Consider the following 111,676-nt stretch of genomic DNA (forward strand, 5'->3'; position numbering starts at 1 on the left):
CGCCACGGACAGCGGTGCCGCCGGCCGGGCCGCGTAGGCATCGGGCGCCGCGCCGGCGGGCTCGCGATGAAACGCGAATGCCAGCGGCACGCGCGCCGAGCGCATCCCGTGCCGCATCGCGACCCCCGTCTCGGCCGGCCCGACGAACAGCACGCCGTCGTCGGCAAGACGCTCGCCAAGCGAGCGGATCACGCGATCCTGCGCGTCGCGATCGAAGTAGATCAGCACGTTGCGGCAGAACACGAAATCGTAGCGAAGGCCCGTGTCCGCCACCGGGTCGACGAGGTTCGCCTGGCTGAACTGCACACAGGCGCGTACGCGCTCGTCGAGCAGCCAGCCCTCGCGGGTCGGCGTGAAGTGCCGCGCGCGAAACTCCGTCGCGGTGCCGCGGAACGCGTTGCGCCCGTAACAGCCGAGCCGCGCCTGCTCGATCGCGCGCGGGCTGAGGTCGATCGCGTCGATCGTGAAACTGGCCGGGTCGAGCCCCGCGTCGAGCAGCGCCATCGCCGCCGAAAACGGTTCCTCGCCCGTCGAGCACGGCGCGCTCAGCACGCGGATCACGCGGCCGGGCAGCGCCGCGAGCCGGTCGGCCGCGAGCCGCGCGAGCGTCGCGAAGGCTTCGCGGTCGCGGAAGAACCAGGTCTCGGGCACGACGAACAGCTCGATCAGCGCACGCCGTTCGTCGGCCGATGCGTTGAGCTGCTGCCAGTAGGCGTCGAGCGCGTCCTGCGTCACAGGCGGCCGCGCCGCCGACGACAGGCGCTCGCCGTCCGCCTGCAGCGCGTGCACGCGCTCCGTCAGCGCGCGGGTCAGGAAATCGTTGCCGAGCGAATCGGGGTCGATGCCGGTCTCGCGCAGCAGCCAGCCGCGAAATCGCGATTCGGACTCTTTCATGCGGATTCTCCCCCGTGGCCCGGCAGGCCGTCGTCGAACAGATACAGGCGTGCAACGTCGTCGATCAGGTCGGCAACCGATACCTGCTGCACGACGCCGTCGGGCGTATTCGCGACGGGCCCGAGCCAACGCGTGCGCGCGGTCGAGATGCCGCTCGCGCGAAACGCCGCGCGGTCGATCCGCATCGTCTGCGTCGCACGCTCGACGATCAGCCCGATCGTGCGCTCGCCGCCCGCCTCGAGCGCCCGGTAGCGGACCATCACGAGCCGCGTCGAGCGCAGCGCATGCGCGCGGCGCCCGAGCGCCAGCATCGGCACGTCGATCACCGGCACCGGCTGGCCGCCGCGCATCAGCAGCCCGGCAATCCATTCGGGTGCGCCGGGCACGGCCTTCGTGACCGCGAGCGGCAGCACCTCGTCGATGCCGGCCGCGTCGAGCGCATAGCGTTCGCCGTCGAGCTCGAACATCAGGAACAGCGCATGCGCGCCGTTCTGCGTGTCGGCGCGCGTCACGCGTCGACCTTGAAGCGCGACACGCTGGTGCGCAACTGGTTCGCGACGAGCGTCAGGTCGTCGATCGCCTGCGACGACTGGCGCAGCGACTCGGCCGTCTGCTGCGCGGCCTCCGACAGCTGCGACAGCGCCTGCGTGATCTGCTCCGCGCCGTTCGCCTGCGTCTGCATCCCTTCGTTGACCATCTGGAAGCGCGGCGAGAGCGTCTGCACCTCGGCGATGATCTGCGACAGCTGCCCGCCGACCTGCTGCACGTCGAGCATCCCCCGGCGCACTTCCTCGGAGAACTTGTCCATCCCCATCACGCCCGCCGATACCGCCGACTGGATTTCCTTCACCGTTTGCTCGATATCGTAGGTCGCGACCGCCGTCTGGTCGGCGAGGCGGCGGATCTCGGTCGCGACGACCGCGAAGCCGCGGCCGTACTCGCCGGCCTTCTCGGCCTCGATCGCGGCGTTCAGCGACAGCAGGTTGGTCTGGTCGGCCACCTTGGTGATGGTCGCGACCACCTGGTTGATGTTCAGCGCCTTCTCGTTGAGGATCGCGAGCTTCGCGTTCACCGAGCCGGCCGCGTCCATCACGCTGCGCATCGTCTCGCCCATCCGCGTGAGCCCGCTCTGGCTCACGCCCGCGAGTGTGGCCGACTGCTCCGCCACGCCGGCCACTTCGTTCATCGTGCGCACCAGGTCGCGCGACGTCGCGAAGATTTCGCGCGAGGTCGCGCCGATCTCGGTCGTCGTCGCTGCGGTTTCGTTCGCGGTCGCCTGCTGCTCGCGCGACGTCGCCGCGATCTCGGCGACCGACGTCGTCACCTGCAGCGACGACTGCTGCGCACGCGCGACGAGCTCGGTCAGTTCGTCGGCCATCCGGTTGAAGCCCGTCTCGAGCGTGCCGAATTCGTCGCGGCGGCGCAGGTCGAGGCGGCGCGTCAGGTTGCCGGTACGCATCACGTCGTGCACCTCGACGAGCCGCGCCATCGGGACGGTGACCGAACGGTACAGCATGTAGCCGAACCCGAGCGCGGACAGCAGCATGATCGCCAGTGCGGTCGCGAGCACGACCTCGGTGTCCTGCACGGATTCACGGATCAGCTTCGCCGACTGATCGGCGAACTTGCGGTTTTCCTGCACGAGAATATTCGCGTTGCGCACGACCTCGGCCCATGCGGGCTGCACCTTCGAATACCCGGCGACCGCGTCGTCGTGCGATTGACGGTGCCGCTGCACCGCTTCGTTCAGCAGCGGCAGGTAGTGGTCGTAGGTGCCCCGGAAGGTCGCGAAGCGCTGCCGGTCGTCGTCGCGGAATATCGAGTTCTGGTACTCGACCGACAACGAATCGATGTCCTTCGCCACTTCGGCGATCTTCGCGAGATCGCGCTGGACGCTTTCGGGATCGGTCTCGACGAACGTCGCCTGCTGCAGCAGCATGAATGATTCATTCACTGCGCCGCGCAGCGACGACGCGAGGTAGACGCCGGGCAGCGAATCGCGCTCGATGCTGACGGCTTCGCTGTTGATTGCACGCAAGCGCTCGTAGGACACGCCGGCTGTCACCAGCATCAGCACGAACAGCACGCCGAAGCTGAGCAGGATGCGATTGCCGAGCGTCAGCCGGGCAGCGCCGATCGTCGGATGCAGGCTTTCATTGGTCGCGCGGGGCGTCACGGTGGCCATGTTCGTTATGGGCTTTCTATATCAGCGTTGAAAAAATCCGCGCCCGCCTGCGCGCCGGACGGCGCGCCACGAGCGCATCAGGGCTTGCGGGCAGCGCGGCGCCGGCAGGCCGCGCCGTGACATCACCGCTCCGCTTGCGCCGGCAGCCGAAGCGCGACCATGAAGCCGCGCGCCGTATTGCGCATCAGGATCTGGCCGCGATGCCGCGCCGCCGTCGCGCGGACGAACGCGAGCCCGAGGCCGAAGCCGCCGCGCGCCGCGCCATGCGCGGACTCGAGCTGCACGAACGACTCGGTCGCGGCCGTGCGCTGCTCCGGCGCGATTCCCGCGCCGGTATCCTCGACGCCGATCAGCCATGCATCGTCCTCGCCGCTCAGCGTGCAGTGCACGTCCGTGCCGGCCGGGCCGTACTTCAGCCCGTTGTCGATCAGGTTCGCGACCGCGCGCGTCAGCATCATGCGGTCGCCCATCGTCACGCACTCGGTATCGGGCACGTGCGCGGTGACCCGGCTGCCGAGCCCGGCCGCCTTCTCCCACAGCTGGTCGACGGCGTCGAGCACGATCTCGTTGAGGCTCACGACCTCATGCGCGCGGCGCTCGGACCGCGCGCGGGTCAGGTGAATGAAGCCGTCGGCAAGCGCGAGCGCGCGCCGCGCATGGCCGGCAATGCGTTCCATGATCGCCGGCATCTCGCCGTGCTCGGCGCGGTAGACGTCGAGCAGCGCGAGGATCGACGTCTGCGGCGAACGCATGTCGTGCGACAGGAAATCGAGCGCCTCGTCGCGCTGCCGGGACATCAGGTACGAATTCGAGTGATAGCGGATCCGTGCGGCCAGTTCCATCGCGTCGGGGAGCTTCACCAGATAGTCGTTCGCGCCGGCGATGAACGCCTCGCGCTTGACGATCGGCTCCTCCTTCGCGGACAGCACGATGATCGGCACGCGAGCCGTGCCGGCGTCCGCGCGCCACGCACGGACGAGATCGAGGCCGTCGATCTCCGGCATCACGAGATCCTGCAGGATGACCGTCGGCTTCACGTCGCGCGCGACCGCCATCGCCCGGTGCGCGTCGGTGCACACGTGCAGGTCGATGTCGTGTTCGCTGCGCAGCGCGCGGCGGATCACCTCGCCGACGAACGGTTGATCGTCGACGAGAAGGACCGATAACCCCGATTCAAGACAATCCGAGGCATTATCAACGCTCGATTCTTTCATAAATACAGTTTCAAACGCCGATTCTCCAATCGATTCTTTCATAGGAGTTGTTTATCAGACTTGGACGCTATCTTAATTAGGCGGTTGAAAAAACCGCCCGATTCCGCCGATTTGGCCTGTCGGCATTGGCCTTGCAGGGATCCGGACGCCGATTTCTCCCCGTTGGCGGCCGCATTACCTCCGCATCCTTTCTCTCAATAAACATAACCGGCTGATTCTAAATGAAATTAGAACACAGCATCTATCTCCTTCCGGTTTAGTTTTGCCAAATATGCAGAAAGAGACGGAATCAGTAAAATCAGATCATTTCCGGATTCGAAAGACGATAACGTTTGCGAGACCGGCGCCATAAGGTTTGCATGCGCTGCAAGGCCGGTTGTCCGCCGCATTTGGGGCCGGGTTGAAATGCGCCCAATCGGCGGGCGTGACGAAGAAAAAAAGCGCGCCGGGCAACGATCTGCCCATGCGCGCTTCCGGTTGCCGGCAACGGCCGCCGGATGACGGGATGATGGCGCCGTGCAGCCCTATCCGCGCGCGTGTTGCGCGGACACTTCCTGCAGGTCGAGGTCGCGTTCGAGCGCGTGCAGCATTTCGTCGTGGATGCGGCCCGAACGGTGCAGGCGCAACAATTCGGCGCGCCCGGCCCTGATCGCGGCCAGCACGACGTCGTAGTGCGCGGTGCGCACTTCCGCCGGGTACGCCGGCTCGTCCTTCGCCCGCTCGGTCAACTCCGCGCGATACGTGTACTGCTCGAGCAGGCGCGGATGGATCACGACCCCGTTCTCGTCGCGCACGAGCGGCTGGATCGCCGCGAGTTGCGCGGCCTCGACGTACGCCCACGTCTGCGGCTCGGTCAGGTGGTGCGCCGCGCGTTCTTCGCGCTGCGGCAGGCGCAGCAGCCGGATCAGCGGCCCGATCGTCGTGCCCTGCAGCAGCACGGTGACGAGGATCACCGCGAACGACGCGACCAGGATCACGTCGCGACCGGGCATCGCCTCGGGCAACGACAGCGCGATCGCCAGCGTGACGACGCCGCGCATCCCGGCCCAGCTCATGATCGTCGCGGCCTTCCAGTCCGGCGCCTCGCCGCGCCGCGCGATCCCGCGCACCGGCCACTTCAGCGCCTCGACCGCATAGATCCACACGAAGCGCGACACGATCACCGCCGCCAGCACCGCGAACATCGGCGGCACCATCGTGGCGAGCACCTGCTCGAAGCCGCCGAGCCGGTGGATCGCACCGCGCAGCGACAGCCCGATCAACACGAACACCATCGCTTCGAGCAGGAACACGATGACCTGCCAGAACGCGGTGCCGCGCGTGCGCACGGCCGCCGAGAACACCTCGTGCTGATGCCAGCCGACGATCATGCCGGCCGTGACGGTGGCGATCACGCCGGATACCTCGACCATTTCGCCCGCGATATAGGCGATCCAGCCGGTGATCACCGCGACGGTGATCACGAGATAGTCGTCGTCGAGCTGCTTCAGGAACCACACGACGAGCTTGCCGACCACGAAGCCGATCGCCACGCCGCCGAGCCCGAGCTCCGCGAAGCGCACGACCGCGTGCTCGAGGCTGAACGCGCCGGTGAGCGCGGCCGCAACCGCGAAGCGGAACAGCACGAGGCCGGCCGCATCGTTCAGCAGGCTCTCGCCTTCGAGCAGCACCATCAGCCGGCGCGGCAGCGCGACGCGTTCGAGCACGGCCTTCGCCGCAACGGCGTCGGGCGGCGACACGATCGCGCCGAGCGCGAAGCACGCGGCCCACGGCAGCGACGGCGCCACCCAGTGCACGGCGAAGCCGACCGCGAACGTCGTGAACACGACCGCGCCGATCGCCAGCAGCAGGATGCCGCCGACGTTGCGCTTGAACTCCTCCCACACCGAGAAGTACGCGCCGTCCATCAGCAGCGGCGGCAGGAACACCAGCAGCACCAGCTCGGGATCGAGATCGATCGGCGGCAGGCCGGGGATGAACGCGATGCCGATGCCGCCGATCAGCAGCGCGGCCGCAGGCGGCAACCTCAGCCGCTTGGCGAGGCATTCGAGCGCGACGATCGCGAGAAATGACAACAAAACCAGCTTGAATGCCGAGACGGGAGACATGAATCGACCTCGTGAAGAATGAATTCGCGCTTTCCGGCGTCGTACCCCGGTCGGCAGTTTCGCGCGATTACATCACGAGGCGAGTCCCGTAGTCGAGCGTGTTCCGGCAGCCCGCCACGCGACGCGGGCACGATACGGACACGATCCGGGCGCGATGCGAGCCCGGCGGGGCCCGGCGCCGGCACGCTGCGCGCGACGCCATGAAAAACGGCACGCGGGCCGGCCTTGCGCCCGCCCGCGTGCCGTCGCGGCACCGCGCATCCCGCCCCGCGTTACCGGCGCCGCACGACCATCAGCCGCGGCTCGGTCATGTCCTCGATCGCGTAGCGGATCCCTTCGCGGCCGAGGCCCGAGTCCTTCACGCCGCCGTACGGCATGTTGTCGACGCGGAACGACGGCACGTCGTTGATCACGACGCCACCGACTTCCAGCTCGTCCCACGCGCGCTGCGCATGCGTGAGCGAATCGGTGAACACGCCGGCCTGCAACCCGAAGTCGCTGTCGTTCACGCGGGCGAGCGCATCGTCGAACCGGTCGAACTTCTCGAGGATCGCGACGGGGCCGAACGCCTCCTTCCGGTACAGGTCCTGCTCATGCCCGACGTTTTCCAGCAGCGTCGCTTCGAACATCGCGCCGTCGACCTTGCCGCCCGCGACGATCTTCGCGCCCGCCGCGACGGCCGCGTCCATCCATCCCGACAGCCGGCGCGATTCGGATTCGGAAATCATCGGCCCGACGAACGTCGACGGATCCTTCGGATCGCCCATCTTCAGCGAACGCGTCTTTGCGATCAGCTTCTCGCGCAGCGCGTCGTACAGATCGGCATGGACGAGGATCCGCTGCACGCCGATGCAGCTCTGGCCCGACTGGTAGTACGCGCCGAACGCGAGGCGCTCGACCACGTAGTCGAGCCGGTCGCGTTGATCCGCGTCGACGATCGCGGCCGCGTTGCCGCCGAGCTCCAGCACGACTTTCTTCTTGCCGGCCTTTTCCTTCAGCGCCCAGCCGACGGCCGGCGACCCCGTGAACGACAACAGCTTGAAACGCTCGTCGGTCGTAAACAGGTCGGCGCCGTCGCGATGCGCGGGCAGCACCGAGAATGCGCCCTTCGGCAAGTCGGTTTCGGCGAGTACCTCGCCGATGATCAGCGCGCCGATCGGCGTGCGGCTCGCAGGCTTCAGCACGAACGGACAGCCGGCCGCGAGCGCGGGCGCGACCTTGTGCGCGGCGAGGTTCAGCGGGAAGTTGAACGGCGAGATGAACGAGCACGGACCGACCGGCACGCGCTTCGTGTAGCCCGTATAGCCCTGCGCGCGCGCGGAGATCTCGAGGTTGATGATCTCGCCGTCGATGCGCACCGACTCCTCGGACGCCACGCGGAACGTGTCGATCAGCCGCGTCACTTCGCCCTTCGAATCGTTGATCGGCTTGCCGGCCTCGATGCACAGCGCCTCGGCCAGCTCGTCGAAGCGCTCGCGAAAACGCGCGACGCAATGATCGAGCACGGCCTGCCGCTTGTAGGCCGGCAACTCGCGCATCGGCTTCGCGGCATCGACGGCCGCGGCGATCGCCGCGTCGATGGCCTTCGCGTCGGCCAGCGCGACGCGCGTGGCGACCTTGCCGCTGAACTTGTCGGTCACCTCCAGATCGGTGTTCGCGTAGACGGCTTCGTTGGCGAGGTAGTACGGATAGGTTTCCTTCAACATGGAACGACTCCTTCCTGTGAACGGGAATTCAAAGTTGCGCCGACAGGCGCTTGATCTCGCGGTTCAGCACGCGCTCGTTGTCCGAATAGTCGATCGGCACGTCGATCACATGCACGCCCGGCGTCGAGAAACACTCGCGCAGCAGCGGCTCGAGATCGTCGGCCGATTCGACGCGGTGCCCGTGCGCGCCGTAGCTTCGCGCATACGACACGAAATCGGGGTTCTGCAGCGTCATCGCGAAATCGGGGAAATTCATGTTCTCCTGCTTCCAGCGGATCATCCCGAAGGCGTCGTCGCGCAGGATCATCACGACGATGTCGAGCTTCAGGCGCACCGCCGTTTCGAGCTCCTGAGAATTCATCATGAAGCCGCCGTCGCCGCACACGGCGATCACCTTGCGCTGCGGGTGCACGATCTTCGTCGCGATCGCCGACGGCAGGCCGGCGCCCATCGACGCGAGCGCGTTGTCGAGCAGCAGGGAATTCGGCTCGTGCGCGCGCCAGTAGCGCGCGAACCAGATCTTGTACATCCCGTTGTCGAGACAGACGATGCCGTCGACCGGCAGCGCGTTGTAAAGATCGTTGACGATCCGCACCGGATACATCGGGAAGCGCGGATCGTGCTGGCCCTTCTCCAGATGGGCGTCGAAATGCGCCTTGATCATCGTGAAGCGCGAGAAATCCCAGTGCGGCTGCGGTGCGAGCGCCTCCTTCATCTGCCACACCGCGTTCGCGATGTCGCCGACCACCTCGATCTGCGGGAAGTAGACGGGATCGACCTGCGCGCCGAGGAAGTTCACGTGGATCACGGTCTTGTCGTCGGTACGCATGAAGAACGGCGGCTTCTCGATCACGTCGTGGCCGACGTTGATGATGCAGTCCGCATGCTCGATCGCGCGGTGGACGAAATCGCCGTCGGACAGCGTCGCGTTGCCGAGCCAAAGCGGGTGCGTCTCGTCGATCACGCCCTTGCCCATCTGCGTCGTGAAGAACGGGATGCCCGTCTTGTCGACGAATTCGAGCAGCATCTTGCAGGTGGTCTTGCGATTGCCGCCCGCACCGATCATCAGCAGCGGATGGCGCGCGGCCTGGATCGCGTCGACCGCATGCGCGATCGCCTTTTCCTCCGCCACCGGCCGCCGGCTGTAGCTGCGCGGGATCGGCTTGCCGTCGCCCTCCTCGTGCGCGATGTCTTCCGGCAGCTCGAGGTGCGCGGCGCCCGGACGCTCCTCCTCCGCGCGGCGGAACGCCTCGCGCACGGCCGACGGGATGTTGCCGATCGACACGATCTGCCGCGTGAACTTCGTGAGCGGCTGCATCATGTCGACCACGTCAACGATCTGGAAGTGGCCCTGCTTGCTGGACTTGATCGGCTTCTGCCCGGTGATCATCAGCATCGGCATCCCGCCGAGCTGCGCATACGCGGCGGCCGTCACGAAGTTCGTCGCGCCGGGCCCGAGCGTGGCGATACACACGCCGGTACGGCCCGTCAGGCGGCCATAGGTGGCGGCCATGAACCCTGCCGCCTGCTCGTGCCGGGTCAGCACGAGCTTGATCTTCGATCGCCGCAGCGATTCGAGCAGATCGAGGTTTTCTTCGCCGGGAATGCCGAACACGTACTCGACGCCTTCGGCTTCCAGCGCCTTCACGAACAGATCCGATGCTTTCATGGGGGACTCTCGGTTGATGCCGCCTGCCCGGCCTACGGACACGCAGCGTTCAGAACGCGCGCCGGCCTACGGCACGCGGACGCTTTACCTACTGGACACAAACCACGGCACTGCCCGCCGCGCAACGAGCGATGCGCGGCGGCGCCTCCGGATAGCGGAGGACAAACGGATCCGCCCGCGCGCGGCAAGCGCGCACGGGCGGCAAAGACGTGATTGATTGTAGACGGATTCGCAGAACTCCGACGTCGGCCGAATGGCCATTTGGCACGCAAACGAAGCGGGCAGCCCTAATGTAGCGGCTACCGAATAGCCCGATCCAACCCGACCCATCTGTGAACCATGGTTGACATACCGCAATCAATGCCCTACAGTGCACCTACGTTCAGCATCCGGACCACCGACGTCTTCGACGCATGGTTTGCCGGCCTGCGGGATCGCGTCGCGAAGCGCCGCATCCAGGCACGCATCGACCGCCTGTCGATGGGCAATCCGGGTGACTGGAAATCCGCGGGCTCGCCGGTCGTCGAAATGCGGATCGACCACGGCCCCGGTTATCGCGTCTACTACGTCCGGCGCGGAACGATCTGGGTCATCCTGCTCTGCGGCGGCGATAAATCGACGCAACAGGCCGACATACGCGCCGCGCACGCGATGCTCGCGCACCTCGACATGGAGTAATCGATGGACAAGATCAGCACCCGGCCGTGGGATTCGGCCGACCATCTGAAGACCGAAGACGACATGGCCGACTACTTCGAAGCGTGCCTGCAGGAAGCCGGCGATGATCCGGCCTTCATCGCGCACGCGCTCGGCGTGATCGCACGCGCACGCGGCATGTCGCAGGTCGCGCGCGACGCGGGCCTGTCGCGCGAAGGGTTGTACAAGGCACTGTCGCACGACGGCAACCCGAGCTTCGGCACCATCCTGAAGGTCATCAAGGCGCTCGGCCTGCAACTGCACGGCGCGAAAGCGCACGCATGACGCGCGGGCGCGGCCCGTCGCTCCCTGCGCGCCCTCCCGCGATATCCGTGGCCGCGTCAGTGCGGCCAGCCGGCCGCCCAGCGCGGCACCAGCGACACCAGATACAACCCGAGCCCGATCAGCCCGCCGACCAGCGTGCCGTTGATGCGGATGTATTGCAGGTCCTTGCCGATGTTCAGCTCGATCTGCCGCGACATCTCGCGCGCATCCCAGTTGCGCACCGTGTCGCGGATATGGCGCATCAGGAAATCCGCGAAATCCGGCGCCATCTCGTGCACCGCCTTCTCGACATGCTCGTTCAGCGACGCGCGCAATGCCGGACTCTCCGCCAGCCGCGCACCGAGCCAGCCGCCGAGCGTCGCGGCCTGCCGGTGCAGCGCCGAATCGGGGCGCGCGAGATCGGCCTTCAGCCACGCGCGCAACTGATCCCACAAGTCGCGGACATACTCGTTGAACGCGGCGCCGTCGCGAACGTAACGCCTGATCTCCTCGCCCTTCGCGATGAACGCGGGATCGTGCTTCAACCGCTCGGTCAGCCGCACGACCGTCCGGTCGAAGCGCTGCCGCAGCTCGTGCTCGGGGTCCGCCGCCACGCCCTCCAGCACGCGGCTCACCGCGCTCGCGAGCATCCGCGCGCCGTTCTCGCCGAACCACTGCGTCGGCATGATCTTCTCGACCTTCGGGTACTGCGTCTTCAGCCATTCGACGATGAAGCCCGCGATCACCTCGCGGTTTTCTTCCTTGTCGAGCACGTCGACCACCTGTTCGATCGCGTCGTCGAGCAGCACCTGGTGGCGGCCGTCCTTCGTCAGCGTGTCGAGGATCGCGCCGGCCGATTGCGACAGGTCGACCCGGTCGATCACCGCGCGAAACGCATCGTGGACGAACGACTGGATCCGCGCGTCGTCGGTCATGTCGAGCGCGAAACTCATCAGCTTCGTCACGTAGCCGCCGAGCGCGTCAGTGTTTGCCGGTTCGCCGAGCCAAGCGCCGAGTTTCTGCGCGGGATCGTGCTGGCGGATCTGCGCGGCGAGCGCGTCGGGGCCGAGGAACTTCTCGCGCACGAACACCGCGAGGTTGTCGGCGATCTTGTCCTTGTTCTTCGGAATGATCTCGGTATGACGCGACACGAACGGGATCGGCACACGGCGGAACAAGGCGACGACCGCGAACCAGTCGGCGAGCGCGCCGACCATCGCGGCTTCGGCCACGGCCTTGAAGCCGTCGACCCACGGGCCACGCGGCAGCAGGATCGTCGTGACGAACACCGCGACGGCGGCCAGCAGCAGCCACAGCGCGCGGCGCTTGCTGCGTTTCAGTTCGAGAGCTTTGTCTGGCGTCATGGCGGCAGGCGAATCGGCGATGCCGCTAATATCCCCGATTTCGCACCGGCCGACAAACGCGCGGCATGAAACGCGACGGCCCCGCGCGACCGCCACCGGGCAAAACGTCACCCGCCGCGTCGTGCAATCGTCCGGCAAGCGCGCGGCCGGCGACGTCGTCGCCGACGCGATCCGTCCACCGCGCCCGCCATACTCGCCGCGCCTGCCGCCGTTACAGGAACGTCTTCAAATTCACCGTCGGATCGGCGAGCTTCACCGGATCGGGCACTGCCCCGGCCGCGATCAGCCGGCGCGATGCGCCGATGTCGCGCCCCTGGTTCGCCGCGGCCACCGCGACGATCCTGCCGTCGTCCCCCAGCCCGAACACCGTGAACGGCCCGTTCGCCGGATCGCCGCGCACGACGATCGTGCGTTCGCTGCCGAACAACCCGAGCATCTGCAGGTTGCAGTCGTACTGATCGGACCACAACCACGGCAGCTCGGCATAGGTTTCGTCGGCACCGAGCAGGTTCGCCGCCGCGACGGCCGGCTGGTTCTCGGCCACCTGCCACGATTCGATCCGCACGTGACGCCCGAGCAACGGATTGAAGTGCATCGTCACCTCGCCCGCCGCGAAGATCGCGGAATCGACCGTACGGCAGCCCGCGTCGACGCGTATCCCGTTGTCGACATCGAGCTCCGCTGCCTGCGCGAGCTCGACATTCGGCACCACCCCGATGCCGACCACGACGAGATCGGCCGGCACGTCGCCACGATCGGTCTCGACGATCGCGCCGCCGCCCGGCGCGCGACGGATCGCGCGCGGCAGCGTCGCCATCCGGAAGACCACGCCGCGTGCGTCGTGCAGCCGATGCGCATACGCGCCGACGACTTCCGGCAACGCGCGTTGCAGCAGGCGCGGCGCCGGATCGATCACCGTCACGTCGCAACCGAGCTGGCGCGCCGCCGCCGCGACCTCGAGGCCGATGAAACCGCCCCCGAGCACCGCCACGCGGCGCCCCGGCGCGAGCTGCGCGCGCAACGCACGCGCATCGTCGACCGTGCGGACGTAATGCGGCGCGACGCCTTCGTCGATCTCCCCGCCAAACGTGCGCACCCGCGAGCCCGTCGCCAGCACGAGCCGCGCATAAGGCAGCGTCGTGCCGTCGTCGAGCCGCACGCGCAATGCGTCGCGCTCGATCGCGTCGACGCGCGTGCCGAGCCGCAGCTCGATGCGCTGCGCGTCGTACCACGCGGCATCGCGCACGAACGCACGCTGCTCACCGCCCTCGCTCAGCAGCGCATCCTTCGACAGCGCGGGCCGGTCGTACGGCAGCTCGCGTTCCGCGCCGATCATCACGATGCGCGCCGCGGCGTCGCGTTCGCGCAGCGCTTCGGCCGTGCGCCGCGCCGCATGGCCGGCGCCGACGATCACGAACGGATCAGCCGACATTGACTTCCACCTGCCCGTCGACGATCCGGATCGGATAGGTACGCACCGGCTCCGTGATCGGCGCGCATTTCGGCGCGCCCGTGCGAATGTCGATCAGCCCCTGGTGCAGCGGGCATTCGACGCAGCCGTCCTCCACATAACCCTCGGACAGCCGCGCATGGCCGTGCGTGCAGAGATCGTGCATCGCGAACAGTTCGTCGCCGATCCGGAACACGGCGATCGGCTTCTGGCCGGCGACGCGCGCCGCCGGTTCGTCTTCGGAGAATTCGTCGAAAGCGCCGAGCGGATGCCACTCGGCGAGCGTTGCTTCAGTCATGACTGTTCCTTGCTTCCGTATCAGATCGGGGTCGCGAGCAGCGTCTGCACGCGCGACGTGTCGTAGATCACCCGCTTGGTCTTGTAGCGCAGCCCGTCCGGCGTGCGCACGACCGTGTCGTAGTACTTGCCGGCCTGGTACACGTTCGACTCGCCGTTGCTGCGCGTCTGCACGACGACGTAGTTGCTCTCGGTGTCGATCTCGCCGTCACGTTCCGCGACGATCGTCAGGCCCGACGTCATGTGCCGGTACGTATGCTCTTCGTAGATGTTCGCGTGCCGCAGCGACACCACGCGGTCGCGCAGCATCCGCTGGTTCGTGCAGTGGACGATCCCGACCGGCAGCCCGAGGTCGGCGTTCTCCTTCGGCACGATTTCATACGTGCAGTCCTCGGTGAACATCGTCGGCCACTCCTCGAGCCGGTTGTTGTCGAGGTGCCCGATATAGCGGTTCTGCAGCATGTAAATCTCGAACCACGTCTTCATGTCTTCCGTCAGGTTTTCCATCGTTCCGCGCTCCCGCTTCAATAGCCCATCAGCTTCTGGTAGCCGACCCAGAACTTGCGGATCAGGCTTTCGGTGATCACCGTGTCCTGCTGGTCCGGATTGCCGCGCGACATCTCGATCACCGACGTCGCGTCGCCGTCGCGCACCGTGCCGCGCTGCACGAGCTCGGTCGCCTCCGTGTCCTCCATCGAGATATAGCCGGCCGGCCCGACGAGATTCGCCTGCTTGATGCGCAGCGCGCGCAGCTCGGGCGTATCGTCCGCGTAGCCGAAGAAGTGGAAGATCAGCTCGAAGTTGTCGGGGCCCTTCGGCAGGATCTGGCGTGCGACCAGCGTGTTGTGGATCTGCTGGATCACGAGCTGCGGGAAGATCGGCTGGATATGGTTCGTGCAGTCCTCGTCGTATTCCGACACGAGATCGAGAATCGATTCGTCTTCCAGATGGAAACCTTCGTCGAACGAGCGAATGTTCTGCTGCTTGTACGCGGCCGACGTATCGTCGCTCGTCTTCGTCACCGTGATGATGCTGTGCAGCCCGTGGTTCGCATCCGGAATCGAGCGCGCCTTCATCCCGACGCGGAAGATGTTGAAGGTCGTATGGAACAGGTGCAGCATGCTCGCGTGATACGGGTCCTTCACGTTCTCCATGTACAGCTTCCAGTTCGACTTCGAATACTGGCGCGTGCAGCCGAGATACTCGATCGGCTTGTGGAAGATCCGGTCGATCCACGGGCGCATCTGCTCGCCGAGGTAGTCGGGCAGCGGCATCACGTCGTCGCTGAAGGTGGCGAACACGAGCCCGCGATAGCTGTCGACACGCAGTTTGCGCAGCCCGTGCTGCTTCGGGTCGAAGTCGGCCGGCATCCCGGACATCCCCTTCTGGCCGCGCCGGAACGGCACGCCCAGCAGGTTGCCCGCGTTGTCGAAGCTCCACTGGTGATACACGCACGTGTGCGAGCTCGCGTTGCCGCGCGACTTGCGGCACACCTGCGCGCCACGGTGCGCGCAGCGGTTCACCCACGCGGAAAGCGCGCCGTCCTCCGTGCGCGTGACGACCACCGGCGTATCGCCGACGAACGTGCTCTTGAAATCGCCTGCGTTCGGGATTTCCGCTTCCAGCGCGACGAAGTTCCACGTCGGGCCGCGAAAGATGCGTTCCTGCTCGCGCTCGTAGACGGCCTGCGAGCTGAACACCTTGTACGGCACGCGCGAGCCGTCGTCGTGCGGAAAGCTCACGTCGGACGCGTTGTCGCGCGCGGCGAACACGACGGGCGATTCTGTCTGCTCCATGTCGGACTCCTTGTGGTTCCGTTTCATTAACAAGATGGAGTCCATTTTTGAAAGGCTAATATTCGCCGTCTATCCGGAAAGTGCGATTGCGGCGGCGCAATATCCACTTTCGGCGGATTTCTGAGCTAGCATGACGGCACACACGACCCTGCGCACGATCGCGACCCATTCATCGGATCGAAGCGCGCGTCGCTCATACAAAGGCTGAGGCCCATGTCCCCAACGTCGTTCGAGCCGCTCGCGCTGCGCGCGCACCGGCTGTTCGAATCCCGCGATCTCGACGAGACGCGCGAGCGGATCTCGCGCGTGATGCAGCCGCATGCGCTGCTGCCGACCGGCCGCACGCACGGCGCGTCGCACATGGATTTCGTCAGGCTCGGCGGGCTCGGGATCGGCACGATCGCATTCGGCGACGCGATGCGCGTGCAGGTCGATGCGGTCGACGGCTACTACCTGCTGATGTTCTGCCTGTCCGGCCAGGCCGAGGTGCGCGCGATGGGGCGGCAGCTCGGCGTCGACGGCCAGACCGGCGTGCTGTGCGCGCCCGGCGAGCGCTTCGACGCGGTGCTGTCGGCCGATTGCGAGCAGTTCGTGCTGCGCATCGACGCGGCGACGGTCGGCTCGCTGACGGGCGACCCGCGCGCGACGCTCGACCCGGTGCTGCACGTCAGCGACGCCGCGCTCGCCGCGTGGCGCCAGCAACTGATGCTCGTCGCACGCTCGCCCGAGCTGCTCGAGCGCGCGAACGCGAACCCGCGCGTCGCGTCGCAGCTCGAGCACCTGCTGATCGACCTGCTGATCGAAGGCCACCCGCCGTCCGTGCTGCACGCCTCGCACCGCGACCCGGCGCCGGGCTTCGTGCGGCGCGCACAGGAGTTCGTGAACGCGCACTACGCGCAACCGCTGCAACTCGCCGATATCGTCCAGGCCGCCAACGTGCCGGAACGGACGCTGCGCGACGCGTTCCTGCAGTTCCGGGGAATGAGCCCGATGCAGTACCTGCGTGCGACGCGGCTCGACCATGCGCGCGAGTTGCTGCGCGGCGCGGCGTCCGACCGGCGGATCGCCGATGTCGCGCTCGATTGCGGGTTTACACACCTTGGCCGGTTCGCGATCGCGTATCGGGAAAAGTTTGGCGAATCGCCGTCGGAAACGCTCGACGTGAAGCGATAGCGGCGCGTTCGCTGGCGCGGCCGGTGGCTTGTAGCTTGTAGCTTTTGGCTTATGGCTTATGGCTTATGGCTTATGGCTTATGACCTGCGACCCGCAAAGCCGGCGCGGCACTTGCATCGACGCGCGTGACATTACGACACCCCCTCCGCATCCACCTGCGCCCGCCGAAACAGACCGTTAGTTGCAATGCCTGAAAGCGACGACGCCCGTCAGGCCGACGCCCCGATCATCTCCCGCGCAATCGCGCAGAACGCGGCCGTGGCGGCGCTTTCGCCGTGCAGCCGGCGGCTCATGATGATCGGCGACGTCGCGGCCGGCTCCGGCAACCGCCGGTAAACCACGCCCTTCACGCGCACGCCCTCCACGCTCTCCGGCACCAGCGACACGCCGACCTGCGCGGCCACGAGCCCGAGCGCCGTCTGCAGCTCGCGCACCTCGTGCACGGCCGCCGGCACCAGCGCGCCGTCGCGCAGCGCCGACAGCTGCTGATCGGCAAAGCTCGGCCGCGGCGTGCTCGGATAGACGATCAGCGTCTCGTTCGCGATATCCGCGAGCGCGAGCGGCCGATCGGGGTCGGCGAGCGGATGCCCGACCGGCAGCGCGGCGATCAGCTTTTCCTCGATCAGCGCCTCGCGCACCAGCTGATCGTCGTCGAACCGCAGGCGGCCGAACCCGACGTCGATCCGCCCGCCCTTCAGCGCGCCGAGCTGCTCCAGCGTGAACATTTCGATCAGCGACAGTTCGACGTCCGGCTGCGCCTCCCGAAACGCGCGGATCACGTCCGGCAGCGCGCCGTACAGCGTCGACGGCACGAAGCCGATCACGATCCGCTCCGACAGCTGCGCGAGCCGCCGCGTCAGCGGGCCGAGCTCGTCGGCCTGGTCGACGAGGCGTTTCGCCTGCGCATAGAACACGCGCCCCGCATCCGTCAGTTTCAGCGGCCGCGCGCCGCGCTCGAACAGCGGCAGCCCGATCTCGTCCTCGATCGCCTGGAGCTGGCGGCTCAGCGGCGGCTGCGTCATGTGCAACCGCTCGGCCGCCCGCGTGATGTTCATTTCCTCGGCGACGGCGATGAAGTAGCGGAGCTGGCGCAATTCCATTTCATGCCTCAAAGGTATGGAAGTAGTCGGAAAGAGTGTTGGACGACGCGGGGCGGGAATTCCTACCATGTGCACCAACAGGAGGAATCGCATGATAGCAACTGCCGCCACCATCGAACGCATCGAGACTTTGCTGGTCGACGTGCCGACGATCCGGCCCCACAAATTGTCGGTCGCCACGATGAATTGCCAGACCCTCGTGCTGGTTCGTGTTCGATGCACGGACGGTATCGAAGGCGTCGGCGAGGCGACGACCATCGGCGGCCTCGCCTACGGCGAGGAGAGCCCCGAAAGCATCAAGGTCAACATCGACACCTACTTCGCGCCGCTGCTGCAGGGCATGGACGCGACCCGCCCGGGCGCCGCGATGGCGCGCGCCCGCAAGCTGTTCCAGGGCAACCGCTTCGCGAAGTGCGCGATCGAGACCGCGCTGTTCGACGCGCAGGCGCGCCGCCTCGGCGTGCCGCTGTCGGAACTGTTCGGCGGCCGCCGGGCCGACGCGGTGGACGTCGCCTGGACGCTCGCGAGCGGCGACACGCAGCGCGACATCGCGGAAGCCGAAGCGATGCTCGACGCGCGCCGCCATCGTGCGTTCAAGCTGAAGATCGGCTCGAACGCGGTCGCCAGCGACGTCGCACACGTCGTCGCGATCAAGCGCGCGCTCGGCGAGCGCGGCGACGTGCGGGTCGACGTGAACCAGGCATGGAGCGAAACCGACGCGATCTGGGCCGGCGCACGGCTCGCGGAAGCGGGCGTGAGCCTCGTCGAGCAGCCGATCGCCGCGACCAACCGCGCGGGGCTGAAACGCCTCACGCAACTCGCGCAGGTGCCGATCATGGCCGACGAGGCGCTGCACGGCCCCGTCGATGCGTTCGCGCTCGCGCAGGATCGCGCGGCCGACGTGTTCGCGGTGAAGATCGCGCAATCGGGCGGCCTGCAAGGCGCGGCGAGCGTCGCGTCGATCGCGGCGGCGGCCGGCATCGAACTGTACGGCGGCACGATGCTCGAGGGCGCGGCCGGCACGATGGCGTCCGCGCAACTGTTCAGCACGTTCGACTCGCTGAAATGGGGCACCGAGCTGTTCGGCCCACTGCTGCTCACCGAGGAAATCCTCGTCGAGCCGCTGCGTTACGAGGATTTCAAGCTGCACCTGCCGGCAACGCCCGGCCTCGGCATCACCTTCGACTGGGCCCGCATCGAACGCATGAAGCGCGACGCCCGCTGACCCCACACGACAACCGAAACCGGAGACACACATGGACAAGCAAGCCATCGACGCCCTGCTGAAAACGTTCGACGACGCCGCGGAGAAGCCCGGCAACCCGCGCGTGCGCGCGATCGTCAACCGGATCGTGAAGGACATCTGCTACACGATCGAGGATTTCGACGTGCAGCCGAGCGAATTCTGGACGGCACTCAACTACCTGAACGAAGCCGGCCGCGAATTCGGGCTGATCGCCGCGGGCCTTGGCCTCGAGCGCTTCCTCGACGTGCGGATGGACGAGGCCGAAGCAAAGGCCGGCATCGAGGGCGGCACGCCGCGCACAATCGAGGGGCCGCTGTACGTTGCCGGCGCGCCGGAATCGGTCGGCCATGCGCGCCTCGACGACGGCACCGATCCGGGCCAGACGCTCGTGATGCGCGGCCAGGTGCTCGGCAAGGACGGCGCGCCGATCGCGAACGCGCTCGTCGAAGTGTGGCATGCGAACCATCTCGGCAACTACTCGTACTTCGATCAATCGCAGCCCGCGTTCAACCTGCGCCGTTCGATCCGCACCGACGCGGAAGGCCGCTACAGTTTCCGCAGCGTGCTGCCGGTCGGCTACAGCGTGCCGCCGGGCAGCAAGACCGAGCAGTTGCTCGACCAGCTCGGCCGCCATGGCCATCGTCCCGCGCACATTCACTTCTTCGTTTCGGCGGACGGTTATCGTAAGCTGACGACGCAGATCAACATCGAAGGCGATCCGCACATCTGGGACGACTTCGCATTCGCGACCCGCGAAGGGCTGATCCCGAAGATCAAGCAGGCCGAAGGCGCGGAAGGCAAGCCGTACGGCGTCGACGGGCAGTTCGCGCTGATCGACTTCGATTTCTCGCTGCTCAAGGAAAAGCAGGACGTGCCGGCAAGCGAAGTCGAGCGAGCCCGCGCGCAGGCGTGAGCGGCCTTCCCGTTCGACGAATCGACAACGCAAGGAGTGCAGGATGCTGTTTCATGTGGAAATGACCGTCCGTCTGCCGACGGACATGGATCCGGTCAAGGCGGCCACGCTGAAGGCGGAAGAAAAGGCGATGTGCCAGCGGCTGATGAACGAAGGTATCTGGCGTCATCTGTGGCGGATCGCCGGGCAGTATGCGAACGTCAGCATCTTCGACGTCGAAAGCGTGCAGCAACTGCATGACCTGCTGAGCCAGTTGCCGCTGTTCCCGTATATGGAGATGGAAGTGCGCGCGCTGTGCCGGCATCCGTCTTCGGTGCGGGAAGACGATCGGTAAGCAGGCGATCGAGTTCCGGCAAGACGGGCGGCCCGCAATTGCATCGCGGGCCGCCCGTTTCTTTTTCGTCATCCGCCGGGGTGGAGCGGGTTGCCACGCGGCCGGCTTCCGCTCATCCGTCGCGCCGATCTCCGGAAACGGCTCGATTCGCGCGCTGGTGTCGATATGCCCGCGCGCCGCTTTCCCGAACGGGCCCGCCATGCGTCATCACTACGCGTGCGCCAGATGCGCGGCAAACCCCACCGTCCCCGGCACGATCTCCTCCTTCAGCGTCAACGCAGGAATCTCGTAATCGCCCGCGTTCTGTCGCCGGAACGGAATCGGCGGCGCGGTCCACAACGCATCGAGACGCTTGCCGAGCGCCGCACGCGTTTCGTCGAAGCGTGCGTCGTTCATCTTGCCCGTCCGGTAGATCACGAACGGCGGCAGCACGTCGAACCCCGGGTAATACAGGATCCCGTGCTGGATCGGGAACAGCACGTCGTCGATTGGCCCGTTGATGCCGCGCGGGCTGTAGTGCGATTCCCACCCGCCTGCCGTGACGATCAGCATCGCCCGCTTGCCGGCCAGCGACCCCTCGCCGTAGCGGTTGCCCCAGCGCGTCTCCGAATGCTCGCCGACGCCATACGCAAAACCATACGCATACACACGCTCGACCCAGCCCTTCATGATTGCCGGCATCGAGAACCACCACAACGGAAACTGCAGGATCACCGCGTCGGCCCACTTCAGCTTCTCCTGCTCGCGCGCGATATCTTCACTTTGCGTGCCGGCCGCGAATGCGTGCTTGGAGTCGAGCGACGGATCGAACCGCGCGTCGGGCGCGCGACCGGTCACGTCGTTCGCGTCGAACGCCGCCTTCCAGTTCATCGCATACAGATCCGTCACCTGCACCGCGTGGCCGGCCGCTTCGAGATGCTCGACGGCAAAGTCGCGCAGCGCGCCGTTCAGCGAACGCGGTTCGGGATGGGCATAAACGATCAGCACATTCATGTTCGTCACTCCTTTGATTGAACGACTACAGGATGCCGCCGCCAAAGGTATATTTGAAATGAATTCCTGATATTCCAGGTATAGCCATGAATAATCTCAGACGACTCGACCTGAACCTGCTCGTCACGCTGGACGTGCTGCTCGCCGAGCACAACGTCACGCGTGCGGCCGAGAAGCTGAACATGTCGCAGCCGTCGGTGAGCGTGCAGCTGCAGAAACTGCGCGACCTGTTCGGCGACCCGCTGCTGTTGCCGGGGCCGCGCGGGATGCGGCCGACCGCGCGCGCGGAAACGCTGCGCGAGCCGTTGCGCGATGCGCTCGAAGCCGTCGAACGCGCGGTGGTTCCGGCCACCCCGTTCGATCCGGCGACCGCGACGAACACGTGGCGCGTGGCCGCGACCGACTACGGCGAATCGACGATCGTGCTGCCCGCGCTGCACACGCTGCGCTCGGCCGCTCCCGGTACGCGGCTCGCCGTCGTCGAACTCGCGCCGCCGCGCATCGAGCAGGATGCCGAACGAAACGGCATCGACCTCGCCTTTCATACGACAGAAGGGTCGCCGGCCGGCATGCGGCGCCTGCCGCTGTTCGTCGAGCGTTATGTGCTCATCGGCCGCGCCGGGCATCCGAAGCTGAAGCGGCGCCCCACGCTCGCGCAGTTCGGCACGCTCGAACACGTGATCGTGTCGCCCGATGGCGGCGGCTTCTTCGGCGTGACGGACGAAGCGCTCGCGAAGGTCGGTGCCGTGCGGCGCGTCGTGCTGTCCGTGCCGCACTTCCTGTTCGTGATGTCGGCGGTCGCGAGCACCGATCTCGTCGCGATGCTGCCCGAGCGGCTGGTGCGCGACGTGCCTGCGCTGCGTGTGGTGGACGCACCCGTCGAGGTGCCCGGCTATGAAATGTCGATGCTGTGGCACGAGCGCGTGCATCGCGATCCGGCGCATCGGTGGCTGCGGGAGACCATCGCGGCGGCGGTCTGACACGGCCCGGTTGCCGGGCGGCTGCCATCTGCTGTCATCGGGGGCTTGAAAGTGCGCCGATCACTGTATATATTTACAGTGTTTTCTGCGTCATTTGACCCGAATTCCGTCCCCCGAGACGGTCTTTAGTGAGGCGACCATGTTCCAGTCATCCGCATTCGATCCCGAGCAACCCGGCTTCAATCCCGTCCACTTCGAGCGCGCCGCGCGGCAGGCGGTCGTCGATCTTCAGCGTGTCGTCGGCGGCCCCGCGCAGCGGGCGCTCGGCTTGCGGCGCCGCAGCCATCCGGCCGCCGTCCGCACGATGAGCTGGCAGGCGCTGCTGAATGTCGAGGAGCTGGCGTTCTCGAACTCCGGCTTCCTGAACCGCAACGATCCGACGGTCGTCGACGCCTTCATCCGGCTGCGCGACAGCCGGTTGGTCGCCGCGGACGTCGAGGAAGCCGTCGACTGGAAGCGCGACGACGACGATTTGCCCGCCGTTTATCTGATCGTCAAGGCGATGCTCGAAGCGGAAGAGCGCGAGACCCAACACGCCGAGATGGAGTGACGGCGGCGACGCGCGGCCGCACCGTTACAGCCGCGCCGCGAGGCGCGCACCCTGATCGATCGCGCGCTTCGCGTCGAGTTCGGCGGCCAGTTCCGCGCCGCCGATCAGGTGCACCGAGCGCCCAGCGGCCTGCAACGGCGCGAGCAACGCGCGCTGCGGCTCCTGCCCCGTGCAGAGCACGATCGTGTCGGCTTCGATCAGTTCGTGATCGGTGCGCTCCTCGCCGTACGACACGTGCAGCCCGCGCGCATCGATCAATTCGTAGTTCACGCCGCCGATCATCTTCACCTGCTTCATCTTCAGCGTCGCGCGGTGAATCCAGCCGGTCGTCTTGCCGAGCCCCTTGCCGAGCGGCGCGGCCTTGCGCTGCAGCAGCGTCACTTCACGCGCGGGCGGCGTGACCTGCGCACGCGTCACGCCGCCACGCGTCGCGGCCGGGTCGGTCACGCCCCACTCGGCCTTCCACTCGTCCAGATCGAGCGCCGGTGATTCGCCGTCCTGTACCAGATACTCGGCGACATCGAAGCCGATCCCGCCCGCGCCGACCACCGCGACACGCCGTCCGACCGGCTGCCTGCCCGCGAGCACGTCGATGTAGCTGAGCACGTTCGGCCCGTCCTGCCCCGGAATCTTCGGGTCGCGAGGCGCGACGCCCGTTGCGAGCACGATTTCGTCGTAGCCGCCTGCGATCAGGTCGCTTGCGTCGACGCGGCGGTTCAGGTGCAGGTTCACGCCGGTCAGCTCGACCTGGCGGCCGAAGTAGCTCAGCGCTTCGTGAAACTCCTCCTTGCCCGGAATCCGCTTGGCCATGTTGAACTGGCCGCCGATCTCGGCCGCGCCGTCGAACAGGTCGACCCGATGGCCGCGCTGCGCGAGCACGGTCGAGCACGCGAGCCCGGCCGGCCCCGCGCCCACCACCGCGATGCGCTTCGGCTGCGATGCGGGCGTGTATTTCAGCTCCGTCTCGTGGCACGCGCGCGGATTCAGCAGGCACGACGCAATCTTGTTCTTGAACGCGTGATCGAGACACGCCTGGTTGCAGCCGATACAGGTGTTGATCTCGTCGGCACGGCCCTGTGCGGCCTTGACCACGAACTCGGCATCCGCGAGCAGCGGGCGGGCCATCGACACCATGTCCGCGCAGCCGTCCGCGAGGATCTGCTCGGCCACTTCGGGGCGATTGATCCGGTTGGTGGTCACGAGCGGAATGCCGACCTCGCCTTTCATCTTCTTCGTCACCCACGCGAACGCGCCGCGCGGCACCGACGTCGCGATCGTCGGCACGCGCGCCTCGTGCCAGCCGATCCCCGTGTTGATGATCGTCGCGCCCGCGCGCTCGACGGCCTTCGCGAGCTGCACGGTTTCGCTCCAGTCGCTGCCGTCCGGAATCAGGTCGAGCATCGACAGCCGGTAGATCAGGATGAAATCGCGGCCGACCGCTTCGCGCGTGCGTTCGATGATCTCGAGCGGCAGCCGGATGCGGTTCTCGTACGACCCGCCCCACTGGTCGGTGCGCTTGTTCGTATGCATCGAGATGAACTGGTTGATCAGGTAGCCTTCGGAGCCCATGATCTCGACGCCGTCGTAACCGGCTTCACGCGCGAGCTTCGCGCAACGGACGAACGCGCGGATCTGCCGCTCGACCCCGCGCGCGCTCAGCTCGTGCGGCGCGAACGGCGAAATCGGCGACTTGATCTTCGACGGCGCGACCGCGAACGGGTGATAACCGTAGCGGCCCGTATGGAGGATCTGCAGCGCGATCTTGCCGTCCTCCGCATGCACGGCCTCCGTGATCTCGCGATGGCGCCGCGCGGCGGCCGACGTCATCAGCGTGCCGCCGAACGGCTTGGTCCAGCCGGCCACGTTCGGCGCGAAGCCGCCCGTCACGATCAGGCCCACGCCGCCGCGCGCGCGTTCGGCGAAATATTCGGCGAGCCGCGGCAGCGTCTTGCGGCTGTCCTCGAGGCCCGTGTGCATCGAGCCCATCAAGACGCGGTTCTTCAGCGTCGTGAAACCGAGATCGAGCGGCGCGAGCAGGTGGGGAAAGGGTGTCGTCATGATGATCGTGCCAGTAAGCGATGCGTGACATCGTAGGCGCGCGCCGCCTTGAACGTGAGGGGGCAAACAGCCATAATGCTTGTCATTTCCGGCCAAAACGACATGACTTCCCCTCTCGCCAAGGACCGCCTCGGGCTGCGCCGGCCGACGATTCCGGTCGCCTACACGCGCCTGCTGCTGCAGGCGCTGGCCGCGCGCGGTGTCGACCTGGCCGCCGTGCGCGCCGGCACGGGCCTGCGCGATGCGGTGCTGGCCGAACCGGACGCGCGTGTCGCGCCGTCGCAATGGGGGCGGCTCGTGCTCAATGCGATCGAGATCGGCGGCGATCCGGGCATCGGGCTCGCGTTCGGGCTGCTGCTGAAGCCGACCGTGCACGGCTTTCTCGGCTACGCGACCCTGACCGCGCGGGACATCCGCGACGCGCTATCCGTCACGCAGCGTTACTTCCGGATGCGCAACCGCCAATATCGCCTGACCTATGCAGAAGACGAACGCGGCGCGACGCTCGAACTGCACGGCGTTCAGGCGAGCCCCGTGTTGCAGCATCACGTGATGTTCGAGTTCGTGCTGACCGGGCTCGCGCAGAACATCTCGCAATGGGCAGGGCGCGCGTCGCCGCCGATCGCGCTGCAATTCACGTGGCCGGAGCCGCCCTATTTCGCACGCTATCGCGACCAGTTGCCGCCGGTCGAATTCGGCTGCGCGGCCAACGCGCTGTGGATCGCGCGCGACGTGCTCGACTGGCCGCTGCCGCTCGCCGACGAAGTCGCGCATCGGCAGGCGCTCGTGCAGGTGGAGCGTGAGTATGCGCAGGTGCGCCAGGAGGAAGGCGATCTGGTCGAACGCGTGCGTGCGGAGCTGGCACGCGGGGCCGGCGATTACCCGGGGCCGGAGACGCTCGCCGATGCACTGCTGGTGTCGACCCGCACGCTGCGGCGCCGGCTCGAGGAAGGCGGGTCGGGCTATCGGCAGTTGCTCGACGAAGCGCGGTTTCGCGACGCGAAGCAGTTGCTCGCCGCGTCGGATCTCGACCTGAAGACGATTGCCGAGCGGCTGCAATTCACCGACCCGGCGAATTTCACGCGCGCCTTCAGGCGCTGGGCCGGGCAGACGCCGAGCGCCTATCGGGAGGCGGCTGCGGGTACGGCACGCGACTGATACTGGGCCGCGACCGGCACGAGGTGCCGGCCCGTGATTTCATCGGTATGATCAATCCCACGCCCAAGCGGCGCCGACCGGCGCACTCTCCCGCCCCATGCCCAAGCACACCACGCTGATCGAGTCGACGATCGACCGTATCGATACGAACCTCGTCCGGATCAAGGCCGACAGCAGTAAGGTGCCGCTTTATCGCCTGACGATGCGGAACGCCTGCTACTTCATCGCCGCCGACGATTTCGACGCGGAGGCATTCAAGCAGATCGATCGATTGAAGCCCGGGATGGCCGTGCGCGCGTGCATCTTCGACGATCGCGGCCGTCACCGGATCGCGTGGCTCAGAAGCAGCGACCTGGCGATCGCACCCTACGATGCGCTCGGACAAAGGGACAGCAACCTGACGCTGCTCACATGGGCGTCGATCGTTTTCGTGCTGAGCCTGCTGATCGGTGCCGCCGTGTTCAGATCGGGCTGGGCGTTCGTCGGCGTCCTGGCCTTGCTCGCGAGCATCATCAGCCTGCTGGGTATCCTGCTCGCGATCGCGGGGCTGTCCGATCTGGTGTTCCGGCCTCAGCGTCGCGAGGCGCAGGAAAAGTGGCAGTACGAACCCGCCGGGTTCACGACGGAACGGAGCAACGGATGACCGGCCGCACCATGCAAGTCGCATCCGGCCGCGTGACGTCCGTCAGCCAGAAGACGATCACTACGCAGGTCTGGAGCAACAATCTCGGCTGGACGACGCAAGGCATCGAGGAGATCGCGCTGCAGCTCGACACGTTCGACGCGCCGCTCACGCTCGTGACCGGCGCCACGCGCAGCCTGTTCATCGTCGCGGGCGATCGGCTGGAGGTGGCGTACGCCGAAGGCCCGGATCGCCCGGCCATCTACGGCATCCGCAACGCGACCGACGCCTCGGTGTATCTGGTTCGACCCGCGAAAGTCGCCGGGGCCCGCATCGATGTGTTCGCGACGCTATTCCTGCTGGTCGTCTTCGTCTTCATTCTCGGCATCATGTCCGCGGTGTCGCGCAGCCTCGACGGGATGCTCGACACGTTCGCGTGGTTCGCCGGGGGCGCGATCGGGTTCTTCCTGCTGAGTACGATCCTGCGCACCGTGTTCGGCGTGATCGTGTGGCCCGAGATCCGGCGGCTCAGGCAGCCCGGCGGCAAGCGCGAGATGAACGCCGCAAGGCAGGCGCTGTCGCTCGCGAACGACGATACGCCGAACATCCGTTTTCTCTGACTTCTCCGACGCGATACGCACGCGACGCGTCAGCAGCCGACGACGATCCGCGCGCCGCCGTCACCCTCGCCCGCCTCGATCCGCACCTCGCCCTGGGCGGCGACGATCGCGTCGTACACGTCGTCGCTCACGCACACCACCGGCACCGCGATCGCATACAGCTCGGCCGCCACGATCGCGCCGATCGAGATGATCAGGTCGCGCTCCTTCAGCACGATCCCGACCGGCCCCGTGCCGTTGCGCACGGCTTCCGCGAGCACGCTGCTGCTCGAACTCGAGCCCTTCGCGTGCGGCATCACCATCACCTTGCCGGCGAGGCTCGCACCGGCCTGCGGATGCCCGCGATCGACGATCTTTCCCGCGCCCGAGTCGTAGCCGCCCCAGAAACTGAGCGGCTTGTCGAGCACGAACGCGCGTGCACATGCGCTGCCCGGCACGAGCGTGTCGCCCGTCAAGCCCTTGCCCGTCGCCGTCGCTTCAGTCATCGAATCGCACCTTTCCTTCGAACGCCGACCGCACGCATTCGCGCATGCTGCCGTACGCGACCGTCACGCCGATGTTCGCGGGCGCATACGACGCCCATTTCCCCGAATTGGTCATCACCAGCCCCGACAGTTGCTTCATTACCGGCGTGATGTACGTGCAGGTGTCGACGACGATCTGAATGCCGCGCGCGGCGAATTTTTCCGCAAGGCCTGCCTCCTCCAGTTCCCACAAGATGAAGCGGCTCGTGTTCACGTAGAAATCGCAGGCCGGCTTGCCGTCGAACGCGTCGAGCAAGGTGCCGAGCGTGCGGAATTCGGCCAGCGAGAAATGCGGCGTGCCGAGCGCCACCGCGACGAGTGCATCGCCGGCCGCGCCGTGGTTCAGCGTGCGGCGAATCTCGTCGAGGTCGGCCATCGCGACATCGACCGTGCGTTGCGCCGCCTGCCCGTGCAACGCCGCGTCGAGCGTCGGTGCCTCGGGTGTGATGCCCACCGCATGGAACAGCGCGACGGCGCCGCTCGATGCGGCCGCCGCGCCCAGCGCCTTGAGTTCGTCTTCGGTGGTATCCGCCGGCAGCCCGACGATCGCCGGCACGACCGCGCCCGCGATCCTGCCGATCAGCAGACCGAGCGCGGCGAAATAAATGTCGCGCGACGGCAGGCGGCTGAAGTCCGGCGCGTTGAACACGATCCGCGCGGCGCGGTTGGCTTCGACGTGCAGCCCCGCATACGGCGCGCGCCCGGTGATCGCGGCAGCCAGGTCGAGAAAATCGCCATACCGGCTCGTGCGCGCGCCGAGCACCGAGTTCGCGAACACGATCGCGTTCGATTCGGCCCACGCGATCTGCTCGCCTTTCGCGGGACGGTTCTTCAGTTGATACGGCGCGCACGTGAAGCTCGATTCGCAGCCGAGTTGCAGATGCGCGTCCATCAGGCGCTGCGCGTCGCGCTGGATCGTGCGGTCGCCGTGGTATAGCTCGGGATGGATCAGGTCGAGCGACCCGACGTTCAGCGTGGTCGGCACCGCGACCTTCGCGCCGGTCTCGACGAAATAGTCGACGAAGTCGAGGCTCGTCTGGCCGTGATACAGACAGCCGTCGATATGCGCGGACGTGATGTCGATCAGGTGCGGCGCGGACATCACCTGCGCCGTACGTGCGACGATCCGCATCGCGCGCGCGACGCCATCGCCGTCATCCCCGCGCAGCATGGCGCTGTCGCGGTCACTCAACTGCAGCATCGGTTGCTCCTCTGACGCGTGCCGGCGGCGCCGGCCCGTGAAATCCGTCAGGGGACTCTACAACTGGAAATAAAAACTGTCCAGATCCACGTTGATCCGGACAGTTTAAAAAACCAATTTCGGCCTTGCAGCGTTACCGAAGTGGGCAATGGCTCGAATTCCGCTCCAGTTTGCCGCCGATTCGTCTAGCGTTCCGCGGTCACGCTGAACAGCTCGTCGCGCAGCGCCTTCGCGCGGTCGCGTCCGAACTGCGTCTCGAATTCGTCCTGCGCGGCCTGCCACGCAACCAGCGCCCGCGCGAACGTGCGTTCGCCCGGTTTCGTGAGACTCAACGCATGCGCACGCGCATCGTGCTCGGACGCGGCCGTCGCGACGAACCCGTCGCGCTGGAGCGGCTTCAGCGCGCGCAACAGCGTCGTGCGATCCATCACGAGGCGATCGGCGAGTTCGCTCATCAGCAGGCCGGGCCTGCGCGTCAGGTTCGACATGATCGAGAACTGGGCGGGCGTGACGCCAACCGGGGCCAGATGGCGTTCGTACAGTTGCGTGACGAAGCGCGCCGCCTGACGCAGCGCGAGACAGTTGCACGCCTGGGCAATGGAGGTGTCGTTCATGCCTCGCAATTTATATGTGCATATGCATAAAGTCAATGTACACTCCGCCGTAACCAGGCCGGTGGCCGGCCCTCGTGTCAAGGAGACGGACATGGACTACATCGACAAGCTGCGGATCTTCCGGTCGGTGGTGGAGCTGCGCAGCTTCACGCGCGCAGCCGACATGCTCGGCCTCGCCCGGCCCGTCGTGTCGCGCGCGGTCGCGGATCTCGAAGCGCGCTTCGGCAGCCGGCTGCTGCACCGGACCACGCGCCAGGTGTCGCTGACCGAAACCGCCGAGCGCATCTACGAGCGCTGCGCGGCCGTGCTGGACGAGCTCGACTCGCTCGAAGCGGAAGCGCAGGCGCCGACACGCGAGCCCGAAGGCCTGTTGCGGCTCGTCGCGCACACGACGGCCGCGCTGAACCGGCTGGTGCCGCTGATCGCCGGCTTCAAGGCCGCGCACCCGAAGGTGCGCCTCGACGTGACGCTGACCGAGCGCCCGGTCGATCTCGTCGGCGAAGGCTACGACATCGGCATCGTCGTGCCGTACATGCTGACGAGCGAATCGACCGTCGTGCGGCTGATCGAGCGCATTCCGGTCGTGATCGTCGCGACGCCCGCGTATCTGCAAGCGCATGCGCGCCCCGAGACACCGGCCGACCTGGCCGATCACCCGTTCGTGCCGATCTCGCCTTCGCTGCGCCGCCCCGCCCTGTCGTTCCGCATCGACGGCGACCTGCTGACCGTGCCGTTCCGCTTCGACATCTCGTCGAACAGCCCCGTCTTCAACCGCGAAATGGTGATGCACGACTTCGGCATCGGCGTCGTCCCGAAAACGCTCGTCCAGGCCGAACTCGCGTCGGGCGCGCTCGTGCAGCTGCTGCCCGACGCCGACCTCGTCGACGCATCCGTCGAGATCAAGCTCGCGTACGCGAACCGCGCGCTGCTGCCCGCGAAGGTCAAGGCGTTCATCGACTACACGGCCGCCTACTGCGACCGCGAAGGCTGGATCGTTCCCGCCGCGGCCTGACCGGGCGCACGAACGCGCCTCGTTGCAGCCGATTGGTACAGCCACGACACCAATCTGATCCCGCCCCGCCCATCGCTTCACGCGATCCCGCGCCCTAACATGTGCACATGCACAAGACCACGCTCACCGACGACGATTGCTTTGCGGTCCGGCAAGCCGCCCGGCGAATCTCGCAGTTCTACGAGCGCTATCTGTCGCGCGCGGGCGTCACGCCATCGCAATACAGCATTCTCGCGCTGCTGCGCGACCAGCCCGGCCTGACGATGGCGACCTTGTCGAGCATGCTGGTGATCGAACGCACTGCGCTGCTGCGCGCGCTCAAGCCGCTCGTCGGCGCGGCGCTGGTGGCGGGCCGGATCGAGCCGCCGTGCCGCGGCCAGACGTTCGCGCTCACCGCGCACGGCGAAACCAAGGTCGCCGATGCGCACGTGCACTGGCTCGCCGCGCAGGAAGCATTCGAGCGGTGTTTCGGGTCGGCGCAGGCGGCCCGCCTCAGAGACGAATTGTTCCGGATCACGCACAACCTGCCGGAACGCTGATTGACGACTTCCCCGACGGACGGCACGCCGTCTTTCGTTTTGATACGTGCATATACATAGGTGAATCGATGGAAACGACCCAAGCCGCTGCCGCGTCACGCGAAGCAGCCACAACCGACCAACCCGCGAAGCAACAGCGCCGCGTGCCGTGGATGCGCATCGCGGTGGGTGCCGTCGTCGTCGTCGTGGCCGCCGCCGCGCTCGACTGGCTGTTCGTGCTGCGCTTCCAGGAAAGCACCGACGATGCCTATGTCGGCGGCGACGTGACGGTGCTCGCACCGAAGGTCAACGGCTTCGTCGACAAGATCCTCGTGACCGACAACCAGCGCGTGAAGGCCGGCGACGTGCTCGTGCAGCTCGATGCGCGCGACTACGACGCGAAGCTCGCGCAGGCCAGCGCCGAAGTCGACAGCGCGCGCTCCGCCGTGACCGAACTCGAGGCGAAGCAGCAACTGCAATATGCGGTGATCGGACAGCACGCAGCGGACAAGAACGCTTCGTCGGCCGAGCTGACGCGCGCCGCATCGGATCGTGTGCGCTATCGCGAGCTCGTGAAATCCGACGCGGTGTCGAACCAGATCGTCGAACGCGCGGACGCCGATTACTCGAAGGCCGGCGCAGCCGTCGAACGCAGCGACGCCGCGCTGCTCGCGTCGAAGCGGCAGCTCGACGTGCTCGGCGCGCAGCTCGCCGACGCGCGGGCGCGCGTGAACACCGCGCTCGCCGCACAGCGCGTCGCCGCGCTCAACGTCGAATACACGACGATCCGCTCGCCGGTCGACGGTTACGTCGGCAATCGCACGGGCCGCGTCGGGATGCTCGCGAACGTCGGCGTGCCGCTGCTGACGATCGTGCCGGCTTCCGGACTGTGGATCGACGCGAACTTCAAGGAAGACCAGCTGCGCAAGATGCACGCGGGCGATCGCGTCGACGTGTCGCTCGATGCGTCGAGCACGCGCCTGCACGGCCGCGTCGACAGCCTCGCGCCCGCGACCGGCGCGACCTTCAGCGTGCTGCCGCCCGAGAACGCGACCGGCAACTTCACGAAGATCGTCCAGCGCGTGCCCGTGCGCGTGCATCTCGATCCGCAGCCGGGCCTCGAGCACGTGCTGCGCCCCGGCCTGTCCGCGGTCGTGACCGTGCATACCAGCCGCGCGAGCTGAACGGGAGACGACGATGACCACCGCGTTTTCCGGCGACCCGGCGTCGCAACCGACGAAGCAGCGCGTCTTCGCCTTCGCGCTGATGTGCGTCGGCTTCTTCATGGCGACGCTCGACATCCAGATCGTCGCGTCGTCGCTGCGCGACATCGGCGGCGGCCTGTCCGCCAGCCAGGACGAATTGTCGTGGGTGCAGACGGCCTACCTGATCGCCGAGATCATCGTGATCCCGATGTCGGGCTGGCTGTCGAAGGTGATGTCGACGCGCTGGCTGTTCGTCGCGTCGGCCGTCGGCTTCACGATCACGAGCATGCTGTGCGGGCTCGCGTGGGACATCAACTCGATGATCCTGTTTCGCGGGCTGCAGGGCGCGCTCGGCGCCGCGATGATCCCGACCGTGTTCACCACCGCATTCGTGCTGTTCCCGGGCAGGCAGCGGCTGATCGCGTCGACGACCATCGGCGCGCTCGCGTCGCTCGCCCCGGCGATCGGCCCCGTGATCGGCGGCTGGATCACCGATCAATGGTCGTGGCACTGGCTGTTCTATCTGAACCTCGTACCGGGCATCGCGGTGGCCGCACTCGTGCCGCGCTACGTGCATATCGACGAACCCGATCTCAGCCTCATCAAGCGCGGCGACTACCTCGGCATCGTTCTGATGTCGGGTTTCCTCGGCTGCCTCGAATACGTGCTGGAGGAAGGCCCCCGCAAGAACTGGTTCGGCGACGATGCGATCGTGATCTGCGCGTGGATCTCCGGCATCTGCGGCTTCCTGTTCCTCGTGCACGCGCTGACCGCCAAAGATCCGATCGTCGACCTGCGCGCGCTCGCCGTGCGCAACTTCGGGATCGGCAGCCTGCTGTCGTTCGTGACCGGCATCGGGATCTTCGTGACCGTGTTCCTGACGCCGCTGTTTCTCGCGCAGGTGCGCGCGTTCAGCTCGCTGCAGATCGGCATCGCGCTGCTGTCGGTCGGTGCGTTCCAGTTGATCGCGCTCTGCGCGTATGCGTTCGCCGCGCGCTTCTTCAGCCTGCGTGCGTTGCTCGTGTTCGGGTTGATCTGTTTCGGACTCGGCTGCTACCTGTACACGCCGATCACGCACGACTGGGGCTGGCGCGAGTTGCTGCTGCCGCAGGCGCTGCGCGGCATCGGCCAGCAGTTCAGCGTGCCGCCGATCGTGACGATGGCGCTCGGCTCGCTGCCGCAGTCGCGGCTGAAATCGGCGAGCGGCCTGTTCAACCTGATGCGCAATCTCGGCGGCGCGATCGGCATCGCGGTGAGCGCGACGATGCTCAACGACCGGCTGAATTTTCACTACCTGCGGCTGAACGAGCACGTGAGCGCCGGCGAACCGCAGATCGCGTCGCTGCTCGATCGACAAACCGCGTACTGGGGCTCCGTCGCAGGCAATACGCTGAATACCGCTCAGGCCGGGCTCGCGAACCTGCATCGGCTGATCTATCGAGAGGCGCTGACGCTCACTTATGCGGATGCGTATTACGTGCTGTCGCTGTGTTTCGTCGTCGCGCTGTTTGCCGTCGTGTTTTCCAAACCCATTACGTTGAACGCGCCGCCGCCGGACGCGCACTGAGGCCAGGGTCATCATCATGAAAAAGCTACTCGTCGCGCTGGCTGTCAGCGCATTCGCCGCCGGGTGCGCGGTGCAGCCCGCGCAGCATCCGGCGCTGTCCGAATCCGTCCAGACGCTCGCCCCCGCCGCATGGGATACCGACGTGCCGCGCGCGGACATCGACGCCGCCGCCTGGTGGGCGCAATTCCACGACCCCGTGCTCGACCGGCTGATCGCGGCCGTGCTCGACGGCAACCTCGATCTGCAGGCCGCCGCCGAACGCGTGAAGCAGGCACAGGCGCTGACCGTGCAGAAGCGCGCGGTGCTGCTGCCCGAACTCGACGCGACCGCGCACGCGGCCGACGCACGCCAGAACACGCCACCGCCGCTCGGCTACGTGCGGCAGGCCGGCGCGGGGCTCGCGCTGAGCTGGTCGCCCGACGTATTCGGCGGCGAACGGCTCGACCTGCTCGCCGCGCAGGCGGAACTCGTCGGCCAGAAGCATGCGGAAGATGCGATGCGGCTCGCGCTCGCAGCGGATGCGGCGTCCGCGTATGTCGATCTGCGCTGGGCACAGCAGGAACTGAAGATCCTTCAGGACAACGCGAAGATCCGGCAGCATGCGCTCGAACTCACGCGCAAGCGACAGGCGTTCGGGCTGTCGACGGAACTCGACGTCACGCGTGCGCAGAACCAGCTCGACGCGCTCGAAGCGCGGATTCCGCCGACGCAGGCGCAGATCTCGCATCAGCTCAATCTCATTGCCGTGTATTCGGGGCGCACGCCGGAATCGGTCGATCGGCTCGTGCTCGCGCAGGCCGGCGACATTCCCGCGCCGCCGGCTGGCGCGCCCGGTACGTTGCCTTCGCAGGCGTTGCTGCGGCGGCCCGATGTGCTGACTGCGTATGCGCAGGTCGAGCGGCGGGCGGCGCAAGTCGGCGTGGCGAAGGCCGAGCGGTATCCGAAGTTTTCGTTGAACCTGACGGACGGGATTCTCGCGGCTTCCTATCTCGGGTTGCCGACGTTGACCGACAACCTGTTCAGCGCGGCGTTGAGTGCGACGAGCCCGATCTTCAATGCGGGGCGGATTACGGCCGATATCTCGCGGAGCGAAAGCCGGATGCGCGAGTCGGAACTCGGGTTACGGCAGACGATGCTGCAGGCGTTGCGGGAAGTCGAGGATGCACGCGCGAATCTCGTCAGCGCCGATGAGGCGACGCGGCGGCTCGATAGTGCGCTCGCTGCGTCGGACAAGGCGCTCGGGCTGGCGAATCAGCTTTACAAGGGTGGCGCGACGGATTTTCTGGATGTGCTGTCGGCGCAGGAGGTGTATCTGCGCGATTCGGATTCGCTCAACCAGGTCAGGCGCGAGCATGCGCTGGCGGCGGTCGCGCTTTATCGGTCGCTTGGGGGCGGGTGGAGCAGGAACGACGCGACGGGTGGGCCGACGGTGGAGGCGGTGGCGAAGAACTGAACGCGATCACGATACGACGCCGGCCTCGACACTTGCCGGCGTCCCGCTCGTCAACCGCACGACCCCAGACATCTGACCGACGACAACGCGATCAGGTAAACCGCCAGCCACGCAATGCCCAGCCCCGCGATGACGGTGACGATACGCGTGATGCGCTTGTGCCAGAACCGGATCGCGGCGAACACGCCGGCAGCCAGCAGGAGCCCGATGAGGATCGGGCCGAGCACGTTCATCGCAGCGTTACCGATCCAGCGCCAGCTTCGCGCCGAGCCCCAACAGGATCGTCCCCATCACCGCATCGATCGGCTTGCGCAGTTTCGCGTAACCCGTCTGCACGCGGTTCGTCGAGAACAGCACGGCCACCGTGCAGAACCAGGTCAGCGATACGGCGACGACCACGGCCAGCGTCGCGCCATGCACCCATGCCGGCGCATGCGCGGGCAGCAGCGTGACGAACAGGCTGCCGAAGAACGCGGCGGCTTTCGGTTTGGTCAGGCCGACCAGCAGCCCTTTCCGGTATGCGTGCACGCCGCCGCGAACGATCGGCTGGCTTGCCGCTTCAGCCTGGCGTGCCGACTGGCGCAGGCCCGACAGCGTCCTGATGCCCAGGTAAATCAGGTAAGCCGCACCGGCGATGCGGATCGCCTCGTACAGCCACGCGAGCTTCGCGACGATCAGCCCGAGCCCGAAAATCGCCATCGCCGCCCACACGGCATGCGACGACGCAATGCCCAACGCGGCCAGCAAACCCGCACGGCGATTGCCGAGCGCATGGGACGAAACAGCGATCAGGTCGGGGCCGGGGCTGACGCACGCCAGCAACATCACGCCGCCGACTGCGGCGAGTTGGGGAAGATAGCTCATGGCGGTTCGGGAGGATTCAGGTGAGGAGGAATGCCGGCTAACTCTAGCACGCCGATTTTGGTTGCATGCGGGACGATCTGAAACGCGGCGCGCCGGCAGCCGGCACACGTTTTCTCATGCCGCCGCCGCACGTCTTGCACCCGCGTATTACAGCGGCGGCCGCGTCGGCGGGCTCCGCGTGGATCGATGCGGCCTGTGCGACAGATCAGCCGCCGCTGGAAAGATGATGTTCGAAGTTTTGTATGCGCCGCAGCGGTTGGTCAGACGGCGTGGGGCCAGCGGTAGCCGATCACTTCGTTCAACGGGTACGCGAGTTCGCGCACCTCTTCCAGTTGATTGCCGCCGAACAGATGTACGTGCTCGTCGTCGTGACGCAGGTAGAAACCGACATGCCCTTTCCAGCTCGCGGGATCGTCGCGCGTCAGGATCGCGATGCAGCCGTACAAAGGGCGCTCCAGCGGCCGGCCCCATTCGAGCCACGAACGCGCGAGCGCGGAGCCCGTGCCGCGAATACCGGCGTGCGTCATGCACCAGTTGACGAACGACGAGCACCAGGAAATCTTGTCATCGTAGCCAACCAGGTTCGTCTGGTTGTTGTATTCGACGATGCGCGGATTGACGCTGCCGGGCGGATGGCGGCGGATGCCGAGTTCCGCCATCGCGACGGGCATCCAGGGCGGGGGGGCGGTGTCCGGTTTGCGCTCGGGGTTGAATGAGGTCACGTCGTTCTCGGGCAGGCGAGTGTGATGTGCGGTCAATCTTCGCACGAATGATGCGCGGCGACGAACACCTGTACGCGTGGCCTCGCGTTGAACGAGCGCGTTCAAGTGTTCACCGACCATGCTCGGCGACTGGCCAGCTTCGGAACCGGGAGAGCGTGGCGCGCCGATCGAATCGAAGCGTAACGAATCGATCGCGCGCAAGGGTTGGACGCGCGTTGTCGTGCGCGCCCGGGTGACTCGTCTGCGCGGGGTGTCGGGTACCGCGGCGTTACCGTTAACCGCGTGTGTCGATCCAGCGCCGTGCCCAGCGGGCCGAGTGCCGCAGTGCCTGCGCTTCGCTCGCGAAGTAATCGAGCGAATAGAACTGGTAGCGGCCTTCCGCGGGTGTGCTGTCGGTACGTTCGAGCACCAGGTTGGATGAAAAACTACCGTCGGGCAAACGATGCGCCGAGGGTTGGACGGCATAGCCGTTGTATTGTTGAATTCGTTTGTTTTGCATTTTTAATTTTAATCATGTTCGAGTGCGCGCATGCCGTGCGCAATATGCACGGACGCGCCGATTCAAAGCCATTGCAAGCTGAATCTGAAGCTTTCGGAAAGCGAAAGTGCGGCGTTGCTGCCGGAGGGGGGAATGAAGTGCAACGAGGCGTGTGGCGCTTGGCGAGCTGCTGAATGAACAGATGCAGCTAAGAGCAATCGCGCCAACTTCAGGAGACGAAGCTCCGTGGGGGTGTCGCTGCGACCCGGCGTCCGTCGTGGGAGGCCGGGCCCTTCAAACTTTACAGCGGCTTGATGTTGGCCGCTTGCAGACCCTTCGGGCCCTGCTTCGTTTCGAAGCTCACTTTCTGGTTTTCAGCCAGCGTCTTGAAGCCGTCGGCACGAATTTCGGAGAAGTGGGCGAACAGGTCGTCGCCGCCGTTATCCGGCGTGATGAAGCCAAAACCCTTGCTGTCGTTGAACCACTTGACGATACCGGTATCCATGAAGATTCCTTGAGAAAAAAATAGAGAGATGTGCGCTGTTGAAGAGCGCGTGAAGCGTCAAGGAGGGAGAGGACAACGAATACCGCTGTGGAGAGCGAGCAATTGATGAACAGCAATCGGACTTCTTGGACTTCGATGCGTACACTAACCGCCGGGCTGGCGCGCGTCAACTGCTAACTTGTAACTGTTTCTGCTGGCGACCCGTTTTTCGGACAAAGCGATGCGACCCTACAGGTCGCCATGACCTGACCGTGCGAACCGAACGCTCAAGCCGCGATGGGTTTTTGCATGAACACGCTCAACGGGTCGTTCGTGTAACCGCCGAACGGCCCGCGGCGCTGATACCCCGCGGATGCATATAAAGCCAGCGCCTCGTGTTGACAGGGTCCGGTTTCGAGCGTGAGCAACGTGCAACCGAGATCGATCGCACGTGACTCGAGCAGCGCCATGAGTTTTCTCGCGACACCCTGCCCGCGACCTTGCGGGCTGACGTACATCCGCTTCAGTTCGCCGAATTCGGGGTTGAGGACAACCGCGCCGCAACCGATCGCCTTGCCGTCGCTATCCCGCGCGACGGCAAACAGCACGTTGGTTCGATTCAGCGATGCGATATCCAGAGCGTGCCGGCTCTCGGGCGGGTACAGGGTGTCCTGGTACGCATCGAGATCGGCGATGAGGGCGATCACGTCGGGTTGATCGGGGGACTCGATAGCGATGGTCATGGCTGACGAAGCTGGGCACTGAAAAGGGAAATTGAATTACCCGGCGACGAAGCGGTATTCGACATCGATGGCTGCCGGATCTTCAGTCGCCGATTGTCGGCGATGCTTCCGGTGCTGTCGAACGTGTCAAAAAGCGGGCGAATCCGCTCGCCTCGCGATTCCGAGGCAATCGCATTCCGCCCTATTGAACGACCGCATCGACCATCGCCTGCGCTTCGGAAAGAAACCGCGAATAGCGCCGCTGTTTGGGCAATTGCTGCGCGAAGCAGGCTGGCCGCTGTTCCTCTGGCACGTGCTCCGCACTGCAGGCGACGATCTTCGGCAATGTGGCGTCCCGCCACAGGATATAAATCCGCGCGCCCTGCCTGATCGACACGGCCAGCGTATTCGGCCCGTCCGGCATCCCGTCCTGGCTTTCCCCGAGCAACAACGCCTTCACCACCGCATCGGCCGGCTTCCGCTTCACCGGCAATTCGGCGAACCGGAATGCCGCGGCGTCGTGGCCGAACACGTCGGTGTAAAACGTCGCGTTATCGAAAATCGACGCGACATCATCCGTCGACCTGATCCCCGCATCCGCCGTCCTGGCCCAGGCCGTCAAAAGCGGAACCGTCGTCACGATGAGGTTCACCTTGCCGTCACCCGACTTCAGGAACAGTCCATCCGGCCCGGGCGTCATCCCGTCGTCGATGGAGAGACCGTCGACGGTGCTCCCCGCCGTCGCGGAAAAGCCTCTCGCCCTGACCTTCCCGACAAGGCTGGCCAGCCGCGCATTCACCTCCAACGTGTACTTCCTGTCCAGTTCCGCCTTGTCGTCCGGTTTGGCCGCCTCGATCGCGTCGACAGCGTGCTTCCGATACGCCAGGTAGGAATCGGTCGGCGACGCAATCACCTTCGCCCCCACACCGGCGATCACCGCAACGAGCACCACTGCCCCCACCCCGATCTTCCACCTGGAAAAACGCTTCATTTTTATGGACGTCACCGAATCCCGCACCGACATGCATAACGGCTGCCGTGAACCCACGGCAGCCGTCCCTCAGAAACGCTCCATTCTAAAACGCGAATCAGCCTTTATTCATCCACCTTGAAAGCCGACACGAGCCGCGTCAGTTCCGCCGCCTGCTGTTTCAAGCTCGCCGCCGCCGCTGCGCTTTCCTCGACCAAAGCCGCATTCTGCTGCGTCATCTGATCCAAAGACTGCACCGCATCGCCGATCTGATCGATCCCGGCGCTCTGCTCCAGGCTGGCTTCGGCGATCTCGCTCATCATCGCGCTCACGCCCTGCACCTGCGACACGACATCGCTCATCACCTTCCCCGCCTCGCTGACCAGCCGCGATCCGGTATTCACCGTGCCCGCGCTGTGCTCGATCAGCGCCTTGATCTCCTTGGCCGCCTGCGCGCTGCGCTGCGCCAGATTCCGCACTTCCGACGCCACCACCGCAAACCCGCGCCCCTGCTCCCCGGCCCGCGCCGCCTCGACGGCCGCATTCAACGCGAGAATGTTCGTCTGGAACGAGATGCTGTCGATCATCACGATGATCTCGGAGATCCGCTGCGACGCGTTGCTGATCTGCTCCATCGTCGTCACGACCTCACCCACCACCTGCCCGCCGCGCGCCGCCGTATCCGACGCGCCGTTGATCATCTTCGCGGCCGTCGTGGCCGTCTCGGTGTTGTTGCGCACCACGGCCGTGATCTCTTCCATCGACGAAGCCGTCCGCTCCAGGTTGCTCGACTGCCCTTCGGTACGTTCGCTCAGATCGGCATTCCCCGACGCAATCTGCGCCGAACCCGTGGCAATCGATGCGGACGCCGCGCGAATGCTGTGCACCAGCGTCGACAGCGACGACACGAACCGGTTGAACGCATCCGACAACTGCCCGATTTCGTCCTGGCTCTCGACCGTCATCCGGCGCGTGAGGTCGCCCTGGCCGCTGGCGATCTCCGACAGCAGCGTCGCCGCGCGGCGGATCGGCGCGGCAATCGCGCGGCCCACCAGCCAGATCACGAGCAGCGCGACCGCGAGGCCCACCACCGCCGCGACCAGCGCCGCGCTGCGGATCGCGCGCGTCACCGGCCCGAGCAGTTCGGCCTGCGGCACCTCGACGACGACATACGCGTTCAGCTCCGGAATGAACGACGTCGCGATGAAACGCGCGCCGCCGTCGCCGTCGTAGCTCAGGTACGCATACGGCTTGCCGGCCAGCAGCGTCGACGACGCATCGCCGGGCAACCCCTGCTGGTCCTTCATGAAATGCTTGCCGTCGATCAGCGACGAATCGCGATGCATCATGATCGCGCCGTCGGGACGCACGAGATACGCGAACCCGGTCTCGCCGATCCGGTAGGCGGCGATCCCCTTCGCGAGCGCATCGACGGACAGGCTCATGCTGGCCGCGCCGATCGGCACGCCGTCGAGCTCGACGCGGCTGTTGATGAACATCATGTAGCCGCCGACCGTCACCTCGCGATCCATGTTCACGTCGAACGCCTTGCCGGACGACAGGAAGCCGGTCAGCCACTGATCCTTGTCGGTCACCTTCCGCTGCAGGCCGGATTCGTTGTAGTAGTTGCCGCTCTTCACGGACACCCACTGCACCGACGCGGCCTTCTGCTCGTCCTTCACGTTCTTCGCGAGCTGGATCCAGTTGCGCGTGCCGGCGTCGGGTTCGCCGTCGGCTTCCCATTGCAGCAGGAACGCGTCGCGCGCGAGAATCCGCGACGCGGCGATCGGCCCGGCCATCTGCCGCTGCACGTCGGCGCGGATGCCGTTCACGGCCGTCGGCAATTCCTCGCGGACGACACGGTCGCGCACCGCGTTGCCGATCAGACGGATGCTGAGTCCGCTCGAGATCGCGACGAACACGAGCAGGCAACTCGTCATGCTGAGAATCAGCTTGTTCTGAATGGAAAGCTTGCGCCAGAAATGCATGGGGAACCCTCGATAACCGCTCGGTCTGAGCCAGCTTGGGTTATCGGCATGCACGCGCGGAACCGCATCGCGGATTTCAGATGTTCATCATGCGAGATTCGTTATGTCGTTGTCAGGCGGGCATAACCGGCCGCCTGTCGACTCGCGATCAGCGCAGATCAGTATGCAACGAAGATCGTGACACGCCGGTTTCGCGCCCGCGAAGCCGCATCGTCGCCCGCGACGAGCGGCTGCGTATCGGCCCGCCCGATCGCTGCCAGGCGATGCGGCGCCACGCCGCGCTCGGTCAGGTAGCGCACGACGCTCCCCGCACGCGCCGACGACAGCTCCCAGTTCGATTCGTATTTCGCGTTCGCGATCGGCACGCTGTCGGTATGCCCTTCGACGAGGATGTCCCCGGTCGCGTGCTCGCTCAGCGCCTGCGCAATCTGGTTCAGCACCGGCGACGAATCAGGCAGCAAGCGCGCATCGCCGACGTTGAACAGGATCTTCGCGTCGATGCCGATCTCGACACCATGCGGCGCCTTCACGAGCGAAATCCGGCCGTTCGACTTCAACGAATCGAGCAACGCGAGCCACGGCGGCGCAGGGTCGGGCGTAGCCGCATCGGCAGCGCTCGCGGCACCACCCGCCTGCCGCGCAAGCGTCTGGTACCGCGCGTCGAGCGCGTTGTATTTCGCGAGCTGGAGCACGTACAACGCGAGGAACAGCACCATCAGCGTCGTGATGAGATCCGCGTACGAAATCAGCCAGCGGCCGGACTGCGCGCCTTCGAGCTCGTCGTCGCGATCGGCGGCGGAGGCACCGTCAGTTCGAGCAGTCATGTTGTTGGGAATCCGGGTTGATCGTCCGACACACGCGCGTCACGCAAGCGATTCCACCGCGCGCCCGCGCACGTCGCCGGTCAGGCGCGTTTCGATCGTATGCGGCGACTCCTTGCGCGATATCGCCAGGAAACCGTCGAGATACAGCTTGCGAAACCGCAGCTCGCTGTCGATCTGCGCACGCAGCTTGCCGTAAAGCGGCAGGAACACGAGGTTCGCGAACGCCAGCCCGTACAGCGTCGCGATGAACGCGACCGCGATGCCCGGCCCGAGCTGCGCCGGTTCGAGGATGTGGCTCGTCACCTGCACGAGCCCGAGCACCGACCCGAGAATGCCGAACGTCGGCGCATATCCGCCCGCCTGCTGCCACACGCGCGCGGCCGCCAGGCGGCTGCGTTCGTACGCATCGAGTTCGCGCTGCAACGCGTCCTCGAGCACGGCGGTCGACACGCCGTTCGCCAGCAGTTCGAGCCCGCGGCGCGCGAACGGATGGATGCCGCTCACGTCCATCGATTCGAACGCGAGCAGCCCGTCGAGCTTTGCGCGGTCGCCCCATTCGAGCAGGTCGGACAGGTTCTTGCGATCGACCTCGCGCGCCCGCACGAACGCGAGCCGCAACTGTTTCACCGCGTCGAAGAAGCGTGCCCAGGTGTTCTGGATCATCACTGCGCCGAGCGTGCCGCCGAGCACGATGACGAGCGCCTCGAACTGGAACAGCATCGGGAAATGCCCGCCTTCGAGCGCGAAGCCGAACACGATCGCCGCGCCGCCAAGCACCACACCGGCCAGGGTCAACAGATCCATGCGCGCCCCCTTGGTCATGCATCCGATGCCGATGCGACGGGCGCGGTGCCCGCCGCCGGCGCCTTCGCCGCGCGAACGGCATCCAGCACGCGCCGCTCGATGTCCTCGATCTCGACCGGATCGAGCTTGAGCTCGCGACGCATCACCCACGACACCTCGTTGCGCCGCGCCTCGGTCATCACGGAGAACAGCTTGTCGGCCACCGCGCGATCGTCGAGATTCGCGATCAGCTTCGCGAGATCGTAGGTGTCGAACGCGCTGATGACGTCGAACAGCGTGCGCGGGTCGATCCACACGAGATCCTCCAGCGCGCGCACGTCGCCGCCGCGGCGCGCATTGCGCCGCGAGAAATACGCGACGCCCTTCTGCTCGACGTAACTGAGCACCTTCGATTTGCGGAACGCGAACACTTCGTCGGCAATCTCGCCGTTCGACAGCTTGTTGAGCAGCATCGTCTTCTCGACGCCGATCAGCGATTCGAGATCGGCGAGCTCGATGAGCTCGAGTTCGCTGTTGATCGACAGGTCGAGATCGTGATCGGCCACCTGCTGCGCGCGATCGATCACGCGCGCGGCGTCGAACGTGACGACCTGGCGCGCATCCGACGACGCCGCATAATCGGCCGCCCCGCCGGCGTGGTCCGCCTGCGCCGCTTCGATCGTGACGAGATTGAGCTTCTCCATGCGTCGCAGCATCGCGAGCACGTGCGGCCGCGAGTGGCCGGCGATCGCGCGGCATTTGCGGATCACTTCGGCAAGCGGCACCGACGTTTCGGCCGCATGCGCCTGCATCGGCCGGCGCGTCCATGAGTCGCCGGCTTCGCGCGCGTCGGCGCCCGCCATCAGCGCCAGCACATGCGCATACGACAGCACGCCCGGCATGAAGTCGGCATGCGTATAGGTCGCGAGCTGGTCGTCCTTGCGCTTCACGCGGCGGATCATCGTGCGCACGATATGACGCAGCAGCGCCGACACACGCTCGATTTCCTCGTCGAGCATGCCGGCCGGCACGACCGTCAGCTGGCAGAATGAAAGCGCCTTCGCGGTATGGGCACGCGGCTCGGCCGCGAGCAACGCCGATTCACCGAAGAACTCGCCCCGACCGAGCGTCGCGACGACGACGCGCTTGTCGTCGCATCGCGTGGACAGTTCGACCTTGCCGTCGGTGATCAGAAAGATGACGGGCTCGCCCGCAAAACCCTCGGAATAAATGATTTCCCCGGGCGCCGCCGTACGCGTCCACGATTGCTGACGATTCAAGTCGATTCCCCTGCTGCGCTGATTGTTGCGGACTGCGCGTCGCACGTCGGAAGCATGCGATCGCGAGTCGTCCCCGTGACTCGTTTACGTCATCGCGCTCAACATCCTTTAGGGCATTCGTCCTCGCGTCGAACCGAAATCAAGGTAAAACGTTTGCGCGTAACGCGGCCAGATCGAAACGTCCGTTTCGATGCCGATGCGTGTAGTGCAATTGAAAGCGACGGGCGATCCCGCGCGTCAGAACTCCATGTCGAGTTCGTCGATGTCTTCGTGCTCCGCCTTCGCCGCATCGATCCACTCCGCCACGAACGGATGCGCGAGCACCTGCATGCAGTACTCGGCGATATCGGGCTCCAGCTTCACGTCGTAGGTCAGGAAGCGCGTGACGACGGGCGCATACATCGCGTCGGCAATCCCGATCTCCGCGCCGAACAACCAGGGGCCGCCGTACGCGGCCAGGCACTCGCGCCAGATCGTCACGATCCGCTCGATGTCGTGCTGCGCGCGCGACCAGATCCGGAAGCCGGGGAAATGCGCGCGCAGGTTCATCGGCAGCGCGGATCGCAACGCGCTGAAACCGGAATGCATCTCGCCGCAGATCGACCGGCAGTGTGCGCGCGCGCGCCGGTTCTCGGGCAGCAGCCGCGCCTGCGGCCGGATCTCGTTCAGGTATTCGGCGATCGCGAGCGTGTCCCACACCGTGTTGCCGTCGTGCGTCAGGCACGGCACGAGAATCGACGGCGACAGCAGCAGCAGCTCCGCGCGCGACGCGGCATCGATCGGCACACTGACCGTCTCGAACACGAGCCCGCTCAGCTTCGCGAGCAGCCAGCCGCGCATCGACCACGACGAGTAATTGCGGCTGCTGATGGTCAGCGTCGTCTGTCCGGTGGATTCCATGTCGCTCCCCTGCTGGTTGCCGTTCGTGCCCCTGCACCGAAACGGACGCGTCACGCCGTTACCCGCACCATGCCTGTGCGGCCCATTCGCCGAACTGGCGCAGTGCCGCACGGTGGCGCGCCATGAGTCATGCGCGGAACCGGTTCGGCAGCACGTCTCCTGCACCCATCCGTCGTCACGTGCCGCCTGCGCCGCCGCGTTCCCGAACTGCGTGCAACGCGCGTGCCAGCCGCACGCTGGCACACGGCTTGCCTCGTTCCCTGCATCGCGGCGCAACGAGCGACGGTCATGAACCTGCTTGCCTATCCGTTTTATCAATGGTCTGCGGAATGCCTGCGCCCGGCGCGAGCATGGGCGGCCACCACGCGCGCGACGATGTCGCTGTGGCCGCCCGCGACGTCGACGCCGACCGGCCGCATGCTCGACGCGCTGTGCGAACTGCTCGAGTGCTGCGCGTTCTCGCACCGGCGCCCGCCGTTCGGGATCGAATCGATCGTCGTCGACGGCGACACGGTGCCGATCGTCGAGGAAGCGGCAGCCGTCACGCCGTTCGCGACGCTGCTGCATTTCCGCAAGGCGCGGCCGGTCGCGCGCCAGCCGCGCGTGCTGATCGTCGCGCCGATGTCCGGGCATTTCGCGACGCTGCTGCGCGGCACGGTGCGCACGATGCTGGCCGATCACGACGTGTACATCACCGACTGGCACAACCCGCGCGACATTCCGTTGACGGCCGGGCGCTTCGGCTTCGACGAATACGTCGCGCACGTGATCGACTTCATCCGCCAGATCGGCCCGGACGCGCACGTGCTCGCGATCTGCCAGCCGACCGTCGCCGCACTCGCGGCGGTCGCGCTGATGGCGGCCGGCAGCGATCCGGCGCAGCCCGCGAGCCTGACGCTGATGGCCGGCCCGATCGACTGCCGCGTGAATCCGACCAAGGTCAATGCGCTCGCGACGAGCCAGCCGATCGAATGGTTCGCGCGCAACCTGATCAGCGTCGTGCCGCCCGGCTTCGTCGGCGCGCAGCGGTGCGTGTATCCGGGCTTCGTGCAGGTCGGCGCGTTCATGTCGATGAACCCGGACCGGCACGCGGCGTCGTTCGCCGATCTGTATTACGAGCGCGCGAAAGGCGATCCCGCGAAAGCGGACACGCTGCGGCACTTCTACGACGAATATTTCGCGACGGCCGACCTCACCGCGGAGTTCTACCTGGAAACGGTCGAGAAGGTGTTCCAGCAATACGCGCTCGCGCGCGGCGAGCTGACGGTCGGCGACCGGCTCGTCGAACCGGCGGCAATTCATCGCACCGCGCTGTTGACGATCGAAGGCGAGAAGGACGATATCTGCGCGGTGGGCCAGACGGTGGCCGCGCAGGAGCTGTGTTCGGGGTTGCCGCCGTATCTGAAGACGCACCACGTCCAGACGGGTGTGGGGCACTACGGCGTATTCAACGGCAGCCGGTGGGAAACGCAGATCTATCCGATCGTGCGGGCGACGATCCATGACAACGAGCCGTACGATCGCACCGCGGGCGCGGAAGGCGATACGAACGGCACTCACTACGTCACACTGCGTGCACTGCTCGATGCGCGTGCCACCGGGAGCGACGCGGCGGCGGAAACACGCTCGCATCACGCGCACTGAGCGCGGTTGGCGGCACAAATGCATCGCCCCGCCGCAGAGGCGGGGCGACGTTGGCGGCTGCGTCCGGCCGACGCGCGCGTTACGAGCAGGCCTTGCCGTGCGACGCGTGGTAGCCCTTCGCCTTCGCGTCGGCTTCCGACATGTAGCTGCCGTGCTTCGTCTTGCCGTAGTACTTGTCGGTCGAGCAGTGGTAGACCTTCGTGCTGTCGTTCGCCCACACCTTGCCCGCGCCGCCGCCCGGCGCTGCGGCCGCGGTCGCCGCGGCGGCGCTCTTCGCGGGAGCGGTGCCCGATGCCGGCGTAGCGGAAGCCGCCATGGCCGGCGCCGCGGCCGGTGCGCTCGCCGCCGCGGCGGCCGATGCGCCGTACCAGGTCTTCACGCCCTTGTGGCCCGCGCATGCGCCCTTCTTCGACGCGCCCGAGTAGAACGAGCCGTCCTTGCACAGACCGGTCGTGCCGGCCGGCGCGCTGGCCGGAACCTGCGCGAACGCACCGATCGACACACCCATGCCGGCGACCAGCGCGGCGATCAACATCGTTTTTTTCATGGTCCTCTCCTGATTTGCCTGACTGAAGAATGCATTCCGGGTCGCCCCGGAAAATTCGCGCTTACCGCACCCAGCGGCACACGCGATGGTGGTGATGATCGACGTGGCACACACGATGCGAATGCGCTTCGGCAAGCGCCGGAACAAGAACCGCACATGCCACTGCGGTAGCCGTCAGGATCTTCGCGATGCGCTTCATGAAACTCTCCCGGGTAAGGTCAACCGGCGATCCGGCTGGTACCTCCTTAACGCCGGCCGTCGGCAAGCCGTGCACCGCCACCCCGCGCAATTGACGATCTTTGACATCGCGGCACGGCCAGCGCCTCGAAACTGACGAATGTCTTTCTTTTCTTTCCGGATCTTCAGCTTCCCAACCGTTCGGAATTCGAAAGAATGTTTCCGGGAAAGGGAAAACATGCAGCAGGCGTGATCGGTACGCACGGAAGCTTCCGGGGAGCGCGCAACAAAAAAACCGCCCGAAGGCGGTCCGATGCAGGCGTGCGCGTGACGCGCGCCCAGGGCAACCGGGCAGCTACGCGCCCGCTTCCCCCCACGGCGTCGGCGGCGGCACGGCGCACGGCCCGTCGACGTCGATCGACTTGAAATCGGCGGGCCCGACGATCTCCAGGTATTCCATGTCAGGCGAGTAGTCGAACAGGTAGTGGACGATGCCCGGCGCCTGATGCACGCAGTCGCCGGCCGCCACCAGCGTCTCCTGTTCGCCGTACATGAAGCGCGCCCAGCCCTTCAGCATGATCACGATATGGAACTCGGCCTCGTGACGGTGCCAGCCGGTGCCCGCCTCCGGTGCATGATTCGCCCTGACAAGCTGCGCGACGACCTTGCCGTTCGTCGCAGCCGCGATGCCGAGATCGCGATACAGGAAGAAGTCGCGCAGGCCTTCGCCGCGATACGCGGTGTCCTGCGGCTTCACATGGGAAAAAGCGGTGGTGGTCTGCTCGCTCATCGCGGTGCTCCTTCATCGAAAGGATTCCGCGTGACAAGCATTTAGCGTTCCACCCTGCACCACCGCCCGCCTGCTTACTTCAACCGCCCCGACAGGAACTGCCCGAGCCGTTCGCTCTTCGGATTCACGAGAATCTCCTGCGGATTCCCTTCCTCCTCGATCTTTCCCTGATGCAGGAAGATCACGTGATTCGACACGTTGCGCGCGAAGCCCATCTCGTGCGTGACGACGACCATCGTGCGGCCTTCCTCGGCGAGCTTCTGCATCACCTTCAGCACTTCGCCCACCAGCTCCGGATCGAGCGCCGACGTCGGCTCGTCGAACAGCATCACCTCCGGCTCCATCGCAAGCGCGCGCGCGATCGCGACGCGCTGCTGCTGGCCGCCCGACAGGTGAGACGGATACATGCCCTCGACGCGCGGCGCGAGCCCGACCTTCTCCAGGTACTTGCGTGCGCGGGCGATCGCTTCGTCCTTGCCGATCCCGAGCACGGCCATTGGCGCTTCGATCACGTTCTCGAGCACCGTCATGTGCGCCCACAGGTTGAAGTGCTGGAACACCATCGACAGCTTGGTGCGCATCCGCTGCAGCTGCTTCTGGTCGGCCACGCGCAGCGAGCCGTTGCGGTCGCGCGTGGTCTGGATCGGCTCGCTGCCGATCGTGATCTGCCCCGAGCACGGCTGCTCGAGGAAGTTGATGCAGCGCAGGAACGTGCTCTTGCCGGAGCCGCTCGAGCCGATGATGCTGATCACGTCGCCGGCCTTCGCCTTCATCGACACGCCCTTCAACACCTCGTTGTCGCCGAACTTCTTGTGCAGGTTGTCAACGGTAAGCTTGTACATGCTGGGTCCTTCCTTGCGAATCTTGCGAATGCGTTAATGGCCGTTAATGGCCGCGCGGCGAGAGGTACGCGAGCCAGCGCGTCTCGAGCTTGCGGAACGCCCAGATGAGCGTGAACACGACGACGGCGTACAGCACGGCCGCGATGCCGTAGGCCTGGAACGACATGTACGTCGCCGAATTGACGTCGCGCGTGACCTTCAGGATGTCGGGCACGGTCGCGGTGAACGCGAGCGTCGTCGCGTGCAGCATCAGGATCACTTCGTTGCTGTAGCTCGGCAGCGAACGGCGCAGCGCGGACGGCAGGATGATGCGCGTATAGAGCTTGAAGCGCGACATCCCGTAGGCCATGCCGGCCTCGATCTCGCCGGCCGACGTCGCCTTGATCGCGCCCGCGAAGATCTCCGTCGCATACGCGCATTCGTTCAGCACGAACGCGAGCAGCGTGCAGTTCATCGCGTTGCGGAAGAACGTGTCGAGCAGCACGTGGTTGTGCACGACCTGCAGGCTGTAGATGCCCGTGTAGCACATCAGCAGCTGCACGTAGAGCGGCGTGCCGCGGAACACGTACGTATAGAGCCACACCGGGCCCGAGATCCAGCGGTTCGACGACGCACGCGCGATCGCGAGCGGCACGGCGAGCGCGAAGCCCAGCGCGATCGACACGACCAGCAGCCACAGCGTGATCGCGAGGCCGCTGAAGCGGTAGCCGTCGGTGTAGAGATAGCTTTGCCAGTACTGGCTGACGAGTTCGATCACAGTGCGAGCCTCCGGACGCCGACGGAATAACGCTTCTCGAGGTGATGCAGCACGACGTTCGACACCGTCGTGATCGCGAGGTAGATCGCGCCTGCCGCCAGCGTGAAGAAGAAGAAATCGAGCGTGCTCTTGCCCGCGTCCTGCGACGCCTTGACGACGTCGGCGAGGCCGATGATCGACACGAGCGCGGTGGCCTTCACGAGCACCTGCCAGTTGTTGCCGATGCCGGGCAGCGCGAAGCGCATCATCTGCGGGAACAGGATGCGGCGGAACACGCGCCAGCCGCTCATCCCGTATGCGAAGCCCGCTTCGAGCTGGCCGCGCGGCACCGACAGGAACGCACCGCGGAACGTCTCGGTGAAGTACGCGCCGTAGATGAAGCCGAGCGTGATGACGCCCGCCACGAACGGGTCGATGTCGATCTGGTCCCAGCCGAGCGCGTCGGTGAAGTTGTTCAGCAGGATCTGGATCCCGTAGAACAGCAGCAGCATCAGCACGAGATCCGGCACCGCGCGGATCAGCGTCGTGTAGAAGGTGCCGATCGACTTGAGCACGCGGTTCGTCGACAGCTTCGCGCTCGCACCGATGAGGCCCAGAACGAGCGACGCGGCCAGCGACAGCACCGCGAGCTTCACGGTCTCGACCGTGCCGGCCCACAGAAGCGGGCCAAATCCTTGGAAGATCATAGAAGGGATCCAGAACGAAGTGGCTGGATTGTCAATAGCCATAAACCGCGCATCAAACGATATCTGCGCACTACCTGATGCGACTTGCTCATCAAGCCGGGGGCATCCCGCGAAGCGGATTGCACCCGGCAACGGATGCGGCGCACGCCGCAGGCGATGCGCGCCGCACGGACGGTCAGCCGCCGTAGACGTCGAATGCGAAGTACTTCTTCTCGAGTTTCTTGTACGTGCCGTCCTTGATGATGTCGGCGATCGCGTGGTCGATCTTTGCCTTCAGGTCGGCGTCGTCCTTGCGCAGCCCGATGCCGGCGCCGTTGCCGAGCGTCTTCGGATCGTCGATGTCCTTGCCGGCGAAATCGAAGCTCGCGCCGCGCGGCGTCTTCAGGAAGCCGATGTCGGCCTGCACCGCGTCCTGCAGTGCCGCGTCGAGGCGGCCCGACATCAGGTCCTGGTACACACCGTCCTGGTTCTGGTAAGGCACGACCTGCACGCCCTTCGGCGCCCAGTACGTCTTCGCGTAGGTTTCCTGGATCGTGCCCTGCTCGACGCCGACCGACTTGCCCTTCAGCGATTCGGCCGTCGGCTGCAGGTTCGCGCCCTTCTTCGCGACGAGGCGCGTCGGCGTGTTGAACAGCTTGTCGGAGAACGCGATCTGCTCGGCACGCGCCGGCGTCATCGACATCGACGACAGCACGCCGTCGAACTTCTTCGCCTTCAGCGCCGGGATCATCCCGTCGAAGTCGTTCTCGATCCACACGCACTTCGCCTTCAGGCGGGCGCAGATCTCGTTGCCGAGATCGACGTCGAAGCCGACGACCTTGCCGCTTGCGTCCTTCGATTCGAACGGCGGATAGCTGGCGTCGACGCCGAACCGGATCGTCGACCAATCCTTGGCGTGGGCACCGACCGCGATGCAGGCAAGGGCAATACTGAGCGCGAGTTTCTTCATGGCGTTCCTGTCGTAGGCGAACTGGGCAAGGGTCCCGTCGGACGGACCGCACCGGCGCGGCCGGCACGGCGCCCCGCCGTGAACCCTTCCAACCCGGGCATCGCCTCGTCCGGCGACCGCCCAAGTTGTACATACAACTTTGCCCGCGCAGGTGCACCACCAGCAATCCGTGTTTATCTCTAATTGTCGGCGGATTATGGCCGTGGGTCGCAAATTTCCTTCAATTTCAATTAATTACGAATTACATCGAGCTAAACAACGGCTTTCTCCGCGCGCAGGTTGGTGGCCGGGAGCGGGTTTTCACCTGTCTAGACCTGTCGACGCCGCATCACGCTGCCCGTCCGTCATGCCGACCGTTTCCAGACCGACCAGCCGGTAGCCGAACTGCAGTTCCGTCAACAGGTGCCGCGGGCGCGCCGGCACCGGTTCGAGCTTCTGCCGCAGGTTCGTCATGTACACGCGCACGTAGTGCGCGCGCTCCGCGTCGTGGATCCCCCACACCTCGGCCAGCAATTGCCGCGCGGCGACCACGCCGCCGCGCGCGCGAATCAGCGCGGCGAGCAGCCGGAATTCGAGGCGCGTCAGATGAACCGGCTCGCCGCCGCGGGCGACTTCGTGCTTGCCGAGATCGACGGTCACGTCGCCGAAGCGCACGATCGACGACGATTGCCCGTCGGCCGACACGAACGCCGCGCGCCGCAACTGCGCGCGCGCCCGCGCGAGCAGTTCGGGCACGCCGAACGGCTTCGGCAGGTAATCGTCCGCGCCCGCGTCGAGCGCCGCGACCTTCTCCACCTCCTGCTGCCGCGCCGACAGCACGATCACCGGCACCGTCGACCATTCGCGCAGTTCGCGGATGAACGTCTTGCCGTCGTCGTCCGGCAGCCCGAGATCGACGATCACGAGATCGGGCTTGCTGCTCGACGCGTACATCCGCGCCTCGCGGGCCGTCGACGCCTCGCAGGTGTCAAGCCCCTCCTGTTCCAGTGCCATCCGCACGAAACGGCGGATGTCCGATTCGTCCTCGACGACAAGTACGCGCGATCTGATCATGTCCGGCTCTCGTGTTCGATGTCGGGTGGCGCACCCAGTGGCAGGCGAATCTCGAACCGCGCGCCGTGCGGATCGAGCGGCACCGCGCGGATCGAGCCGCCGTGCGCGTTGACGATGCTGCGGCACAGCGCGAGCCCGAGCCCCACGCCGCTGATCGACGATTCCTTGCGCTCGCGCTCGAACGGCTCGAACAGCGGCTCGGTGTTGCGCGCGACGAAGCCGGGCCCGTCGTCCTCGACGAACACGTACAGCGTTTCGCCGAACACGCGTGCGCGCACCGCCACGGCCGCCTCCGCGCCCGCGTACTTCGCCGCGTTGTCGAGCAGGTTCATCAGCACGCGCTCGATCAGCAGCGCGTCGACGTCGATCAGCGGCAGGTCGGCCGGCAGGTCGGCGCTCACGTCGCGGCCGGCCAGCACGCCGGCCGAATGCGCGAGCGCGCTGCCGACGATCTCGTCGAGCATGTGCCACTCGCGATTCAGCCGCACGCCCTCGCTCTGCATGCGCGCGAGGTCGAGCAGGTTCACGACGAGCCCGTGCAGCGCCTCGGCCTGGTTGCGGATGCCGTGCGCGAGCGCGGCCGGCTGCCCGTCGGCCAGCCGCTCGGGCCGCTCGAGTGTCTCGGCGAGCCCGCGGATGGCGGTCAGCGGCGTCTTCAGGTCGTGCGACACGGCGGCGAGCAGCGCGTTGCGCAGCCGCTCGCCTTCGATCCGGACGAGCGTGTGCTGCGCGACGCCGACGTAGTGCACACGTTCGAGCGCCATCGCGATCGACGAGCACAGCGCGTCGATCAGGCGGCGATCGTCGGGGTCCGTGGGTACCGGCTGCGCGTCGCCGAACAGCACGAGCACGCCGCGCACGCGCATCGGCGCCTTCAGCGGCAGGTACTGCGCGGCCGCGCGCTCGAACGGCGGCAGCCCGCACCCGGCTCCGCGCGCATGCTCGTAGGCCCAGCGCGCGATCGGCGCTTCGACGAACGCGGCGTGCGGCGCCGGCATCAGACGGTCGTCCGCGTCGGGCAGCACGAGCGCGACGCGCACGCCGAGCAGCGGCGCGATCGTGCCGGTGCAGATCGACGCGATCTGTTCGGTTTCGATCGCCGCCGACAGGTCGTGCGCGACACGCGCGAGCGCGGCCGAGCGCTTCTCGTTCGCGCGCGCGGCCCGCGCCTCCGCGCGCAGGCGTGCCGCGAGCTGGCCGATCGCGAGCGCGACGGCGAGCATCAGTGCGAACGTGAACACGTACTGCGTATCGGACACCGCGAACGACAGCCTCGGCTCGACGAAGAAGAAGTCGAAGCAGCCGACGCAGACGAACGCGGCCCACGCACCGGCCAGCCGGCCGAGCCGCAGCGCGATCAGCACGACGGTCATCAGGAACAGCATCACGACGTTCGACAGGTCGAACACGCGCAGCAGCGCGCTCGCCGCCAACGTCGCCAGCGCGCACACGAGCGTGGCGAGCAGCAGCGGCACCGCGTACTGCGACACCCACGCGTGCGTGCGCGGGTACGCCTCGCGCACGGCCAGCGCCGGCCGCGTATCGGGCCCCGCGCCCGCGATGCGGTCGGCCAGCGCCGCGCACGCGCGCAGCACGGCTCGCCAGCGGTCGCGGCGCGCGCCGGCAACGAGGCGGCGGGCAGCGATGTCCCGCCGCCTCGTTGCCCGTCGATTCGCTTCCTTCACGTTCACATTCACATCCATGATCGCTTCCGGCAATTGAAACGCCGAACGGCCCCGCGCACGCCGCGAAGGCGTGAGCGGGGCCGCGACGGCGCGTTCGGTCAGATAAACGGCGTCAACAGCATGTCGATCAGCTTGATGCCGATGAACGGTGCGACGATTCCGCCCACGCCGTAGATCAGCAGGTTGCGCCCCAGCAGCTTGCCGGCCGGCTCCGCGCGATACTTCACGCCCTTCAGCGCGAGCGGGATCAGCGCGACGATGATCAGCGCATTGAAGATCACCGCCGACAGGATCGCCGACGTCGGGCTGTGCAGGCCCATCACGTTCAGCGCGCCAAGCGCCGGATAGGTCGCGACGAACGCGGCCGGGATGATCGCGAAATACTTCGCGAGATCGTTGGCGACGCTGAACGTCGTCAGCGCGCCGCGCGTCATGATCATCTGCTTTCCGACCTCGACCACCTGCATCAGCTTCGTCGGGTTGCTGTCGAGGTCGACCATGTTGGCCGCCTCCTTCGCCGCCTGCGTGCCGCTGTGCATCGCGACGGCCACGTCGGCCTGTGCGAGTGCGGGCGCGTCGTTGGTGCCGTCGCCCGTCATCGCGACGAGATGGCCCTTCGCCTGGTGCTCGCGGATCAGCCGCAGCTTGTCCTCGGGCGTCGCTTCGGCCAGGTAGTCGTCGACGCCGGCTTCCGCCGCGATCGCCGCCGCGGTGAGGCGGTTGTCGCCGGTGATCATCACGGTCTTCACGCCGACCTTGCGCAGTTCGGCGAAGCGCGCGGCGATCCCGTGCTTGACGATGTCCTTCAGCTCGATCGCGCCGAGCACGCGGGCGCCGTCGGCGACGACGAGCGGCGTGCCGCCGCGCCGCGCGATTTCGTTGACGGCCGTCTCGACCGCCTGCGGAAACGCGCCGCCGAGCGCATCGACGTGCGCGCGGATCGCCGACGCCGCGCCCTTGCGCACCTGCCGCCCGCCGATATCGAGGCCGCTCATCCGCGTGCGCGCGCTGAACGGTACGGCAAAACCGCCGTCGATCGTCTTGCCCTCCAGCGCGAACCGCTGTTTCGCGAGCGCGACGATCGAACGCCCCTCGGGCGTCTCGTCGGCAAGCGACGACAGCTGCGCGGCCTCGGCCAGTGCACGCTCGTCCACGCCCGGCGCCGGCCGGAACTGCACGGCCTCGCGGTTGCCGAGCGTGATCGTGCCGGTCTTGTCGAGCAGCAGCACGTCGACGTCGCCGGCCGCCTCGATCGCGCGGCCCGACGTCGCGAGCACGTTCGCGCGCATCATGCGGCTCATCCCGGCGATGCCGATCGCCGACAGCAGCGCGCCGATCGTCGTCGGGATCAGGCAGACGAGCAGCGCGATCAGCACGGTCAGGCTCACCGCCGAACCCGACGCGTTCAGCAGCACGCTGAACTGCGAGAACGGCAGCAGCGTCGCGCACACGAGCAGGAAGATGATCGTCAGCGCGACGAGCAGGATCGTCAGCGCGACTTCGTTCGGCGTCTTGCCGCGCTTCGCGCCCTCGACCATCGCGATCATCCGGTCGAGAAAGGCCTCGCCCGGCTGCGCGGTGATCTTCACGACGATCCAGTCGGACAGCACGCGCGTGCCGCCCGTCACCGACGAGAAATCGCCGCCCGACTCGCGGATCACGGGCGCGGATTCGCCGGTGATCGCCGATTCGTCGACCGACGCAACGCCGTCGATCACTTCGCCGTCGGCGGGAATCGTGTCGCCGGCCTCGACGAGCACGATGCTGCCGGCCGCGAGTTCGTCGCTCGGCACGCGATGGCTGGTGCTGCCGTACCGCTTCGGTTCGTCGAGCACCTTCGCGTACACGCGCTTGCGCGCCGCGCGCAGCGCGTCGGCCTGCGCCTTGCCGCGCCCTTCGGCCAGCGCCTCGGCCGCGTTCGCGAACAGCACGGTGAACCACAGCCAGCACGCGACCGCGAAGATGAAGCCGGCCGGCGCATCGCCGGTGCCGGTCAGCGCCTGCAGCCACAGCACGGTCGTGACGATGCTGCCGAGATAGACGACGAACATCACGGGATTCTTCAACTGCACGCGCGGCGCGAGCTTGCGGAAGGCCTCGCGCAGCACGGGCGTCCGGCGCATCGGCGGCACGGCGCCGACCGGGATCGCCGCCGGATTGATCGGGGTTTCGATATGGGACATGAGTGACTCCGTGGTTCCTGCCATTACTTCGCGCCGGCCGCCTGGCCGAATGCGCGATCCAGCGCGAGGTTCAGGTCGAGCACGCGCACGCGCGGTTCGCCGAGCACGCCGAGCTGGCGCGGCGATGCGATGCGATCGACCAACGCCGCGACCTGCGCGGCATCGACGCCGCGTGCCTGCGCGACGCGTGCCGCCTGCAGCCGCGCGTTCGCCACCGAGATCTCGGGATCGAGCCCCGATGCCGACGCGGTCACGGCATCCGCCGGTACCGGCGTGCCGGCGGCGAGCGCGTTCTCCTGCCGGTACGCGCGTACCCGCTGCGCGATATCCGCGAGCAGCTTCCTGCTGGTTGCTCCCTGGTTGCTGGCGCCGCTGCCGGCCGCGTTGTACGGCTGATCGACCGTCTTCGACGGATCGGCCGGATCGGTGCCGGTCGTCGCGCTCGGCCGCCCGTGGAAGTAGCCGGCGCGCGTGAAGTACTGCCCGATCACCGTCGAGCCGATCGTCGTGCCGTTGCGCTCCACGAGACTGCCGCGCGCCTGCGACGGGAACAGCACGTTCGCGACGCCCGTGGTGAGCAGCGGATACGCGATGCCCGTGACGAGCATGAACAGCACCGACGATGCGATCACGGGCCGCACGAGGCCGCGCGTCGCCGCGCCGAACGAAGAACCGGGTGCCGGCGCGGCCGCGGCCGCTGCCTGGCGATTGCCTTGCATCATGATGTTTTCCTCAGAACAGTTGGCCGCCCGACATCAGCAGGTGCTCGACGACCGGGCCGAGCGCGAGCGCGGGCAGGAACGTGAGGCCGCCGACGACCAGGATCACGAAGACCAGCAGGCCGGCGAACAGGCCCGTCGACGTCGACAGCGTGCCCGCGCTTTCCGGCACGCTCTTCTTCGCGGCGAGGCTGCCCGCGACCGCGAGCATCGGCAGCAGCGTCAGGTAGCGGCCGATCAGCATCGCGAAGCCGATCGTCGTGTTGAAGAACGGCGTGTTCGCGTTCAGGCCCGCGAACGCGGAGCCGTTGTTGGCGGTGCCCGACGTGTACGCGTACAGCACCTCGCTGAAGCCGTGCGGGCCGAGGTTCGCGAGGCTGTCCATCGTCGAGTGCAGCATCGCGGCCAGCGCGGTGAAGCCGAGGATGCTGAACGGATGCGCGAGCACCGCGAGCATCACGAGCTTCATCTCGCGCGCCTCGATCTTCTTGCCGAGGAATTCCGGCGTGCGCCCGATCATCATCCCGACCAGGAACACCGTGAGGATTGCGAACGTGAACAGGTTGATCAGGCCGACGCCGTCGCCGCCGAACACGTTGTTCAGCATCATCTGCGCGATCGGCACGAGGCCGCCGAGCGGCGTCAGCGAGTCGTGCATCGCGTCGACCGACCCGGTGGTCGCGGCGGTCGTGACGGTGGCGAACAGGCTCGTCTGCGCGATGCCGAAGCGCATCTCCTTGCCTTCCATGTTGCCGCCCGGCTGCGCGGCGCTCATCTGCTGGTCGACGCCGAGCCCCGCCACGAGCGGATTGCCGTGCTGCTCGGCCGAATAGATCACGGCCAGGAAGCCGACGAACATCACGACGAACGCACCGAGGATCACCCAGCCCTGGCGGCGCCGGCCGATCATCGTGCCGAGCGTATAGGTCAGCGCGGACGGAATCAGCAGCATCGACAGCATGTGCAGCGTGTTGGTGAGCGGCGTCGGGTTCTCGAACGGATGCGCGGCGTTCATGCTGAAGAAGCCGCCGCCGTTCGTGCCGATGTGCTTGATCGATTCGAGGCTGGCAACGGGCCCCGTCACGATCTGCTGGCGCGCGCCTTCGAGCGTGGTCGCCCACGCATCGGACGCGAGCGTCTGCGGCATGCCCTGCCACACGTACACGAGCGCCATCGCGAAACTGAGCGGCAGCAGCACGCGATAGGTCACGCGCGTGAAGTCGACCCAGTAGTTGCCGATGTCCGCCGCGCTCTTGCGGCTCAGCCCGCGGATGAAGCCGCCCGCGGCCGCGACGCCGGTCGCCGCGCTGGCCACCATCAGGAACGTGATGACGGCCATCTGCGAGAAGTTCGACAGGCTGCTCTCGCCCGCATACGCCTGCCAGTTCGTGTTCGTGATGAACGACGCGGCGGTGTTGAACGCGAGGTCGGGGCTTTGCGCGGCGCGCTGCAGTGCGTCGAACGGCAGCGTGTCCTGGATGCGCAGCAGCAGGTAGCCGAGCAGCATCATCCCGGCATTGCTGAGCAGCAGCACCATGCCGTAGCGCTGCCACGACATCGCTTCGTCGGGATTCACGCCGAGCAGCGCATAGGTACGGCGTTCGACCCACGCGTGGCGCGGGCTCGTAAAGGCGTGCGCGAGCCATTTCCCGACGACGGGCACCAGCGCCAGCATGATCGCGAGAACGATCGCGAATTGAATGAGATTGTTGAACATGTCGACGCTCGCTCAGATCCGGTCAAGGCCGGTGATGAAACCGGCCGTCAAGGCAAAGAACGCGAGCGTGAACAGAATGAAAAGCAGATCGCTCATGACATCCACCGATATTTTCGAATTCCTGTTGAATCGCGCCGATCAATACCGCTCGGGTTTGATCAAGGCATGAAACAGATAGATAAAGAGCGCGAGCGACAGCGCGCCGGTGATCCACAACATGGCTTTCCCCTTTTTTCGTATGCGCGGCGACGCCGCGCGATCGTTGGCGTGGCGGGCCTTGCCTTGCCGGCACAGGCCCGTGTGACGCCCCCATGCTCGTCTGGCGAATGGGATGCGACAGTGTAGAAATCCGCGTATCAAAGCGGTGTTCAATTTCTTTACAGGGAATAAAAAAGCCGTAAAGACGAAAGCCGGCCGACGGGGCATTTTTATGCGTTCTTTTCAGGGCCCGCGCGAGTCTATACACCGTATCGTCACCGCGATTCCTAGAATGGGCGGCATGTCCAGGACGAGATCTCCGCGGTGCGGAGCACGAAGTGACCGGGGTGCCAGCATGAAACCGACCAGAACCGAAACCGCCGCTTCACGCGATCTGCCGGCCGTTCGTTCGCGGCGCCGGTACCCCGCCGACGAACGCGTGCTGCTGTCGATCCGCGTCGAATCCGACAACCTCGCCGTCGTGCGGCGCCTGCTGCACCAGGCGGTCGGCACCGCGCTCAATTTCTACACGGCCGCGATCGACGAGCGCACCGGGCGCGCCTGCATCGAGCTCGAGGTCGCACGGTCGCAGGCATCGCCGGCCATCCTGTCGATCCTCCGCCTGCTGCCGGCCGCCGAGTTCGGCACGATCCGCCTGTTGCAGCACTAGCGGCGTTCGCCGCGGCCGCGCGTGACACGCGTCACGCGCGGCCTCACCTTTTCAACGATTCATCGATTCATCGATTCGAACGCGTGTTCCGGTGCGAACGCGCGACGAATCGTCGTTCCCGTCGCGACGGGCCTTTCCAGGAAGCACTCACAATGAAAAAAGCAGTCGTCGGTACCCTTTCCCTCGCATTCTTCGGCGCCGCCGCGCATGCGCAAAGCAGCGTCACGCTCTACGGGATGCTGGATGCGGGCATCGTCTATACGAACAACCAGTCGGGTAAAAGCGCGTGGCAGCAAGGCAGCGGCCTGCTGTCGAATACGGTCTTCGGCCTGAGCGGCAACGAGGATCTCGGCGGCGGCCTGCATGCGCTGTTCCGCCTCGAGAACGGCTTCAACCTGAACAACGGCACGCAGTCCTACCGGAACACGATGTTCGGCCGCCGCGCGTACGTCGGCCTGCAGAGCGACCGGTACGGCGCGCTGACGCTCGGCCGCCAATACGATGCCGTGGTCGACTACCTCGGCCCGCTCGCGATGGCGAACAACGGCGACGGCAACAATCTCGCGTCGCATCCGTTCGACAACGACAACATCGACGATTCGTTCTACATCGACAACGCGGTGAAATACACGAGCCCGACGCTCGCCGGCTGGCAGTTCGGCGGCCTGTACGGGTTCAGCAACGCGGCCGGCGGCTTCGCGAACAACCGCGCGTACAGCGCGGGCGTGTCGTATGCGAACGGGCCGGTCAGCCTCGGCGCCGCGTACCTGCAGCTCAACCGCGGCGGGCTGACGGCCGGCGGCGCGCTGTCGACGAACGACGGCCCGAACTTCCCGGCCGTGCGCCAGCGCGTGATGGGCGCGGGCGGCAGCTACGCGTTCGACCGGCTGACGGTCGGCGCGCTGTGGACGCACTCGATGTTCGACGAAACGGCCGCGTCGTCGCTGCCCGGCGCGCTGAACGCGCTGCGCTTCGACAACTTCGAGGTCAACGCGCGCTACACGCTGACGCCGGCCGTCTCGCTCGCGGGCGCCTATACGTTCACCGACGGCCGCTACGACGACGCCACCGGCAGCCACCGGCCGAAATGGCACCAGGTGACGCTGATGGCCGACTACGCGCTGAGCAAGCGCACCGACGTGTATGCGGAGACGGTCTACCAGCACCAGTTCGGCGTGCCGTCGGGCGCGACGCTCGGCTTCGCGAACGTGACGGGGCTCGCGGCTTCGTCGACCAACACGCAGGTGGTCGCGACGGTCGGCATCCGGCACCGGTTCTGACCGCGCGCGGACTGCCGCGGGCCGGCCGCTCTGTGCAATCCCGCATGGACGCGCGCCGGCCGAACAGGGATCATTCGGGAAATCCGGGCCCGCACGCCCGCGAAACCGGTACACTCGGCGCCGGGCGCGCGCCGGATCGGCATTCGGCGGCGGGCCGCCGCCGACTCTCGAACCGTGATCCCATGACCACACCGATCTATCAGGAAATCAAGGACTTCATCCTCGCGCGCATTCATGCCGGCGAATGGGCGGAAGGCGACCAGGTGCCGTCGGAGAACGAACTCGCGCGCGAATTCAACGTCGCGCGGATGACCGTGAACCGCGCGCTGCGCGAACTGACGGCCGAGCAGGTGCTCACGCGCACGCGCGGCTCCGGCACGTACGTCGCGTCGCCGAAGTACGAATCGACGCTCGTCGCGATCCGCAGCATCTCGGACGAAGTCGCCGCGCGCGGCCACGGCTATCGTGCGCAGGTGCTGCTGGTCGGCGCGGCCGTCGCCGATGCGAAACTCGCCGACGAACTGCAGCTCGACGCGGGCAGCCCGATCTTCCATTCGCGCGTGCTGCACTTCGAGAACGACACGCCCGTGCAGCTCGAGGAACGCTGGGCCAATCCGGCCTGCGCGCCCGAATACGCGTTGCAGGACTTCACGACGACGACGCCGAACCAGTACCTGACGCGCGTCGCGCCGCTGCAGCGCGTCGAATACCGGATCGAGGCCGCGATGCCCGACGCCGAAACACGCCGCCACCTGACGATGGACGACCGCGAGCCGTGCCTGCTGCTGCATCGGCGCACGTGGTCGCAAGGAATGGTCGCGTCGGTCGCCAACCTGTGGCACCCGGGCAGCCGCTATCGCTTCACCGGGCATTTCTGACGTCGACGCGCGGGCTCACCGCGCGCCCGGCCGTCCCCAGCGCTCGATCGCACCGACGGCCGGCGTCAGGCCGTCGTCCTGCGCGATGCGCGCGCCGAGTTCCGTTGCGCGCGCCTTCGTGTCGCCGCGCTCCGCGAACGCAATGGCCCGCGCCAGCGCGGCGGCGTCCACGCGCCGCCCCGCGACCGGCGCATCCGCGACGCCGAGCCGCTGCAGCCGGTTCGCCCAGAAGAACTGATCGCCCGCGAACGGCACGACGACGGACGGAATGCCGGCCCGCGCAGCCGAATGCGTGGTGCCCGACCCGCCATGATGGATCGCCATCGACACACGCGGGAACAGCCGGTCATGCGGCGTATCGCCGATCACATGAACGTGCGCGGGCAGCATCGACGCGTCGATGCCGCTCCAGCCCGGATGGAACAGCGCACGCCGGCCGCCGAGCGCGCGCACGAGCGCATCGACCATCCCGGCGCGATCGAAGCCGGCCATGCTGCCGAAACCGATGTACACGGGGGGATCGCCCGCGTCGAGAAACGCCGCAAGATCGGGCGGCGGTTCCCATGCGTGTGCATCGATTCGCCACTGGCCGCAGGCCTGCGCCTGCGACGGCCAGTCGGCCGGGCCCGACAGCAGTGCCGGCGACACGCCATACAGCATCGGATGATCGGTCCACACCCACCTGCGCGGCGGCAACGCGCACACGCTCGCGCGCGCCGCGTTCGTCGACTTCCTGAACGCCTGCCACAACAGCGCGTTCACGAACCGGTGGCTCGCGCGGTTCAGCCAGCGCGGCACCTTCCCCGGCGGCAGGAACGGCGACGCGAATTCCGCGGTGGGCGTAATCGGGATCATGCCGGCGCCGATCGCCGGCACGCCGCGATACTCGGCAACCGACAAGCCGACGAACGATACGAGCCCCGACACGAGGATCGCGTCGCACCCGGCCGACGCCTCCGCGACCTGCCGCATCCACGCGGCCGTGTTCGCGTTGGCGATCGCCGCGAGCGCCTTCGACGTGTCGTTGAAGCCGCCGCGCCCGCGCACCGCATCGGCCAATGCGCCCTCCGGCGCAATCGCGCGGCGGATATCGCCGGACAACGGCGCCGACGGCACGCCGAGCATGGCGGCCGAGCCGAGCGTTGCCGCGTCGGCCAGCAGCCGGACGTCATGGCCGGCATCGATCAGCGCACGACCGAGCGCCGCGAGCGGGCGCGTGTCGCCTTCGGTGCCGTAGGTGGCGATGACGAGTTTCATGCGTGACTCCTTGCACCCGACGGAGGCAGGTGGATTCATAAAAATGCACGTCGTATACTAATGCAATTCGTACACTTTTATCCGATCCCTCGCCATGCCGACTCCGACCGACGATCCGGGCCGCCGCGCGCGCAAGCGCATCCAGATGCTCGCGCATCTCGCCGCCACCGGCGCACGCCTCTTCGACGCGCACGGCTACGAAGCCGTCACGATGGAGCAGATCGCCGCGCAGGCCGATGTCGCGAAGCGCACGCTGTACAACCACTTCGCAACGAAGGAAGCCGTGCTCGCGCACTGGCTCGAAAGCGAACTCGCGCGCGATCTCGCGCATCTGCAGCGCGATGTCGCGCGGCGCAAGACGTTCGTGTCGCGCATCGGCTGCGTGCTCGATGCATCGGCCGCGTGGTGCGAGCAGCATCCCGCGTACCTGCTCGCGTATCTGCGGCATCGCTTTCTGAGCATCGGCGTGGCCGAACCGGAAAGCGGCAATGAGAACGGCAGCGATATCGCGTTCGTGTGGCAGCAACTGATCGCGGCCGGGCAGCAATCCGGAGAACTGAACGGCACGCTGCGAGCCGACCAGCTCGCGACGTGGTTTCATCACCTGTATCTCGCGGCGATGCTGCGCTGGCTGACCGTGCCGGGGCTGTCGCTGAAACGAGAGTTCCAGGCGGTCGCGAAGCTGTTTGTCGAGGGGGCGGAAGCGAAACGGTGAACGGCACCGGTGATGCATCGAGCACGACAGAACCGGCCAGCGCAGCGCCTCCGGTGAATACGGTGCGATAGCCGCGTCGCGCGGCGCATACGCATTTTTACGACGAACGCATGCATCGCATGCCAAATTTCCCGCGCGGCAGTATGCTGGCGACGTACGGCTGCGCACGACGCTTCGGGTAATCCCTGTATCGGCACATCGTCGCGCGGCCGTCGCGACCGCAATCATGCGTTGCAAGGAGGGATTCGTGATGGCAACCACGCATCAGCACTTCCACCTCGAACTACGGCACGCCACCGCGCCGACCTATTTCATCAGCTACCTGTTTCCCGCCTTGCTGTTCGTCTACGAGCTGCTGCGCGTGGGCCAATGGATCCGCGATCACGGGATGCAGTTCGGCGCGTTCAAGCAGATGGGTTACGAGTATCTGCTGATGCTGCTGTTCGTCGGGCTGCAGATCTTCGTCGAGGCGATCTTCCTGCTCGGCGCCGCGATGCGCCGCGACAATCGCGACTTCGAGCACCGGCTGCCGAACGTGATTCTCGGCATCGGTCTCTCGATCGCGCTGCTGGCGATCGATCTCGCGATCCAGCTCGCGTTCTGAATGCACGCTGCCCGCTCGGGGGCTCAGGCGCCCGAGCGGTGCAGGAGTTCGCAGACCGCGGCGAGCACGTCGACCGTCCGCCCGCATCGTCGCTCGATGACTTGTGTCAGCGAGTCTTGGACTCGTTCATGACAGGCTTGCTTCTAGAACGCATTTGCCCTTCCAGCCAGTATGGCGGGATACGGGACATCAAGCTGCTCTGCCACGTGAGCGGCGTCCATGTCTTGCCACCATCCTCCGAATACACGATCTCGGGATTGTCCTTGTCCGCCATATGCGCATAATTGGCTGCGAGCCAGACATGGTTCGGATCGGCAACGTACGCACTGACAGCCTGGGAAATCGTATCAGGCAATTGGGTCGTGACCCACGTGATGCCATCATCGGAGCGGATCAACGTTCCCTCGGTCGTGCCCGTTATCCACCAATGTCCGTTCGGTGTCCAACCCAGTTCAAACAGATAATCCGGGTTGCCGAGATCGGTCGATTTTACGGCGCATGTCTCGGGCGAAATACTGACGGCAAGATAACGGGTGTCGCCGGCCTGATTGCCGCCCAACGTTACCAGGCCGACCAGCGGCCCGTCCGCATCAACGAAGCGGACGGCACCGCGCAGAAACTCGCTGGCACTTCCGTCTGCCGGATCAAGGCCCAGTTTCCTGACATTGACTTCGCACTCGTGCCCACCACGCCGGACCTTCACCGAATGACGAACATCGTCAGCAGACACGGTGTAATGAGCGCCGAGGACGATGGCTCGTCGATCTGCGTCGGTTTTTACCACACGACCATTGGCGCTATCGATGACCCTGTTGCCGATGTAGAAGCGCCCCTGCGTGTCGGCACCAATGGCCAATAGAAGCCCGCCGTATCGGTCACGGCGATTTGCCTGTCATCAGCCAAGACGAACCGCAGGTACTCCGAGTACTTCTGGAAAATCGTCAGCCGACCGATCTCCAGCTTGTGTACCGGATTGTCTGCGCCTGAATTCGCCGCATCAGCGACGCTTGCCGCGCCCCCGAATGCAAACAAGGCTGCAGCGAGCGTAGTCTTGATCCATTTAGCGCACTGCATCGGATCCCCCTCGTCGGTCTCGCGCGGGTCAATATACGCTGCACAGGCGCGAACGATTCCTCTGTTTTCAGGCCAGGACGGCGGATCAACAACTCATCGCACGACCATCCTGCGCTCACACCCCATGCCGCGTCAGGAAATCCTTCACCGCGTCGAGCACGTCGTCGGTCCGCTCGCGGTGCGGCATGTGCCCGCACCGGCCGAGCAACAGATACGACGACGGCCCCGCGACGCGCGCGGCGATCCGCTTCGGATGCACGTCGGACCCGTATTCGTCGTCTTCGCCGTGAATCGCGAGCGTCGCGCATTGCACGCGCGGCAAATCCGCGTCGAGATTCCAGTCGCGAAACGCGGGCGACAGCCACGTGTCGACCCACGCGCGCAGCACCCATTCGGCCTTGTCGCCGTGATAACGCGCGAGCCGGTCGAGCTGGCCCGGTTCGTCGAACTGCTGCCCCGCATCGCGAATGCCGGCCAGCGTGCGATCCTCGACGAATGCCTGCGCGGCGATCGTCACGAGCGCACGGCAACGCGCCGGATAGGCAGCGGCACACCCGACCGCCATCCCGCCGCCGACGCTGTGCCCCAACGCGACGAACGCGTCGACATCGAGTTGGTCGAGCAATGCGGCGAACGCATGGTCGGCCTCGTCGCGCACGAACGTCGTGCCGAGTTTCCCCGGGTGCCGGTCCGAGCGGCCGAAACCGAGGCGGTCGTAGGCGATCACGTCGCGCTGCGTGACGCTCGCGAGCTGCGCGGGGAAGTCGCGCCACAGGTCGACGCAGCCGAGCGAATCGTGCAGCAGCACGATCGGCGCGGCCGGCTTAGGGGCGGCCGGCTCGGAGGCGGCCGGCTCGCCCGCACCCGCTGCCCGTTGCACCGGGCCGCCGCGCCACCGTTTCACGAAGAGGCGCCCTTGCGGCGTCTCGACGGTTGTCTCCTCGATCGGAATGTCGGTCATGTGCCTGTCGTCTGCATGAAAGCGGCCGCGCCTCGGCGGCCTTGCCGGATCCGGCGATGTTGGCCCGCGCCCGCGCCCAGCGTCAAGCAAGCCCCCACCGCCCGCGCGTTCATTCGGGCTGCGGCGGCAGATACTCCATCTGCGCCTCGTCGTACAGCCGGTAGATCAGCGCCTGCATCGCGCGGATGTCCTCCGATTCGTCGAGCATCCGCATGCTCATGATGATCGGCGACACGAGGTTCGGATCGTCGAGCGGCTTGTAGCTGATGTCGTCGCGCTTCAGCCCGTACACGCTGTGCGGCACCACCGACACACCCTCGCCCATCGCGACAAGACCGAGCGCGATCTGCAGTTCGCGCGTCTCGTAGATCTTGCGCGGCTGCAGCGCGCGATCGTGAAAGGCCGCGAGCACCTGGTCCGCATAACTCGGGCGCGGCGCCTTCGGAAAGATGATCAGCGTGTCGTTGACGAGATCGTGCAGCGACAGCACGGGCTTCGCGCTGTCGAGCACATGGCCGACCGGCAGCGCGACGATCATCCGCTCCTCGCGCAGCACGACGCGCCGCACGCTCGGGTCCTCGTGGCGGATGCGCCCGAACCCGACGTCGATGCGCCCTTCCTTCAGCGCCTTGATCTGGTCCATCGTCGACATCTCGTGCAGGCTCAGCTCGACGGCCGGATACTCGCTGCGAAAGCGCCGGATGATCTTCGGCAGCATCCCGTACAGTGTCGAGCCGACGAAGCCGACCGACATGCTGCGTTCGATCTTGCCGACCCGTTTCGTCATCGATTCGAGCTCGGTCGTCTGTGCGAGCAGCTGCACCGCGTGCGAATAGAAGAAGCGCCCCGCGTCGGTCAGCTTCAGCGGCCGCGCGTTGCGCTCGAACAGCGGCACGCCGAGCGCTTCCTCGAGCTGCTGGATCTGCCGGCTCAGCGGCGGCTGCGCGATATGCAGCCGTTCGGCCGCCCGCGTGAAATTCCGCTCTTCGGCAACCGCGACGAAGTAGCGGAGGTGTCTCAACTCCATGTTCGATGTCTCCCGGACAGCGATCCGGCGGTCAACCCCGGCCGGACGATGTCGTCACGATACCGCAGGCGGCGCGATCCGCCACGCACGGCCCCCGCCCGGCGCCGCCCAAAGCAAAACGGGAAGCCCGCGAGCTTCCCGTTGCCTGATCGACGCCGCGGCACGGCGGCGTCACGCGCCGTCCGTCACACCTCGGTCGCGTAGAGCGCGTCGCGCTGGGCGTCGCTCAGCGAGTCGAGCGGCACGTCCGGCAGCTGGTAGCAGATCATCGTGCCGTACAGTTCCGCGAGGCAATTGCTGCCGGCATCGAGCGCGTAGCCGTCCTCGCCGTCGGGCGCCGGCGGGTACACTTCGCGCCACGCGTTGATCGCGGCTTCGATTCGCACGATGGAAACGGGTCCGGCCTTCCGCTCGGCGGGTGATGCGCTCATGGATTCCTCTGGGTTGCGCGCTCCGCGGGCCGTATCGGCCCGGATGGAACGATGAAAACGCCGGGCATCTCGCCGGCCGCCGCACCGCGCGCGCGCCGGATGCCGATCCGCGCTGCGCGCCCCGCGCCGGCCGGGCCATGGCCCGGTAGGGTCGGGCAATATAACCGGCTTTGACCCCGTGCAGGCAAAAGCCGGGCAAAAAAAACGGGAGGCGCGCGGCTTCCCGTTTCGTCGCATGCCGCGCGGCTGTACGCCGCGCCCGCGTCAGCCCGCGGTTTCGCGGTTCGCCACCGGCTGCCGCTGCGCGCCGCGGCTCGCGGCGATCCACGGCGCGATTTCCATGTCCTCGTAGCGCACGAAACGGCTTTTCTTCAGGAACCGGAAGCCGAGCCACACGACGAGGAACAGCGGAATGCCGACATAGGTCGCGGCCACGCCAGCCCAGTCGATCCGGTTCGCGAGGAACGCCTGATAGTCCTGCCCGAGCGCGATCACGAGGCACAGCACGAACGCGAACAGCGGGCCGAACGGGAACCACTTCGACTGGTACGGCAGCTGGTCGAGCGCGTAGCCCTGCTTCACGTAGCCCTTGCGGAACCGGTAGTGGCTCACCGCGATGCCGAGCCATGCGATGAAGCCCGTCATCCCCGACGTGTTCAGCAGCCACAGGTACACGGTCTTGTCGCCGTACAGCGACGTGAAGAAGCACAGCGCGCCGACGGCCGTCGTCGCGTACAGCGCGTTGCGCGGCACGCCGCCGCGCGACAACTTCGCGAAAATCCTCGGCGCACGGCCTTCGGTCGCGAGGTTGTAGAGCATCCGCGTCGACGCGTACATGCCCGAGTTGCCGGCCGACAGCACGGCCGTGAGGATCACCGCGTTCATCACGCCGGCCGCGAATGCGAGGCCCGCGTGGCGAAACACGAGCGTGAACGGGCTCACGCCGATGTCGGTCACGTCCGTCTTCAGCAGGTTCGGGTCGGTGTAGGGAATCAGCACGCCGATCACGAAGATCGCGAACACGTAGAACAGCAGGATCCGCCAGAACACCTGGCGCACCGCGCGCGGGATCGTCGTGCGCGGGTTTTCCGATTCGCCGGCCGCGACGCCGATCAGCTCGGTGCCCTGGAACGAGAAGCCGGCGATCATCGCGACGCCCATCAACGCCGGCAGGCCGCCCGCGAACGGGGCGTCGCCGATCGTCAGGTTGCCCCAGCCGTTGCTCGGCGCGCCCTTCAGAATGCCGAAGATCATCAGCAGGCCGACGCCGATGAACGCGACCACCGTGACGACCTTGATCAGCGCGAACCAGTATTCGGCCTCCCCGAAGCCGCGCACGGTCAGCGCGTTGAGCAGGAACATCACGCCGAGGAACGCCGCGCTCCACCACACGCCGGGCACGTCCGGAAACCAGTAATGCATCACGAGCTGCGCGGCGACGAGCTCCACCGCGATCGTCACGGCCCAGTTGTACCAGTAGTTCCAGCCGAGCGCGAAACCGAAGCCCTCGTCCACGTATTTCGCGCCGTAGGTCGCGAACGAGCCCGACACCGGCATGAACGCGGCCATTTCGCCGAGGCTCGTCATCAGGAAGTAGACCATCAGGCCGATCAGCATGTACGCGACCATCGCGCCGCCGGGGCCGGCCTGCGAGATCGACGCGCCGGACGCGACGAACAGGCCCGTGCCGATCGAGCCGCCGATGGCGATCATCGTCAGGTGGCGCGCCTTCAGCGCGCGATGAAGCTTGGGTGGGTTCGCGGACGAACCGGGTTGGTCGGATTTCGGAAGTGCGGACATAAACGAGACGAACGTTGAGCGGGCCGGCATCCGTAGCCGGCGCATGCGGAATCGGAGCGCGGGGCGCGTCCTGCGATGCATTCGATGCGGCCCCGATACGCGTTGCGCGGCGGGCGCCTGCGGCGAAGCGCGGATTCTACCTGATTCGTCACGGGGGCAGCTCAGGTGCCGCCGCCCGCGGCCGCTCCGGAGATTTCGCAGAATCAAGGGGTTGGCCGCGTCGCGACCGGGCCGGCCGGGCCGTCGCCGCGCGCCGGTGCAAAAAACCATGCGCGCCGGGTGGTCATCCAGTTTTCCGCTGCCACGGTGTTTCTCCGCTGCCTTGTCGCAATCCGCCAGCTACCGCGACGGCACACATAATCGCCGGGTAATCACGGGATTATTCAGACAAAATGACCGATATCGGCAATTGATTCAAATCAAATCACCCGCACCTAAAGCGGTAACGATGCGTAACCGTTTCAAATCGCCGCCCGGGCATGCATCTTTTGCATGCGCACACGAATGCCGCGAATTCGCGAGATAATGCGGCCCGATTCGAAATCAACAGCGAGCGGAATCGCCAACGACGCGATATCCGCCGCCCGCCGCCCTCGAGGATGAAGTCATTCACGCTGCCCGCCACGCTGCGCCGCCATACGGCGTCGATCGTGGCACGCATTCTGTCGCCCCGCGGCGTGCTCGTTGCGGGGATTTTGCTGCTGATGTTCAGCTGGGGGCTTTCCACGGCGCTTTTAATCGAGGCGCGGCGCGATGCATATGACCATGCGGTCGAAAATGCACGCAACCTGATGCTGCTGATCGAACGCGATATCGCGCGCAATATCGAGCTCTACGATTTGTCGCTGCAGAACGTCCTCGACGGCGTGGCCGATCCGGAACTGACGACATTGCCGCCCCGCCAGCGCCATCGGCTGCTGTTCGACCGCGCCGCCACCGGCGAATATCTCGGGTCGCTGTTCGTGATGGATGCGCACGGCAATATCGTGATCGATTCGAGCGCATCGCCCGCGCGGCAAGGCAACTTTGCGGATCGCGACTATTTCGCCGTGCACCGCAACGATGTCGCGCAGGGCCTCTATATCAGTCGGCCGTACGCATCCCGGCTGCGCGGCGGCGCGCTGACGATCGCGCTCAGCCGCCGGATCACGCTGCCCGACGGCTCGTTCGGCGGCATCGTCGTCGGCACGCTCAGCATCGACTACTTCCGCGCGCTGCTCGACGGCCTCGCGGTCGGCAAGCACGGGAGCGCGGCCATCGCCGAGCTCAACGGCACGCTCGTGAGCCGACTGCCCTACGACGCGCGCGTGGTCGGCATCGACCTGCGCGGGTCGCCGCTGTTCATCGAGGCGCTGCGCAGGCAGGAAGGCGTGCTGTCGGGCGTCGGCAGCATCGACGGCGTGCGGCGCGTCTATGTTTACAAGCATCTTGCCGGCCTGCCGCTGATCGTCGACGTCGCGCCCGCCGAGGTCGACATCTACGCGTCGTGGCACCACCGCGCGATCTGGACCGTCGTGCTGATGTGCCTGTTCACCGGATTCATCGCGTGGGGGTCGCTGGCGCTGTCGCGCGAACTGAAGCGCCGGCAGGTCGCCGAATCGAAGCTGTACCGGCTCGCGCACACCGATGCGCTGACGGGCCTCGACAACCGCGGCACGTTCGACACCGTGCTCACGAAGGAGGCGCAGCGTGCGTCACGCAGCGGCCGCCCGCTGTCGGTGCTGTTCGTCGACGTCGATCACTTCAAGGCGTTCAACGACTACTACGGCCATCCGGCCGGCGACGACGTGCTGCGGCGCGTCGCGCAAACCGCGTCGCGCTGCCTGCGTCGCGACAGCGATCACGTCGCGCGCTACGGCGGCGAAGAATTCGTCGTCACGCTGCCCGACACCGATGCGCAAGGCGCGGTGACCGTCGCCGAAGGTATCCGGCGCGCGATCGCGGAGCTCGGCATCGAGCACGTGAAAAGCCCGTACGGACGTGTCACGGCGAGCATCGGCGCGGCGACCGCCGCTGACGGCCGCCTGAATGCCGCGACGCTGCTGCAGCGTGCCGACGAGGCGCTGTACCGGGCGAAGTCCGGCGGACGCAACCGCGTGCTGGAAGCGCTGCCGGGCACCGCGGACGCATGACAGTGCGCTGACGTGACGCGAAGCCGCGCGGCGGCCGGCTCCGCCGACGACCGCGCCCGTGGACAGCCCTGCCGCGTTCGGCTAGCGTTACGTCTGCTGCGCACGCGGCGCGGCGCCGGCCCGCGCAGGCCGCGATGCGCGTTCCGGCCACTCCAGCTCCGCCATGACCACCCCGTTCCCTGCCCGGCTGCCGCCGCTCCTGCGCAACGCGCTCCGCCCGCTGCTCGACCCGTACCGCCGCTACCGGCACGCGAAGCTGATCCATGCGGCGCGCGTCGCGCTCGCGATTCTCGTGTCGATCGCGCTGTCCACCGGCCTGAACGTGCCGCACGGCGAGTGGTCGACGATTACCGTGCTGATCGTCGTCGGCGGGCTGCAGCATCACGGCAACATCCGCAAGAAGGCGGCCGAGCGCGCGCTCGGCACGTCGATCGGCGCGCTCGCGGGGCTCGGGCTGATCCTGCTGTATTCCGCCGCGCACGCGCCGATCGCGATCTACCTGCTGATGGCGCTCGCGTGCGGCGTCTGCGCGTATCACGCGATCGGCAAGGCCGGCTATATCGCGCTGCTGTCGGCGATCACGATGGTGATCGTCGCCGGGCACGGCGACAACGAGATCGTCGACGGCCTGTGGCGCGCGGTGAACGTGCTGATCGGCATCGCGATCGCGCTGGCGTTCTCGTTCGCGCTGCCGCTCTACGCGACCTATTCGTGGCGCTACAAGCTCGCCGACGCGCTGCGCGCGTGCGCGGCCGTGCATGCGCGGGTCGCGGGCGACCGCCAGGTGAGCGACGACGCGCACCTGAAGGAAATGGCCGCGCTGAGCGCGCTGCTCGTGCAGTTGCGCTCGCTGATGCCGTCGGTGTCGAAGGAATGCGAGACGTCGATGACGCAGCTCGAGGCGATCCAGCGCAGCCTGCGCCTGTGCATCGGCTACCTGGAGATCCTGTCGAGCGCGGTGCCGGCCCGCGACGACCTCGCGGCCCGCGAATACATGCGCGTCGACATGAAGGCCGTGAACCGGCGCATCCGCGATACGCTGGTGGGCGCGAGCCGCGCGCTCAAGTTCGGCACGCCGAGCCGGCTCGCGCCGCGCCGCCGGCCGGCCGAGCCAGCGCACGACGCACCGCCGCCGCAGCTGTCCGGCTACGTGTCGATCACGGCCAAGCTGGCCGGCGAAGTCGACCAGTTGCGCGAGAAGCTGCTCGATACCGCCCAGTCGTGGAATATCTGACGCTCGCGGGCATCCGGGCTTTACGCCGGCGTCTTTCATATTCCTTTCGGCGCGACACACCGGCATCCCGACCGCTGCAGCCCGGCCGATCCGGCCCCGGAAACACGGCCGGCGTCCGCGCTCATCGGCGCCTGATTTGCCGTGATTTCGCGCCGTCCCGGGCGGCGTTCTCCACCCGGTTAACCGCCCGTCAGGCCCGCCGCGACAGGCCCGGCGACGGTTCCGGACAAAAATCAACCCTTGCCCCAACCTCCCGGACAGCCGATACTCGCATATTCCGCGAAATACGATCCCACCGGCTTCAATCCACGGTAATTCCTATGAGCACGATTCTCGAAAGCCTCCCGACCGGCCAGAAGGTCGGTATCGCCTTCTCCGGCGGCCTGGACACCAGCGCAGCGCTGCACTGGATGAAACTCAAGGGCGCCGTCCCGTACGCATACACGGCGAACCTCGGCCAGCCCGACGAAGACGATTACGACGCGATCCCGAAACGCGCGATCGAATACGGCGCAGCCGGCGCCCGCCTGATCGACTGCCGCGCGCAGCTCGTCGCAGAAGGCATCGCGGCGCTGCAAAGCGGTGCGTTCCACATCACGACGGCCGGCGTCACGTACTTCAACACCACGCCGATCGGCCGCGCCGTGACGGGCACGATGCTCGTCGCCGCGATGAAGGAAGACGGCGTCAACATCTGGGGCGACGGCAGCACGTACAAGGGCAACGACATCGAGCGCTTCTACCGCTACGGCCTGCTCGTGAACCCGGATCTGAAGATCTACAAGCCGTGGCTCGACCAGACGTTCATCGACGAGCTCGGCGGCCGTGCCGAAATGTCCGAGTTCATGAACCAGGCCGGTTTCGCATACAAGATGTCGGCCGAGAAGGCCTACTCGACCGATTCGAACCTGCTCGGCGCGACGCACGAAGCGAAGGATCTCGAAAGCCTCGAGAGCGGCATCAAGATCGTGAACCCGATCATGGGCGTCGCGTTCTGGCGCGACGACGTCAAGATCGCCGCGGAAGAAGTGACGGTGCGCTTCGAAGCCGGCCAGCCGGTCGCGCTGAACGGCGTCGAGTTCACCGACCCGGTCGAGCTGCTGCTGGAAGCGAACCGCATCGGCGGCCGTCACGGCCTCGGCATGAGCGACCAGATCGAAAACCGGATCATCGAGGCGAAGAGCCGCGGCATCTACGAAGCCCCGGGCCTCGCGCTGCTGTACATCGCATACGAGCGTCTCGTCACCGGCATCCACAACGAAGACACGATCGAGCAGTACCGCGAGAACGGCCGCCGTCTCGGCCGCCTGCTGTACCAGGGCCGCTGGTTCGACCCGCAGGCGATCATGCTGCGTGAAACGGCCCAGCGCTGGGTCGCGCGCGCGATCACCGGCGAAGTGAAGATCGAACTGCGCCGCGGCAACGACTACTCGATCCTGAGCACGAAGTCGCCGAACCTCACGTACCAGCCGGAACGCCTGTCGATGGAGAAGGTGGCATCGACGTTCTCGCCGCGCGACCGGATCGGCCAGCTGACGATGCGCAACCTCGACATCACCGATACGCGCGACAAGCTGCGCGTGTATTCGCAAGTCGGGCTGCTGACGCCGGGCGAAGCATCGGCGCTGCCGCAGATCAAGGGCGACGACAAGTAAGTCGCGTCGCTCGACGCCGTGCCGCATCGCTGGATGCGGCACGGCCGGACAGGCTGCGCGGGTCGATCCTCTTCTTCACGCACGCAGCCTGCCGCTCCCTTCCTCTCCCCCGCCTTTCCGCTTCCCCTTCCGCAGTTGCATCACGCCGCGTAGCGCACCAACGGCACTGCGCCGCCGCACCAGTCATGGCAAGCTGCGAGTCGTTCGATTTCTTCGTCGACTCATGACCACCCTGACCGTCATCCACCTGAACGGCCCGATCAACAGCGGCAAGACGACGATCGGTCTCGCGCTCACCCGCATGCTGCCCGATGCGCGCTTCATCGACGGCGACGATCACGATGCGCCCGAAGACGCACCGTTCGACGTGCAGTGGGCGATCGCGCTCGAGCGTCTCGTCACGCAGATCGCGAATGCGCGCGAGCGTCATCTGGTCATCGCCTATCCGATCGGCGACACGGAATTCGGGCGGCTGCGCGCCGCCTGCGAAGCGCGCGATGCGCGGTTGTTCGTCGTGACGCTTGCGCCGCCCGAAGCGATCGCGTCGTCGAATCGCGGCTCGCGCGCGCTGACGGACTGGGAGCGGAGCCGGATCGCCGAGATGTATCGCGAAGGTTATGCGTCGCGGCCATTCAGCCAGATGGTGCTCGATACGTCGGACGCGACGCCCGACGCCTGTGCGGCGCGTATCGCGCGGCACGTCGCTGCGACGGCGTCGTAGAGCGGCACGACGGTCACCGTCACGGCGAACGGCACGACCGGAACCTTCACGATGGATTCGAGCTTCGTCGGCGAGCGTTTCTGTTTCAGGGCCGGTGATGTCGACCGGACGGCTGTGTCCGGCACGCCGCCGACGACGCCCGGCACGGTCGTGAAATTCCATGCGCTGACGCTCACGCACAGCTGATCGTGCCTCCCGGTGCACGAAGCCGGGCGGGCTCGCGATACGCGCCGTCCCGGCGCACCGGCCGCGCCTACGAGTGATGCCGCACGCCCGGCACGGCCGCTTCCTTCTCGCCCTTGCGGCTCAGCATCAGCGTGACGACCGCCGACACCGCGAGCGTGCCCGCCACCACGTAGAGCCCCGTGGCATAACCACCCGTCACGTGCTTCAGCCAGCCGATCGCGAACGGCCCGACGAACCCGCCGAGGTTGCCGATCGAGTTGATCATCGCGATGCCGGCCGCCGCGCCGGCACCCGACAGGAACGCGCTCGGCATCGCCCACAGCGGCGCCTTCGCGGCACTGATCCCGATGTTGACGACGACCAGCGCGAGCACGGTGAGCAGCGCGGTGCCCGCCTGCCCCGCAAACACGAAGCCGATGCACGCGAGCACGCACGGAATCACGACGTGCCAGGTGCGCTCGCCGCTGCGATCCGAATGCCGCGCCCAGGCGATCATTGCGACGACCGCGGCAATGCTCGGGATGCCGGTGAGCAGGCCCGTCTGCAGCGCGGTGAAGCCGAACTGCTTGACCATCAATGGCGCCCACAGGCCAAGCGTGTACAGCCCCGCCGACGTGCCGAAATAGATCAGCGCAAGCGCCAGCACGCGCGGATCGCGCAGCGCCTGCCACGCGCCGGCGGTATGCCCGGCATGCGTGTGGCGCGCATCGGCTTCGGCTTTCAGCTTCGCGACCAGCCAGTCGCGCTCGTCCGCCCGCAGCCATCCGGCCTGCGACGGCGAATCGGTCAGGCACCTGAGCACGACGAAGCCGAGCGCGACCGCCGGCAGCGCTTCGACGATGTACAGCATCTGCCAGTCGGCGAGCCCGAACATCGGCGGCATCTGCATGATCGCGCCCGACAGCGGCGAACCGATCGCAGTCGAGATCGGCGCGGCCGCCATGAACCACGCGGCGGCCACCGCGCGCTGCTTCGCGGGAAACCACAGGCTCAGGTACAGGATGATGCCGGGGAAGAATCCGGCCTCGGCCATGCCGAGCAGGAAGCGCAGCACGTAGAAGCTCGTCGGCCCGGCCGCGAATGCGGACACGGCCGACACGATCCCCCACGTGACCATCACGCGTGCGATCCAGATGCGCGCGCCGACGCGATGCAGAATCAGGTTGGACGGCACTTCGAACAGGAAGTAGCCGATGAAGAACAGGCCGCCGCCGAACCCGAACGCGGTCGGCGACAGGCCGATCGCCTTGTTCATCGTCATCGCGGCAAAGCCGACGTTGACGCGATCGAGAAAGCTGACGAAATAAAGCAGCATCACGAACGGAATGATGCGCCACATCAGTTTCCGCGCGACGCGGGTTTCCAGATTCGCTTGCATGTGTCTCCTCCTTCGAGGTCGAGCCGTGCTCTGTCCGTGAATGCTTGCCGGCGCCGCTGCGAAGCGGGCGGGCAGGCACCCGGCTCGCGTCGGATGCGCGAGTCGCGGGCAGGAAAACGAGAACGATGAACGGGCGACGGCCGCTTACCGGCTGCGCACGCGCGCCGCCGCTACGTCGCGGCCCGCCCGCCCATCGCCGCCCGTGTCGTCAGGCGGCGATCGCCGCGTTCGCGACACGCTCGCAGACAGCCGCCGTCACCTGCGCGGTCGTCGCGCTGCCGCCGAGATCGCGCGTGTGCAACGACGGGTCGGACGTCACCGCCTCGATCGCCTGCATCACGCGCGCGGCGGCTTCCGCTTCGCCGAGGTGGTCGAGCAGCATCACGACCGACCAGAACGTGCCGACCGGATTCGCGAGCCCCTTGCCCATGATGTCGAACGCGGAGCCGTGGATCGGCTCGAACATCGACGGATAACGACGCTCGGGATCGATGTTGCCGGTCGGTGCGATGCCGAGGCTGCCGGCGAGCGCGGCCGCGAGATCGCTGAGGATGTCCGCGTGCAGGTTGGTCGCGACGATCGTGTCGAGCGACGCCGGCCGGTTGACCATGCGCGCGGTCGCCGCGTCGACAAGCTCCTTGTCCCACGTCACGTCGGGAAACTCCTGCGCGACCTGCTTCGCGATCTCGTCCCACATCACCATCGCGTGCCGCTGCGCGTTGCTCTTGGTGATCACGGTCAGCAGCTTGCGCGGGCGCGACTGCGCGAGCCGGAACGCGAAGCGCATGATGCGTTCGACGCCGGCGCGCGTGAGGATCGACACGTCGGTCGCGGCCTCGATCGGATGGCCCTGGTGCACGCGGCCGCCGACGCCCGCATATTCGCCCTCGGAGTTCTCGCGGACGATCACCCAGTTCAGGTCGCCGGGCCCGCAGCGCTTCAGCGGCGCGTCGATACCGGGCAGGATGCGCGTCGGGCGCACGTTCGCATACTGGTCGAAGCCCTGGCAGATCTTCAGGCGCAGCCCCCACAGCGTCACGTGGTCGGGCACGTCGGGGTCACCCGCCGAGCCGAACAGGATCGCGTCCTTGCCGCGCAGCGCGTCGAGGCCGTCGGCCGGCATCATCGCGCCGTGCTCGCGGTAATGATCGGCGCCCCAGTCGAAATCCTCGAACTCGAACGCGAAGCGGTCGCTGCCGCGGGCCAGCGCTTCCAGCACCTGCTTGCCGGCCGGCACCACTTCCTTGCCGATCCCGTCGCCGGGAATCGTTGCGATACGGTAGGTCTTCATGCGCACATCCTCGATTGATCGTCAGCGTGAAGGCACTTTACCGAACCGGGAGTGCAGGAACCGGTGCTAGACTCAAAGCATCTTTAACTTGAATTCATGAATCCCGTCATGGCGGATACCGTCCAGCCGGCCGATCTCGGCTTCTTCTCGACGCTCGCCGCCTCAGGCAGCCTCAGCGCGGCCGCGCGCGAACTCGGGCTGACCGCGGCGGCCGTCAGCAAGCGGCTCACGCAGATGGAGCGGCGCGCGGGCGTCACGCTGGTGAACCGCACGACGCGGCGGATGATGCTGACGCCGGAAGGCGACGTGTTTCTCGACTACGCGCGCCGGATCCTCGACCAGATGGACGAACTCGGCGAGCTGCTCGGCAGCGCGAAGCAGCGCCCGAAGGGGTTGCTGCGCGTGAATGCGACGCTCGGTTTCGGGCGCAGCCACGTCGGCCCGGCGATTTCGCGCTTCGTCGCGCGGTATCCGGAAGTGTCGGTGCAACTGCAGTTGTCGGTGATGCCGCCGCCGCTCACCGACGACACGTTCGACGTGTGCATCCGCTTCGGCGAGCCGCCCGATTCGCGCGTCGTCGCGCGGCGGCTCGCGCCGAACCGCCGGCTGCTGTGCGCGTCGCCCGCCTATCTCGCGCGGCACGGCACCCCGGGCGCGCCGCACGACCTGACGCGGCACAACTGCATCGGCATCCGCCAGGGGGACGAGGGTTACGGCGTCTGGCGCCTGACGAGCGGGCGCGGCACGGCGCGTAATACGGAAGCCGTGCGGATCAACGGCAACCTGACGACGAACGACGGCGAGATCGCCGTGAAGTGGGCACTCGACGGGCACGGAATCCTGATGCGCGCGGAATGGGATCTGCGCGACTACCTCGCCGACGGCCGCCTGGTCGTCGTGCTGCCCGATCATGAAACGCCGGGCGCCGACATTTATGCGGTGTATGCGCAGCGTCACCAGATGTCCGCGCGGATTCGGGCGTTCGTGGATTTTCTGGCGGCGGAGCTGGGGCGGTTGAGGACGGTGTAGGAATCGGCACGGCACGCCCGGTGTCTCCGCGCACACGGCACGGAAACAAGAATGCCAGTATTTTGGCTATTTATTTGAGAAATAGCCAAAATATTGGCATACCGCATAGTCGACCAGCCCACGAGACACCGATGAACCGCACCGATTGTGCTAATATTCTGGTATTTCCGTTAGCAAAACGTTGAAATATTAGCCTCATGGCAAAGAAGACCGCCCCGCTCCTGCCGGTATCGAACCAGCTGCTCGCCGAATTCGGCGAGCGGCTGAAACTTGCGCGCCTGCGCCGGAAACTGACGGCCAAGCAGGTCGCGGAACGCGCCGGCATGTCGCCGATGACGCTCCGTTCACTCGAAGCCGGCGGGTCGGGCGTCACCATGGGCGCGTATCTGTCCGTCATGCAGGTCCTGGGGCTCCAGAACGATCTGGAAAATCTCGCTGCCACGGACGAATTCGGCCGCCAGCTTCAAGACGCGCGGCTCGTCAAACCGCGGCCCGATCGACGAACCGTGCCGCCGCCGTCTTCTGCCGCAGCATCGGAGCCCAAACGGCGCAATCGTGCAACCGCGTCTTCCACCACGAAAGCGACCGACACAGGCAGCGCCGCCTCCGACACCACCGACCACGGCGATGTCCGCGGCACGACGGCGGCCGACCTTGCCGCATTGCTGAAGCCGGCACGAAAGCGGCATGGGGAGCATCGAGGGAAATGACGACGATCGGTATCTACGCAGATTGGGACGGTTTGGCGGAACCGCAAAAGCTCGGACTCCTGCACAGCCGCAAGACGCGGGCGAGCGAGCGGTTCGAGTTCCAGTATGCGTCTGCCGCGCTGGCGGCACCCGAATTCGCGAACGTGCAGATCGATCCGGCAATCGGTTGCTTCGACGGCCCCCAATACCCGGCCCCACCGCGAGAGACGTTCGGCGCCTTCGCCGACTCCAGCCCCGATCGATGGGGCCGCATGCTGATGGATCGCAGGCTGGAGCGTGACATTCGCGCCGGCCTGCGACCGAAAGGCACTCGCCTGCACGAGTCGGACTACCTGCTTGGCGTGCACGACCTGTACCGTGTCGGCGCATTGCGTTACAAGCTCGACGACACCGGAGAATTCCTCGACGACCGTCACGATCTTGCCGCACCGCCGTTTGCCGAGATCCGTGAACTGGAGCGCGCGAGTCGCGCGCTGGAGGAAGACGTCGACAATACCGCCCCGAATGGCCGCGACTGGCTGTCGATGCTCATCGCCCCCGGCGGCTCGCTCGGCGGCGCAAGACCCAAGGCAAGCGTGGCCGACGATCAAGGCCGCCTTTATATCGCGAAGTTTCCGAGCGCGCGCGACGACTACGACGTCGGCGGTTGGGAGATGGTCGTCAATGCGCTGGCGGTGGGTTGCGGCCTCAACGTCGCGCACGCCGAAGCACGAAAATTCGCCAGCGAGCATCACTGCTTCCTGGTTCGGCGATTCGATCGGACGGCGGAGGGCCGACGCCTGCATTTCGCGTCGGCGATGACCATGACCAACCACGTCGACGGCGACGACGCGTCGACTGGCGTCAGCTATCTTGAACTGGCCGAAGTGCTCATGCGGCACGGCGCGCAGCCGAACGCCGACTTGCGCGAGCTGTGGGCGCGAATCGTCTTCAACTTGCTGGTCTCGAACACCGACGATCATCTTCGCAATCACGGCTTCATTCTGGTACCGGGTGCGGGGTGGCGGCTCTCGGCAGCCTACGACATGAACCCTGTCGCCGTCGCCGACGGGCTCAAACTCAACATTACGGAAGCCGACAACGCTCTCGACCTCGAACTTGCCCGCGAGGTATGCGAATATTTTCGGCTCAAGCTACAGGACGCCGACGAGATCATCGCCGACTTCAGCAGCATCGTCGGCCAATGGAGAACGCTTGCGACACGGCTCGCGCTCCCTGCAAGGGAACAGGAACGCATGGCCGGCGCGTTCCATCTCGCGAGCGCTTGATCGCGCTACATCCATCGCGCCTCCTTCACACCATCGCGGCCTCACTACCCTCGCGATCGTCGACCTCGATCGTTTCCGGCACCGGCCGCCGTACGACGCCCGCCGCAACGACCAGCCCCTCCCCGCTTCGCGACGCTTCCGAGAACCGCTCGACCATCCAGTCGACGAACGCGCGCACGCCGGGCGACACATGCGGGCGCTTCACGTACACGGCCGACACCGCGATCGCACCCGGCCGCCAGCACGGCAGCACTTCCCGCAACCGCCCCGCGTCGATCAGCGGCTGCGCGGCGACGCGCGGCGGCTGGATCAGCCCGAGGCCATGCACGCCGCACGCCAGGTACGCCCGCTCGTCCTCCACACTGACGATCCCGTCGAGCCGCACCTTGCGCACCGCGCCATCGACGAGGAACTCGAGTTCGGCCGTACGCTGCCCCGGAACCGGCGACGTGCCGACCGCACGATGCACGGCCAGATCGTCGAGCGTGCGCGGCGCGCCGTGGCGGTCGAGATACGCGGGGCTCGCGCATGTCACGCGCTCGAGCGTGCCGAGCCGGCGCGCAACGAGCGACGAATCGGGCAGTTCGCCAAGCTGGACGCTGCAGTCGATCGCGTCGCCGATGCGATCGGCCGGGCGCCCGGATACGCCCAGCGTCAGCGCCAGATCGGGATGCCGCGCATGGAACTCGCCGAGCGCCGGCAGCACGATCGCGTCCGCGACCGCCGCCGGCAGCTCGACGCGCAGCGGCCCGCTCGGGTGCAGCGCGGCGCCGCGAATGCTGGCCTCGAGCTCGTCGACGTCGGCCGTGATGCGCACGCAGCGCCGGTAATACGCGTCGCCTTCGGGCGTCGCCCGCAGCGCGCGCGTCGTACGCACCAGCAACGGCATGCCGAGTGCCGTTTCGAGCTCCTGCACGGTCCGCGTCGCGGTGGCGCGCGAAATGCCGAGCGCCTGCGCCGCACGCGTAAAGCTGTTCATTTCGACGATGCGCGTGAAGATGCGCATCGCGCGGATCGGATTGTCCACCGGACACCCCTGCATGTTTGCCGCAAGCCGCGGCGCACGCTTGCGCGCCCGCCGTGCCTGCGTATCGAGGAACGCCGCGCCGCCGGCGCGGCAGACGGTTCAGCCGTTCGCCGCCGCGGCGCGGCGCGCCGGGTCGTCGAGCAGCCGTTGCGCCAGCGCGAGTGCGTCGTCGCGGGTGGCGGCCGCGTTCAGCGGATAACCCCAGACCTTCTCGAACGCGCCCGAGAACGCGTCGAGCGCCACGCGCCGCGCGGCGTCGGGCTCGATCGCGATCATCGCGGGAATCCATTCGCGCGACTGCGCGCGGTTGGCCTTGCTCCACTTCGCGAGCTGCTTGCGCAACTCGTGATCGTCGGCGCCGCGGTCATCGCCGGACGGCGCATCGTCGGTCAGAAGAACGAACGGTTCGCGACGCGCGAGCAACGCGTCGAGCTCGGCGATCAGGCTGGCGGGGTCGGTGTGCGTCGAACCGGTGTAACGCAACCAGACAAACGGGAATTCGGTCGTGGTGATGTGCATGTCGGCCTCCAGATGAGAACGATTCTCATTTTATGGATCGAGGCCCACGGCGTCATTTATCGTCCCGGCCAACCGCTTGCTCGATCCGGCCAATCGCGCCCGGATGGTGCGGATCGCGCGAGTCGCACCGTTCAGCGTTGCCGGTCGGTCAGGAATTGCGTCGGCGACTTGCCGGTCGCCTTGCGGAACATCGTCACGAAGCTGCTCGCGCTCTCGTAGCCGAGATCGATCGCGATCTGGTGCACGCGGCGGCCGGTCGTCAGCATCCGCAGCGACAGCGCGACGTGCAGCCTCCGGCGCCAGTCGCCGAGGCTCATCCCGAGTTCCTTCGCCGCGAGCCGCGTCAGGCTGCGCTCGCTGATGCCCGCGCGCCGCGCGAGTTCGGCCAGCGGCGACTTGTCGGCCGGATCGGCGAGCAGATGGTCGATCAGCTTGCGCAGCCGGCGATCGGCGGGCATCGGCAGGTACAGGTCCTCGACCGGTGCGGCGACGAGTTCGTCGAGCAGCGTCGCCATCAGCCGCCCCTGCGGCCCGTCGACGTCGTACAGGTTCGGAAAGCTCGCCGCCTTCAGCAACAGTTCGCGCAGCAGCGGCGACACCGACAGCGTGCAGCAACGCGCGGGGAGGTCGAGGGCGGCATCCGGTTCGACCAGCACCGCGTAGAACGTCGCGCCGGCCGAGCCGCGCGCCGCGTGCGGGACGTCGCCCGGAATCCATACCGTGCATTGCGGCGGCGCGCTCCACACGCCGCCGTCGATCTCGCAATAGATGACGCCGCTCAGCGTGTAGAGCAACTGCGCCTGCGGATGGCTGTGCCGCTCGAGCCGCCATTCGGGCTCGACGACCGAGCCGCCGAACACGACGAGCGGACGCGGCACGTGGAAGACTTCGTCATCCGCTGCGGGATCGGTGGTCGGAGGAAGCTGGCGCATGAAACGGTGGACGATGGAGGAAGCCGGACGCCCTGCCCGCGCGTCCTTTCGTGCTTATACCAGAAAGGCGCCGGCGCGGCCCTGCCGCTAGGGCGGGTGTCCGTGCGGCGTCTGCAGCCGCCTGCCGAAGCGAATACAATGCCCCGATCCCCCGCCGCCGCACCCACCTGCCGGAGCCGTCATGTTCGACCTGACCACGCTGACCACCTTCACGGCCGTCGTCCTGGGCCTGTTCCTGATTCCCGGCCCCGCCGTGCTGCTCGTGCTGAGCCGCACCGTGCAGGGCGGCCGCAAGACCGGCATCCTGACCGGCCTCGGCGTCGCCAGCGGCGACTTCGTGCATACGCTGTTCGCGGCCGTCGGCCTGTCGGCGCTGCTGATGACGTCGGCGCTCGCGTTCAATGTCGTGAAGGTGATCGGCGCCGCGTACCTGATCTATCTCGGCGTGCGCGCGCTGCTGGAGAAGCAGTCCGATCCGTCGCTGCCGAGCGTATCGCCCGTCACGCCGCTCAAGGCGTACCTGCAGGCGATTCCCGCCGAGGTGCTGAATCCGAAGACCGCGCTGTTCTTCCTCGCGTTCATGCCGCAATTCGTGCATCCGGAACGCGGCTCGACGTTCGTGCAGTTCGCGGTGCTCGGGCTGATCTTCGTCGTGCTCAGCTCGCTCTACACGACATTGATCGCCTGCTCGATCCGTCCGCTCGGCCGCATCGTGAAGCGGCTCACGTGGCTCACGCGCTGGCAGGGGAAGATCATCGGCTCGATCTTCATCGCGCTCGGGCTGCGCGTGGCCGTGCAGCAGCGCTGACACGCGCGGCCGCATGACGTCCGCCGCCCCGCCCGCCGGCGAAGCGCTCTACACCGACCCGCGCCTCGTCGCGGTCTACGACCTGTTCAACGCGGGCGATCGGGATTTCGCGTTCTACGCGTCCGTGATCGGCACCGCACGCCGACGCATCCTCGACCTCGGCTGCGGCACCGGCACGTTCGCGCGCCGGCTCGCGGCAGCCGGGCACGACGTCACGGCGATCGATCCCGCGCCGGCGATGATCGAATACGCCCGACGCCAGCCGGGCGCCGACGCGGTCCACTGGCTTGCGTGCGGGCTCGACGGCCTGCCGCCCGACGCGCCGCCGTTCGATGCGGTCGTGATGACCGGCCATGCGTTCCAGTGCCTGCTGACCGACGCGGAAATCGATACGACGTTGCGCGGCGCGCGGCGCGTGCTCGCCGACGGCGGCCGCTTCCTGTTCGAGACCCGCAATCCGCGCATCGCGCCGTGGCGTGCATGGACGCCGGCACATTCGGCACGCAGCGTCGAATCGCGCGAATCGGGCATCGTCGATCTTCATCATGCGGTGCGCTCCGTGGACGGCGCGACCGTCACGTTCGACACGCACTACCGCTTCCGCCGCGACGACACGGTGCTGACGAACACGAGCCGCCTGCGCTTCATCACACAACCCGACCTGCGGGAACGCGTGATCGCGGCCGGATTCCCGTCGGCCGACTGGTACGGCGACTGGCAGCACGCGCCGTTCGACGATACGGCCAGCGCGGAGATCATCGCGATCTGCCGCGCGTGAGTGCGCGTTCCCGGCCGCGTCAGCCCGCCACCGGCAGCGTGTCCACCGCATACACGTGCCGCAGCGTGCGCCCCAGCACCGGGTCGTCCAGCTCGACCTCGAACCGCTCGGCCGGCCGGATGCCGCCGATCGCCGCGAGCGTGCCGCACAGCATCGCGGTGCCGTCGACGAAGCGGCCGCCGTGGCGCGCGAACTGCGCGAGCAGGTCGTCCGGTGCGCGCATCGCGCTCACCTTGCCTTCCTGGTACAGCACGCGCTCGCCGTCGATCGTCGCGTATGCGCGCAGCACGAGCTGATCCCAGTGCCCGGCCACGTCGTCGAGCTTCCACAGCGTGTTCGCGCACGGCTTGCCGCACATCTGCTTCGACACCGTGATCCCGTACGTCTCGACCTCGCGGTCGGTGTGATCGGACGCGATGCCGACGAACGTCTCGCCGCCGTCGCGCACCAGCACGAATTCCGCTTCGCCGCTGCTCTGCCCGCCCGACACCTGGATTGCGGGCGACGGATCGAGGCGGTCGGCCGCGACGCGGTAGAACACGGGCGTCGTCGCCGGGCGCTTGACGCCCAGTTCCTCCAGCTCGCGGATGTGCTTCTCCATGGCGGCCGTGTCGCGGCCGGTCCAGCCCGCGATCACGAGCGTGTCGATCGCGATCGCGCGCTCGGTGCGGCCGTCGCGACCGTCGATCGCGAACATGATGGTTTTCATCGAATGCTCCTCGTAGCGGGCAGCGCACGCGCGATGCGGCGTCGCCCGCGTTGTGCCGTGAATGGCCGGGCTCAGGCCGGGTCGTAGTAGTGGATCTCCAGCAACACGCAGCCGCCGTTCGACTTGAACGGGCCGTGCCATGCGCCGGGCGGGCGCACCGCGTACGTGTAGCCCTTGAACGGCGTGCCGCCGTTGCCGTGTTCGTCGTTGCCGACGGTCAGGTCGCCTTCGACGAGAAACACCTCTTCCCAGTAGTCGTGCACGAACGGCTTCTTCGTATGCAGCCCGGCCGGCAGGCGCAGCAGGCGCGTGCGGCTGCCGCGTTTGCGCTCGGTGTCGAGCACGCCGGACAGGATCAGTTCCTGCGCGCCGGATGCCGGGTCATAGCCTTCCGGCAGTTGCCAGTCACGCTGCATGTCCAGCGTATGGAATTCGTCGTGAAGCTTGTTGATGGCCATCTGTCTCTCCTGTGGCGATAGCGGATGAGTCGAACGCGATGCGGCGCGTCAGGCGGCGTGCGGCGTGCGGCGTCGACAGTTCCTGGTTCAGCGAATAGCTGCCGAGCATCGAATCGACGAGATGCGACGCGCGCTGCCAGTCGTACGTGCGATACGCATGCCCCTTCGTGACGAACGACGCGCCGGCGTAGAACAGTTCGTACTGGTTGTGGCGCGACGCGAATTCGGAGCCGACCGCATCCCATGCGAGCTTGAAGAACTTCACGCGCTCCTCGGACGAACACACCGGCGACTTCTGCGTCTTCTCGATGATGCGCAGCAGGTCGGGGTTCTCGAAATCGCGCACGCTGGACGGCAGCATGATCATTCCGCCGCCGGCGAGCTCGCGCAGTGTGTTGAGCACCTTCGAATAGAGCTGCTGCGTGACGACCTGCGAGCCGTACAGCATGTTGCGATCGGGTACGTAGAAGCCGTTGACGACGGTACCCTTCGCTTCCATCCCGTAGACCCACGCCTCGACCATCGACGCTTCGGCCGCGAGCTGGCCCAGCGTTTCGCGCACCTGCGGGAACGCATTCGTGCCGTTGACCTCGGAGATCTTCAGGCCGAGCCCGACGAGGAAGCGCAGCTTCGTCATCAGGCGCACCTGGCATTGGTAGTTCTGGTACACGTGCGCGGGCGTCGCGTGGAACTGCTTCGCGCACATCGCCGTGTTGCCGGCAACGAAGATCCGTTCCCACGGCACCTTCACGTCGTCGAAATACAGCACCGCGTCGTTCTCGTCGAAGCGGCTCGACAGCGGGTTGTCGAACACCGACGTCGCGTTCTCCTCGTACGACTTGCGCGACAGGATCTTCATGCCCTTCGCGTTCATCGGCACCGCGAACGACAGCGCATACATCTCGTCGCCTTCGCGCAGCGGCTGGATGCAGCTGCAGAACACCTCGTTCGCCATGATTCCGCTCGTCGCGAGCATCTTCGCGCCGCGCACCGTGATGCCTTCGGCATCCTGATCGACGATGCCGACCGCGAGGTACTTGTCCTCCTGCTCGTGCGCGGCCTTCGACTGGTTCGCCTGCGGATTCACGATCACGTAGGTCAGGAACAGGTCGTTGTCGCGTGCGTAGCGGTAGTAGTCGCGCAGCGCGCCCGCCCGCGCCGGATCGTATTGCTCGAACACGTCGGCGCCCATCACCATGCCGGCAAGACAGGACGCGACGTGATCCGGCGAGCGGCCCATGAAGCCGTAATGCAGCTCCGACCACGCTTCCAGCGCGGCACGGCGTTCGACGAGTTCGTCGTAGGAGGTTGGCAGCTGCCAGATCCGGCTGACGCGGTTGCCCGAGTCGGGCGACACGAACGTCATCTTCTCGACGTTCTCGTCGCGAGCCTGGTAGTCGTACAGGCTCGCGTAGCTGCGGATCGAATTGCGGAATGCCGCATGCGCGGTCACGTCGCCGACCGGCTGGCCGTTCAGGTAGACCTGCCGCCCGTCGCGCAGCGACGCGATGTGCTGGGTCCCGTTCTTGATCATGATGTTCTCCTGGGTGGAATGAAACGTGGATTGCATTCAGGCAGACGGCGCGTGCATGCCGTCGAGCGTGCGATAGCGGCCGCCGAAGAAGATCAGCGGGCGCCCTTCCGAACGAGCGCGGTACCGCGTCACGCGGCCGACGAAGATCACGTGATCGCCGCCGTCGTACTGCGCATAGGGCTCGCATTCGAACGTCGCGAGCGCATCGGGCAGCAGCACCGCGCCGTCGTCATCGGCCGCGCCGGCACGCCAGCCCCACTTGTCGCCGTTCGCTTTCGCGAAGCAGTTCGACAGGTGCTGTTGCGTCTCGTCGAGCACGTTGACCGCATAGCCGCCCGCACCGGCCAGGTCGCCGAGGCTCAGGCTGCGACGGTCGACCGAAAACAGGATCAGCGGCGGGTCCAGCGACACCGAATTGAACGACGCGACCGTGATACCGATCGGTGCCCCCTCCTTGCGCGGGGCGGTAATCACCGCGACGCCCGTCGCGAACATCGACAGCGCGGTGCGAAAGCGCCGCTGCGCGTCGGCACCCGCACCGGTTCCGGCATGGTTCTCGCTCATCTCGTCCTCCTTGGGTGGCATCGCCGGATTCCGCAGTGGAATCCGGTCCAACAAAGCACCGTTATTTAGCTTTGTTATTTAGCTTTTATTAAATGTAAACACAAAGGCGGGTTCAAGTTGTCGTAAACCCTGACCTAGAAAGCTTTGTTTGAAAGACAACCCTACTGACGGGATGGGTGTTGCGCGGCGCCCGCGAATGTCCACGTACACTGCGGCTACCCTGTTCCGCGGTGCTTTCGCGCACTGCGGGAGACACCGTTTTCCGGAGCCGCATCGATGCAATCCCGTCCGATCTACATGGACTACAGCGCGACGACGCCCGTCGATCCGCGCGTGGTCGACAAAATGGTGCCGTTCCTGCACGAGCAGTTCGGCAACCCGGCTTCACGCAGCCACAGCTACGGCTGGGATGCCGAGCAGGCGGTCGAGGAAGCGCGCGCGCACGTCGCCGCGCTGCTCGGCGCCGATCCGCGCGAAATCGTGTGGACCTCCGGCGCGACCGAGGGCAACAACCTCGCGATCAAGGGCGCCGCGCACTTCTACCAGGGCAAGGGCAGGCATCTCGTCACGGTGAAGACCGAGCACAAGGCCGTGCTCGATACGTGCCGCGAACTCGAACGCCAGGGCTTCGACGTCACGTACCTCGACGTGCGCGAAGACGGCCTGCTCGACCTCGACACGGTGCGGCAGGCGCTGCGCGCCGACACGATCCTGGTGTCGGTGATGCTCGCGAACAATGAAACGGGCGTGATCCAGCCGGTGGCCGAGATCGGCGCGCTGTGCCGCGCGCGCGGCATCGTGTTCCACTGCGACGCCGTGCAGGCGGCCGGCAAGATCCCGGTCGACGTGAATGCGTTGAACGTCGACCTGCTGACGGTGACCGCGCACAAGGTCTACGGCCCGAAGGGGATCGGCGCGCTGTACGTGCGCCGCAAGCCGCGCGTGCGGATCGAAGCGCAGATGCACGGCGGCGGCCATGAGCGCGGGATGCGCTCGGGCACGCTGCCCACGCACCAGATCGTCGGGATGGGCGAGGCGTTCCGGCTCGCGAAGAAAGAGATGGCGGAGGAAAGCCGCCGCGTCGGCGCATTGCGCGACCGGTTGCTGGCCGGCCTGTCGACGCTCGACGAGGTTTACGTGAACGGCGATCTGGCCCGCCGGATTCCGCACAACCTGAACGTCAGCTTCAATTTCGTCGAAGGCGAATCGCTGATCATGGGGATCAAGGGTGTCGCGGTATCGTCAGGCTCGGCGTGCACGTCGGCATCGCTGGAGCCGTCGTACGTGCTGCGCGCGCTGGGCCGCAGCGACGAGCTCGCGCACAGCTCGATCCGCTTCACGCTCGGCCGCTTCACGACCGAGGCCGAAGTGGACAGCGTGATTGCGCAGGTGCGCGACACGGTCGGCAAGCTGCGCGCGCTGAGCCCGCTGTGGGACATGCATCTCGAAGGGGTCGACCTGAATACGATCGAGTGGGCCGCGCACTGAGTGCGGTCGAGCGTCAGGCGGGCTGGCGGCGCGTGCGCGTCAGCCTTTTTCCTGGCGCGCGATCAGGTGCGCGAGATCGAGCGTCGCGCGGTCGCCGTTGGTGACGAGGCGGTCGATCACCGAGCAGAGCGCCTTGAATTCGGTCTTCGTCACGCCCTCGAACAACACGTTGTTGATGCGCTGCTGCGTATCCGTGAGCGCCTTCAGCAGCTTCGAGCCGGCCGGCGTGACCGTGAGACGCATCTTGCGCTTGTCGTCGGGGTCCGGGCGTTTGTCGATCAGGCCGAGTTTCTTCAGCTTGCCCGTCTCGATCGTGACGAATGCGCCGCTCAGGTGCAGGTGATCGGCGAGGCGGTTGACGGTCACGATGTCATCGTGCGAAAGATGCGAAACCGATACGAGCAGCGAATACTGGATGCCGGTGAGGCCGATCAGCGAGCCGAAGCCGTCGCGTACCGACAGCAGGCGGGCCGCAAACGGCAGCAGCCCGTTGATCAGGTGGCGAAATTCCGTGTCCGTGCCGTCGATCAGGCAGGCCGGGTTGGTGATGGTCAGAACGGACTCCTCTTGCTGCTTGGCCATGACTTCGACGCTCCGTACGGTCATGCGAATTTAGCTTTGAAACGAAATTATACGGCAAAGGCACATGCGCCCCTGGCCAGGTCCGGCCGCTGCGCGTGACCCCATTTCCCGCTACAGGAGGCTCGTCCATGCCCTTCCCGCTTCATCCCGCATCGGTTCGCGCGCTGCTCGAATGCTATCTGCGCGCAAAGGACCTGAACCGGCCCGCGCTGATCGCCGACTGCTTCGCGGCCGATGCCGAGCTGAGCTTCTCGCTCGCGAACGACGACATCGATTTTCCGCCGCGCGTGACGGGCGCGGCCGCGATCGCACGCACCCTGGTCGAGGAATTCGGCGAGCGGTTCGAGCGGTGCCGGACCTATTACGTTTGCACCGAACCCGAAGTCGACCCGCATGGCGTCAGCCGGATGTCGTGGCTCGTCGTGATGCGGCAGAAGGACAACGGCGCGTTGCGGATCGGGCACGGCACGTACCGCTGGCAGTTCACACCCGACAGCGAAAGCGGTGCGCGGATCGCCGCGCTGCACATTCATGTCGCGCGCATGGATACGATCGACGATCCGAAGTCGACGAAACTCGACGCGCTGCATGCGGCGTTCGGGTATCCGTGGCTGCCGGCGCACGCGTTCGCGCGCGGGCTGGCGGATGTCGCGGCCGCGCAGCCGGAATGGGCATTCCTGGCGCCGTTTCACGAGGCGGCGGCAGCGGCGGCCGGTTGAAACACGGCTGAAGCGCGTCGCCGCTTCACGTGCGGGCAAGGAGCTGACGGACCGTCATCACGCGCGGATCGTCGCTCGTCAGAACCTCGCCGTAATGGGCGATCGTTGCCCGGTGGTCAAGCAACAGCGGAATCGAGACGCGCCCGAGCAGCGTCCGCTCGACCGCTTCGCCGAACGTGAATCCGCACAGATGCACACCGTCGACCACGCAATTGGTCGAGAACACCCGGCCCTGCGCATCGACATAAAACTCGGCGTACCCGAGATCATCTTCGGCGAAGCCGATCATCGTCGTCCCGAGCGCCTGTTCCCACGCGTCGATCTGGTGATCCTTGCGCGCCAGCGCATGAAAGGCGAGCCCCATTCGCGCGCAGGTCTGCCCGCTGGCGGAAGCGCCCACGATCAGCCCGCCGAATTCGCGCAGGATGGCATCCCCCGGATGCTCGCCATCGCCGGACGACACCCGGCAACCGGAATCGCCACGCCACCCCGAATCGGCAAACAGCGCCCTGACCGACGAAGGAATCGCGATCACCACCACCCTCCCGAGTTTGCGTGCACGATACCGCACGCGCTATCCACCATGCGCGACACAGGAAATGCATCGCGCGTGCCCGTCACCTCGACGCATCGAGCGCGCCCCTCACCCCCTCCCAATCCAGCCCGAACCGCGCGAGATACTTGCGCAGCCTGTCCGCGTCGTTCGGCTGCTTCTTGCTCTGCCGCGACACCGCGAACAGCGTGCGCCCCGCTTCCGACAAGCTTGCCGACACGCGGCACACGTCGAGCACGCGTTCGAGCTGCGCACGGTCGAACAGGTCGAGTTCCGCCGCGCGCGCGCCGAACACCGCTTCGACACACGCGTCGGACGATCCCGCGCCTCCCGGCTGCGACCACGTGCGCGTCAGCCGTTCGACTTCCTGTTCGGCCAGCGCTTCGGTAATCCGTCCCGCATCGGCCAGCGTCGCCATCCGCGTGACCGACGCGGACAGCTCGCGGAAGTTGCCGGCCCACGCCGCACGCGGCGACGCGGCGAACGCGAGATAGCGCCGCTTCGCCTCGACGTTGAAACGCACCTGCTCGCCCTGCTCGCGGCCGAACCGGTCGAGTTCGAATTCGAGGTTTGGCTCGATGTCCTCGCGTCGCTCGGCCAGCCCCGGCAGTTCGTACGTCCACAGGTTGATCCGCGCATACAGATCCTCGCGGAACGTGCCGGCCGCCACCATCTGCCGCAGGTCGCGGTGCGTGCCCGCGATCAGTTCGAAATCGCTGGTCGCCTCGACGTCCGCGCCGACCGGCAGGAAACGCTTCTCCTCGATCGCCTTCAGCAGCATCGCCTGTTCGTCGAGCCCGAGTTCGCCGATCTCGTCGAGAAACAGCAGCCCGCCGTCCGCCGCGCGCAGCAGCCCGGCCCGCGCCGACTGCGCGCCCGTGAACGCGCCCTTCACGTGGCCGAACAGCGTCGACATCGCCGCGTCGCCGCGCAGCGTCGCGCAATTGATCTCGATGAACGGCCCCGCGAGCCGATGGCGGCCGCGCTTCAGCTCGTACACGCGCTTCGCGAGAAACGACTTGCCGGCGCCCGTCGGCCCGACCAGCAGCATCGGCGCGCGCGAACGCACGGCCACGCGCTCCAGTTGCTCGATCAGCGCATTGAAGCGCGCGTTGCGCGTCGCGATGCCGGCCTTCAGGAACGACACCGTCTCGTCGCGCTCGCGCGTGAAGCGCTGCGCGATCCGGTTGTAGCGCGACAGGTCGAGATCGATCACCGACATCGTGCCGGGCCCGCTCAACCCCTCGTCGGTCTTCTGCGGCGGTGCCGTCTGGGCGAGACGCGCCGGCAGGTAGCGCGCCTCCGCCAGCAGGAACCAGCAGATCTGCGCGACGTGCGTGCCGGTGGTGATGTGGATCAGGTAGTCCTCGCGGTCGAGATCGAACGGGTAGGCGCGCGCGAAATCGTGCAGCGTCGCGTAGACCTCCTCGAAATCCCACGGATCGCGAATCTCCATCGGGACGAGCCGCACGTCCGTGTGCGGCGACACGCGCTCGAGGTCCTGCTTCACGCGGTTCGCGAGACGCGCGTAGTTCGGCGCGTGCAGCAGTTCGAGCCGGTCGACCGGCATGTCGCGCTGCTCGCACAGCGAAATCGTCGGCCGCCAGTTGCGCCAGCGGCGCTGCGAGCCGCCGCCCTGGTCGAGCACGGTACCGAGAAAACCGATCGCGACGGTCTTGCGCATGTTTATCCCACAAGATAAGAGGCGATCCGATTGTATCGAATTTTCCGGAACGAGCCACGACCTGATTTTCATGTACCGCCCGTCATGCCAAATAATTTTTCTTACATTTCAAGGGCTTGCGATTTATTTCGCACACAGCGCCGCCCGCTGGCACGCTCCTCGCTCAATAGAAAGCGCCGGATGTCCCGCTGGCCCGCGAGCCAGGGTTCACAAAGCCCTGCTGGTGCGCCGCCGCCGAACCTGGTTCGTCGCGGTCGCGCATGCCGCCATGGGCAGACGAAGGCAAACGGGCGCGTACTGGAACTTCGCCCGGGTTCGAATCCCGGGGCGCCCTCCGTTCGGTAGCTCATTTGGGTAGAGCAGCCGGCGCAAGCCGGTGTGTAGCGGGTTCGAATCCCGCTCGAACGCTGTCCGCAAGGACAGCCTTGCAATGAAAGCAGTACCCGCCGGTGCGGGCCGCAAGGCCCGCCGCGCGTCGGACCGGTTGCGGTTCCGCGCGATCGGCCGGACGGCCGCACGGCCCGCGCGAAGGCGCACGACGACGCGAAGCAGGATGCGTCGCCGCGCACTTCGGCGCCGGGCCTGCGCGCCGCCCGCCCGGTTGCGTCGCCCCGCGATCCGCACGATGCGCGTCACCCGGCGGTCATCGAAGAAAAGGACAAGAATATGTGGATGCGACATGTAGTGAAAAAGAACGAACGCGCGCTGCTGATGAACGAGGGCGATTTCGTGAAGGTGCTCGAACCGGGCGTGTTCAAGGCCTTCGATCCGTTCAAGCGCCTGTCGGTGCAGACCGCGCGTCTCGACGCGCCGCTCGCCGACGCGGCACTGGCCGATTACCTGCGTCACGACGCACCGGACGTACTCGCCCGGCACTTCGTCGCGATGGATCTCGCCGACGACGAAGCCGGCCTGCGCTACGAAGACGACGTGCTCGTCGAGATCCTGGCGCCGGGCACGCGCCGGCTGTACTGGCGCGGCCTGACGGCGCACCGTCTCGAGCGCGTCGATCTCGCGCAGGACAGCGTGCTGCCGGCCGCGCTCGTGAAGCGCATCGCGCAACCGGCACTGCGGGCGCGCGGCGTGGCGGGGCTGGCGGGCGTGCTGCTGGCGCAGGTGCCGGCGTACCACGTCGGCGTGCTGAAGATCGACGGCAAGATCGAGCGGCTGCTGGACGCGGGTGTCTCGGCGTTCTGGCGCTTCAACCGCGATATTGCGGTCGAACTCGTCGACCTGCGCGTGCAGGCGCTCGAAGTCGGCGGACAGGAAATCCTGACGCGCGACAAGGTCGCGCTGCGGTTGAACCTGTCGGCGACGTGGTGTTATGCGGACGTGCTGCATGCGTTCGGCCAGCTGCAAAAGCCGGTCGAGCACCTGTATCGCGAGCTGCAGTTCGCCCTGCGTTCGGCCGTCGGCACGCGCTCGCTCGACGAACTGCTGGAAGACAAGCAGTCGATCGACGAGGTCGTGATCACGCAGGTGCGTGCACGCCTCGGCAACTCGGGCGTGGACGTGCGCAGCGTCGGCGTGAAGGATATCGTGCTGCCGGGCGACATGAAGACGATCCTCGCGCAGGTGGTCGAAGCGGAAAAGTCCGCGCAGGCGAACGTGATTCGCCGCCGCGAGGAAACGGCGGCCACGCGTTCGCTGCTGAACACCGCGAAGGTGATGGAAGAAAACCCGACCGCGCTGCGGCTCAAGGAGCTGGAAACGCTCGAGCGCGTCGCGGAACGGATCGACCGGATCTCGGTGTTCGGCGGTCTCGACCAGGTGCTGAACGGACTCGTCAGCATCAAGGGCGCCTGACGGGCGCAACGGCGCGGCGCAAGTGTGCCGCGCCGCATGAATGAAGGAATCAGGTGAAGCAAATGAGTGCAATGGATTACCAGGTGATGGAACTGGCGAACGGCAAGCCGGTGAAGATGTGGACGCAAGGCGTCGCCGTCGAGAACGAAGCGCGCGCGCAGCTGCGCAACACCGCGCAGATGCCGTTCATCTTCAGCCACGTCGCGGTGATGCCGGACGTCCACCTCGGCAAGGGCTCGACGATCGGCAGCGTGATCCCGACGAAGGGCGCGATCATTCCGGCCGCGGTCGGTGTCGACATCGGCTGCGGGATGATGGCCGCGCGCACGACGCTGACGGCGTCCGACCTGCCGGATTCGCTCGCGGGCCTGCGCGGTGCGATCGAACGCGCGGTGCCGCACGGCCGCGCGCCGGGCCGCCGCGATCCGGGCGCATGGGGCGACCGCACGCCGGCCGCCGTGACCGAATCGTGGAAGTCGCTGCAACCGGGCTTCCAGCGGATCGTCGACAAGTATCCGAAGCTGGAAAAGACGAACCACTACGCGCATCTCGGCACGCTCGGCACCGGCAACCACTTCATCGAAGTGTGCGTCGACGAAGCGGAACACGTGTGGTTCATGCTGCACAGCGGCTCGCGCGGCGTCGGCAATGCGATCGGCAGCCTGTTCATCGAACTCGCGCAGGCCGACATGCGGCAGCACATCGCGAACCTGCCGGATCGCAACCTCGCGTATTTCACCGAGGGCAGCCGCCACTTCGACGACTACGTCGAGGCGGTCGGCTGGGCGCAGGACTACGCGCGGCGCAACCGGCAGGCGATGATGGATGCGGTGATCGGCGCGGCGCGCGGCGTGATCGCGAAGCCGTTCTCGGTCGACGAACACGCGGTGAACTGCCACCACAACTACGTGCAGCGCGAACGCCATTTCGGCGAAGACGTGCTCGTGACGCGCAAGGGTGCGGTGTCCGCGCAGAAGGGGCAGCTCGGGATCATTCCGGGCTCGATGGGTGCGAAGAGCTTCATCGTGCGCGGGCTCGGCAACCCGGAAAGCTTCTGCTCGTGCAGCCACGGCGCGGGCCGGACGATGAGCCGCACCGAAGCGAAGCGCCGCTTCACGGTCGACGACCAGGTGAAGGCGACCCAGGGCGTCGAATGCCGGAAGGATTCGGGCGTCGTCGACGAAATCCCGATGGCCTACAAGGACATCGACGCGGTGATGGCGGCCCAGCGCAGCCTCGTCGAAGTGGTGCACACGCTGCGCCAGGTGGTGTGCGTGAAAGGATAGCGCGGTACGCGGCCGATGGCCGGCGGCCGCGCGCAACGAGAGAGAAACGAGACAATCATGAAAACGGAACAACTGACTGCCGTGCGCAGTGCGCACCCGGTCGACCCGGCCGTGCGGGCGCGCGTGATGGCGGAGCTCGCGGAAGTCGAGCGCCGCCATGACGTGACCGTACTGTTCGCGTGCGAATCGGGCAGCCGCGGGTGGGGGTTCGCCTCGCCGGACAGCGACTACGACGTGCGCTTCGTGTATGCGCACCGGCGCGACTGGTACCTGAGCGTCGAAGCGCAACGCGACGTGATCGAGCGGCCGCTCGACGACGAGCTCGACGTCAGCGGCTGGGAACTGCGCAAGGCGCTGCAACTGCTGCGCCGCTCGAACCCGACGCTGCTCGAATGGCTCGACTCGCCCGTCGTGTATCGCGAAGACGCGCGCTGGGCGCCGCGGCTCAGGTCGCTGGCGTCGGCGTTCTTCTCGCCGGTGCGCGGGCGTCATCACTACCTCGCGATGGCGAAGAAGAACTTTCGCGGCTATCTGCAGGGCGACACGGTGCGCTACAAGAAATACCTGTACGTGCTGCGGCCGCTGCTCGCGGTGCGCTGGATCGACGCGGGGCTCGGGATGCCGCCGATGCGTTTCGCGGCGCTCGTCGACGGCACCGTGCACGAGCCATCGGTGCGCGCGGAGCTCGACGCGCTGCTCGCGCTGAAGATGAGCGCGAACGAAAGCGAATACGGGCCGCGCCGGCCGGCGATCCACGCGCTCGTCGAGACGATGCTCGCCGATGCCGAACACGATCGCGAATACAAGCGGCCGTGGGGCGACGTGGCGATGCTCGACGCGTTCCTGCGCGACGTGGTCGACGCCCGATGAAAAGCGAACGGCGCGGTGCCTGCGGGCATCGCGCCGTTTGCGCATCCGTTCCGTACACGTGCGACCACACCGCCCAGCAACGTACGTGCCCGCACACAAAGCGTCGCGGCCGCGATCGGCGCGCTTTGCGGCGGTATACTCGACACCGTTCGGCAAAGCGCGCCGCTGCATGCGCCGCCGCCTTCGACCGCCCCGCTTGCTGACGATGCGCTTGCAGTCCGACGTCTTGCGCCCGCCCATTCACAGTCGATACGAACCGTCATGTCGCACCGCCTTTCGCTCGCCATCGCCGCCCTCCTCGCCGTTTCCCCGATCGTTGCCCAGGCCCGTCCGCTCACGCGGCCGCCGGTCGAGCGCGACTTCAAGAACTGGTCGGTCGTCTGCGACAACGTCAATCGTTGCATTGCCGAAAGCCATGCCGACGACACCGACGACTCGCGCATCAGCCTCATCCTGCGCGTGACGCGCGATGCCGGCCCGGACGCGCAAGCGTCGCTCGCCCTCTATGCGTCGGCGCCGCTGGACCTGCGCACCGCGCGCGCGGACGGCCGCCCGTTCGACGCGATGGCGGCCCAGTGGCATGCGTTCGGCGGCAAACCGGACGACGACGAAGCACACCCGTTCCGGATCCGCACCGACGATCCGGCAACGGTTGCCGCATGGCTCACCGCGGCGCGCAACGCGCAACTGCTGAGCTTCGGCGATCCGGCGTCGGCGCAAGCCGCTCGAACGCCGTTGACGGGATTGAACGCCGCGCTGCTGCTGATCGACGACACGCAAGGCCGGGTCGGCACGACGACGGCGCTGCTGCGCCCCGGCAACCGGCCCGCGTCGTCGGTGCCGGCCGCGCCGGCACTGCCGCCCGCCGTCGTGCCGGCGCCGGCAGTCGCGGACCTGCCGGCCGGCGGGCAGCGCCCGCTCGTCGACGCGGTGCTCGCGAAGTTCGGCGACGACATCAAGCAATGTGCGGCCGACGTCGAAGACGAAATGTCGGCCGGCGATCGCCGGAAGGCGTCGCGCGCCGTGGCGATCTCCGCCGACGAGGCGCTCGTCGCGATACCGTGCCAGACCAGCAGCATGTATAACCACACCGACCTGTGGTATCGCGTGCGAAGAACGGCACCGTTCACGCCGACGGCGATGAATTTCGGCGAGAACGCGAACGCGGGGCTCGACTCGGCGTCGTTCGCGAACGAACTGACGGAGGCCGCCTACGACCGTACCCGCGCGACGCTATCGAGCAAGGTCAGGCTGCGCAGTGCCGGCGATTGCGGCTCGACCGCGTCGTGGATCTTCGACGGCCGGCGCTTCCTGCTCAGCGACATCGCCACGCACGGCACGTGCAACGGCCTGTTCGACGATCAATGGCCACGCCTGTATCGACGCGCCGATGCGCCGGGAAACCGCTGACGCGTGCATCGCACCGAAACACGCCGGCAGTCACACCCATAACAAACCGAGGGGCCGCCTCATGCATCTCCCGTTCATCGATGCGTCGCGCAACGCGACTGCGACGCGGCGCACGCGCGGCTGGCGCGGCGCAATTGCGTTCGCGCTGCTCGCCGTCACCGCGTTCGCCTTTTCGCCAATGAAGGCAGCACGCGCGGCAAGCGCCGACGATGCGGTCGAAATCCCGTTCTGGTCGCGCGACTGGGTCGGCACGATCGGCAACCGGCATGTCGAAGTCTCGCTGTCGCGCGTGGCCGGCACGGTATCGGGCTCGTACTGCTACGCGCCCTGCACGTCCGACAAACGCTACCGGCTCGCGCTGAAGGGGACGCTCGATGCGCACGGCGCAACGCTGTCGGAACGCGACAGCGGCGCGAAAGCCGACGCCGATCGCGTAACGGGCACGTGGCGCGTGGCATCGCTCGACAATGCGGTGGCCGGCACGTGGGCGTCGCCGGACGGCAAACGCACGCTGCCCGTCTCGCTCGCAACGAAACAGGACGGCAGGCCGTTCCCTTACGAGATCCGCCTCGTCGCGGACAAGCTGCCGGACGACGACGGTTCGTGCAACGACCCGCCGCACGTCGCCGCGATCCTCCTGTACGATCGCGGCCGCCTCGTGCAGACGCTGCAGACCGATTCACGCGGCACCTGCGGCCTGTTCACGCCCGATTTCGCCGACGTGAATTTCGACGGCTGGCCCGACCTGATGCTCGCGCAATCGATGGGCGCGAGCCCGAACATGCCATACCAGACGTGGATCTTCGACCCGAAGACGCGGCGCTTCGTCGACGCGCCGCAGGGGCTGCAGGGCATCACGTCGCCGGAGTTCGATGCCGTGCACCGGATCATCTGGACGAGCTGGCGCGCGAGCTGCTGCGAGCACGGCGTGACGACCTACCGCTGGCAGGGCAACGACGTGAAGGAGGCCGACTCCGCCAGCAGCTACCTGCTGCCGGTGCTCGACGGGAACACGCGCCGCTATTGCTACGTCACGCCCGGCTACAGCGACGGCTACATCGAGTTTCCGCAGCGCATCGAGCAGACCGGCACGGGGCTGCGCTCGACGCTGGGCACGCTGAAAGACTGCGAGGCGGACGCGTCACCGTGGATGGCGCGCGTGTACATCGGCATCTGGAAGCCGGGCGCGCCCGGCCACGCGCCGACGCTCGTCCGCACCGAAAAAGTCGCGTGGAAGCGCACGCCGACCCGCGCCGGCATGAAGTTCTGCCCCGACGTGCCGTTCTACGATAACGGCCGCATCCGCCGCATCGTGCTGCGCGACGATCCCGACCAGTGCAACGACAGGAATCCCGACCAGAACTAGCGCGCGTGCCGACCGCATGCGCGTGCCGCCGTCACGTCACGCGCCGACGATCGAGATCGAGAACCCGTCCCAGCCCTTCTGCCCGACCGTCTGCACGGCCGTCGTGGTGACGTTCGGCGCGGCCGCGAGACGCGCGAACCCGTCGCGCACGCCGGCCACGTCGGGCTCGCGATTGCCGGGATCGGCCACGCGGCCGCCGCGCACGACGTTGTCGACGACGATCACCGTGCCGGGCCGCGACAGCTTCAGCGCCGCGTCGAGATAGACCGGGTTGTTGTCCTTGTCGGCATCGATGAAGATGAAATCGAACGGTGCTTCGCCCGCGTCGACGAACCGCGCGAGGCTGTCCTTCGCGCTGCCGACCACCACCGTCACGACCTCCGCGAACCCGGCACGCGCGATGTTCCGCGTCGCGACCTTCGCATGTTCGGGGTTCAGTTCGAGCGTCACGAGCGTGCCGCCCGGCGGCAATGCGCGCGCGAGCCAGATCGTGCTGTAGCCGCCGAGCGTGCCGACCTCGAGGATCCGCCGCGCGCCGCGGATCGTCGCGAGCAGTTGCAGCAGCTTGCCCTGGTTCGGCGCGACGTTGATCGCGGGCAGCCCGGCCGCGTCGCTCGCTGCCAGCGCGGCGTCGAGCGCGTCGTCGGACGGCACGAGCGTCGCGGAGAAATACGCATCCACCTGGTTCCAGTGTTCCTGATTCATCGCGCACCCCTTGTTTGCGGAAAGGGCATTCTATGCGCCGCACCGCCATAAGCAACAAACCATTCGTTCTAAGGACCGCCGCGCACGTGCTCCTATAATCGCTCGACCACCACAACAACAGACGGAGCACCCATGACCGACCAGGCCTCTTCGAACTGGCGCCTCGAAACCATCGCCGTGCACGGCGGTTATCGTCCCGACCCGACCACGCGCGCGGTCGCCGTACCGATCTACCAGACCGTTGCGTACGCATTCGACGACACGCAGCACGGCGCCGACCTGTTCGACCTGAAGGTGCAGGGCAACATCTACACGCGGATCATGAACCCGACGACGGACGTACTCGAGCAGCGTATCGCCGCGCTCGAGGGCGGCATCGGCGCACTCGCGCTCGCATCGGGACAATCGGCCGTCACGTACGCGATCCAGACGATCGCCGAGGCCGGCGACAACATCGTGTCCGCGAGTTCGCTGTACGGCGGCACCTACAACCTGTTCGCGCATACGCTGCCGCAATACGGGATCACGACGCGCTTCGCCGATCCGCGCGACCCCGCGTCGTTCGAGCCGCTGATCGACGCGCGCACGAAGGCGATCTTCGCGGAATCGGTCGGCAACCCGCTCGGCAACGTCACCGACATCGCCGCGCTCGCGGAAGTCGCGCATCGCCACGGCATCCCGCTGATCGTCGACAACACGGTGCCGTCGCCGTATCTGCTGCGCCCGTTCGAGCACGGCGCGGACATCGTCGTGCATTCGCTGACGAAGTATCTCGGCGGGCACGGCACGAGCCTGGGCGGCGCGATCGTCGATTCGGGCAAGTTCCCGTGGGCCGAGCATGCGGATCGCTTCAAGCGGCTGAACGAGCCCGACGTCAGCTATCACGGCGTCGTCTACACGGAAGCGTTCGGGCCGGCCGCCTATATCGGCCGCGCGCGCGTGGTGCCGCTGCGCAACATGGGCGCGGCCATCTCACCGTTCAATGCCTTCCAGATCCTGCAGGGCATCGAAACGCTGGCGCTGCGTGTCGAGCGGATCAGCGACAACGCGCTGAAGATCGCGCAGCATCTCGCGCGTCACGAGCAGGTCGAATGGGTGAACTATGCGGGCCTGCCCGATCACCCCGACCATCCGCTGGTTGCGCGCTACCTGTCGGGCCGTGCGCCGGGCATCCTGACGTTCGGCGTGAAAGGCGGCCGCGACGGCGGGGCGAAGTTCCAGGACGCGCTGAAGCTGTTCACGCGGCTCGTCAACATCGGCGACACGAAATCGCTCGCGACGCACCCGGCATCGACGACGCACCGGCAACTGTCGCCGGCCGAACTCGCGAAGGCCGGCGTGAAGGAAGAAACGGTGCGGCTGTCGATCGGCATCGAACATATCGACGACCTGCTCGCCGATCTCGATCAGGCGCTCGCGCAGGTGTGACCGGCACGGGCGCGCCGGCTTGCCGGTGCGCCCTGCATCGAATGTGTTGACCTTGAAGCGGCTTCAGGGTGTTCAATCCCCGGTTGATGCCGGGGCAACGCCCGGCGTGCATGAACCGTACCCTGCGGCCGGGCAGCCGGACGCCGAGCCCGCTGCGGTACGCCAACCGTTCGAGAGGCCTCATGACACCGACCGCGAAGCTTGCGCTACTGACGTTACCGCCCGTGCTGGCGGCCTGTTTCGGCGCACTCGCCGCCGCGTGGCGCGCCCCCGGCCCGGCCACGTCGAGCGTCATCCAGCATTTCACCGGCGGCATCGTGTTCGCGGCCGCGGCGCTCGAACTGCTGCCGCAAGATCGCGCGCATGCGCTGTTTCCGGTCGTCGTCGGCTTCGTGCTCGGCATCGCGCTGATGCTCGCGATCCGTGCGCTGTCCGGCGCGATCGAGACGCGCTTCGAGGACGCGCGGCTGCCCGTGAGCCTCGTCGTCGTCACCGCGATCGACCTCGTCATCGACGGCCTCGTGCTCGGCATCGCCTTCTCCGCGAGCACCGAAAGCGGCATCATCCTGACCGTCGCGCTGACGCTCGAGGTGCTGTTCCTCGCGCTGTCGGTCAGCGCCGCGCTCGCGGCCGCCGGTATCGGCCGCATGCTGTCGATCGTCGTGCCGGTCGGGCTCGCGGCACTGCTGAGCATCGCGGCCGTTGCCGGCAATGCGGCGTTCGCAGGGCTTCCCGCCAATATCTACGCGGCGCTGCTCGGGCTCGGCACCGTCGCGCTGCTGTACCTCGTCACCGAGGAACTGCTGGTCGAAGCGCATGAGGTGCCCGAAACGCCGTTTGCGACGGCCGCGTTCTTCATCGGCTTCATCGTGTTCTTCCTGATCGAAGGATCGGTGAAGGCCGGATAAGCCGGGCGCGGCCGCGCGCCGGTTACCACGTCGTCGCGCCCGTCGGATACGTATCGACGATGCGCGTGCCGTTGACCGGCGTCACGCCTTCGTCGCGCAGCGCGGCCCACAGGTCGATCGCGTGTTCGCGCGACTTGCGGCTGCCGTCGTCGGTCAGCACGTTCAGTGCGATCACCTCGTCGCGGGTCGTCAGTTGCAGTTGCTCCTTCAGCTTGCGTGACTGATGCGACGCGGTGCGGATGTCGCCGAGCAGGATCCGCTTCTCCGCGACATCCTGCCCGCCGCCTGCATCGGCCGGCACGAACGTCAGCCGTCCGTTTCCGACTTCGCATTGCCCGCGCGTGAACGTCGCGCTCCATTCGCCGGCCGGCACGGTCGCGAGCTCGCAGCGCATCCGCTCGTTCGCGCGGCGGCCGACCTCGTGCGCCGGCGCGTGCGACAGCGCGCGTTCCGGCCAGCCGGCCGCCATCGCAGCCGTCGACATCAGGCACGCCGCGAGCACGATTCCTTTCGCGAAATGGCGCATGGCACTCTCCTTTTCGTGTGGGGTGCGGCCGGCGGGCACCGTGCCGGCCGGCCGCGCATGAACGATCAACGAACCGCAAGACGGTTGTCGTGCGCATCGACCCGCGGCGCCGCCTCGCCGCGATGTACCGTCGCGCGATGGATTTCCTGGTTGCGCGCGACGGTGGCCGGGCTCGCCGGGTAGTCGTGGTTCGGGCTCGGGATCACGCCGTCGTGGCGCGCACGCACCAGTTCCTGACGGACTTCCTGACGGGTCTTCTGCTGCGCGGCCGCTGCCTGCGAGAGGGCCGCAATCGACAGGACGGCGGCGGCGACGACGATCATCGGTCGCGGAATGTTCATGTGGCTCGCTCCTTGCTGGAAAGATGTGACAGGAGCCTTCACTTTGATCCGGCGGCGGTGCGGAATCGTGATCGCAGCATGACGGTTTCGTCACTGCCCCGGCCTCTCCTGCATCGCACTCCCGATGAAAACGGGTCGCAAGTTTCCAGGTCGATGACGCGGTAATGACATTTTTCTCATTTGTCCCTCACCTTCACGATCCGAACGCTTTCCAGAATCGGCAGCGCGATTGCGACATTCCGCGCCTGCCGCACCAACGCGCGGCGCCGGAATCGACCGATGCACGGATCGATCCTCTTGAACCTCAGGGACACACCATGAAAACTCCAGTTCGGCTCGCGATGATGTCGGGTGCGATGCTCACGGCCGCCCAAGCGGCACACGCGTCGGAAGTCACGCTGTACGGCCTGTTCGATACGTCGTTGACCTACGTGTGGAATGCCGACGCGAACGGCACGAATCTCGTCGGCCTCGGCAACGGCAACCTGCTCGGCAACCGCTTCGGCGTGAAGGGCGCGGAAGATCTCGGCGGCGGGCTGAAAGCGGTCTTCACCCTGGAAAACGGCTTCAACCCGAACACCGGCGCGCTCGGGCAAGGCAACCGGATGTTCGGCCGGCAGGCTTTCGTCGGCCTCGAAAGCGCGCGCTGGGGCACACTGACGCTCGGCCGCCAGTACGACGCGCTCGCGGATGTCGCGTGGCCGATTACCGGCGATTTCTACTTCGGCAGCGTCTATGCGACACCCGGCGACGTCGACAACTACGACACGTCGTCGCGCACCGACAACGCGGTGAAATACACGTCGCCGGTGATCAACGGATTCCAGTTCGTCGGCATGTACGCGCTCGGCGGCGTGGCCGGCAAGAGCGGCGCCGGGCAAACCTGGTCGGCCGGTCTGTCGTACAGCAACGGCCCGGTCGACGTGGCCGGCGGCTACTACTACGCCGCCAATCGTTCAGCGCTCGCCAACGGCATCCGCACCGGCTGGAACGGCACCTCCGACGGCACGTTCGACGGGTCGCTGGTCAACGGCGGCTACCTCTCCGCGAAATCGATCGGCATCGCGCGCGGCGCGTTGCGCTACAGCTTCGCGCCGTTCGCGGTCGGCATCGACTACAGCAACGCGCAGTACAAGGCCGATGCGATGTCCGCATTCCGGAGCACGCAGAAGTACGACACCGCGCGCGGCTTCTTCAACTACCAGGCGACACCCAGCCTGCTCGTCGGCGTCGGCTACAGCTACACGCGCGCCCGCGGCGATACGGGCGCGACCTATCATCAGGTGTCCGCCGGCGCCGATTACGTGCTGTCGAAGCGCACCGATCTCTACGCGGTCGGTGCATGGCAGCGCGCGAACGGCGAACAGCGCACGCTCGACGGCGGCACGCAAACGGCGCAGGCGTCGATCGGTTCCTATGGTTATGGCGGGACGCGCACGCAGGGCATCGTCAATCTCGGGTTGCGCCACCGGTTCTGATCGCGGCGGCAATACGCGCGCCGCGTGACGAAAATTTCATGTTCCGATCAGGTTAGCGAAGCGTCGCTTCGCTACGATCGTAAACGTGACGGGCAGCGCCCGTTCCAGACCACGCAAGCGGGTCGCTGCCGCACGGCACGTCACGCGTTAGGCCCGGACTCGGCGAGTGCCGGGCTTCTTTTTGCTCGTCGCGAATCGACATCCTGTGTGTTCGGCAACGAACCTGCGACCGACCGCGCGCTATCCCGGACGACTCCCGCCGCATCCCCGGCAACCTGAGACCGCGCAATCGCGTGCAGTGTGATCGCCGTCAACGCGTGCCGCTGCGCTGCGGGAACAGGCACACGTGCGTCTTGACGTACAGGTTCGGATTGCCGCAGCGATGCCCCGCATAGTCGATCTGCTCGCCAGGCATGAGGTCGGCCGGCAGCGGCTTGCGCGCGGCGGCGGGCGTGGCCGTTGTGGCCGACGCAGGGGGCGTTAGGCCGGAGCGCGTCGATGTGCAACCCGCGCACAACGGGACGATCAGGACTGCGATCAAGGCGAGGCGAACGGCGGGACGATGCAATTTTCGGTCCGGGGTGAAGGTCGGAAAGGGCCGCCAGCATTCCATGCTGCTGTCGCGGACGGCGCGAATGCCGTCGGCCAGGTCGACCATCGGCAGGCTTCATGTTCCGCTTCCCGCTCATCGCGCCCATGACGCGAACATGACGATTGCATCATGTCGGCCGCGGTCGAACGGCACGTCCCGGCATCACGCAATCTGACGTATTTTTCATCTCGCGATCACGATCACGCACGGCCGCTTTCGCATACTGGGTCCATGGTTCGCCACCCGGCGGCCCTGATCAAGGAGAGCACTCGATGAAAACCGCACAACTCGCAGCACTGTTCGTCACCGCCACGCTGTCGCTCGGCATGGTCACGCAGCCCGCATTCGCGCAGACGCAAACGCAGGGCAAGACCCGCACGCAGGTCGTCAATGAACTGAAGCAGGCGCAGCACGACGGCGTCGTGCCGACGAGCAAGACGCAGTACCCGCCGAGCGGCGAGCTCATCGCGCGCAACAAGGAGCTTCACGGGATTTCGGTGCATGGCGGCGAGAAGAAGCCGCAGACCGACAACCACGACGAACTGACCGCGCGGCAATGACGCCCGGCCGCACGACCGCGGGCAGCGCGCCACGCGCGGCCGCCTCATGGCGAACGCGCGGGCGTGCCCGCCCGCGGTGTCAGGCGCTGGCGGCCGCCAGCCGCTTCGGTTCGGCCGGCTGGCGCGGAAAGCGCAGCCAGAACGTCGTGTGCCGGCCGGGGTCGCTGTCGACGCCGCATTCGCCGCCGTGATTGTCCATGATTGACCGGACGATCGCGAGGCCGAGCCCGGTACCCGACGCCGAATTGTGCCGCGACGGATCGACGCGATAGAAGCGCTCGAAAATCCGCCCGACATGCTCGGCGGCAATGCCGGGCCCCGTGTCCGACACGGCAATCGTCGTCGCACCGCCCTGCTCCACGCAGTCGATCGTCACGACGCTGCCGCGCGGCGCGTACCGCAGCGCATTGGACAGCAGGTTGCTCAGCGCGCGCTGGTACAGCGTCAGGTCCGCATCGACCCACGCGTGACCGTCGACCTTCACCTGCACGCCCGCATCCTCCGCGAGTGCCTCGTAGTAGCCGGCCACGCGCCCGGCCTCCTCCGCCGCATTCAATCGCCGCACGTCGATCGACGTGCCGGCCTGTTCCGAACGCGCGAGAAACAGCATGTCCTCGATCATCCGCGACAGCCGCTGGTATTCGTCGATGCTCGACTCGATCACGTTCCGGTATTCATCCGCGCTGCGCGGCTGCGACAGCACGACCTGTGCGGCCGCCTGCAGGTTCGTGAGCGGCGTGCGCATGTCGTGCGCGAGATTCGACGAGAACTGGCTCAGCCGCGTGAACGACTCGTTCAGCCGCCCGAGCATCCCGTTGAACGCGTGCTCGAGTTCCTTCAGCTCGCCCGCGGTATCGAGTTCCGGCAGCGGATGGGCGAGCCGGCTCGTCGACATCTGCTCGGCGCGCGCCGCGAACCGCCGCAGCGGGCTCAAGCCCAGCGCCGCGATGCCGTACGCGATCGCGGCCGCGAGCATCACACCGAACACCTCGATCACGACGATCGTATAAGCGTGCGTGCGCAGCAGCAGCATGTCGGCGCTGCGGTCGTACTGCACCGCGACGCGTACCACCGGCGCACCTGCGCCGGCGAGCGGCACGGTCGTCACGAGATACTGCTGCCGCGCGCCGGGCGGCGTGACGCCGACCGGCACGCGCCCCGCGTCGAGCGACAGCAGCGGTGCAATCAGCCGGAATCCGGGCGTGCCGACGAGGCGCGTGCCCGTCGCGTCGTAGATCGCGAGATCCATGTTCGGATGGCCGTGCAACTGGTCGATCCAGATATCGACGTTGCGCGTGACGTCTGCCGTCGAGCGCGCTTCGGCCAGGTGCGCGCCCAGCGCGGCGGAAATCCCGGCCATCTGCTCGGCGGCCGTCGTTTCGACGCGATTGCTGAGCGCCTCGTAAAGCGCGACCCCGCTCGACGCGAGGATCACCGACGTCGACAGGATGATCAGCGCGGTCAGGCGTCCGCGCAGCGTACGCGGCAGCAGTCGCGCGATCATGCGGCCGCGCCGCCGCGCGCTTCGAGCACGTAGCCCATTCCGCGCACGGTGTGGATCAGCTTCGGGTCGTACGCGTCGTCGATCTTCGAGCGCAGGCGCCGGATCGCCGAATCGACGACGTTCGTGTCGCTGTTGAAATTCATGTCCCACACCTGCGACGCGATCGTCGCGCGCGGCAGGATTTCGCCTTCGCGGCGCATCAGCAGCCACAACAGCGCGAATTCCTTCGCGGTCAGCAGGATCGTGTCGCCCTGCCGCGTGGCCTTGCGGCGCGTCAGGTCGAGTTCGAGGTCGGCCACGCGCAGCGTGTTCGAATCGCGCGGCTGGCCGCGCCGCAGGATCGACTTGATGCGCGCGGTCAGCTCGACGAAATCGAACGGCTTCGCGAGATAGTCGTCAGCGCCGAGCTCGAGCCCCTTCACGCGATCGCCGACGTCGTCGCGCGCGGTCAGGAACAGCACCGGCGTCGACTTGCTGCGCCGCAGGTTCTGCAGCAGCGTCCAGCCGTCCTGCCCGGGCAGCATCACGTCGAGCACGAGCAGGTCGTATTCCTCGGTCTCGGCCTGGTGCTGGCCCGTGATGCCGTCCTCGACCCAGTCGACGACATAACCTGCTTCCGTCAGGCCCTTGCGCAGATATGCGCCCGTCTTCGGTTCATCTTCGACAATCAGAATTCGCATCACGCATTACCCTTGAAAAAACCCAGCCGGCGCAGCGCGCCCGACACGAAGCCGCCGCCGAACCCGCCCGCCAGCGCGGCACGCCACGACACCGCATGGCTGACGCGGTACAGCACGGGCAGCACCAGCAGCGTCAGCGCCGTGGACGACAGGATACCGCCGATCACGACCGTCGCGAGCGGGCGCTGCACCTCGGCGCCGGTGCCGGTCGCGAACGCCATCGGCAGGAAACCGAGCGACGCGACAAGCGCGGTCATCAGCACCGGCCGCAGCCGCGTGAGCGCGCCTTCGCGCACGGCGGCCTCGAGCGGCGTCCCTTCGTCGCGCAGGTTGCGGATGAACGAGATCATTACGAGCCCGTTGAGCACGGCCACGCCCGACAGCGCGATGAAGCCGACCGCCGCCGTGATCGACAGCGGAATCCCGCGCAGCCACAGCGACACGACGCCGCCGCTCAACGCGAACGGAATGCCGGTGAACACGAGCAGCCCGTCCTTCACGTTGTTGAACATCACGAACAGCAGCACGAACACCATGAACAGCGCGAGCGGCACGACGAGCTTCAGGCGCTCGCTCGCGCTCTGCAGCTGCTCGAACTGCCCGCCCCACGACACCCAGTAGCCGGCCGGCACGCGCACGTCCTGCTGAAGCTGCTCGCGCGCGTCGGCGACGAACGAGCCGACGTCGCGCCCGCGCACGTTCGCACTGACGACCACCCGCCGCTTGCCGTCCTCGCGGCTGATCTGGTTCGGGCCCGGTGCGACGTCGATCGTCGCGAGCTCCGCGAGCGGCACGTACGGCGCCGCCGCGAGCGGCGCGCTGGCGCCGGCCGCCGGCGCGGGCAATGCGATCGGCAGCCGCTTGATCGCCTCGATGTCCGAGCGCAGCTCGTCGGGCAGCCGCACGACGATGTCGAAACGGCGATCGCCCTGGAACAGCGTGCCGGCCTTCTGCCCGCCGACGGCCGCGGCCACCGTATCCTGCAGGTCGGCCACGCTCACGCCGTAGCGCGCGAGCTTGTCGCGGTCGAGATTGACGGTCAGCACGGGCAGCCCCGTGGTCTGCTCGACCTTCACTTCGGACGCGCCCGGCACCTTCTGCAATGCCGCCGCGATCTGCTCGCCGGTCTGGTTCAGCACGGCCATGTCGTCGCCGAAGATCTTCACGGCGACGTCGCTGCGCACGCCCGAGATCAGTTCGTTGAAGCGCAGCTGGATCGGCTGCGAGAACTCGTATGCGTTGCCCGGCAGCTCGGCGAGCGCTTCCTCGATCTCCCGCACGAGCTGGTCGCGCGGCTTCTTCGGGTCGGGCCACCGGTCGGCGGGCTTCAGCATGATGTAGCCGTCCGACAGGTTCGGCGGCATCGGGTCGGCCGCGATCTCGGCCGTGCCAGTGCGCGCGAACACGCGCTCGATCTCGGGGAAGCGCGCCTTCAGCGTCTTCTCGATCGACTTCTGCATCTCGACCGACTGCGACAGGCTCGTGCCGGGAATCCGCAGCGCAGCGACCGCCAGGTCGCCTTCGTTCAGGCTCGGGATGAACTCGCTGCCGAGCCGCGTGGCCAGCCCGAGCGTGACGAGCACGATCGCGCCCGCGCCGAGCATCACGCGCACCGGCCGCGTCATGAATGCCGCGAGGACCGGCTCGTATGCGCGCCGCGCCCAGCCCATCAGGCGGTTCTCCTTCTCCTCGACGCGCTCGCCGATGAACAGCGCGACGGCCGCCGGAATGAACGTGACGGTCAGCACCATCGCGGCTGCGAGCGCCATCACGACGGTGATGGCCATCGGATGGAACATCTTGCCTTCGACACCGGTCAGCGCAAAGATCGGCAGGTACACGACCATGATGATCAGTTGCCCGAAGATCAGTGCGCGCCGCGCTTCCTGCGACGCGCCGAACACCTCGGCGAAGCGCTCGTCGCGCGTGAGCGGCCGGCCGGCGGCGGCCTGCGCATGCGCGAGCCGCCGCACGCAGTTCTCGACGATCACCACCGCGCCGTCGACGATGATCCCGAAGTCGAGCGCGCCGAGGCTCATCAGGTTCGCACTCACCTTCGCGTTGACCATTCCGGTGAAGGTCATCAGCATCGACAGCGGGATCACGAGCGCGGT

111 protein-coding genes and 1 tRNA gene (1 of these 112 cut by a window edge) are annotated in these 111,676 nt (G+C 66.9%); 44 read left to right on the forward strand and 68 right to left on the reverse strand.

Annotated features, from left to right (window positions below; all coding sequences use genetic code 11):
• The 7 genes from L810_RS05010 to L810_RS05040 all read right to left on the reverse strand — a co-directional run.
• Positions 1-894, reverse strand: an 894-nt coding sequence (locus L810_RS05010) for a CheR family methyltransferase (protein WP_042973280.1), incomplete at its 3' end; no start/stop codon positions are given.
• Positions 891-1,406: a chemotaxis protein CheW gene (locus tag L810_RS05015; protein ID WP_021157281.1), complete on the reverse strand. Its 516-nt coding sequence runs from the start codon at positions 1,404-1,406 to the stop codon at positions 891-893. The genes L810_RS05015 and L810_RS05010, both read right to left, overlap by 4 nt.
• Complete coding sequence (locus L810_RS05020; RefSeq protein ID WP_042973283.1) at positions 1,403-3,079, reverse strand: methyl-accepting chemotaxis protein; 1,677 nt, start codon at positions 3,077-3,079, stop codon at positions 1,403-1,405. Before L810_RS05020 ends, L810_RS05015 begins: the two co-directional genes overlap by 4 nt.
• Positions 3,080-3,201: 122 nt before the next feature.
• Entirely contained in the window at positions 3,202-4,335 is a 1,134-nt protein-coding gene (locus L810_RS05025; protein WP_021157283.1) for a hybrid sensor histidine kinase/response regulator, read from the reverse strand.
• A gap of 482 nt (positions 4,336-4,817) precedes the next feature.
• Complete coding sequence (locus L810_RS05030) at positions 4,818-6,401, reverse strand: Na+/H+ antiporter (RefSeq protein WP_021157285.1); 1,584 nt, start codon at positions 6,399-6,401, stop codon at positions 4,818-4,820.
• Positions 6,402-6,673: 272 nt separating this feature from the next.
• On the reverse strand, positions 6,674-8,107 hold the full coding sequence (locus tag L810_RS05035) for an aldehyde dehydrogenase family protein (RefSeq protein ID WP_021157287.1): 1,434 nt from the start codon (positions 8,105-8,107) through the stop codon (positions 6,674-6,676).
• Between the two features lie 28 nt (positions 8,108-8,135).
• Positions 8,136-9,776 (reverse strand): acetolactate synthase large subunit, encoded by a 1,641-nt coding sequence (locus L810_RS05040; protein WP_021157288.1) that lies wholly within the window; start codon positions 9,774-9,776, stop codon positions 8,136-8,138.
• A 360-nt stretch (positions 9,777-10,136) separates the two neighbouring features.
• On the opposite strand from L810_RS05040, the gene L810_RS05045 reads away from it, so the two are divergent.
• Together L810_RS05045 and L810_RS05050 are read left to right on the forward strand one after the other, a co-directional pair.
• Positions 10,137-10,454 (forward strand): type II toxin-antitoxin system RelE/ParE family toxin, encoded by a 318-nt coding sequence (locus tag L810_RS05045; protein ID WP_021157289.1) that lies wholly within the window; start codon positions 10,137-10,139, stop codon positions 10,452-10,454.
• 3 nt (positions 10,455-10,457) lie between these two features.
• Complete coding sequence (locus tag L810_RS05050) at positions 10,458-10,757, forward strand: addiction module antidote protein (RefSeq protein ID WP_021157290.1); 300 nt, start codon at positions 10,458-10,460, stop codon at positions 10,755-10,757.
• Between the two features lie 56 nt (positions 10,758-10,813).
• Here the strand turns inward: L810_RS05050 and L810_RS05055 are convergent, their stop codons facing one another.
• The 5 genes from L810_RS05055 to andAc form a co-directional block, all read right to left on the reverse strand.
• A complete protein-coding gene (locus L810_RS05055; RefSeq protein WP_021157291.1) occupies positions 10,814-12,100 on the reverse strand; it encodes a DUF445 domain-containing protein in 1,287 nt (428 codons plus the stop codon).
• Positions 12,101-12,311: 211 nt separating this feature from the next.
• Positions 12,312-13,532, reverse strand: coding sequence for an anthranilate 1,2-dioxygenase system ferredoxin--NAD(+) reductase (gene andAa, locus L810_RS05060; RefSeq protein ID WP_021157292.1), 1,221 nt, complete (start codon positions 13,530-13,532; stop codon positions 12,312-12,314).
• Positions 13,522-13,848, reverse strand: a complete 327-nt coding sequence (andAb, locus tag L810_RS05065; protein ID WP_006479527.1) for an anthranilate 1,2-dioxygenase ferredoxin subunit AndAb — start codon at positions 13,846-13,848, stop codon at positions 13,522-13,524. The genes andAa and andAb overlap by 11 nt, the downstream gene beginning before the upstream one ends.
• 20 nt (positions 13,849-13,868) lie before the next feature.
• On the reverse strand, positions 13,869-14,354 hold the full coding sequence (gene andAd / locus L810_RS05070) for an anthranilate 1,2-dioxygenase small subunit AndAd (protein ID WP_034196026.1): 486 nt from the start codon (positions 14,352-14,354) through the stop codon (positions 13,869-13,871).
• A 17-nt stretch (positions 14,355-14,371) separates the two neighbouring features.
• Positions 14,372-15,643 carry an anthranilate 1,2-dioxygenase large subunit AndAc gene (gene andAc / locus L810_RS05075; protein ID WP_021157293.1) on the reverse strand — a complete coding sequence of 424 codons (1,272 nt, stop codon included), beginning with the start codon at positions 15,641-15,643 and terminating at the stop codon, positions 14,372-14,374.
• 213 nt (positions 15,644-15,856) lie between these two features.
• Here andAc and andR point away from each other — a divergent pair, with 213 nt between their 5' ends.
• Positions 15,857-16,816, forward strand: coding sequence for an anthranilate 1,2-dioxygenase regulatory protein AndR (gene andR / locus L810_RS05080; protein WP_021157295.1), 960 nt, complete (start codon positions 15,857-15,859; stop codon positions 16,814-16,816).
• A gap of 209 nt (positions 16,817-17,025) precedes the next feature.
• On the opposite strand, the gene L810_RS05085 is transcribed toward andR, so the two are convergent.
• Complete coding sequence (locus tag L810_RS05085; protein ID WP_021157296.1) at positions 17,026-17,916, reverse strand: LysR family transcriptional regulator; 891 nt, start codon at positions 17,914-17,916, stop codon at positions 17,026-17,028.
• 91 nt (positions 17,917-18,007) lie between these two features.
• Here L810_RS05085 and L810_RS05090 point away from each other — a divergent pair, with 91 nt between their 5' ends.
• The 3 genes from L810_RS05090 to catC are packed head-to-tail and all read left to right on the forward strand — an operon-like array spanning position 18,008 to position 20,409.
• A complete protein-coding gene (locus L810_RS05090; protein ID WP_027790985.1) occupies positions 18,008-19,141 on the forward strand; it encodes a muconate/chloromuconate family cycloisomerase in 1,134 nt (377 codons plus the stop codon).
• 31 nt (positions 19,142-19,172) lie between these two features.
• Entirely contained in the window at positions 19,173-20,075 is a 903-nt protein-coding gene (gene catA / locus L810_RS05095; protein ID WP_042973294.1) for a catechol 1,2-dioxygenase, read from the forward strand.
• A 43-nt stretch (positions 20,076-20,118) separates the two neighbouring features.
• Positions 20,119-20,409 (forward strand): muconolactone Delta-isomerase, encoded by a 291-nt coding sequence (catC, locus tag L810_RS05100; RefSeq protein ID WP_021157297.1) that lies wholly within the window; start codon positions 20,119-20,121, stop codon positions 20,407-20,409.
• Positions 20,410-20,619: 210 nt separating this feature from the next.
• Here the strand turns inward: catC and L810_RS05105 are convergent, their stop codons facing one another.
• The gene (locus L810_RS05105) at positions 20,620-21,402 is read right to left on the reverse strand and encodes an NAD(P)H-dependent oxidoreductase (protein ID WP_021157298.1); all 783 of its coding nucleotides are present in this window, start codon (positions 21,400-21,402) and stop codon (positions 20,620-20,622) included.
• Between the two features lie 86 nt (positions 21,403-21,488).
• Here L810_RS05105 and L810_RS05110 point away from each other — a divergent pair, with 86 nt between their 5' ends.
• Complete coding sequence (locus tag L810_RS05110) at positions 21,489-22,382, forward strand: LysR family transcriptional regulator (protein WP_021157299.1); 894 nt, start codon at positions 21,489-21,491, stop codon at positions 22,380-22,382.
• A 139-nt stretch (positions 22,383-22,521) separates the two neighbouring features.
• Positions 22,522-22,932, forward strand: a complete 411-nt coding sequence (locus tag L810_RS05115) for a DUF2471 family protein (RefSeq protein WP_021157300.1) — start codon at positions 22,522-22,524, stop codon at positions 22,930-22,932.
• Positions 22,933-22,956: 24 nt separating this feature from the next.
• Here the strand turns inward: L810_RS05115 and L810_RS05120 are convergent, their stop codons facing one another.
• Positions 22,957-24,990 carry an NADPH-dependent 2,4-dienoyl-CoA reductase gene (locus L810_RS05120; RefSeq protein WP_021157301.1) on the reverse strand — a complete coding sequence of 678 codons (2,034 nt, stop codon included), beginning with the start codon at positions 24,988-24,990 and terminating at the stop codon, positions 22,957-22,959.
• A 75-nt stretch (positions 24,991-25,065) separates the two neighbouring features.
• Between L810_RS05120 and L810_RS05125 the strand changes: the two genes are divergently transcribed.
• From L810_RS05125 to L810_RS44675, 3 genes are all read left to right on the forward strand, one after another.
• Positions 25,066-26,148 (forward strand): AraC family transcriptional regulator, encoded by a 1,083-nt coding sequence (locus L810_RS05125; protein ID WP_021157302.1) that lies wholly within the window; start codon positions 25,066-25,068, stop codon positions 26,146-26,148.
• Positions 26,149-26,245: 97 nt separating this feature from the next.
• Complete coding sequence (locus tag L810_RS05130) at positions 26,246-26,791, forward strand: hypothetical protein (protein ID WP_021157303.1); 546 nt, start codon at positions 26,246-26,248, stop codon at positions 26,789-26,791.
• Positions 26,788-27,390: a hypothetical protein gene (locus tag L810_RS44675; protein ID WP_021157304.1), complete on the forward strand. Its 603-nt coding sequence runs from the start codon at positions 26,788-26,790 to the stop codon at positions 27,388-27,390. The genes L810_RS05130 and L810_RS44675 overlap by 4 nt, the downstream gene beginning before the upstream one ends.
• Positions 27,391-27,419: 29 nt before the next feature.
• Here L810_RS44675 and L810_RS05140 read toward each other — a convergent pair whose 3' ends face one another.
• From L810_RS05140 to L810_RS05150, 3 genes are all read right to left on the reverse strand, one after another.
• On the reverse strand, positions 27,420-27,875 hold the full coding sequence (locus L810_RS05140; protein ID WP_021157305.1) for an aconitase X swivel domain-containing protein: 456 nt from the start codon (positions 27,873-27,875) through the stop codon (positions 27,420-27,422).
• Complete coding sequence (locus tag L810_RS05145) at positions 27,868-29,115, reverse strand: aconitase X (RefSeq protein ID WP_021157306.1); 1,248 nt, start codon at positions 29,113-29,115, stop codon at positions 27,868-27,870. Before L810_RS05145 ends, L810_RS05140 begins: the two co-directional genes overlap by 8 nt.
• Positions 29,116-29,300: 185 nt before the next feature.
• Positions 29,301-29,729, reverse strand: coding sequence for a MarR family winged helix-turn-helix transcriptional regulator (locus L810_RS05150; protein ID WP_021157307.1), 429 nt, complete (start codon positions 29,727-29,729; stop codon positions 29,301-29,303).
• A gap of 91 nt (positions 29,730-29,820) precedes the next feature.
• Between L810_RS05150 and L810_RS05155 the strand changes: the two genes are divergently transcribed.
• The 5 genes from L810_RS05155 to L810_RS05175 all read left to right on the forward strand — a co-directional run bounded on the left by L810_RS05155 (position 29,821) and on the right by L810_RS05175 (position 35,484).
• On the forward strand, positions 29,821-30,741 hold the full coding sequence (locus L810_RS05155) for a LysR family transcriptional regulator (protein WP_021157308.1): 921 nt from the start codon (positions 29,821-29,823) through the stop codon (positions 30,739-30,741).
• A gap of 107 nt (positions 30,742-30,848) precedes the next feature.
• The gene (locus L810_RS05160) at positions 30,849-31,280 is read left to right on the forward strand and encodes a MarR family winged helix-turn-helix transcriptional regulator (protein WP_042973299.1); all 432 of its coding nucleotides are present in this window, start codon (positions 30,849-30,851) and stop codon (positions 31,278-31,280) included.
• Between the two features lie 68 nt (positions 31,281-31,348).
• On the forward strand, positions 31,349-32,443 hold the full coding sequence (locus tag L810_RS05165; protein WP_021157310.1) for an HlyD family secretion protein: 1,095 nt from the start codon (positions 31,349-31,351) through the stop codon (positions 32,441-32,443).
• Between the two features lie 13 nt (positions 32,444-32,456).
• Positions 32,457-34,031, forward strand: a complete 1,575-nt coding sequence (locus L810_RS05170) for a DHA2 family efflux MFS transporter permease subunit (RefSeq protein WP_021157311.1) — start codon at positions 32,457-32,459, stop codon at positions 34,029-34,031.
• 16 nt (positions 34,032-34,047) lie between these two features.
• A complete protein-coding gene (locus tag L810_RS05175; RefSeq protein ID WP_021157312.1) occupies positions 34,048-35,484 on the forward strand; it encodes an efflux transporter outer membrane subunit in 1,437 nt (478 codons plus the stop codon).
• A gap of 50 nt (positions 35,485-35,534) precedes the next feature.
• Here L810_RS05175 and L810_RS05180 read toward each other — a convergent pair whose 3' ends face one another.
• From L810_RS05180 to L810_RS05235, 12 genes are all read right to left on the reverse strand, one after another.
• Positions 35,535-35,717: a hypothetical protein gene (locus L810_RS05180; RefSeq protein WP_021157313.1), complete on the reverse strand. Its 183-nt coding sequence runs from the start codon at positions 35,715-35,717 to the stop codon at positions 35,535-35,537.
• A 7-nt stretch (positions 35,718-35,724) separates the two neighbouring features.
• Positions 35,725-36,348, reverse strand: coding sequence for a LysE family transporter (locus L810_RS05185; RefSeq protein ID WP_021157314.1), 624 nt, complete (start codon positions 36,346-36,348; stop codon positions 35,725-35,727).
• Between the two features lie 260 nt (positions 36,349-36,608).
• Complete coding sequence (locus L810_RS05190) at positions 36,609-37,019, reverse strand: TIGR02594 family protein (RefSeq protein ID WP_042973302.1); 411 nt, start codon at positions 37,017-37,019, stop codon at positions 36,609-36,611.
• 325 nt (positions 37,020-37,344) lie between these two features.
• On the reverse strand, positions 37,345-37,569 hold the full coding sequence (locus L810_RS05195) for a hypothetical protein (protein WP_021157316.1): 225 nt from the start codon (positions 37,567-37,569) through the stop codon (positions 37,345-37,347).
• A gap of 280 nt (positions 37,570-37,849) precedes the next feature.
• Complete coding sequence (locus tag L810_RS05200) at positions 37,850-38,053, reverse strand: cold-shock protein (protein WP_006485974.1); 204 nt, start codon at positions 38,051-38,053, stop codon at positions 37,850-37,852.
• A gap of 266 nt (positions 38,054-38,319) precedes the next feature.
• Positions 38,320-38,775: a GNAT family N-acetyltransferase gene (locus L810_RS05205; RefSeq protein ID WP_042973304.1), complete on the reverse strand. Its 456-nt coding sequence runs from the start codon at positions 38,773-38,775 to the stop codon at positions 38,320-38,322.
• Positions 38,776-38,956: 181 nt separating this feature from the next.
• The gene (locus L810_RS05210; RefSeq protein WP_042973347.1) at positions 38,957-39,745 is read right to left on the reverse strand and encodes a hypothetical protein; all 789 of its coding nucleotides are present in this window, start codon (positions 39,743-39,745) and stop codon (positions 38,957-38,959) included.
• Between the two features lie 104 nt (positions 39,746-39,849).
• Positions 39,850-41,712 (reverse strand): methyl-accepting chemotaxis protein, encoded by a 1,863-nt coding sequence (locus tag L810_RS05215; RefSeq protein ID WP_021157319.1) that lies wholly within the window; start codon positions 41,710-41,712, stop codon positions 39,850-39,852.
• A gap of 158 nt (positions 41,713-41,870) precedes the next feature.
• Positions 41,871-42,536 carry an OmpA/MotB family protein gene (locus L810_RS05220; protein ID WP_021157321.1) on the reverse strand — a complete coding sequence of 222 codons (666 nt, stop codon included), beginning with the start codon at positions 42,534-42,536 and terminating at the stop codon, positions 41,871-41,873.
• Between the two features lie 39 nt (positions 42,537-42,575).
• Positions 42,576-43,340 carry a flagellar motor protein gene (locus L810_RS05225; RefSeq protein WP_021157322.1) on the reverse strand — a complete coding sequence of 255 codons (765 nt, stop codon included), beginning with the start codon at positions 43,338-43,340 and terminating at the stop codon, positions 42,576-42,578.
• 14 nt (positions 43,341-43,354) lie between these two features.
• Positions 43,355-44,599, reverse strand: a complete 1,245-nt coding sequence (locus L810_RS05230; RefSeq protein ID WP_021157323.1) for a Crp/Fnr family transcriptional regulator — start codon at positions 44,597-44,599, stop codon at positions 43,355-43,357.
• A 237-nt stretch (positions 44,600-44,836) separates the two neighbouring features.
• Complete coding sequence (locus tag L810_RS05235; protein WP_021157324.1) at positions 44,837-45,499, reverse strand: glutathione S-transferase family protein; 663 nt, start codon at positions 45,497-45,499, stop codon at positions 44,837-44,839.
• Positions 45,500-45,787: 288 nt separating this feature from the next.
• On the opposite strand from L810_RS05235, the gene L810_RS05240 reads away from it, so the two are divergent.
• A complete protein-coding gene (locus tag L810_RS05240; protein WP_021157325.1) occupies positions 45,788-47,143 on the forward strand; it encodes a polyhydroxyalkanoate depolymerase in 1,356 nt (451 codons plus the stop codon).
• Positions 47,144-47,222: 79 nt separating this feature from the next.
• Here L810_RS05240 and L810_RS05245 read toward each other — a convergent pair whose 3' ends face one another.
• The 13 genes from L810_RS05245 to kdpF all read right to left on the reverse strand — a co-directional run bounded on the left by L810_RS05245 (position 47,223) and on the right by kdpF (position 59,674).
• Positions 47,223-47,690 (reverse strand): DUF3761 domain-containing protein, encoded by a 468-nt coding sequence (locus tag L810_RS05245; protein WP_021157326.1) that lies wholly within the window; start codon positions 47,688-47,690, stop codon positions 47,223-47,225.
• A gap of 61 nt (positions 47,691-47,751) precedes the next feature.
• Positions 47,752-47,889: an HHHH-motif protein gene (locus L810_RS48345; RefSeq protein WP_021157327.1), complete on the reverse strand. Its 138-nt coding sequence runs from the start codon at positions 47,887-47,889 to the stop codon at positions 47,752-47,754.
• Positions 47,890-48,222: 333 nt separating this feature from the next.
• Positions 48,223-48,657, reverse strand: a complete 435-nt coding sequence (locus L810_RS05250; RefSeq protein WP_021157328.1) for a cupin domain-containing protein — start codon at positions 48,655-48,657, stop codon at positions 48,223-48,225.
• Positions 48,658-48,731: 74 nt separating this feature from the next.
• Positions 48,732-49,499, reverse strand: a complete 768-nt coding sequence (locus tag L810_RS05255) for an ABC transporter ATP-binding protein (RefSeq protein WP_042973307.1) — start codon at positions 49,497-49,499, stop codon at positions 48,732-48,734.
• A gap of 43 nt (positions 49,500-49,542) precedes the next feature.
• Positions 49,543-50,256 (reverse strand): ABC transporter permease, encoded by a 714-nt coding sequence (locus L810_RS05260; RefSeq protein ID WP_011355969.1) that lies wholly within the window; start codon positions 50,254-50,256, stop codon positions 49,543-49,545.
• Complete coding sequence (locus L810_RS05265) at positions 50,253-50,942, reverse strand: ABC transporter permease (protein ID WP_021157329.1); 690 nt, start codon at positions 50,940-50,942, stop codon at positions 50,253-50,255. Before L810_RS05265 ends, L810_RS05260 begins: the two co-directional genes overlap by 4 nt.
• Before the next feature lie 175 nt (positions 50,943-51,117).
• Positions 51,118-51,891: an ABC transporter substrate-binding protein gene (locus L810_RS05270; RefSeq protein WP_021157330.1), complete on the reverse strand. Its 774-nt coding sequence runs from the start codon at positions 51,889-51,891 to the stop codon at positions 51,118-51,120.
• Between the two features lie 300 nt (positions 51,892-52,191).
• Entirely contained in the window at positions 52,192-52,944 is a 753-nt protein-coding gene (locus L810_RS05275) for a response regulator (RefSeq protein ID WP_021157331.1), read from the reverse strand.
• Complete coding sequence (locus L810_RS05280; RefSeq protein WP_021157332.1) at positions 52,941-54,647, reverse strand: DUF4118 domain-containing protein; 1,707 nt, start codon at positions 54,645-54,647, stop codon at positions 52,941-52,943. Before L810_RS05280 ends, L810_RS05275 begins: the two co-directional genes overlap by 4 nt.
• An 80-nt stretch (positions 54,648-54,727) precedes the next feature.
• On the reverse strand, positions 54,728-56,752 hold the full coding sequence (gene kdpB, locus L810_RS05285) for a potassium-transporting ATPase subunit KdpB (RefSeq protein ID WP_051392160.1): 2,025 nt from the start codon (positions 56,750-56,752) through the stop codon (positions 54,728-54,730).
• Between the two features lie 83 nt (positions 56,753-56,835).
• Positions 56,836-57,534 (reverse strand): potassium-transporting ATPase subunit KdpC, encoded by a 699-nt coding sequence (gene kdpC / locus L810_RS05290; RefSeq protein WP_021157334.1) that lies wholly within the window; start codon positions 57,532-57,534, stop codon positions 56,836-56,838.
• A gap of 10 nt (positions 57,535-57,544) precedes the next feature.
• On the reverse strand, positions 57,545-59,248 hold the full coding sequence (gene kdpA / locus L810_RS05295; RefSeq protein ID WP_021157335.1) for a potassium-transporting ATPase subunit KdpA: 1,704 nt from the start codon (positions 59,246-59,248) through the stop codon (positions 57,545-57,547).
• 138 nt (positions 59,249-59,386) lie between these two features.
• Positions 59,387-59,674 (reverse strand): K(+)-transporting ATPase subunit F, encoded by a 288-nt coding sequence (gene kdpF, locus L810_RS49725; protein WP_081712797.1) that lies wholly within the window; start codon positions 59,672-59,674, stop codon positions 59,387-59,389.
• A 127-nt stretch (positions 59,675-59,801) separates the two neighbouring features.
• On the opposite strand from kdpF, the gene L810_RS05300 reads away from it, so the two are divergent.
• The 3 genes from L810_RS05300 (at position 59,802) to hutC (ending at position 62,274) form a co-directional block, all read left to right on the forward strand.
• Positions 59,802-60,116 (forward strand): hypothetical protein, encoded by a 315-nt coding sequence (locus tag L810_RS05300; protein WP_081712798.1) that lies wholly within the window; start codon positions 59,802-59,804, stop codon positions 60,114-60,116.
• 152 nt (positions 60,117-60,268) lie between these two features.
• Positions 60,269-61,396 carry a porin gene (locus tag L810_RS05305; RefSeq protein WP_021157340.1) on the forward strand — a complete coding sequence of 376 codons (1,128 nt, stop codon included), beginning with the start codon at positions 60,269-60,271 and terminating at the stop codon, positions 61,394-61,396.
• Positions 61,397-61,578: 182 nt separating this feature from the next.
• On the forward strand, positions 61,579-62,274 hold the full coding sequence (gene hutC, locus L810_RS05310) for a histidine utilization repressor (RefSeq protein WP_021157341.1): 696 nt from the start codon (positions 61,579-61,581) through the stop codon (positions 62,272-62,274).
• Positions 62,275-62,289: 15 nt separating this feature from the next.
• On the opposite strand, the gene L810_RS05315 is transcribed toward hutC, so the two are convergent.
• Positions 62,290-63,531: a glycosyltransferase gene (locus tag L810_RS05315; protein ID WP_021157342.1), complete on the reverse strand. Its 1,242-nt coding sequence runs from the start codon at positions 63,529-63,531 to the stop codon at positions 62,290-62,292.
• 94 nt (positions 63,532-63,625) lie between these two features.
• On the opposite strand from L810_RS05315, the gene L810_RS05320 reads away from it, so the two are divergent.
• Positions 63,626-64,246 (forward strand): TetR/AcrR family transcriptional regulator, encoded by a 621-nt coding sequence (locus L810_RS05320; RefSeq protein WP_021157343.1) that lies wholly within the window; start codon positions 63,626-63,628, stop codon positions 64,244-64,246.
• Between the two features lie 250 nt (positions 64,247-64,496).
• Positions 64,497-64,850 (forward strand): hypothetical protein, encoded by a 354-nt coding sequence (locus tag L810_RS05325; protein ID WP_021157344.1) that lies wholly within the window; start codon positions 64,497-64,499, stop codon positions 64,848-64,850.
• A 106-nt stretch (positions 64,851-64,956) separates the two neighbouring features.
• Here L810_RS05325 and L810_RS46900 read toward each other — a convergent pair whose 3' ends face one another.
• The 5 genes from L810_RS46900 to L810_RS05355 all read right to left on the reverse strand — a co-directional run bounded on the left by L810_RS46900 (position 64,957) and on the right by L810_RS05355 (position 70,143).
• Positions 64,957-65,706, reverse strand: a complete 750-nt coding sequence (locus L810_RS46900; protein WP_155836123.1) for a WD40/YVTN/BNR-like repeat-containing protein — start codon at positions 65,704-65,706, stop codon at positions 64,957-64,959.
• A 333-nt stretch (positions 65,707-66,039) separates the two neighbouring features.
• Entirely contained in the window at positions 66,040-66,885 is an 846-nt protein-coding gene (locus L810_RS05340) for an alpha/beta fold hydrolase (protein ID WP_021157346.1), read from the reverse strand.
• 109 nt (positions 66,886-66,994) lie between these two features.
• Positions 66,995-67,912, reverse strand: a complete 918-nt coding sequence (locus L810_RS05345) for a LysR family transcriptional regulator (protein WP_021157347.1) — start codon at positions 67,910-67,912, stop codon at positions 66,995-66,997.
• Between the two features lie 185 nt (positions 67,913-68,097).
• Positions 68,098-68,343 carry a DUF3717 domain-containing protein gene (locus L810_RS05350; protein ID WP_042973317.1) on the reverse strand — a complete coding sequence of 82 codons (246 nt, stop codon included), beginning with the start codon at positions 68,341-68,343 and terminating at the stop codon, positions 68,098-68,100.
• 264 nt (positions 68,344-68,607) lie between these two features.
• A complete protein-coding gene (locus L810_RS05355; RefSeq protein WP_042973318.1) occupies positions 68,608-70,143 on the reverse strand; it encodes an amino acid permease in 1,536 nt (511 codons plus the stop codon).
• 599 nt (positions 70,144-70,742) lie between these two features.
• On the opposite strand from L810_RS05355, the gene L810_RS05360 reads away from it, so the two are divergent.
• The 5 genes from L810_RS05360 to L810_RS48905 all read left to right on the forward strand — a co-directional run bounded on the left by L810_RS05360 (position 70,743) and on the right by L810_RS48905 (position 76,071).
• Positions 70,743-72,275 (forward strand): GGDEF domain-containing protein, encoded by a 1,533-nt coding sequence (locus L810_RS05360; RefSeq protein ID WP_042973353.1) that lies wholly within the window; start codon positions 70,743-70,745, stop codon positions 72,273-72,275.
• Positions 72,276-72,438: 163 nt separating this feature from the next.
• A complete protein-coding gene (locus tag L810_RS05365) occupies positions 72,439-73,509 on the forward strand; it encodes an FUSC family protein (protein ID WP_021157352.1) in 1,071 nt (356 codons plus the stop codon).
• Positions 73,510-73,829: 320 nt separating this feature from the next.
• Complete coding sequence (gene argG, locus L810_RS05370; RefSeq protein WP_021157353.1) at positions 73,830-75,164, forward strand: argininosuccinate synthase; 1,335 nt, start codon at positions 73,830-73,832, stop codon at positions 75,162-75,164.
• Positions 75,165-75,387: 223 nt separating this feature from the next.
• Positions 75,388-75,885 carry a hypothetical protein gene (locus L810_RS05375; protein ID WP_021157354.1) on the forward strand — a complete coding sequence of 166 codons (498 nt, stop codon included), beginning with the start codon at positions 75,388-75,390 and terminating at the stop codon, positions 75,883-75,885.
• A gap of 51 nt (positions 75,886-75,936) precedes the next feature.
• A complete protein-coding gene (locus L810_RS48905; protein WP_021157355.1) occupies positions 75,937-76,071 on the forward strand; it encodes a hypothetical protein in 135 nt (44 codons plus the stop codon).
• 67 nt (positions 76,072-76,138) lie between these two features.
• Here the strand turns inward: L810_RS48905 and L810_RS05380 are convergent, their stop codons facing one another.
• Both L810_RS05380 and L810_RS05385 read right to left on the reverse strand, forming a co-directional pair.
• Complete coding sequence (locus L810_RS05380; protein WP_021157356.1) at positions 76,139-77,449, reverse strand: MFS transporter; 1,311 nt, start codon at positions 77,447-77,449, stop codon at positions 76,139-76,141.
• A gap of 208 nt (positions 77,450-77,657) precedes the next feature.
• A complete protein-coding gene (locus tag L810_RS05385; protein WP_021157358.1) occupies positions 77,658-78,740 on the reverse strand; it encodes a tartrate dehydrogenase in 1,083 nt (360 codons plus the stop codon).
• A gap of 108 nt (positions 78,741-78,848) precedes the next feature.
• Here L810_RS05385 and L810_RS05390 point away from each other — a divergent pair, with 108 nt between their 5' ends.
• From L810_RS05390 to L810_RS05400, 3 genes are all read left to right on the forward strand, one after another.
• Positions 78,849-79,769 (forward strand): LysR substrate-binding domain-containing protein, encoded by a 921-nt coding sequence (locus tag L810_RS05390; protein ID WP_021157359.1) that lies wholly within the window; start codon positions 78,849-78,851, stop codon positions 79,767-79,769.
• A 197-nt stretch (positions 79,770-79,966) separates the two neighbouring features.
• On the forward strand, positions 79,967-80,479 hold the full coding sequence (locus L810_RS05395) for a helix-turn-helix domain-containing protein (RefSeq protein ID WP_021157360.1): 513 nt from the start codon (positions 79,967-79,969) through the stop codon (positions 80,477-80,479).
• The gene (locus tag L810_RS05400; protein WP_021157361.1) at positions 80,476-81,747 is read left to right on the forward strand and encodes a type II toxin-antitoxin system HipA family toxin; all 1,272 of its coding nucleotides are present in this window, start codon (positions 80,476-80,478) and stop codon (positions 81,745-81,747) included. The genes L810_RS05395 and L810_RS05400 overlap by 4 nt, the downstream gene beginning before the upstream one ends.
• 25 nt (positions 81,748-81,772) lie before the next feature.
• Here the strand turns inward: L810_RS05400 and L810_RS05405 are convergent, their stop codons facing one another.
• From L810_RS05405 to L810_RS05415, 3 genes are all read right to left on the reverse strand, one after another.
• Entirely contained in the window at positions 81,773-82,774 is a 1,002-nt protein-coding gene (locus L810_RS05405) for a LysR family transcriptional regulator (protein ID WP_021157362.1), read from the reverse strand.
• A gap of 99 nt (positions 82,775-82,873) precedes the next feature.
• Positions 82,874-83,293 (reverse strand): hypothetical protein, encoded by a 420-nt coding sequence (locus L810_RS05410; RefSeq protein ID WP_021157363.1) that lies wholly within the window; start codon positions 83,291-83,293, stop codon positions 82,874-82,876.
• A gap of 131 nt (positions 83,294-83,424) precedes the next feature.
• Entirely contained in the window at positions 83,425-84,225 is an 801-nt protein-coding gene (locus L810_RS05415) for an AraC family transcriptional regulator (RefSeq protein WP_042973320.1), read from the reverse strand.
• A 181-nt stretch (positions 84,226-84,406) separates the two neighbouring features.
• Here L810_RS05415 and L810_RS05420 point away from each other — a divergent pair, with 181 nt between their 5' ends.
• Entirely contained in the window at positions 84,407-85,033 is a 627-nt protein-coding gene (locus L810_RS05420; protein ID WP_021157365.1) for a LysE family translocator, read from the forward strand.
• Between the two features lie 13 nt (positions 85,034-85,046).
• Positions 85,047-85,811 (forward strand): class I SAM-dependent methyltransferase, encoded by a 765-nt coding sequence (locus L810_RS05425; RefSeq protein WP_021157366.1) that lies wholly within the window; start codon positions 85,047-85,049, stop codon positions 85,809-85,811.
• Between the two features lie 19 nt (positions 85,812-85,830).
• Here L810_RS05425 and L810_RS05430 read toward each other — a convergent pair whose 3' ends face one another.
• From L810_RS05430 to L810_RS05445, 4 genes are all read right to left on the reverse strand, one after another.
• A complete protein-coding gene (locus L810_RS05430; RefSeq protein WP_021157367.1) occupies positions 85,831-86,520 on the reverse strand; it encodes a DUF2848 domain-containing protein in 690 nt (229 codons plus the stop codon).
• A 71-nt stretch (positions 86,521-86,591) separates the two neighbouring features.
• On the reverse strand, positions 86,592-86,978 hold the full coding sequence (locus tag L810_RS05435; protein WP_042973324.1) for a hypothetical protein: 387 nt from the start codon (positions 86,976-86,978) through the stop codon (positions 86,592-86,594).
• A complete protein-coding gene (locus L810_RS05440) occupies positions 86,926-88,512 on the reverse strand; it encodes a 4-hydroxyphenylacetate 3-hydroxylase family protein (RefSeq protein WP_021157369.1) in 1,587 nt (528 codons plus the stop codon). Before L810_RS05440 ends, L810_RS05435 begins: the two co-directional genes overlap by 53 nt.
• Before the next feature lie 36 nt (positions 88,513-88,548).
• The gene (locus L810_RS05445) at positions 88,549-89,076 is read right to left on the reverse strand and encodes a flavin reductase family protein (RefSeq protein ID WP_021157370.1); all 528 of its coding nucleotides are present in this window, start codon (positions 89,074-89,076) and stop codon (positions 88,549-88,551) included.
• Between the two features lie 276 nt (positions 89,077-89,352).
• On the opposite strand from L810_RS05445, the gene L810_RS05450 reads away from it, so the two are divergent.
• Entirely contained in the window at positions 89,353-90,564 is a 1,212-nt protein-coding gene (locus tag L810_RS05450) for an IscS subfamily cysteine desulfurase (RefSeq protein ID WP_021157371.1), read from the forward strand.
• Positions 90,565-90,603: 39 nt separating this feature from the next.
• On the opposite strand, the gene L810_RS05455 is transcribed toward L810_RS05450, so the two are convergent.
• Positions 90,604-91,146, reverse strand: coding sequence for a MarR family winged helix-turn-helix transcriptional regulator (locus tag L810_RS05455; protein WP_021157372.1), 543 nt, complete (start codon positions 91,144-91,146; stop codon positions 90,604-90,606).
• Between the two features lie 128 nt (positions 91,147-91,274).
• Between L810_RS05455 and L810_RS05460 the strand changes: the two genes are divergently transcribed.
• Positions 91,275-91,865, forward strand: coding sequence for a nuclear transport factor 2 family protein (locus tag L810_RS05460; protein WP_021157373.1), 591 nt, complete (start codon positions 91,275-91,277; stop codon positions 91,863-91,865).
• A gap of 25 nt (positions 91,866-91,890) precedes the next feature.
• Here L810_RS05460 and L810_RS05465 read toward each other — a convergent pair whose 3' ends face one another.
• Entirely contained in the window at positions 91,891-92,403 is a 513-nt protein-coding gene (locus L810_RS05465; protein ID WP_226166045.1) for an SUKH-3 domain-containing protein, read from the reverse strand.
• 79 nt (positions 92,404-92,482) lie between these two features.
• Positions 92,483-94,102 (reverse strand): RNA repair transcriptional activator RtcR, encoded by a 1,620-nt coding sequence (gene rtcR, locus L810_RS05470; protein WP_042973329.1) that lies wholly within the window; start codon positions 94,100-94,102, stop codon positions 92,483-92,485.
• Between the two features lie 335 nt (positions 94,103-94,437).
• On the opposite strand from rtcR, the gene L810_RS05475 reads away from it, so the two are divergent.
• The 6 genes from L810_RS05475 (at position 94,438) to L810_RS05500 (ending at position 100,840) form a co-directional block, all read left to right on the forward strand.
• Positions 94,438-94,510, forward strand: a tRNA-Cys gene (locus tag L810_RS05475).
• 258 nt (positions 94,511-94,768) lie between these two features.
• A complete protein-coding gene (locus L810_RS05480) occupies positions 94,769-95,908 on the forward strand; it encodes a slipin family protein (RefSeq protein ID WP_021157374.1) in 1,140 nt (379 codons plus the stop codon).
• Between the two features lie 62 nt (positions 95,909-95,970).
• Complete coding sequence (locus L810_RS05485; RefSeq protein WP_042973331.1) at positions 95,971-97,194, forward strand: RtcB family protein; 1,224 nt, start codon at positions 95,971-95,973, stop codon at positions 97,192-97,194.
• Between the two features lie 57 nt (positions 97,195-97,251).
• A complete protein-coding gene (locus L810_RS05490; protein WP_042973332.1) occupies positions 97,252-98,064 on the forward strand; it encodes a nucleotidyltransferase domain-containing protein in 813 nt (270 codons plus the stop codon).
• A 261-nt stretch (positions 98,065-98,325) separates the two neighbouring features.
• Positions 98,326-99,474: a DUF1176 domain-containing protein gene (locus L810_RS05495; RefSeq protein WP_042973335.1), complete on the forward strand. Its 1,149-nt coding sequence runs from the start codon at positions 98,326-98,328 to the stop codon at positions 99,472-99,474.
• Positions 99,475-99,535: 61 nt separating this feature from the next.
• Positions 99,536-100,840 carry an XAC2610-related protein gene (locus L810_RS05500; protein ID WP_021157378.1) on the forward strand — a complete coding sequence of 435 codons (1,305 nt, stop codon included), beginning with the start codon at positions 99,536-99,538 and terminating at the stop codon, positions 100,838-100,840.
• Between the two features lie 36 nt (positions 100,841-100,876).
• Here the strand turns inward: L810_RS05500 and L810_RS05505 are convergent, their stop codons facing one another.
• Entirely contained in the window at positions 100,877-101,545 is a 669-nt protein-coding gene (locus L810_RS05505; RefSeq protein ID WP_021157379.1) for an O-methyltransferase, read from the reverse strand.
• 132 nt (positions 101,546-101,677) lie between these two features.
• Between L810_RS05505 and L810_RS05510 the strand changes: the two genes are divergently transcribed.
• Together L810_RS05510 and L810_RS05515 are read left to right on the forward strand one after the other, a co-directional pair.
• Complete coding sequence (locus tag L810_RS05510; RefSeq protein WP_021157380.1) at positions 101,678-102,973, forward strand: O-acetylhomoserine aminocarboxypropyltransferase/cysteine synthase family protein; 1,296 nt, start codon at positions 101,678-101,680, stop codon at positions 102,971-102,973.
• Between the two features lie 182 nt (positions 102,974-103,155).
• Positions 103,156-103,881 (forward strand): ZIP family metal transporter, encoded by a 726-nt coding sequence (locus L810_RS05515; RefSeq protein ID WP_021157381.1) that lies wholly within the window; start codon positions 103,156-103,158, stop codon positions 103,879-103,881.
• A gap of 22 nt (positions 103,882-103,903) precedes the next feature.
• On the opposite strand, the gene L810_RS05520 is transcribed toward L810_RS05515, so the two are convergent.
• Positions 103,904-104,407: a hypothetical protein gene (locus tag L810_RS05520; protein ID WP_021157382.1), complete on the reverse strand. Its 504-nt coding sequence runs from the start codon at positions 104,405-104,407 to the stop codon at positions 103,904-103,906.
• Positions 104,408-104,472: 65 nt separating this feature from the next.
• Positions 104,473-104,748 carry a DUF4148 domain-containing protein gene (locus L810_RS05525; protein WP_021157383.1) on the reverse strand — a complete coding sequence of 92 codons (276 nt, stop codon included), beginning with the start codon at positions 104,746-104,748 and terminating at the stop codon, positions 104,473-104,475.
• Between the two features lie 317 nt (positions 104,749-105,065).
• On the opposite strand from L810_RS05525, the gene L810_RS05530 reads away from it, so the two are divergent.
• Positions 105,066-106,226 (forward strand): porin, encoded by a 1,161-nt coding sequence (locus L810_RS05530; RefSeq protein WP_042973339.1) that lies wholly within the window; start codon positions 105,066-105,068, stop codon positions 106,224-106,226.
• Between the two features lie 310 nt (positions 106,227-106,536).
• On the opposite strand, the gene L810_RS05535 is transcribed toward L810_RS05530, so the two are convergent.
• On the reverse strand, positions 106,537-106,884 hold the full coding sequence (locus L810_RS05535; protein ID WP_021157385.1) for a hypothetical protein: 348 nt from the start codon (positions 106,882-106,884) through the stop codon (positions 106,537-106,539).
• Positions 106,885-107,090: 206 nt separating this feature from the next.
• Between L810_RS05535 and L810_RS05540 the strand changes: the two genes are divergently transcribed.
• Positions 107,091-107,378, forward strand: a complete 288-nt coding sequence (locus tag L810_RS05540; protein ID WP_021157386.1) for a DUF4148 domain-containing protein — start codon at positions 107,091-107,093, stop codon at positions 107,376-107,378.
• Between the two features lie 79 nt (positions 107,379-107,457).
• Here L810_RS05540 and L810_RS05545 read toward each other — a convergent pair whose 3' ends face one another.
• The 3 genes in view from L810_RS05545 to L810_RS05555 are tightly spaced (each overlapping or abutting the next) and all read right to left on the reverse strand, a layout consistent with a single transcriptional unit that may run on beyond the window.
• Complete coding sequence (locus L810_RS05545) at positions 107,458-108,882, reverse strand: heavy metal sensor histidine kinase (RefSeq protein ID WP_021157387.1); 1,425 nt, start codon at positions 108,880-108,882, stop codon at positions 107,458-107,460.
• Positions 108,879-109,562 carry a heavy metal response regulator transcription factor IrlR gene (irlR, locus tag L810_RS05550; RefSeq protein WP_021157388.1) on the reverse strand — a complete coding sequence of 228 codons (684 nt, stop codon included), beginning with the start codon at positions 109,560-109,562 and terminating at the stop codon, positions 108,879-108,881. The genes L810_RS05545 and irlR overlap by 4 nt, the downstream gene beginning before the upstream one ends.
• Positions 109,562-111,676, reverse strand: partial view of an efflux RND transporter permease subunit gene (locus L810_RS05555; protein WP_021157389.1) — the 3' portion only. It continues 1,110 nt past the right edge of the window; the window shows 2,115 of its 3,225 coding nt (coding positions 1,111-3,225); its start codon lies off the right edge, out of view — the gene reads right to left on this strand; its stop codon occupies positions 109,562-109,564. The genes irlR and L810_RS05555 overlap by 1 nt, the downstream gene beginning before the upstream one ends.

This window comes from Burkholderia sp. AU4i, from assembly GCF_000466765.1.
GTDB lineage: Bacteria > Pseudomonadota > Gammaproteobacteria > Burkholderiales > Burkholderiaceae > Burkholderia > Burkholderia cepacia.

What these genes read in the sequence shown, in the direction of transcription:
- L810_RS05140 (WP_021157305.1), bottom strand. Translation starts at nt 27,875, where the DNA reads ATGACTGAAGCGACGGCGACGGGCAAGGGCTTGACGGGCGACACGCTC.
- kdpA (WP_021157335.1), bottom strand. Translation starts at nt 59,248, where the DNA reads ATGTTCAACAATCTCATTCAATTCGCGATCGTTCTCGCGATCATGCTG.
- L810_RS05435 (WP_042973324.1), bottom strand. Translation starts at nt 86,978, where the DNA reads ATGGCCATCAACAAGCTTCACGACGAATTCCATACGCTGGACATGCAG.
- andAc (WP_021157293.1), bottom strand. Translation starts at nt 15,643, where the DNA reads ATGGAGCAGACAGAATCGCCCGTCGTGTTCGCCGCGCGCGACAACGCG.
- andAd (WP_034196026.1), bottom strand. Translation starts at nt 14,354, where the DNA reads ATGGAAAACCTGACGGAAGACATGAAGACGTGGTTCGAGATTTACATG.
- L810_RS05050 (WP_021157290.1), top strand. Translation starts at nt 10,458, where the DNA reads ATGGACAAGATCAGCACCCGGCCGTGGGATTCGGCCGACCATCTGAAG.
- L810_RS05130 (WP_021157303.1), top strand. Translation starts at nt 26,246, where the DNA reads ATGCCCAAGCACACCACGCTGATCGAGTCGACGATCGACCGTATCGAT.
- L810_RS05280 (WP_021157332.1), bottom strand. Translation starts at nt 54,647, where the DNA reads ATGGATGTGAATGTGAACGTGAAGGAAGCGAATCGACGGGCAACGAGG.
- andAb (WP_006479527.1), bottom strand. Translation starts at nt 13,848, where the DNA reads ATGACTGAAGCAACGCTCGCCGAGTGGCATCCGCTCGGCGCTTTCGAC.
- L810_RS05350 (WP_042973317.1), bottom strand. Translation starts at nt 68,343, where the DNA reads ATGAGCGCATCACCCGCCGAGCGGAAGGCCGGACCCGTTTCCATCGTG.
- L810_RS05485 (WP_042973331.1), top strand. Translation starts at nt 95,971, where the DNA reads ATGAGTGCAATGGATTACCAGGTGATGGAACTGGCGAACGGCAAGCCG.
- L810_RS05045 (WP_021157289.1), top strand. Translation starts at nt 10,137, where the DNA reads ATGCCCTACAGTGCACCTACGTTCAGCATCCGGACCACCGACGTCTTC.
- L810_RS05195 (WP_021157316.1), bottom strand. Translation starts at nt 37,569, where the DNA reads ATGCAAAACAAACGAATTCAACAATACAACGGCTATGCCGTCCAACCC.
- L810_RS44675 (WP_021157304.1), top strand. Translation starts at nt 26,788, where the DNA reads ATGACCGGCCGCACCATGCAAGTCGCATCCGGCCGCGTGACGTCCGTC.
- L810_RS05320 (WP_021157343.1), top strand. Translation starts at nt 63,626, where the DNA reads ATGCCGACTCCGACCGACGATCCGGGCCGCCGCGCGCGCAAGCGCATC.
- L810_RS05090 (WP_027790985.1), top strand. Translation starts at nt 18,008, where the DNA reads ATGATAGCAACTGCCGCCACCATCGAACGCATCGAGACTTTGCTGGTC.
- L810_RS05255 (WP_042973307.1), bottom strand. Translation starts at nt 49,499, where the DNA reads ATGTACAAGCTTACCGTTGACAACCTGCACAAGAAGTTCGGCGACAAC.
- L810_RS05165 (WP_021157310.1), top strand. Translation starts at nt 31,349, where the DNA reads ATGGAAACGACCCAAGCCGCTGCCGCGTCACGCGAAGCAGCCACAACC.
- L810_RS48345 (WP_021157327.1), bottom strand. Translation starts at nt 47,889, where the DNA reads ATGAAGCGCATCGCGAAGATCCTGACGGCTACCGCAGTGGCATGTGCG.
- L810_RS05185 (WP_021157314.1), bottom strand. Translation starts at nt 36,348, where the DNA reads ATGAGCTATCTTCCCCAACTCGCCGCAGTCGGCGGCGTGATGTTGCTG.
- L810_RS05040 (WP_021157288.1), bottom strand. Translation starts at nt 9,776, where the DNA reads ATGAAAGCATCGGATCTGTTCGTGAAGGCGCTGGAAGCCGAAGGCGTC.
- L810_RS05235 (WP_021157324.1), bottom strand. Translation starts at nt 45,499, where the DNA reads ATGGAATCCACCGGACAGACGACGCTGACCATCAGCAGCCGCAATTAC.
- rtcR (WP_042973329.1), bottom strand. Translation starts at nt 94,102, where the DNA reads ATGCGCAAGACCGTCGCGATCGGTTTTCTCGGTACCGTGCTCGACCAG.
- L810_RS05425 (WP_021157366.1), top strand. Translation starts at nt 85,047, where the DNA reads ATGACGTCCGCCGCCCCGCCCGCCGGCGAAGCGCTCTACACCGACCCG.
- L810_RS05515 (WP_021157381.1), top strand. Translation starts at nt 103,156, where the DNA reads ATGACACCGACCGCGAAGCTTGCGCTACTGACGTTACCGCCCGTGCTG.
- argG (WP_021157353.1), top strand. Translation starts at nt 73,830, where the DNA reads ATGAGCACGATTCTCGAAAGCCTCCCGACCGGCCAGAAGGTCGGTATC.
- L810_RS05155 (WP_021157308.1), top strand. Translation starts at nt 29,821, where the DNA reads ATGGACTACATCGACAAGCTGCGGATCTTCCGGTCGGTGGTGGAGCTG.
- L810_RS05170 (WP_021157311.1), top strand. Translation starts at nt 32,457, where the DNA reads ATGACCACCGCGTTTTCCGGCGACCCGGCGTCGCAACCGACGAAGCAG.
- L810_RS05145 (WP_021157306.1), bottom strand. Translation starts at nt 29,115, where the DNA reads ATGCTGCAGTTGAGTGACCGCGACAGCGCCATGCTGCGCGGGGATGAC.
- L810_RS05460 (WP_021157373.1), top strand. Translation starts at nt 91,275, where the DNA reads ATGCCCTTCCCGCTTCATCCCGCATCGGTTCGCGCGCTGCTCGAATGC.
- L810_RS05225 (WP_021157322.1), bottom strand. Translation starts at nt 43,340, where the DNA reads ATGGATCTGTTGACCCTGGCCGGTGTGGTGCTTGGCGGCGCGGCGATC.
- L810_RS05055 (WP_021157291.1), bottom strand. Translation starts at nt 12,100, where the DNA reads ATGACGCCAGACAAAGCTCTCGAACTGAAACGCAGCAAGCGCCGCGCG.
- L810_RS05505 (WP_021157379.1), bottom strand. Translation starts at nt 101,545, where the DNA reads ATGAATCAGGAACACTGGAACCAGGTGGATGCGTATTTCTCCGCGACG.
- L810_RS05420 (WP_021157365.1), top strand. Translation starts at nt 84,407, where the DNA reads ATGTTCGACCTGACCACGCTGACCACCTTCACGGCCGTCGTCCTGGGC.
- L810_RS05315 (WP_021157342.1), bottom strand. Translation starts at nt 63,531, where the DNA reads ATGAAACTCGTCATCGCCACCTACGGCACCGAAGGCGACACGCGCCCG.
- L810_RS05430 (WP_021157367.1), bottom strand. Translation starts at nt 86,520, where the DNA reads ATGAAAACCATCATGTTCGCGATCGACGGTCGCGACGGCCGCACCGAG.
- L810_RS05535 (WP_021157385.1), bottom strand. Translation starts at nt 106,884, where the DNA reads ATGGTCGACCTGGCCGACGGCATTCGCGCCGTCCGCGACAGCAGCATG.
- L810_RS05120 (WP_021157301.1), bottom strand. Translation starts at nt 24,990, where the DNA reads ATGACGACACCCTTTCCCCACCTGCTCGCGCCGCTCGATCTCGGTTTC.
- L810_RS05150 (WP_021157307.1), bottom strand. Translation starts at nt 29,729, where the DNA reads ATGAACGACACCTCCATTGCCCAGGCGTGCAACTGTCTCGCGCTGCGT.
- L810_RS05250 (WP_021157328.1), bottom strand. Translation starts at nt 48,657, where the DNA reads ATGAGCGAGCAGACCACCACCGCTTTTTCCCATGTGAAGCCGCAGGAC.
- L810_RS48905 (WP_021157355.1), top strand. Translation starts at nt 75,937, where the DNA reads ATGGATTCGAGCTTCGTCGGCGAGCGTTTCTGTTTCAGGGCCGGTGAT.
- L810_RS05365 (WP_021157352.1), top strand. Translation starts at nt 72,439, where the DNA reads ATGACCACCCCGTTCCCTGCCCGGCTGCCGCCGCTCCTGCGCAACGCG.
- L810_RS05490 (WP_042973332.1), top strand. Translation starts at nt 97,252, where the DNA reads ATGAAAACGGAACAACTGACTGCCGTGCGCAGTGCGCACCCGGTCGAC.
- L810_RS05395 (WP_021157360.1), top strand. Translation starts at nt 79,967, where the DNA reads ATGGCAAAGAAGACCGCCCCGCTCCTGCCGGTATCGAACCAGCTGCTC.
- L810_RS05110 (WP_021157299.1), top strand. Translation starts at nt 21,489, where the DNA reads ATGAATAATCTCAGACGACTCGACCTGAACCTGCTCGTCACGCTGGAC.
- L810_RS05105 (WP_021157298.1), bottom strand. Translation starts at nt 21,402, where the DNA reads ATGAATGTGCTGATCGTTTATGCCCATCCCGAACCGCGTTCGCTGAAC.
- catA (WP_042973294.1), top strand. Translation starts at nt 19,173, where the DNA reads ATGGACAAGCAAGCCATCGACGCCCTGCTGAAAACGTTCGACGACGCC.
- L810_RS05305 (WP_021157340.1), top strand. Translation starts at nt 60,269, where the DNA reads ATGAAAAAAGCAGTCGTCGGTACCCTTTCCCTCGCATTCTTCGGCGCC.
- L810_RS05325 (WP_021157344.1), top strand. Translation starts at nt 64,497, where the DNA reads ATGGCAACCACGCATCAGCACTTCCACCTCGAACTACGGCACGCCACC.
- L810_RS05385 (WP_021157358.1), bottom strand. Translation starts at nt 78,740, where the DNA reads ATGAAGACCTACCGTATCGCAACGATTCCCGGCGACGGGATCGGCAAG.
- L810_RS05410 (WP_021157363.1), bottom strand. Translation starts at nt 83,293, where the DNA reads ATGCACATCACCACGACCGAATTCCCGTTTGTCTGGTTGCGTTACACC.
- L810_RS05125 (WP_021157302.1), top strand. Translation starts at nt 25,066, where the DNA reads ATGCTTGTCATTTCCGGCCAAAACGACATGACTTCCCCTCTCGCCAAG.
- kdpF (WP_081712797.1), bottom strand. Translation starts at nt 59,674, where the DNA reads ATGCCCCGTCGGCCGGCTTTCGTCTTTACGGCTTTTTTATTCCCTGTA.
- L810_RS05375 (WP_021157354.1), top strand. Translation starts at nt 75,388, where the DNA reads ATGACCACCCTGACCGTCATCCACCTGAACGGCCCGATCAACAGCGGC.
- hutC (WP_021157341.1), top strand. Translation starts at nt 61,579, where the DNA reads ATGACCACACCGATCTATCAGGAAATCAAGGACTTCATCCTCGCGCGC.
- L810_RS05440 (WP_021157369.1), bottom strand. Translation starts at nt 88,512, where the DNA reads ATGATCAAGAACGGGACCCAGCACATCGCGTCGCTGCGCGACGGGCGG.
- L810_RS05345 (WP_021157347.1), bottom strand. Translation starts at nt 67,912, where the DNA reads ATGGAGTTGAGACACCTCCGCTACTTCGTCGCGGTTGCCGAAGAGCGG.
- L810_RS05510 (WP_021157380.1), top strand. Translation starts at nt 101,678, where the DNA reads ATGACCGACCAGGCCTCTTCGAACTGGCGCCTCGAAACCATCGCCGTG.
- L810_RS05355 (WP_042973318.1), bottom strand. Translation starts at nt 70,143, where the DNA reads ATGTCCGCACTTCCGAAATCCGACCAACCCGGTTCGTCCGCGAACCCA.
- L810_RS05085 (WP_021157296.1), bottom strand. Translation starts at nt 17,916, where the DNA reads ATGGAATTGCGCCAGCTCCGCTACTTCATCGCCGTCGCCGAGGAAATG.
- L810_RS05160 (WP_042973299.1), top strand. Translation starts at nt 30,849, where the DNA reads ATGCACAAGACCACGCTCACCGACGACGATTGCTTTGCGGTCCGGCAA.
- L810_RS05360 (WP_042973353.1), top strand. Translation starts at nt 70,743, where the DNA reads ATGAAGTCATTCACGCTGCCCGCCACGCTGCGCCGCCATACGGCGTCG.
- L810_RS05480 (WP_021157374.1), top strand. Translation starts at nt 94,769, where the DNA reads ATGTGGATGCGACATGTAGTGAAAAAGAACGAACGCGCGCTGCTGATG.
- L810_RS05340 (WP_021157346.1), bottom strand. Translation starts at nt 66,885, where the DNA reads ATGACCGACATTCCGATCGAGGAGACAACCGTCGAGACGCCGCAAGGG.
- L810_RS05445 (WP_021157370.1), bottom strand. Translation starts at nt 89,076, where the DNA reads ATGAGCGAGAACCATGCCGGAACCGGTGCGGGTGCCGACGCGCAGCGG.
- L810_RS05190 (WP_042973302.1), bottom strand. Translation starts at nt 37,019, where the DNA reads ATGCCCGTCGCGATGGCGGAACTCGGCATCCGCCGCCATCCGCCCGGC.
- irlR (WP_021157388.1), bottom strand. Translation starts at nt 109,562, where the DNA reads ATGCGAATTCTGATTGTCGAAGATGAACCGAAGACGGGCGCATATCTG.
- L810_RS05275 (WP_021157331.1), bottom strand. Translation starts at nt 52,944, where the DNA reads ATGATCAGATCGCGCGTACTTGTCGTCGAGGACGAATCGGACATCCGC.
- L810_RS05240 (WP_021157325.1), top strand. Translation starts at nt 45,788, where the DNA reads ATGAACCTGCTTGCCTATCCGTTTTATCAATGGTCTGCGGAATGCCTG.
- L810_RS05450 (WP_021157371.1), top strand. Translation starts at nt 89,353, where the DNA reads ATGCAATCCCGTCCGATCTACATGGACTACAGCGCGACGACGCCCGTC.
- L810_RS05540 (WP_021157386.1), top strand. Translation starts at nt 107,091, where the DNA reads ATGAAAACCGCACAACTCGCAGCACTGTTCGTCACCGCCACGCTGTCG.
- andR (WP_021157295.1), top strand. Translation starts at nt 15,857, where the DNA reads ATGTCCCCAACGTCGTTCGAGCCGCTCGCGCTGCGCGCGCACCGGCTG.
- L810_RS05020 (WP_042973283.1), bottom strand. Translation starts at nt 3,079, where the DNA reads ATGGCCACCGTGACGCCCCGCGCGACCAATGAAAGCCTGCATCCGACG.
- L810_RS05525 (WP_021157383.1), bottom strand. Translation starts at nt 104,748, where the DNA reads ATGAACATTCCGCGACCGATGATCGTCGTCGCCGCCGCCGTCCTGTCG.
- L810_RS05495 (WP_042973335.1), top strand. Translation starts at nt 98,326, where the DNA reads ATGTCGCACCGCCTTTCGCTCGCCATCGCCGCCCTCCTCGCCGTTTCC.
- L810_RS05030 (WP_021157285.1), bottom strand. Translation starts at nt 6,401, where the DNA reads ATGTCTCCCGTCTCGGCATTCAAGCTGGTTTTGTTGTCATTTCTCGCG.
- kdpB (WP_051392160.1), bottom strand. Translation starts at nt 56,752, where the DNA reads ATGCGCCGGACGCCCGTGCTGCGCGAGGCCTTCCGCAAGCTCGCGCCG.
- L810_RS05300 (WP_081712798.1), top strand. Translation starts at nt 59,802, where the DNA reads ATGAAACCGACCAGAACCGAAACCGCCGCTTCACGCGATCTGCCGGCC.
- L810_RS05245 (WP_021157326.1), bottom strand. Translation starts at nt 47,690, where the DNA reads ATGAAAAAAACGATGTTGATCGCCGCGCTGGTCGCCGGCATGGGTGTG.
- L810_RS05530 (WP_042973339.1), top strand. Translation starts at nt 105,066, where the DNA reads ATGAAAACTCCAGTTCGGCTCGCGATGATGTCGGGTGCGATGCTCACG.
- L810_RS05220 (WP_021157321.1), bottom strand. Translation starts at nt 42,536, where the DNA reads ATGACTGCTCGAACTGACGGTGCCTCCGCCGCCGATCGCGACGACGAG.
- L810_RS05545 (WP_021157387.1), bottom strand. Translation starts at nt 108,882, where the DNA reads ATGATCGCGCGACTGCTGCCGCGTACGCTGCGCGGACGCCTGACCGCG.
- L810_RS05035 (WP_021157287.1), bottom strand. Translation starts at nt 8,107, where the DNA reads ATGTTGAAGGAAACCTATCCGTACTACCTCGCCAACGAAGCCGTCTAC.
- L810_RS05500 (WP_021157378.1), top strand. Translation starts at nt 99,536, where the DNA reads ATGCATCTCCCGTTCATCGATGCGTCGCGCAACGCGACTGCGACGCGG.
- catC (WP_021157297.1), top strand. Translation starts at nt 20,119, where the DNA reads ATGCTGTTTCATGTGGAAATGACCGTCCGTCTGCCGACGGACATGGAT.
- L810_RS05265 (WP_021157329.1), bottom strand. Translation starts at nt 50,942, where the DNA reads ATGATCTTCCAAGGATTTGGCCCGCTTCTGTGGGCCGGCACGGTCGAG.
- L810_RS05455 (WP_021157372.1), bottom strand. Translation starts at nt 91,146, where the DNA reads ATGGCCAAGCAGCAAGAGGAGTCCGTTCTGACCATCACCAACCCGGCC.
- L810_RS05205 (WP_042973304.1), bottom strand. Translation starts at nt 38,775, where the DNA reads ATGACCATCGCTATCGAGTCCCCCGATCAACCCGACGTGATCGCCCTC.
- L810_RS05200 (WP_006485974.1), bottom strand. Translation starts at nt 38,053, where the DNA reads ATGGATACCGGTATCGTCAAGTGGTTCAACGACAGCAAGGGTTTTGGC.
- L810_RS05175 (WP_021157312.1), top strand. Translation starts at nt 34,048, where the DNA reads ATGAAAAAGCTACTCGTCGCGCTGGCTGTCAGCGCATTCGCCGCCGGG.
- L810_RS05215 (WP_021157319.1), bottom strand. Translation starts at nt 41,712, where the DNA reads ATGCATTTCTGGCGCAAGCTTTCCATTCAGAACAAGCTGATTCTCAGC.
- L810_RS05390 (WP_021157359.1), top strand. Translation starts at nt 78,849, where the DNA reads ATGGCGGATACCGTCCAGCCGGCCGATCTCGGCTTCTTCTCGACGCTC.
- L810_RS05520 (WP_021157382.1), bottom strand. Translation starts at nt 104,407, where the DNA reads ATGCGCCATTTCGCGAAAGGAATCGTGCTCGCGGCGTGCCTGATGTCG.
- L810_RS05210 (WP_042973347.1), bottom strand. Translation starts at nt 39,745, where the DNA reads ATGAAGCGTTTTTCCAGGTGGAAGATCGGGGTGGGGGCAGTGGTGCTC.
- L810_RS05180 (WP_021157313.1), bottom strand. Translation starts at nt 35,717, where the DNA reads ATGAACGTGCTCGGCCCGATCCTCATCGGGCTCCTGCTGGCTGCCGGC.
- L810_RS05270 (WP_021157330.1), bottom strand. Translation starts at nt 51,891, where the DNA reads ATGAAGAAACTCGCGCTCAGTATTGCCCTTGCCTGCATCGCGGTCGGT.
- kdpC (WP_021157334.1), bottom strand. Translation starts at nt 57,534, where the DNA reads ATGATGCAAGGCAATCGCCAGGCAGCGGCCGCGGCCGCGCCGGCACCC.
- L810_RS05400 (WP_021157361.1), top strand. Translation starts at nt 80,476, where the DNA reads ATGACGACGATCGGTATCTACGCAGATTGGGACGGTTTGGCGGAACCG.
- L810_RS05415 (WP_042973320.1), bottom strand. Translation starts at nt 84,225, where the DNA reads ATGCGCCAGCTTCCTCCGACCACCGATCCCGCAGCGGATGACGAAGTC.
- andAa (WP_021157292.1), bottom strand. Translation starts at nt 13,532, where the DNA reads ATGTCGGCTGATCCGTTCGTGATCGTCGGCGCCGGCCATGCGGCGCGG.
- L810_RS05115 (WP_021157300.1), top strand. Translation starts at nt 22,522, where the DNA reads ATGTTCCAGTCATCCGCATTCGATCCCGAGCAACCCGGCTTCAATCCC.
- L810_RS05380 (WP_021157356.1), bottom strand. Translation starts at nt 77,449, where the DNA reads ATGCAAGCGAATCTGGAAACCCGCGTCGCGCGGAAACTGATGTGGCGC.
- L810_RS05025 (WP_021157283.1), bottom strand. Translation starts at nt 4,335, where the DNA reads ATGAAAGAATCGATTGGAGAATCGGCGTTTGAAACTGTATTTATGAAA.